At 71.5% G+C, this 115,343-nt stretch carries 94 protein-coding genes, 2 tRNA genes and 1 pseudogene (2 of these 97 running past the window's edge); 31 read left to right on the top strand and 66 right to left on the bottom strand.

Annotated elements, in window-relative coordinates; all coding sequences use genetic code 11:
* The 3 genes in view from rfbB to AS850_RS10075 are tightly spaced (each overlapping or abutting the next) and all read left to right on the top strand, a layout consistent with a single transcriptional unit that may run on beyond the window.
* A protein-coding gene (gene rfbB, locus AS850_RS10065; RefSeq protein ID WP_119868995.1) for a dTDP-glucose 4,6-dehydratase crosses the window boundary here: on the top strand, positions 1-273 show its 3' portion. The gene continues 714 nt to the left of window position 1, outside the view; only the last 273 of its 987 coding nucleotides appear in the window; the start codon falls outside the window, past its left edge; the stop codon is at positions 271-273.
* On the top strand, positions 270-1,142 hold the full coding sequence (gene rfbD, locus AS850_RS10070; RefSeq protein ID WP_119868996.1) for a dTDP-4-dehydrorhamnose reductase: 873 nt from the start codon (positions 270-272) through the stop codon (positions 1,140-1,142). Before rfbB ends, rfbD begins: the two co-directional genes overlap by 4 nt.
* On the top strand, positions 1,117-2,256 hold the full coding sequence (locus AS850_RS10075) for a glycosyltransferase family 4 protein (RefSeq protein ID WP_119868997.1): 1,140 nt from the start codon (positions 1,117-1,119) through the stop codon (positions 2,254-2,256). The genes rfbD and AS850_RS10075 overlap by 26 nt, the downstream gene beginning before the upstream one ends.
* 321 nt (positions 2,257-2,577) lie before the next feature.
* On the opposite strand, the gene AS850_RS10080 is transcribed toward AS850_RS10075, so the two are convergent.
* From AS850_RS10080 to AS850_RS10110, 7 genes are all read right to left on the bottom strand, one after another.
* Positions 2,578-3,924, bottom strand: coding sequence for an LCP family protein (locus tag AS850_RS10080; RefSeq protein WP_236940674.1), 1,347 nt, complete (start codon positions 3,922-3,924; stop codon positions 2,578-2,580).
* Positions 3,921-4,388, bottom strand: coding sequence for a 5-(carboxyamino)imidazole ribonucleotide mutase (purE, locus tag AS850_RS10085; protein ID WP_119870254.1), 468 nt, complete (start codon positions 4,386-4,388; stop codon positions 3,921-3,923). The genes AS850_RS10080 and purE overlap by 4 nt, the downstream gene beginning before the upstream one ends.
* 85 nt (positions 4,389-4,473) lie before the next feature.
* Positions 4,474-5,610, bottom strand: coding sequence for a 5-(carboxyamino)imidazole ribonucleotide synthase (locus AS850_RS10090; protein ID WP_119868998.1), 1,137 nt, complete (start codon positions 5,608-5,610; stop codon positions 4,474-4,476).
* 43 nt (positions 5,611-5,653) lie between these two features.
* On the bottom strand, positions 5,654-6,964 hold the full coding sequence (locus AS850_RS10095) for a UDP-glucose dehydrogenase family protein (RefSeq protein WP_119868999.1): 1,311 nt from the start codon (positions 6,962-6,964) through the stop codon (positions 5,654-5,656).
* 9 nt (positions 6,965-6,973) lie between these two features.
* The gene (locus AS850_RS10100; RefSeq protein ID WP_236940675.1) at positions 6,974-7,519 is read right to left on the bottom strand and encodes a PH domain-containing protein; all 546 of its coding nucleotides are present in this window, start codon (positions 7,517-7,519) and stop codon (positions 6,974-6,976) included.
* Positions 7,520-7,522: 3 nt separating this feature from the next.
* The gene (locus AS850_RS10105) at positions 7,523-8,392 is read right to left on the bottom strand and encodes a biotin--[acetyl-CoA-carboxylase] ligase (protein WP_236940676.1); all 870 of its coding nucleotides are present in this window, start codon (positions 8,390-8,392) and stop codon (positions 7,523-7,525) included.
* Entirely contained in the window at positions 8,389-10,086 is a 1,698-nt protein-coding gene (locus tag AS850_RS10110; RefSeq protein ID WP_123955487.1) for a hypothetical protein, read from the bottom strand. Before AS850_RS10110 ends, AS850_RS10105 begins: the two co-directional genes overlap by 4 nt.
* A 12-nt stretch (positions 10,087-10,098) precedes the next feature.
* Between AS850_RS10110 and AS850_RS10115 the strand changes: the two genes are divergently transcribed.
* Both AS850_RS10115 and AS850_RS10120 read left to right on the top strand, forming a co-directional pair.
* Positions 10,099-11,745, top strand: a complete 1,647-nt coding sequence (locus tag AS850_RS10115; RefSeq protein ID WP_119869001.1) for an acyl-CoA carboxylase subunit beta — start codon at positions 10,099-10,101, stop codon at positions 11,743-11,745.
* Complete coding sequence (locus AS850_RS10120; RefSeq protein ID WP_119869002.1) at positions 11,742-12,029, top strand: acyl-CoA carboxylase epsilon subunit; 288 nt, start codon at positions 11,742-11,744, stop codon at positions 12,027-12,029. The genes AS850_RS10115 and AS850_RS10120 overlap by 4 nt, the downstream gene beginning before the upstream one ends.
* A 460-nt stretch (positions 12,030-12,489) precedes the next feature.
* Here the strand turns inward: AS850_RS10120 and AS850_RS10125 are convergent, their stop codons facing one another.
* From AS850_RS10125 to AS850_RS10155, 7 genes are all read right to left on the bottom strand, one after another.
* Entirely contained in the window at positions 12,490-13,599 is a 1,110-nt protein-coding gene (locus tag AS850_RS10125; RefSeq protein WP_119869003.1) for an SDR family oxidoreductase, read from the bottom strand.
* Positions 13,600-13,703: 104 nt separating this feature from the next.
* The gene (gene phoA, locus AS850_RS10130; protein WP_119869004.1) at positions 13,704-15,392 is read right to left on the bottom strand and encodes an alkaline phosphatase; all 1,689 of its coding nucleotides are present in this window, start codon (positions 15,390-15,392) and stop codon (positions 13,704-13,706) included.
* A 140-nt stretch (positions 15,393-15,532) separates the two neighbouring features.
* Entirely contained in the window at positions 15,533-15,793 is a 261-nt protein-coding gene (locus tag AS850_RS10135) for a LuxR C-terminal-related transcriptional regulator (protein WP_119869005.1), read from the bottom strand.
* Positions 15,790-16,905 (bottom strand): hypothetical protein, encoded by a 1,116-nt coding sequence (locus AS850_RS10140; RefSeq protein ID WP_119869006.1) that lies wholly within the window; start codon positions 16,903-16,905, stop codon positions 15,790-15,792. Before AS850_RS10140 ends, AS850_RS10135 begins: the two co-directional genes overlap by 4 nt.
* Entirely contained in the window at positions 16,902-18,167 is a 1,266-nt protein-coding gene (locus tag AS850_RS10145) for a sensor histidine kinase (RefSeq protein WP_119869007.1), read from the bottom strand. Before AS850_RS10145 ends, AS850_RS10140 begins: the two co-directional genes overlap by 4 nt.
* On the bottom strand, positions 18,157-18,879 hold the full coding sequence (locus tag AS850_RS10150; RefSeq protein ID WP_236940677.1) for a response regulator transcription factor: 723 nt from the start codon (positions 18,877-18,879) through the stop codon (positions 18,157-18,159). Before AS850_RS10150 ends, AS850_RS10145 begins: the two co-directional genes overlap by 11 nt.
* A 73-nt stretch (positions 18,880-18,952) precedes the next feature.
* Positions 18,953-20,182 carry a class I SAM-dependent RNA methyltransferase gene (locus AS850_RS10155; protein ID WP_119869009.1) on the bottom strand — a complete coding sequence of 410 codons (1,230 nt, stop codon included), beginning with the start codon at positions 20,180-20,182 and terminating at the stop codon, positions 18,953-18,955.
* Between the two features lie 88 nt (positions 20,183-20,270).
* On the opposite strand from AS850_RS10155, the gene AS850_RS10160 reads away from it, so the two are divergent.
* A complete protein-coding gene (locus tag AS850_RS10160; RefSeq protein WP_119869010.1) occupies positions 20,271-20,933 on the top strand; it encodes a Maf family protein in 663 nt (220 codons plus the stop codon).
* A gap of 79 nt (positions 20,934-21,012) precedes the next feature.
* Positions 21,013-22,773 carry an acetyl/propionyl/methylcrotonyl-CoA carboxylase subunit alpha gene (locus AS850_RS10165; protein ID WP_119869011.1) on the top strand — a complete coding sequence of 587 codons (1,761 nt, stop codon included), beginning with the start codon at positions 21,013-21,015 and terminating at the stop codon, positions 22,771-22,773.
* 241 nt (positions 22,774-23,014) lie between these two features.
* Here the strand turns inward: AS850_RS10165 and AS850_RS10170 are convergent, their stop codons facing one another.
* On the bottom strand, positions 23,015-23,878 hold the full coding sequence (locus tag AS850_RS10170; RefSeq protein ID WP_119869012.1) for a type IV toxin-antitoxin system AbiEi family antitoxin domain-containing protein: 864 nt from the start codon (positions 23,876-23,878) through the stop codon (positions 23,015-23,017).
* A gap of 104 nt (positions 23,879-23,982) precedes the next feature.
* The gene (locus AS850_RS10175) at positions 23,983-25,419 is read right to left on the bottom strand and encodes an NAD(P)H-quinone dehydrogenase (protein ID WP_119869013.1); all 1,437 of its coding nucleotides are present in this window, start codon (positions 25,417-25,419) and stop codon (positions 23,983-23,985) included.
* Between the two features lie 142 nt (positions 25,420-25,561).
* Here AS850_RS10175 and AS850_RS10180 point away from each other — a divergent pair, with 142 nt between their 5' ends.
* Both AS850_RS10180 and AS850_RS10185 read left to right on the top strand, forming a co-directional pair.
* Positions 25,562-26,395 (top strand): purine-nucleoside phosphorylase, encoded by an 834-nt coding sequence (locus AS850_RS10180; RefSeq protein WP_119869014.1) that lies wholly within the window; start codon positions 25,562-25,564, stop codon positions 26,393-26,395.
* A complete protein-coding gene (locus tag AS850_RS10185; protein ID WP_119869015.1) occupies positions 26,392-28,101 on the top strand; it encodes a phospho-sugar mutase in 1,710 nt (569 codons plus the stop codon). Before AS850_RS10180 ends, AS850_RS10185 begins: the two co-directional genes overlap by 4 nt.
* 132 nt (positions 28,102-28,233) lie before the next feature.
* Here the strand turns inward: AS850_RS10185 and AS850_RS10190 are convergent, their stop codons facing one another.
* From AS850_RS10190 to AS850_RS10235, 10 genes are all read right to left on the bottom strand, one after another.
* The gene (locus AS850_RS10190) at positions 28,234-28,506 is read right to left on the bottom strand and encodes a PTS sugar transporter subunit IIB (RefSeq protein ID WP_119869016.1); all 273 of its coding nucleotides are present in this window, start codon (positions 28,504-28,506) and stop codon (positions 28,234-28,236) included.
* Positions 28,503-28,949, bottom strand: coding sequence for a PTS sugar transporter subunit IIA (locus AS850_RS10195; protein WP_119869017.1), 447 nt, complete (start codon positions 28,947-28,949; stop codon positions 28,503-28,505). Before AS850_RS10195 ends, AS850_RS10190 begins: the two co-directional genes overlap by 4 nt.
* Before the next feature lie 2 nt (positions 28,950-28,951).
* Positions 28,952-30,073, bottom strand: a complete 1,122-nt coding sequence (locus AS850_RS10200; protein WP_119869018.1) for an adenosine deaminase — start codon at positions 30,071-30,073, stop codon at positions 28,952-28,954.
* A 100-nt stretch (positions 30,074-30,173) separates the two neighbouring features.
* Positions 30,174-31,469: a thymidine phosphorylase gene (locus tag AS850_RS10205; protein WP_119869019.1), complete on the bottom strand. Its 1,296-nt coding sequence runs from the start codon at positions 31,467-31,469 to the stop codon at positions 30,174-30,176.
* Positions 31,466-31,900: a cytidine deaminase gene (locus AS850_RS10210; RefSeq protein WP_119869020.1), complete on the bottom strand. Its 435-nt coding sequence runs from the start codon at positions 31,898-31,900 to the stop codon at positions 31,466-31,468. Before AS850_RS10210 ends, AS850_RS10205 begins: the two co-directional genes overlap by 4 nt.
* Positions 31,897-33,183 (bottom strand): ABC transporter permease, encoded by a 1,287-nt coding sequence (locus AS850_RS10215; RefSeq protein WP_442856886.1) that lies wholly within the window; start codon positions 33,181-33,183, stop codon positions 31,897-31,899. The genes AS850_RS10210 and AS850_RS10215 overlap by 4 nt, the downstream gene beginning before the upstream one ends.
* A complete protein-coding gene (locus AS850_RS10220; RefSeq protein ID WP_119869021.1) occupies positions 33,180-34,487 on the bottom strand; it encodes an ABC transporter permease in 1,308 nt (435 codons plus the stop codon). Before AS850_RS10220 ends, AS850_RS10215 begins: the two co-directional genes overlap by 4 nt.
* Positions 34,484-36,031, bottom strand: a complete 1,548-nt coding sequence (locus AS850_RS10225) for an ABC transporter ATP-binding protein (protein ID WP_119869022.1) — start codon at positions 36,029-36,031, stop codon at positions 34,484-34,486. Before AS850_RS10225 ends, AS850_RS10220 begins: the two co-directional genes overlap by 4 nt.
* Positions 36,032-36,108: 77 nt before the next feature.
* Complete coding sequence (locus AS850_RS10230) at positions 36,109-37,191, bottom strand: BMP family lipoprotein (RefSeq protein ID WP_442856887.1); 1,083 nt, start codon at positions 37,189-37,191, stop codon at positions 36,109-36,111.
* Between the two features lie 193 nt (positions 37,192-37,384).
* The gene (locus AS850_RS10235) at positions 37,385-38,506 is read right to left on the bottom strand and encodes a mannose-1-phosphate guanylyltransferase (protein WP_119870258.1); all 1,122 of its coding nucleotides are present in this window, start codon (positions 38,504-38,506) and stop codon (positions 37,385-37,387) included.
* 145 nt (positions 38,507-38,651) lie between these two features.
* Here AS850_RS10235 and AS850_RS10240 point away from each other — a divergent pair, with 145 nt between their 5' ends.
* The 5 genes from AS850_RS10240 to AS850_RS10260 all read left to right on the top strand — a co-directional run bounded on the left by AS850_RS10240 (position 38,652) and on the right by AS850_RS10260 (position 43,483).
* Complete coding sequence (locus AS850_RS10240; protein WP_119869024.1) at positions 38,652-39,809, top strand: glycosyltransferase family 4 protein; 1,158 nt, start codon at positions 38,652-38,654, stop codon at positions 39,807-39,809.
* An 89-nt stretch (positions 39,810-39,898) separates the two neighbouring features.
* The gene (sdhC, locus tag AS850_RS10245) at positions 39,899-40,351 is read left to right on the top strand and encodes a succinate dehydrogenase, cytochrome b556 subunit (RefSeq protein WP_119869025.1); all 453 of its coding nucleotides are present in this window, start codon (positions 39,899-39,901) and stop codon (positions 40,349-40,351) included.
* A gap of 4 nt (positions 40,352-40,355) precedes the next feature.
* A complete protein-coding gene (locus AS850_RS10250) occupies positions 40,356-40,820 on the top strand; it encodes a succinate dehydrogenase hydrophobic membrane anchor subunit (protein WP_119869026.1) in 465 nt (154 codons plus the stop codon).
* 94 nt (positions 40,821-40,914) lie between these two features.
* Positions 40,915-42,729 carry a succinate dehydrogenase flavoprotein subunit gene (gene sdhA / locus AS850_RS10255; RefSeq protein ID WP_236940678.1) on the top strand — a complete coding sequence of 605 codons (1,815 nt, stop codon included), beginning with the start codon at positions 40,915-40,917 and terminating at the stop codon, positions 42,727-42,729.
* Position 42,730: 1 nt separating this feature from the next.
* Positions 42,731-43,483, top strand: a complete 753-nt coding sequence (locus AS850_RS10260; RefSeq protein WP_119869027.1) for a succinate dehydrogenase iron-sulfur subunit — start codon at positions 42,731-42,733, stop codon at positions 43,481-43,483.
* A gap of 1 nt (position 43,484) precedes the next feature.
* On the opposite strand, the gene AS850_RS10265 is transcribed toward AS850_RS10260, so the two are convergent.
* The gene (locus AS850_RS10265) at positions 43,485-43,829 is read right to left on the bottom strand and encodes a hypothetical protein (RefSeq protein ID WP_119869028.1); all 345 of its coding nucleotides are present in this window, start codon (positions 43,827-43,829) and stop codon (positions 43,485-43,487) included.
* Positions 43,819-44,961 (bottom strand): DUF6177 family protein, encoded by a 1,143-nt coding sequence (locus AS850_RS10270; protein ID WP_119869029.1) that lies wholly within the window; start codon positions 44,959-44,961, stop codon positions 43,819-43,821. Before AS850_RS10270 ends, AS850_RS10265 begins: the two co-directional genes overlap by 11 nt.
* A 147-nt stretch (positions 44,962-45,108) precedes the next feature.
* Between AS850_RS10270 and AS850_RS10275 the strand changes: the two genes are divergently transcribed.
* Entirely contained in the window at positions 45,109-46,113 is a 1,005-nt protein-coding gene (locus AS850_RS10275) for a hypothetical protein (protein ID WP_119869030.1), read from the top strand.
* A 68-nt stretch (positions 46,114-46,181) separates the two neighbouring features.
* Here the strand turns inward: AS850_RS10275 and AS850_RS10280 are convergent, their stop codons facing one another.
* From AS850_RS10280 to ptsP, 4 genes are read right to left on the bottom strand one after another with little or no spacing between them, the layout of a single operon-like run.
* Entirely contained in the window at positions 46,182-47,354 is a 1,173-nt protein-coding gene (locus AS850_RS10280) for a mannitol-1-phosphate 5-dehydrogenase (RefSeq protein ID WP_119869031.1), read from the bottom strand.
* Complete coding sequence (locus AS850_RS10285) at positions 47,351-47,788, bottom strand: PTS sugar transporter subunit IIA (protein WP_119869032.1); 438 nt, start codon at positions 47,786-47,788, stop codon at positions 47,351-47,353. The genes AS850_RS10280 and AS850_RS10285 overlap by 4 nt, the downstream gene beginning before the upstream one ends.
* Before the next feature lie 26 nt (positions 47,789-47,814).
* Positions 47,815-49,341 carry a PTS mannitol transporter subunit IICB gene (locus tag AS850_RS10290; RefSeq protein WP_119869033.1) on the bottom strand — a complete coding sequence of 509 codons (1,527 nt, stop codon included), beginning with the start codon at positions 49,339-49,341 and terminating at the stop codon, positions 47,815-47,817.
* A gap of 48 nt (positions 49,342-49,389) precedes the next feature.
* Positions 49,390-51,048: a phosphoenolpyruvate--protein phosphotransferase gene (gene ptsP, locus AS850_RS10295; protein ID WP_173795191.1), complete on the bottom strand. Its 1,659-nt coding sequence runs from the start codon at positions 51,046-51,048 to the stop codon at positions 49,390-49,392.
* 192 nt (positions 51,049-51,240) lie between these two features.
* Here ptsP and AS850_RS10300 point away from each other — a divergent pair, with 192 nt between their 5' ends.
* The 9 genes and pseudogenes from AS850_RS10300 (at position 51,241) to AS850_RS10340 (ending at position 60,380) form a co-directional block, all read left to right on the top strand.
* The gene (locus AS850_RS10300) at positions 51,241-52,011 is read left to right on the top strand and encodes a DeoR/GlpR family DNA-binding transcription regulator (RefSeq protein WP_119869035.1); all 771 of its coding nucleotides are present in this window, start codon (positions 51,241-51,243) and stop codon (positions 52,009-52,011) included.
* An 83-nt stretch (positions 52,012-52,094) separates the two neighbouring features.
* Positions 52,095-52,364, top strand: coding sequence for an HPr family phosphocarrier protein (locus AS850_RS10305; protein ID WP_119869036.1), 270 nt, complete (start codon positions 52,095-52,097; stop codon positions 52,362-52,364).
* Between the two features lie 62 nt (positions 52,365-52,426).
* Positions 52,427-53,272 (top strand): exodeoxyribonuclease III, encoded by an 846-nt coding sequence (locus AS850_RS10310; RefSeq protein WP_119869037.1) that lies wholly within the window; start codon positions 52,427-52,429, stop codon positions 53,270-53,272.
* Between the two features lie 32 nt (positions 53,273-53,304).
* Complete coding sequence (gene trpS, locus AS850_RS10315) at positions 53,305-54,309, top strand: tryptophan--tRNA ligase (protein WP_119869038.1); 1,005 nt, start codon at positions 53,305-53,307, stop codon at positions 54,307-54,309.
* 39 nt (positions 54,310-54,348) lie between these two features.
* Positions 54,349-54,927, top strand: coding sequence for a GNAT family N-acetyltransferase (locus tag AS850_RS10320; RefSeq protein WP_119869039.1), 579 nt, complete (start codon positions 54,349-54,351; stop codon positions 54,925-54,927).
* 195 nt (positions 54,928-55,122) lie between these two features.
* Complete coding sequence (gene ribD, locus AS850_RS10325) at positions 55,123-56,124, top strand: bifunctional diaminohydroxyphosphoribosylaminopyrimidine deaminase/5-amino-6-(5-phosphoribosylamino)uracil reductase RibD (RefSeq protein ID WP_119870260.1); 1,002 nt, start codon at positions 55,123-55,125, stop codon at positions 56,122-56,124.
* A gap of 32 nt (positions 56,125-56,156) precedes the next feature.
* Positions 56,157-56,744, top strand: a pseudogene (gene ribA / locus AS850_RS10330) (GTP cyclohydrolase II); the annotation flags it as partial.
* A 203-nt stretch (positions 56,745-56,947) separates the two neighbouring features.
* The gene (locus AS850_RS10335) at positions 56,948-58,351 is read left to right on the top strand and encodes an MFS transporter (protein ID WP_119869041.1); all 1,404 of its coding nucleotides are present in this window, start codon (positions 56,948-56,950) and stop codon (positions 58,349-58,351) included.
* 70 nt (positions 58,352-58,421) lie between these two features.
* Positions 58,422-60,380: an ABC transporter ATP-binding protein gene (locus AS850_RS10340; protein ID WP_119869042.1), complete on the top strand. Its 1,959-nt coding sequence runs from the start codon at positions 58,422-58,424 to the stop codon at positions 60,378-60,380.
* Between the two features lie 37 nt (positions 60,381-60,417).
* Here AS850_RS10340 and AS850_RS10345 read toward each other — a convergent pair whose 3' ends face one another.
* The 21 genes from AS850_RS10345 to AS850_RS10445 all read right to left on the bottom strand — a co-directional run bounded on the left by AS850_RS10345 (position 60,418) and on the right by AS850_RS10445 (position 84,589).
* Positions 60,418-60,990 (bottom strand): isochorismatase family protein, encoded by a 573-nt coding sequence (locus AS850_RS10345; RefSeq protein WP_119869043.1) that lies wholly within the window; start codon positions 60,988-60,990, stop codon positions 60,418-60,420.
* A 93-nt stretch (positions 60,991-61,083) separates the two neighbouring features.
* The gene (dacB, locus tag AS850_RS10350; protein ID WP_119869044.1) at positions 61,084-62,583 is read right to left on the bottom strand and encodes a D-alanyl-D-alanine carboxypeptidase/D-alanyl-D-alanine endopeptidase; all 1,500 of its coding nucleotides are present in this window, start codon (positions 62,581-62,583) and stop codon (positions 61,084-61,086) included.
* Positions 62,584-62,610: 27 nt separating this feature from the next.
* Complete coding sequence (locus AS850_RS10355; RefSeq protein ID WP_119869045.1) at positions 62,611-63,597, bottom strand: Gfo/Idh/MocA family protein; 987 nt, start codon at positions 63,595-63,597, stop codon at positions 62,611-62,613.
* A 46-nt stretch (positions 63,598-63,643) separates the two neighbouring features.
* Positions 63,644-64,579, bottom strand: coding sequence for a ribokinase (locus tag AS850_RS10360; RefSeq protein WP_119869046.1), 936 nt, complete (start codon positions 64,577-64,579; stop codon positions 63,644-63,646).
* 40 nt (positions 64,580-64,619) lie between these two features.
* Complete coding sequence (locus AS850_RS10365) at positions 64,620-65,480, bottom strand: phosphate ABC transporter ATP-binding protein (protein WP_119869047.1); 861 nt, start codon at positions 65,478-65,480, stop codon at positions 64,620-64,622.
* 13 nt (positions 65,481-65,493) lie between these two features.
* A complete protein-coding gene (locus AS850_RS10370) occupies positions 65,494-66,426 on the bottom strand; it encodes a sortase (RefSeq protein ID WP_119869048.1) in 933 nt (310 codons plus the stop codon).
* Between the two features lie 79 nt (positions 66,427-66,505).
* On the bottom strand, positions 66,506-68,584 hold the full coding sequence (locus AS850_RS10375; RefSeq protein ID WP_119869049.1) for an Ig-like domain-containing protein: 2,079 nt from the start codon (positions 68,582-68,584) through the stop codon (positions 66,506-66,508).
* A 130-nt stretch (positions 68,585-68,714) separates the two neighbouring features.
* Positions 68,715-71,276 carry a hypothetical protein gene (locus tag AS850_RS10380; protein ID WP_119869050.1) on the bottom strand — a complete coding sequence of 854 codons (2,562 nt, stop codon included), beginning with the start codon at positions 71,274-71,276 and terminating at the stop codon, positions 68,715-68,717.
* Positions 71,273-72,973 carry a phosphate ABC transporter substrate-binding protein PstS gene (gene pstS, locus AS850_RS10385; RefSeq protein ID WP_236940679.1) on the bottom strand — a complete coding sequence of 567 codons (1,701 nt, stop codon included), beginning with the start codon at positions 72,971-72,973 and terminating at the stop codon, positions 71,273-71,275. The genes AS850_RS10380 and pstS overlap by 4 nt, the downstream gene beginning before the upstream one ends.
* Positions 72,960-74,279 carry a phosphate ABC transporter permease PstA gene (pstA, locus tag AS850_RS10390; RefSeq protein ID WP_119869052.1) on the bottom strand — a complete coding sequence of 440 codons (1,320 nt, stop codon included), beginning with the start codon at positions 74,277-74,279 and terminating at the stop codon, positions 72,960-72,962. Before pstA ends, pstS begins: the two co-directional genes overlap by 14 nt.
* Positions 74,280-74,283: 4 nt before the next feature.
* Complete coding sequence (gene pstC / locus AS850_RS10395) at positions 74,284-75,261, bottom strand: phosphate ABC transporter permease subunit PstC (protein ID WP_236940680.1); 978 nt, start codon at positions 75,259-75,261, stop codon at positions 74,284-74,286.
* Positions 75,262-75,694: 433 nt separating this feature from the next.
* Positions 75,695-75,770 (bottom strand) — tRNA-Thr (locus tag AS850_RS10400).
* Between the two features lie 38 nt (positions 75,771-75,808).
* A complete protein-coding gene (locus AS850_RS10405) occupies positions 75,809-76,483 on the bottom strand; it encodes a TetR/AcrR family transcriptional regulator (protein WP_119869054.1) in 675 nt (224 codons plus the stop codon).
* 14 nt (positions 76,484-76,497) lie between these two features.
* Positions 76,498-77,646, bottom strand: a complete 1,149-nt coding sequence (locus AS850_RS10410; RefSeq protein ID WP_119869055.1) for a DNA polymerase III subunit delta' — start codon at positions 77,644-77,646, stop codon at positions 76,498-76,500.
* A 10-nt stretch (positions 77,647-77,656) separates the two neighbouring features.
* Complete coding sequence (gene tmk, locus AS850_RS10415) at positions 77,657-78,292, bottom strand: dTMP kinase (RefSeq protein ID WP_119869056.1); 636 nt, start codon at positions 78,290-78,292, stop codon at positions 77,657-77,659.
* A complete protein-coding gene (gene topA / locus AS850_RS10420; RefSeq protein ID WP_119869057.1) occupies positions 78,292-81,273 on the bottom strand; it encodes a type I DNA topoisomerase in 2,982 nt (993 codons plus the stop codon). The genes tmk and topA overlap by 1 nt, the downstream gene beginning before the upstream one ends.
* Before the next feature lie 209 nt (positions 81,274-81,482).
* On the bottom strand, positions 81,483-81,911 hold the full coding sequence (locus AS850_RS10425) for an Rv3654c family TadE-like protein (RefSeq protein ID WP_119869058.1): 429 nt from the start codon (positions 81,909-81,911) through the stop codon (positions 81,483-81,485).
* Positions 81,908-82,264, bottom strand: a complete 357-nt coding sequence (locus AS850_RS10430) for a TadE family type IV pilus minor pilin (protein ID WP_119869059.1) — start codon at positions 82,262-82,264, stop codon at positions 81,908-81,910. The genes AS850_RS10425 and AS850_RS10430 overlap by 4 nt, the downstream gene beginning before the upstream one ends.
* A gap of 4 nt (positions 82,265-82,268) precedes the next feature.
* Positions 82,269-82,538 carry a DUF4244 domain-containing protein gene (locus tag AS850_RS10435; RefSeq protein WP_119869060.1) on the bottom strand — a complete coding sequence of 90 codons (270 nt, stop codon included), beginning with the start codon at positions 82,536-82,538 and terminating at the stop codon, positions 82,269-82,271.
* Positions 82,539-82,598: 60 nt separating this feature from the next.
* Positions 82,599-83,711, bottom strand: coding sequence for a type II secretion system F family protein (locus AS850_RS10440; protein WP_119869061.1), 1,113 nt, complete (start codon positions 83,709-83,711; stop codon positions 82,599-82,601).
* Complete coding sequence (locus AS850_RS10445) at positions 83,708-84,589, bottom strand: CpaF family protein (protein ID WP_442856888.1); 882 nt, start codon at positions 84,587-84,589, stop codon at positions 83,708-83,710. Before AS850_RS10445 ends, AS850_RS10440 begins: the two co-directional genes overlap by 4 nt.
* A 675-nt stretch (positions 84,590-85,264) precedes the next feature.
* Here AS850_RS10445 and acs point away from each other — a divergent pair.
* Positions 85,265-87,229 carry an acetate--CoA ligase gene (gene acs / locus AS850_RS10450; protein WP_119869063.1) on the top strand — a complete coding sequence of 655 codons (1,965 nt, stop codon included), beginning with the start codon at positions 85,265-85,267 and terminating at the stop codon, positions 87,227-87,229.
* A gap of 4 nt (positions 87,230-87,233) precedes the next feature.
* Here acs and AS850_RS10455 read toward each other — a convergent pair whose 3' ends face one another.
* A complete protein-coding gene (locus AS850_RS10455) occupies positions 87,234-87,707 on the bottom strand; it encodes a RidA family protein (protein ID WP_119869064.1) in 474 nt (157 codons plus the stop codon).
* Positions 87,707-87,865 carry a hypothetical protein gene (locus AS850_RS16530; protein ID WP_164088428.1) on the bottom strand — a complete coding sequence of 53 codons (159 nt, stop codon included), beginning with the start codon at positions 87,863-87,865 and terminating at the stop codon, positions 87,707-87,709. The genes AS850_RS10455 and AS850_RS16530 overlap by 1 nt, the downstream gene beginning before the upstream one ends.
* A gap of 81 nt (positions 87,866-87,946) precedes the next feature.
* Between AS850_RS16530 and AS850_RS10460 the strand changes: the two genes are divergently transcribed.
* The 3 genes from AS850_RS10460 (at position 87,947) to AS850_RS10470 (ending at position 91,555) form a co-directional block, all read left to right on the top strand.
* On the top strand, positions 87,947-90,466 hold the full coding sequence (locus AS850_RS10460; protein ID WP_236940681.1) for a transglycosylase domain-containing protein: 2,520 nt from the start codon (positions 87,947-87,949) through the stop codon (positions 90,464-90,466).
* Positions 90,463-91,434, top strand: coding sequence for a metallophosphoesterase (locus AS850_RS10465; RefSeq protein ID WP_236940682.1), 972 nt, complete (start codon positions 90,463-90,465; stop codon positions 91,432-91,434). The genes AS850_RS10460 and AS850_RS10465 overlap by 4 nt, the downstream gene beginning before the upstream one ends.
* 47 nt (positions 91,435-91,481) lie before the next feature.
* Positions 91,482-91,555: transfer RNA gene (locus AS850_RS10470), tRNA-Pro, on the top strand.
* Positions 91,556-91,890: 335 nt separating this feature from the next.
* Here the strand turns inward: AS850_RS10470 and AS850_RS10475 are convergent.
* A complete protein-coding gene (locus tag AS850_RS10475; protein WP_119869067.1) occupies positions 91,891-93,135 on the bottom strand; it encodes an amidohydrolase in 1,245 nt (414 codons plus the stop codon).
* 130 nt (positions 93,136-93,265) lie between these two features.
* On the opposite strand from AS850_RS10475, the gene AS850_RS10480 reads away from it, so the two are divergent.
* Positions 93,266-94,774 carry a DUF4333 domain-containing protein gene (locus AS850_RS10480; RefSeq protein WP_119869068.1) on the top strand — a complete coding sequence of 503 codons (1,509 nt, stop codon included), beginning with the start codon at positions 93,266-93,268 and terminating at the stop codon, positions 94,772-94,774.
* 31 nt (positions 94,775-94,805) lie between these two features.
* Here the strand turns inward: AS850_RS10480 and AS850_RS10485 are convergent, their stop codons facing one another.
* The 9 genes from AS850_RS10485 to AS850_RS10525 form a co-directional block, all read right to left on the bottom strand.
* Positions 94,806-95,411 carry a thymidine kinase gene (locus AS850_RS10485; protein ID WP_119869069.1) on the bottom strand — a complete coding sequence of 202 codons (606 nt, stop codon included), beginning with the start codon at positions 95,409-95,411 and terminating at the stop codon, positions 94,806-94,808.
* Between the two features lie 13 nt (positions 95,412-95,424).
* Complete coding sequence (locus AS850_RS10490; protein ID WP_119869070.1) at positions 95,425-96,168, bottom strand: response regulator transcription factor; 744 nt, start codon at positions 96,166-96,168, stop codon at positions 95,425-95,427.
* On the bottom strand, positions 96,155-97,354 hold the full coding sequence (locus tag AS850_RS10495; protein WP_119869071.1) for a hypothetical protein: 1,200 nt from the start codon (positions 97,352-97,354) through the stop codon (positions 96,155-96,157). The genes AS850_RS10490 and AS850_RS10495 overlap by 14 nt, the downstream gene beginning before the upstream one ends.
* A complete protein-coding gene (locus AS850_RS10500) occupies positions 97,351-98,577 on the bottom strand; it encodes a sensor histidine kinase (RefSeq protein ID WP_119869072.1) in 1,227 nt (408 codons plus the stop codon). The genes AS850_RS10495 and AS850_RS10500 overlap by 4 nt, the downstream gene beginning before the upstream one ends.
* A gap of 228 nt (positions 98,578-98,805) precedes the next feature.
* A complete protein-coding gene (locus AS850_RS10505; protein WP_236940921.1) occupies positions 98,806-100,236 on the bottom strand; it encodes a malate:quinone oxidoreductase in 1,431 nt (476 codons plus the stop codon).
* Positions 100,237-100,371: 135 nt separating this feature from the next.
* Positions 100,372-101,427 carry an aspartate-semialdehyde dehydrogenase gene (locus tag AS850_RS10510; RefSeq protein ID WP_119869074.1) on the bottom strand — a complete coding sequence of 352 codons (1,056 nt, stop codon included), beginning with the start codon at positions 101,425-101,427 and terminating at the stop codon, positions 100,372-100,374.
* 38 nt (positions 101,428-101,465) lie between these two features.
* Entirely contained in the window at positions 101,466-102,731 is a 1,266-nt protein-coding gene (locus tag AS850_RS10515) for an aspartate kinase (protein ID WP_119870261.1), read from the bottom strand.
* Between the two features lie 196 nt (positions 102,732-102,927).
* A complete protein-coding gene (gene recR, locus AS850_RS10520; RefSeq protein WP_119869075.1) occupies positions 102,928-103,527 on the bottom strand; it encodes a recombination mediator RecR in 600 nt (199 codons plus the stop codon).
* A 3-nt stretch (positions 103,528-103,530) separates the two neighbouring features.
* The gene (locus AS850_RS10525) at positions 103,531-105,981 is read right to left on the bottom strand and encodes a DNA polymerase III subunit gamma and tau (RefSeq protein WP_119869076.1); all 2,451 of its coding nucleotides are present in this window, start codon (positions 105,979-105,981) and stop codon (positions 103,531-103,533) included.
* A 195-nt stretch (positions 105,982-106,176) separates the two neighbouring features.
* On the opposite strand from AS850_RS10525, the gene AS850_RS10530 reads away from it, so the two are divergent.
* Together AS850_RS10530 and AS850_RS10535 are read left to right on the top strand one after the other, a co-directional pair.
* On the top strand, positions 106,177-106,827 hold the full coding sequence (locus AS850_RS10530) for a SipW-dependent-type signal peptide-containing protein (RefSeq protein ID WP_119869077.1): 651 nt from the start codon (positions 106,177-106,179) through the stop codon (positions 106,825-106,827).
* A gap of 26 nt (positions 106,828-106,853) precedes the next feature.
* Positions 106,854-107,882 (top strand): hypothetical protein, encoded by a 1,029-nt coding sequence (locus AS850_RS10535; RefSeq protein ID WP_119869078.1) that lies wholly within the window; start codon positions 106,854-106,856, stop codon positions 107,880-107,882.
* A gap of 383 nt (positions 107,883-108,265) precedes the next feature.
* On the opposite strand, the gene AS850_RS10540 is transcribed toward AS850_RS10535, so the two are convergent.
* Positions 108,266-115,343, bottom strand: partial view of a beta strand repeat-containing protein gene (locus tag AS850_RS10540; RefSeq protein ID WP_119869079.1) — the 3' portion only. 1,865 nt of this gene lie beyond the right edge of the window; the window shows 7,078 of its 8,943 coding nt (coding positions 1,866-8,943); the start codon falls outside the window, past its right edge; it ends in the stop codon at positions 108,266-108,268.

A 115,343-nucleotide genomic window follows, 5' to 3' on the forward strand; every position in this document is an offset into this window, starting at 1 on the left:
ATCTACAACATCGGGGGCGGCACCGAGCTCACGAACAAGGAGCTGACGGGGCTCCTGCTGGAGGCCACCGGCAGGGACTGGTCGTACGTCGACCGCGTGACCGACCGCCTCGGCCACGACAAGCGCTACTCGGTCGACATCTCGAAGATCCGCGCCGAGCTCGGCTACGAGCCGCGGGTGCCCTTCGAGGAGGGCCTCGCCGACGTCGTCCAGTGGTACCGCGACAACCGCGCCTGGTGGGAGCCGCTGAAGGCCCGCGCGGCCCTGTCGTGAAGTACCTCGTCACCGGGGCGCGCGGCATGCTCGGCAGCGACCTCGTCGAGGCGCTGTTCGGGCGCGACGTCACCCTGCTCGGCCGGGCCGACCTCGACGTCACCGACGCCGCAGCCGTGCGCGACGCCGTGGACGGCCACGACGTCGTGTTCAACGCGGCCGCCTGGACGCGCGTCGACGACGCCGAGACGCACGAGCAGGAGGCACGGGCCGTCAACGCGCTCGGCGCACGGAACCTCGCGGAGGCGACCCGCGACTCCGGCGCGAAGCTCGTCCACGTCTCGACCGACTACGTCTTCGACGGGCAGGGCACCGAGCCCTACGCGGAGGACGCCCCCCTGGCCCCGCTGAACGCCTACGGTCGCACGAAGGCCGAGGGCGAGACGCTCGCCCTCGCGGCGGACCCTGACGGCACTTACGTGGTGCGGACCGCCTGGATCTACGGGAAGCACGGTGCGAACTTCCCGAAGACGATGCTCCGGCTCGCCGAGAGCCACGACACGGTGAAGGTCGTCGCCGACCAGGTCGGGCAGCCCACCTCGACCGTCGACCTGGCGGCGCGGATGGTCGCGCTCGTCGACGCGGACGCGCCCGCCGGCGTCTACCACGGGACCAACTCGGGACGCGCGAGCTGGTACGACTTCGCCCGGGCGGTCTTCGAGGTCGCCGGCCTCGATCCTGATAGGGTCGAGCCGACCGACAGCTCCCAGTTCGTCAGGCCGGCGCCTCGACCGAGCTTCAGTGTTCTCGGTCACGACGCGTGGCGGAGAGCGGGCTTCGAGGCCATGCGCCCTTGGCAGGAAGCGCTGACCGAGGCCGCCGCCACAGGAGTATTCGACACAGATGATCACGCTTCGAGTAGTCGTTGACCAGATCCTCGCACCCGTCCCGGGGGGGATCGGCCGCTACACCGAGGAGCTGACGAGGGAGATCATCCGCGTCGCGCCACGGGGCTGCGACGTCGAGGGGATCGTCGCCGCGCACCCTCAGGCCGACTACGACCGCCTCGAGGACGCCCTCCCCGGACTGGCCAGCCTCTACCGCTCCGTGCTGGGTCGTCGCGAGCTGTCGATCGCCTGGCAGACCGGGGCGATCGGCCTGCCCGGTCGCGGCATGGTCCACGGCACGAGCCTCCTGACACCGCTGTACAAGCACGACCGCTCGCTCGACCCGTCGACACAGACGGTGGTCACGATCCACGACACGGTGCCGTGGACGCACCCCTCGACCCTCACCGCGCAGGGCGTCCGCTGGCACCGCGCGATGACGAAGCGGGCGCACCGCTTCGCCGACGCGGTCGTCGTCCCGACGCACGCCGTCGCCTCGCAGCTGTCCGAGTACTACGACTTCGGGGAGCGCCTCCGCGTCATCGGCGGGGCCGTGAGCAAGGAGCTCGCCGTGCCCGACGACGCCGACGAGATCGCCGACTCGCTCGACCTGCCGGAGCGCTACGCCCTGAGCGTGGGGACGCTCGAGCCGCGCAAGGGCCTCGAGCCTCTGCTCCAGGCGATGGCCCACCCCGACGCGCCGGACGTCCCGCTGCTCGTCGTCGGACCGGAGGGCTGGGGCGACGTGCGCGTGGCCGAGGTCGCCGAGCGGCTCGGGCTCGGGCCCGACCGCGTGCGCGTCCTCGGGCGGGTGCCCGACCGCACGCTGGCCGTGCTCCTGCAGCGTGCCTCGGTGTTCGTCTTCCCCTCGCTGGCCGAGGGCTTCGGTCTCCCCGTCGTCGAGGCTCTGAGCCTCGGGACCCCGGTGGTCCACTCCGACGCGCCGGCGCTCGTCGAGGTCGCGGCGGGCGCAGGAGTCGTGGTGCCGCGCGACGATCCGGCCGGCTACCCGGAGCGGCTGGCCCAGGCGATGTTCCAGGTCGTCAACGACGTCGCTCTGTCGACGCGGCTCGGGGTCGCCGGGCTCGATCGCGCGCGGGCGTTCAGCTGGCGGGACTCCGCCGAGAAGGTGTGGCAGCTGCACGCCGAGATCTGAGTGCGGGGTCGGGCGGGGCTCCTGCGGTGTCGCGCTGCGTGAGGCTCCACGATGTGCCACGCTGCCCGGACGTGAGCGGCAAGTCGTGGAGTCTTGCGGGATCGGGGGCTCCCCGGCGCAGTGCACCCCGCGCGACACTCCACGATTCGCCACGCTGCGGGAACGTGAGCGGCGTGTCGTGGAGTCTCGCAGGATCGGGGGCACCCCGCGGCACCCCACCCCGCGCGACACTCCACGATTGGCCACGCCCCAAGAACGTGAGCGGCCTGTCGTGGAGCCTCGCGGGGCGCGGAGGGCGGGCGGGGCGGAGCGCAGCCGACGCTAGGGCGCGGGGACCGCCGGCGCCGCCTTGGCCACGGCCGCGCGGATCGCCGCGAAGTCCGGCCGCACGTTGTCGTAGGTCGGCGGGACGATCTCGAGGTCGGTCATCGGCTGCGACTTCGCCTTCACGGCCAGCGTCACGAACTCCGACAGCATGCCCTGCGGGATGTCGGTCTTGACGATCTGCGTCCCCGCCGTCGCCACCTGCTGGAACTTCGACAGCACGGTCGCGGGCGTGAACTGCTTGAGCACGGCCTGCTCCACCGTCCGCTGCCGGGCCATGCGGTGGTAGTCGTCGGTGCCGTGGCGGGCGCGGGCGAACCAGAGCGCGTGGTACCCGTCGAGATGCTGCACGCCCGGCTCGATCCAGCCGTCGACGTTGATCGGCTGCCCGTTCGCGTCGATGCCGCCGTTGATCGGGATGCGGTAGGGCACGTCGACCGTGATGCCGCCGAGGGCGTCGATCAGGTCGGTGAAGCCTCCCATGTCGATGAGCGCGTAGTACTGGATCGTGAGCCCCGTGACACCCTCGATGGCGTCGCGCTCCGCCTCGATGCCCGAGTTGCTGCCCTGCTTCTCGGCGTCCGGATAGAGCTCCGGGTGCTGCTCGCCGTAGGTGTAGAGGAAGCTCACCAGGCAGTCGTCGCCGCAGGTGTAGCCGTCGGGGTAGGGCCCGTAGAGCGGCGATCCCTCGCGGAACGGCGCGTTGTAGAGGTTCCTCGGGACGCCGATGATCGTCGTCTTGCCGGTCGCCGCGTCGATGCTCACGACCGACAGGCTGTCCGGGCGGAGACCCGTGCGGTCGGCTCCGGCGTCGCCGCCCATCAGCAGGATGTTGTACCGCCCGTCGACGGGGGCGGCGACGTCCTTCTTCGACGAGAACAGGGAGTCGAGGAGGCCGTGCTGCACGCCCGAGAGGTAGGAGCCGTAGGCGGCCGTCCCGGCGGTTCCGACGAGCACGACCACGGCGAGCGTCGCCACGAGCCCGCGCGCGAGCGGAGCCAGCCGCACGAAGCGGACGAGGCGGAGCGTGTCGATCGTGAGGACGAGCCAGAGCACGGCGTAGTACGCGAGGAAGACCTGCACCACCGTCAGCGCGGCCGTGTTCGTGGCGACGTCGAGCAGGAGGGTGCGGGCGAACAGGGCCGACAGGATCACGAGAACCACGAAAATCCAGAACAGGAACGTCGACACCAGCCCGAAGCGACCGAGTCGGCGGTTCCCGGCGACGACCTGCGCCGAGCCGGGCAGGAGCACGTTCAGGGCGACGAGCCACCAGGCCCGCTTGGTCATGATCCGGGGCGAGGCCGCGTCCGGGGTGCGGACCGGCGTCGCGGCGAGGCTCACAGCGCTCGCTTCAGAGCGGCGTTCTTCTCCTCGACCAGGTCGGCCAGGCTGGCCGCGTAGTCGGCGAGGCGGGCCGCGATCGCAGGATCCGAGGCCCCCAGGATGCGCGCCGCGAGGAGTCCGGCGTTGGCCGCCCCGCCGATCGACACGGTGGCGACCGGGATGCCGGCGGGCATCTGCACGATCGAGAGCAGCGAGTCGAGGCCGTCGAGCTTGGCCAGGGCCACCGGCACACCGATGACCGGGAGGGTCGTGACCGACGCGAGCATGCCGGGGAGGTGAGCCGCGCCTCCTGCCCCCGCGATCACGACGTGCAGACCGCGCCCCGCGGCCTCGCGACCGTAGGCGATCATCTTGTCGGGCGTGCGGTGCGCGGAGACGACCTCGACCTCGTGGGCTATGCCGAACTCGGCGAGGACGTCGGCAGCCGCCTTCATGGTCGGCCAGTCGGAGTCGGAGCCCATGACCAGGCCGACGAGCGGGCGCGGGGTCGTCGGGGCGTCGGACACGGTCAGATCGGGTTCTGGCAGCACCCGGACAGGCTAGCCGCTAGCCCGCGAAGAACTCGGCAGCGGCACGCGCGCGGAACACGACCTCGTCGAGGTCGTCTCCCGAGACGGTGACGTGGCCGACCTTGCGACCCGGGCGCGGGCTCTTGCCGTAATCGTGGACCTTCGCGTCGGGCTGGTCGCCGAGAGCGTGGGGCAGACGGTCGGCGAGGGTCCCGTCGAGCGGACCGCCCAGGATGTTGACCATGACGCTCCAGGGCGAAGCGGTACCGGTGTCGCCCAGCGGGAGATCGAGGACCGCGCGGAGGTGCTGCTCGAACTGGCTCGTCGTCGACCCGTCGATGGTCCAGTGGCCGGTGTTGTGCGGCCGCATGGCGAGCTCGTTAATGAGGATGCGGTCGTCGGTGGTCTCGAACAGCTCGACCGCCAGAACGCCGGTGACGCCGAGGCGTTCGGCGACGGTGCGGGCGATGCTCTCGGCCATGTCGGCCACCCGGCCGGCCGACCCGGGGGCGGGGGCGATGACCTCGGCGCAGACCCCGTCGCGCTGGATCGACTCGACGACCGGCCACGCGACGATGTCGCCGCTCGGGCGGCGCGCGACCGACTGGGCCAACTCGCGGCGGAACGAGACGAGCTCCTCGGCCAGGAGGGCTCCCCCGGTGGACGGATCGCCGAGACCGTCGAACCAGTGGGCGACCTCGTCGCTCGAGGACACGACGCGGACGCCCTTGCCGTCGTAGCCGCCGCGGGCGGTCTTCACGACGCAGCGGCCGCCGTGGTCGGCCAGGAACGCGTCGAGGTCGGCCGGCGTCGTGAGTCGCGCCCAGTCGGGGACGGGCAGGCCGAGATCCGTCAGCCGCTCGCGCATGACCAGTTTGTCCTGAGCGACGAACAGCGCCTCGGGCGTCGGATGCACGGCGATGCCGGCCTCGACGAGGGCGCGCAGGACGCTCTGCGGCACGTGCTCGTGGTCGAACGTGACGACGTCGACGTCGCGCGCGAACGCGAGCACCGTCTGGGCGTCGTGGTAGTCGCCCACCTCCGTCGCGGCCAGTCGCGCCGAGGAGCCCTCGGTCTCGGCCAGGACGCGGATCTCGAACCCGAGGTGGATCGCGGGGGGAACCATCATCCGGGCGAGCTGCCCTCCGCCGATCACGCCAACCGTCAGTGCCATGGGGTGCTCCTCGTGCCTGTCTCTCGGAATCAGCGTAGCGCCGCTACGGGCGCCCGAGGCCTCGCAGGACGAAGCCCTCGGCCCGCCAGGCGTCGGCGTCGAGGCAGTTGCGCCCGTCGACGACCACGGCGCGCGAGACGAGGGCCTTCACCTCGGCGGGGACGAGGTCGCGGAACTCCCGCCACTCCGTCAGCACGAGCACCGCGTCGGCGCCTCGAACGGCGTCGGCGGCCGACCCGGCGGTCACCAGGCTCGGCAGGCTGCGCGTGGCGGTCTCGTTGGCCTCGGGGTCGTACGCGGTGACGTTCGCGCCGGCCTCGACGAGCTTCTTCACCACGTCGAGCGCCGGCGAGTCGCGGACGTCGTCGGAGTCGGGCTTGAACGCCAGGCCGAGGACGCCGATCGTCGCGCCCTCGAGGTCGCCCACGAGTTCGCGGGTAAGGGTGACGACCCGCTCGCGGCGGCGCAGGTTGATCGCGTCGACCTCGCCGAGGAAGGACAGCGTGTCGGCCAGGCCCAGCTCGTCGGCCCGCGCGCGGAAGGCCCGGATGTCCTTCGGCAGGCAGCCGCCCCCGAAGCCGAGACCGGCGTTGAGGAACCGGCGGCCGATGCGGGCGTCGTGGCCGATGGCGTCGGCGAGCTGCGTGACGTCGGCTCCCGTCGCCTCCGCGATCTCCGCCATGGCGTTGATGAACGAGATCTTCGTCGCGAGGAAGGCGTTCGCCGAGACCTTGACGAGCTCGGCCGTCGCGTAGTCCGTCACGATGCGCGGCGTGCCGGTCGCGAGCGCCGTGGCGTAGACCTCGTCGAGGACGGCCGTCGCGCGCTCCCCCGCGTCGCCCTGCGGCACGCCGTAGACGAAGCGATCGGGAGCCACGGTGTCGCGGACGGCGAAGCCCTCGCGCAGGAACTCGGGGTTCCAGGCCAGCGTGGCGCCGGCTCCTGCGCCCTCGACGACGCCCGCGAGACGCGCGGCGGTGCCGACCGGGACGGTGGACTTGCCGACCACGAGGTCACCCTCGCCGAGGTAGGGCAGGAGCCCCTGGACGGCGGCGTCGACGTAGGTCAGATCGGCGTTGAAGCTGCCCTTCGTCTGAGGTGTCCCGACGGCGACGAAGTGGACGGTCGCCTCGGCGGCCGCGGCCATGTCGGTGGTGAAGCGGAGCCGGCCCGTGGCCAGGGCCCGCGACAGGACGTCGGGGAGACCCGGCTCGAAGAACGGGGCGCGGCCCGCCGAGAGTTCGGCGACCCTGTGCTCGTCGACGTCGATACCGACGACGTCGTGTCCGAGCTCGGCCATGCAGGCCGCGTGGACCGCTCCGAGATAACCGCATCCGATCACTGAAATACGCACACGACGACCCTAACGGACCCCGAAGCCGTCTCGGGACTGCGCCGACTGCTCCTGCTGTCTCATCCGCGCGACCTGGTTGAGGTTCTCCTCCATCAGGTCGTGCAGGGTCGACTGGACGAGGTCGGCGCTCGGGACGTCCCAGAGCACGATCGGCCGCTCGAGCCCGGTGTTGATGAGCACGTCGCCGGAGCGGAAGAGGGTCTGGGCGCCGTTCTTGCGGACGGTCAGGTCGTAGCCCCGGGTGTGCATGAGCTCCTGGCGGGTCCGGACGAGGAGACCCCTCCGGATGATGATGCGCCGGGTCGTGATCGTGTAGTGGCGTCCGAGCCAGGCGAGGAGCGGAAGGAGCCAGAGCAGCGCGACCAGGCCGAGGGCCACGAGCGGCAGCGCCTGGTTCATCCACGCCTCGGGCAGGGTCCCGGAGAACCAGCCGCCCAGCGCGCAGATCGCGATCAGGGCGACCGACGGCCAGAAGAGCACCCGGGCGTGGGGTCGCAGGCGCGCGATGACCTGCTCCTGCGGCGGGGCCGCGAAGGTCTGGTCATCGGTCGACATGCGTCATTCATACCTCAGGTGGGTGACGTCTCCCGCGGCCACTCGGACGATCCCCGATTTGTCATCCGGAAGGACGACGAGCCGGCCGGCAGGATCCAGGCCCGTCGCGCGCCCGTGCAGGTCGGTCCCGTCGGGCAGCTCGACGCGAACCCGGCGGCCGACCGTGTCGCAGGCGGCCTCGACCTCCCGGTGGAGGCCGGACGCCGTGGCGTCGCCGGAGGCGCTCGCCAGACGGTCGAGCAGGGCCCCGAATCGCGCCACGAACGAGGACAGCACCCGGTCGGCGACGTCGACCGCCTCGCCCTCGACGCCCTCGAGCCGGAGCGACGTCGAGACCGCCGTCGGAAGGTCGGGCCGGGCGATGGTCAGGTTGACCCCCACGCCGACGACGACGCCGTCGGGCGCACCGTCCACGGTGGTGACCTCCGCCAGGATGCCCGACACCTTGTCCCCGCCGATCTGGACGTCGTTCGGCCACTTGAGCAGGACCGGACGCGCCTCCGGGACCCCGTCGAGCAGCTCCTGGATGCCGCCCTCGAGCGCGTGCCCCGCCAGCAGCGGCAGCCAGCCCCACGCGTCCTCGGGCAGCGCGGCGCCGCGAGCGTCCCGCGGGCGGACCAGGATGCTCGCGGCCATCATCTGCCCGGCCGGCGCGGTCCACGCCCTCGCCAGCCGACCGCGGCCCGCGCGCTGCTCGAGGGAGACGACGACGGTGCCCGCGGGCGCGGTGGGCGCCCGGAGCACGAGGTCGTCGTTGGTCGAGCCGGTCACGCCGAGGTGGACGAGGCGCGGCACGACCCGCCGCGACAGGGCGAACCCGTCCGGAAGCTCCTGCGCCGCCTCGCCGGACCCCGACGGCGGGGAACCCGTCACCACCCGAACCCCCGCAGGGCCGCGAGCATCTCGGCGCTCGTCCCGATGCGCTCCGTGAGGATCGCCTCCCCGGCCGTACCGCGGTAGTCGTAGATGTCGTACGTGCCGCAGGCGACGACGTCGCGCGGCGGACCGAGAGCGGCCACGGTTCCTCCCAGGTCGGCGTCGCGCGGCTCGTCGCGCGGCCTGATGAGATAGCCCACCCGCGCACCCCGGTAGGGGGCGAGGTTGACGAGCCAGGGATAGACGTCGAGGGTGTCGGTGATCTGCAGGAGGCGCACAGTGGGCCCCGCGTACGCCGCGAGCCCCCTGCCCGTCCAGAACTGGGTCGCTCCGGCGACGGCGACGTGCTCGTCGCGCACCCAGTCCGTCAGGCACGCGGCACCCGTGTCGCCGGAGCCGGCGCCGGTCGCCAGCAGACGGCCAGCGGCAGGCGTCGCGACGACGACGGCGGACACCACGGCGGCGAGCGCGACGACGGCCACCCCGCGTCGAGCGGTCACGTCCCGCGGCCGCGGCGTCGAGGCCACGAGGGCGACGAGCCCGAGGAGCGGTGCGACCACCAGCGGGATCGCGTAGCGGGTCGAGATGCTGCCCGTCCAGATCAGGGCGATCGGCAGGAGGACGATCGTCGCCGACACGGACGCGAAGACGAGGGCGGCGGCGTCCGTCCTCCCCCGCCTGACGGCGCGCACGGCGCCCATCACCGATGCCACCGCGAGAGCCAGGACGAGCAGGAGCTCGCCCACGCCGCGCGGCGTCGACACGAGGTCCCGGAGTGCTCCCCCGAAGAACGCGATGCTCGTCGCCTGACCGTCCCAGCGGAGGTACTCCTGCTGCCGGGCGATGATGAAGCTCGTGAGCGGCGCTCTGCCGAGGTAGCCGGCGACGGACCCGGCGACGAGGGCCGCGGCGGCGACGAGGGGCCCGAGCATCCTGCGGTCGCGCGCCCGCCGGAGCCGCACGAGCGTCGACGCCCCGAGGGCGAGGCCGAGCGGGGCCGTGGCCCAGAGGGCGAAGAGCGGATTCGACAGGGTGGCCAGCCCCGCCACCAGGGCGAGGCCGAGGACGGCCCACGGGAGCGATCCGCGGCGGGCCGGTCGGACGGCTCCGCGGGCCCGCGGCCAGGCTGCGACGTGGAGGGCCAGCGCGAGGGAGGCGACGAGCGCCATGACCGTGCCGGAGTAGTAGGTCGTGGTCAGAAAGAGCGTCGCGAGCTCGGCGGTGTTCCCGCCGGCGGTCGTCTCGAGGAGGCAGAGGAGGGTGAGGGCGGCGACACCGACGAGGGCCGCGACGACGGGGCGGGCGGGGCCCGGTCGGGCATCCTGCGTGCCGCTCGCGACGACCCGGGAGGCCACGGCGCGGAAGAGGCCGTAGAGGATCACCACGTTGAGCACGCCGTTGAGGAGGAGCGAGGACGCGACCGTGGTCGTGACAGCGGCGGACAGCAGGTAGAGGGGCAGCTCGGGGAAGACGAACAGCACGGGCGAGAGACCCCACTCGAACGGCTCGCCCCGCTCGAATGACGCTCGCATCAGCGGCAGCAGGACGGAGTCGGCGTCGCTGAGGAGGAGGGGCCGCTTCGCCGTGCCGAGCGCGTGCGCCAGGGCGATCAGGGCGAAGGCCGCGCTGAGCAGGACGCCGAGCGCCTCCCAGCCGAGGCGCACCAGGCGGGTGGGTCGACGCGAGGGCACGGTCGGACACTAATGCATCGACGCCGGGAGGCCGTTAGTAGAGTTGACGCCGTGACTGACGACCTCCCCTCGAACGCCAAGCCCGATCTCCACACGACGGCGGGCAAGCTCGCCGATCTGAAGGAGCGCTATCACGAGGCCGTGACCGCGGCCGGTGAGGCGTCCATCGCGAAGCAGCACGCCAAGGGCAAGAAGACGGCCCGCGAGCGCATCGACCAGCTCCTCGACGCCGGCTCGTTCGTCGAGATCGACGAGTTCGTGAGGCACCGCACCCACGCGTTCGGCATGGAGGACAAGCGGCCGTACGGCGACTCCGTCGTCACCGGCACGGGAACGATCGGGGGCCGCCAGGTCGCCGTCTACTCGCAGGACTTCACGACCTTCGGCGGATCGCTCGGCGAGGTCGCCGGCGAGAAGATCGTCAAGGTGATGGAGCTCGCGCTCCGCACCGGCGTGCCGATCATCGGCCTGCTCGACTCCGGCGGGGCGCGCATCCAGGAGGGCGTGGTCGCGCTCGGAAAGTACGGCGAGATCTTCCGGCTGAACACGCGCTCGTCGGGCGTCATCCCGCAGATCTCCATCATCATGGGGCCGGCGGCCGGAGGCGCGGTGTACTCCCCCGCCCTCACCGACTTCGTCGTCATGGTCGACAAGACGAGCCAGATGTTCGTCACGGGCCCCGACGTCATCAAGACCGTCACCGGCGAGGACGTCGGCTTCGAGGAGCTCGGCGGCGCGCTCACCCACAACAAGATCTCCGGCGTCTCGCACTACCTCGCCGAGAACGAGGACGACGCCCTCGACTACGTCGCGACCCTCGTCGGCTTCCTGCCCGACAACAACCTCGCCGATCCGCCCGTCTTCGAGGCGGCTCCCGAGATGGAGACCACCGACGCCGACCGTCAGCTCGACACGCTGATTCCCGACTCACCCAACCAGCCCTACGACATGCTCACCGTGATCGAGCACATCGTCGACGACGGCGACTTCCTCGAGGTGCAGCCGCTCTTCGCGCCGAACATCGTGATCGGCTTCGGCCGCGTCGAGGGACGGACGGTCGGCATCATCGCCAACCAGCCGTCCGTCATGGCCGGGACCCTCAACATCGACGCCGGCGAGAAGGCGGCGCGCTTCGTTCGGTTCTGCGACGCGTTCTCCATCCCGATCCTGACGCTCGTCGACACCCCCGGATTCCTCCCCGGAACCGACCAGGAGTGGACCGGCATCATCCGCCGCGGCGCCAAGCTCCTCTACGCCTACGCCGAGGCCACCGTCCCGCTCGTCACGGTCATCACCCGCAAGGCCTACGGCGGGGCCTACATCGTCATGGGCTCCAAGCAGCTCGGCGCCGACATCAACCTCGCCTGGCCCACGGCCGAGATCGCCGTCATGGGCGGCCAGGGCGCCGTCAACATCCTGTACCGCAGCGAGATCAAGCGGGCGACGGAGGCCGGCGAGGACGTCGCGGGCGTGCGCACGCGCCTCGCCAACGAGTACACCTACAACGTGGCGTCGCCCTTCCTCGCGGCCGAGCGCGGCGAGCTCGACGGCATCGTCGAGCCGGCCGCGACCCGCGTCGCCGTCATCAAGGCGCTCCGCGCGCTCCGCACCAAGCGGGCCTCGCTGCCGAGCAAGAAGCACGGGAACATCCCCCTGTGAGCGGCCGGCACGCCCTGCAGGAGCCTCGGGGAGACGAGCCTCACGAGGCCGCCTCCCCCGATCCCGCCGTCCCGGGCGCCTCCATCCGCGTGCTCGCGGGCTCGCCGACGCCCGAGGAGCTCGCCGCCGTGACGGCGGTCCTCGCTGCTCTGGAGGCCGAGGAGTCGGCCGCGGCCGCGCGGCGCACCGTCCCTCGCGGGCAGTCCGGCTGGCAGGAGAGCCAGCGGAGCCTCCGGGTGCCTCTGCACCCCGGTCCGGGCCGCTGGAGCCGCTCCGCCGGGTAGAAACGGCGAACTTTGTCCCCCGTCCGGTCGGCGTCGGCCGGTCGAGCCTCGGCGTTTCCCCCTGTACGGGGGGCACGGGGCTCCTGCTATCGGGGTGGATGTCGCCCCGGTGTCCCCCAAAATGACGACTATCTTGACAGGTAAGGGACCACCATTATTACTAGTGCTAGGTGTCTCTCTCAGAGTTACACCACCGAACAGGGTCTTCTAGGGTAAGCGGGCCATCGACTGTTCGGGGGCGAGTCAGGGCGACATTCGGGTTGTCGCCCTGACTCGGGGCTTGCGAAGGGCCGGACGGGTGTCCGGCCCTTCTGCGTTTCCCGGGGGCGGTGTTCCCCCGGGGCGGTGCTTCCCGGGCCGGTGTTCCCCGGCGGGGTGAGCCGCCCCCGGCGAGACTCCACGACCCGCCGCTCACCTTCGTGAAACGCCGCACATCGTGGAGTCATGGCCCCGCGTTCCCCTACGGGATCAGGCGCGCCGCCCGGTACCGGTCGAACAGGTCGGCGAAGGCCCGCTCGGTCCGGCGGAACGACAGGAAACCCGCCTCGCGGCTCTTGCCCATGTCGGTGACGACCTCCATCGCGCGACCGAGATCGGCGTCGGTGTGCCACCACGACGCGAGCCGCGACAGGTCCGACTCCGCGAGGCCGTGCTTCGCCGCGATGCCGGGCCACGCCGCCTCGTGCTCGGCCATCTGCTGCTCGAGGGGTCGCGCAGATCCCTCGAAGCCGACCACCCTCGCGGGATCGACCCCGAGACGCTCGGCGAGCCGCGGCCACATCCAGCGCCAGCGGAAGACGTCGCCGTTGACGATGTTGAACGCCTCGTCCCGACCGGCGGGTTCCGTGGCCGCCCACACCATCTGCTCGGCGAGGACGCCGGCGTCGGTCATGTCGGTGAGGCCGTTCCACTGCGCCTCGCTGCCGGGGAAGACGAAGTCGAGGTCGAGCTCCTTGGCGATCGTCGCCTGCACCGCGAGCGTGAGGCCCATGTTCATCGCGTTCCCGACGGCATAGCCGATGACCGTGTGCGACCGGTGCACGGACCAGGTGAATCCCTGACGGGCCGCCGCCGCGAAGAGCTCGTCCTCCTGGGCGTAGTAGAAGTTCGGGGTGTCGAGCCGGGGCTCCTCCTCGTGGAACGGCGTGTCGGGCATCTCGCCCGCCGCGTACGCCTCGAACGGCCCGAGGTAGTGCTTGAGGCCCGTCACGAGGGCGACGTGCTCGAGCGGAGCGTGGGCCAGGGCGGCCAGGAGGTCGCGGACCATGCCGCCGTTGACGGCGATGTTCTCCGCCTCCGTCTCCTGCCGCTGCCACGCCGTGAAGAAGACGTGGGTCGGCCTCTCGGGCGCGAGGGCGTCGCGGAGGCTCTCCGGGTCGCGGAGGTCGGCGGCGATCCCGCGGACGCCCGGCGCGGATGCGGCGCTCCGGGAGAGGGCGAGGACGGTCCACCCCTCCCCCACCAGCTGCTCGACGAGGGCGGATCCGGTGATGCCGGAGGCGCCGACGACGAGAGCCGTGCGGTCGCCGCGGGTGGCGCGGGAGTGGTCTGTCTGCGTGTCGTGGGGCATGGTGACCCCAACCCGCCGGCTCCGTCGATATTCCGTCGAGGCCCGCAGGATCAGGACGGCCCCCTCCCACGAGGTGGGGAGGGGGCCGTCCGTCGGGCCGACGTCTACTTCGTGACGCGCAGCTTCACGACCGCGTCGGTCCCGCTCTGGACACCGTGCAGCGTCACGGCGACGTCACCCGTCCGCGCGGGAGCCGTGTAGCGGAGCGTGACGGTCCCGTCGATGACGTCGACCGTGCCGAGATCCTCGGATCCTGCCGTCACCCGGACCTGGCGGTCGCCGCCGAAGCGCGTCCCGGTCAGGGTGATCTTCTCGGACGGACGCGGTCGGACGTCGTTCGCCGTGGCCCTGGCCGACGCGCTGAAGCGATCGGTGTCGCGATCGAGTCGGAGCGAGCGGGTCATGGTGAAGAAGGTGTCCGTCTGGTCGGTCAGTCCGACGACGTTGGCCGCTCCGGGTCCGTAGGCGGCGATCCGGACCTGCGTCCCCGTGTGCTGCTGCGACCCACCCGCGGCGGCCGTGCCGTAGGCCACCTTCATGACGGAGCCGTCGGCCGTGAGGAGCGCTGTGCTCAGGGTCGCCGGCGGGGTGTTGTCGACGATCTGGCTGGAGTGGGCGTGATCGGCCGTGGCGATCACGAGGGTGTTGCCGTCCTTCTTCGCGAAGGCGAGGGCCGCCTGGACGGCCTCGTCGAAGTCGAGCGTCTCGCCGATCTGACCGCAGGCGTTCGCGGCGTGGTCCTGCTTGTCGATCGACGCGCCCTCGACCTGGAGGAAGAAGCCCTTGCCGTTCTTCGGCTTGTCGAGCAGCGAGATCGCCTTCGTCGTGAGGGCCGGCAGGCTGAGGTCGCTGCCGAGGCGGGCGGGGTTCGGCGTGCAGGTGACCGGCGCGGCGTTGGCTCCGCCGACGGTCGCCGGAGTCGCGGCGAACCGGGTCGGGAAGTTGCCGGGCGTGAAGAGGCCCAGCAGGGGCTTCTTCTGGTCGGCGGTCTTCACCGCGGCCAGGGCCGCGCCGTCCTGGACGACCTGGTAGCCGCGCTCGGACGCCTGGTCGAAGAGCGTGCGTCCGGCGTAGGCGCCGGCCTTCGCGGTCTGCAGGAAGCTGGTCTGGCCGCCACCCAGGGTGACGTCGGGACGCGTTCCGATCAGCTGCTCGCTGATCGAGCCGAGGCCGCCGGCAGTGAGGGCATCGCTGCCGCAGACGGCGGTGTCCGGGCCGTAGCAGCCGCGGTCGGCGACGTGCGCGACCTGGACGGCGGGAGTCGCATCCTGGATCTCCGCGGTGCTCACGTCACCGGTCCGCAGGCCGTTCGCCTTCGCGATCTCGGTGAGGGTCTTCTGCGGGGTGCCGTCGATGTCGACCGAGATCGCGCCGTCGTAGGTCTTCGTGCCCGTGGTCCAAGCGCTGCCGGAGGCGGCCGAGTCGGTCACGTAGTCGGGCTTGCCCTTCGTGGGGCCGTCCTTCGCGAGCGAGTAGGTGGTGTACGAGCCGGTGAGCGGAAGGGCGTCGAGCCCCGGGAGGCGGCCGGCGGCACCGTAGGCGTAGTTGCGGGCGATGGTGATCTCGGAGTCGCCCATCCCGTCGCCGAGCAGGAAGATGACGTTCTTCGCCTTCGAGCCGTCAATCGCGGCGCGCACGTCGGACGTCTGGTCGCCCGACAGCCGGGTCGCCCCTCCGTTCTGCGAGAGCGCGAGGCCGGCACCGGCGACGGCGGCGCTCGGGAGGAGGACGGCCGCGGCGACGACGACGACGCCCAGGCCGAGGGCGCGCTTGCGCGCGGCAGGACGGTTCACAACAGGATTCTTCACATCGATCTCCAGGTCGGGTGACCCCCCATCGGGGCACGTTCCCAGCCTCGACTAGAAGAAGCGATAGGAGATGAACGGCAGGCGAGCGGCCGGCGAACGGTACCGCTCGCCTTCGCGTCGCCGGGCTAGGCCTCGGGCAGCAGGTCGTCGGGCACGACGAGGTTGCCGGTCAGCTCCAGCGGGAACTGATCGCTCGAGAGGATCCCGGAGACGATCGCGAGACCGATGAGCGCCGGCAGCGTCGGCGTGCGGAGCATCTGCTGGAGACGTCCGACGTGGTACGCGACGGTGGCCGGGCTGATCGAGAGCCTCTCGGCCACGGCCCGGTAGGTGTTCCCGCGGCCGATCCCCTCGAGGATCTCGGCCTGACGCCGGGTGAGGTTCATTCGTCGTCGTCGTCGAACGGCACGGGCACGAATCCGGCGACGCGCGGGATCTGCAACCAGAGGCTGACCTCGTCCTCCCCGTCGTCGTCGTCCTCGTCGTCCTCGACGTCCACGTCGGAGCCGCTGGTGCCGCTCCCGAGGGCGCTCGACTGGAGGTCCTCCGAGCTGAGCCCGACCACTGTGACGGCGTAGTCGCCGCCGGGCGCCACGGTCCTGATGATGAGGCGGTCGGCCGAGGCGTCGCGGATCGCGTCGGCGAGCGCCCGGTGCACCCGGTCGAGCTCGACGTCGTCGAGGTCGTCGATCCCGCCCTCGTCGAGGAGGCTGACGACGGTGCCGCGCCGTCGCGCCGCCATGACCTCGCGGCGGACGTCGTCGCTGAGCAGGCGCCGCCCGCGGATCTCGTCGCGGATGGCCCCCTCGAGGTTCAGGCACTCCTGACGCTCCTCGGCCGAGAGGTCGCCGCCGGTCGCGACGATGCGCTGGAGCATCGGCCTCGCGGTGCGCCCGGTCTGCAGGAGCCGGTACTGCCGCTCGTTGACGTGGGCCTCCTGGGCCGCCTGCCAGTCGGCCGCCTCCTGCTCGGCCCGGATGAACTCGCGGGTGTCCCGGCTCGCCCTGGCCAGCGTGGCCTGCAGGGCGTGCGAGATGGCGACCCAGCTGACGCTCCCCAGCACGCCGAGGTTCGCCAGCTCGGCGAAGTTGCCGCTCCAGATGACGGAGTGGACCACCAGGAACCCGACCCCGATCCAGGCGAAGCCCTGGCGGCGCCGGGTCGAGACGATCACCATGAGCGTCCCGACCGCGGCCACGTACCAGGTCGCGTAGCCGTTGCCGCCCTCGCGGTGCGGGTCGAGCTGCGAGGCGACGGCGAGGGGCAGGATGATCGCCACGGCGAGGGCCACGGAGGCGAGCCACACCGGCAGCAGGAGGTTCTTCGTCTTCGGCGGCCACAGCACGGCGGCCGTCGCCGCGGCGTACAGCACCATCGACACGACGACGGGGCCCGGATGCGCGGGGATGTCGATCGACGCGGCTGCCAGGAGCAGGTGGTAGAGCGAGAAGAGCGCGGCGAGCCCGACGGGCAGCCAGCGGGGCAGTCTGACGTTCACGCGACGTCCTCCGAGATCGATGTGGCCACGGCGGGCTCGGCCGGGGTACGGCGCGGCCAGGTGAGGCTGATGACGGTGCCGGAGCCCATCTTGGTGTGGATGACGGCCTCGCCCCCGGCGTTGGAGAGCCGTTCGGTGATGGAGACGCGGACGCCGAGCCGCTCGCCGGGGACGGACGACGGGTTGAACCCCGGACCCGTGTCGCCGACGTCGACGGCGACGCCCTCCGCGGCCCAGTTGAGGCTGACCCACCGGGACACCTCGGGCCCGCCCGCGTGCTGCACGCTGTTGACGATCGCCTGCACGGCGGCCGAGTAGAGAGCCTCCGCGGCGGGCGCGGGGATGACGTGACCGTCGAGACCCTTGGCGCGCACCTCGACCTCGGCTCCGAGGTTGTCGATGAAGACGCCGATGCGCTCCCGCATCGACTCCAGGCTCGTCGACGACTCGTCGAACGGGGTGGCGCTGGCGGCGCTCGTCAGGTGCGCCATGGCGTTGCGGGCCATGGTCGTCGCCAGGGCCTTCTCCTCGGGGCTGAACGCCCGGGCGGCCGAGAGGAAGGTCGTGAGGACGCTGTCGTGCACGATGGCGTCGACCTGCACCCGCTCGACCTCCGTCGCGTGCTCGCGGATGGCTCCCGAGTAGCGGGCCACGGCCGTGCCCTGCGCCTGGTCGACCGAGGTCGAGGCCTGGCGCAGCAGGATGATGAGGATGAGGACGGCACCGCCGAGGATGACCGAGTACGAGCCGTCGAGGGCCGCTCGGAGGGGTGATGCCCCGCCGCCGGACGGCGTGAGGCGGATCAGCCCGTAGACGAGCGGCGCGATCAGCAGGTAGCCGGTCGCCACCCAGCGCGAGAAGGCGATGGCCGCGGCCGAGGTCGCGACGGTGACCAGGTACCAGAGCCAGGGGACCTGCGGTTGGACGACCGCGGGATCCTGCACGGCGAGGGGCCAGGTGATGAGCGCGACGAGGAACGAGATCGCGAAGAAGGCCGCCGTGATCTCGACGCCGCGCATGACGACGCCCGTGGCGCAGGTGGCCAGGATGCCGCCGAAGATGGCGAGCGAGATGATCCACGCCCACACGGGCTGCATGCTCGCCTGCTGACCGAGGGCGAACGGCACGGCCTGGAGTCCGAAGACGAGACCGAGCGCGGCGAGACCACGACCGAAGACCTGGTCGAGCAGCGGCCCGCTGATCGGGTTCCGCGTCGACCGCTGTCGGAGTTCGGGTACGGGGGGGACCCCGTCAGCGGCCATCGCCGCCGTCCGCGTCCAGACCGGGCAGGATGCCGTCCTCCACCGCGCGGCGCAGCAGGTCGACCTTCGTCGGCGCGGGGCGGCCGACCTCGACGTACTTCACGCGGATGCGGTCGAGGTACTCGCGAGCGGTCGAATAGCCGATGCCGAGCTGCTGGGCGGCGAGCTTGAGCGGGAGGCCGGAGGCGTAGAGGTGGAGGATCTCGCGCTCGCGCCTTCCGAGCTGCGCCTTGGCGAAGTCGCGGTCGGCGTCGATCGCGCTCGCCCACTCGAGGTTGTTGAGGACGTCGCCGCGGGCGACGGTCGCGACGGCGGCCATGACGGTCTTCGTCGCGGAGGACTTGGGGATGACGCCGGCGGCTCCCGCGGCGAGCGCCTCGCGGACCGAGGCGACCCGGTCGGCGATGGAGTGGACGAGCACGGCCGAGCCGGTCGCCTGGACGCGCTTGACGTTCTCGGTGACCGTGGAGCCGTCGCCGAGGGAGAGGTCGAGGACGACGACGTCGACCTCGCGGCCGGCGAGGTTGTCGACGAACTCCTGCACACCGGCGGCGGTGAGGATGACCTGGAAACCCTCGTTCTGGCAGGCGGCCTGGATGCCGAGCCGGACCGACTCGTGGTCGTCGACGATGGCCACCCGCACGGGCTTCGCCACGGGGGCGACCCCTTCGTTGTCAGCAGCCTGGTCCGTCGTGGTATCTGACACGATCATCCTTCGTTCGATGGGCGCTCGAGTCCCTGATTCCCGGGCGTCACCAGCCGAATCCTATCGGCACCCGACACGGTCATCGCGTCAGGCGCACGACCGTTTCGAGGTGGTGCGTGTTCGGGAACAGGTCGAAGGCGCGGAGGGCTTCGAGGTGGTAGCCGCGCTCCGCGAAGAGCGCGACATCCCTGGCCAGAGCGACCGGGTCGCAGGCGACGTAGACGATCTGGGCAGACTGCATCGACGCTAGGCGGTCCACGACCTGGCTGCCAGCCCCCGAGCGGGGTGGGTCGAGGACGATCGTCGCCGCACGGTGCCTGGAGCGGTCGCCGGCGGAGGCGTGCTCGGCGAGGTCGCTCACGAACCGCTCGACGCGACCGGTGACCGCCTGGGCGCCGATCCACTCCTGCAGGTTGTGCGCGGCGTGGTCGGTCGCGCGGGAGTCGCTCTCGACGCTGGTGATGCGCGTCGCCTGGCCGAAGCGGTCGCCGACGGCGGCGGCGAGGAGGCCGACTCCGCCGTAGAGGTCGAGGTTGGCCGCCCGCGGATCGAACAGCTCCGGGTCGACGAGGGTGCCGACGGCCTCGGTCAGCGTCGAGGCCGCGCCGTGGTGCACCTGCCAGAACCCGCCGTCGTCCAGGCGGAACTCGCGGTCGCCGACCCTCTCGGTGATCGTCGTCCGGGCCTGCTTCCCGACGATCAGTCGGGCTCCGCCCTCGGCCGGGGCGAGCACGTCGACGTGCTCCTCGCCGGGGAAGCGCTGGTCGAGAGGCGCGGCCTCCTCGACCGCGAGGGTGGCGAGGGGGAGGTCGTCGACGTCGACGACGGTGTGGGAGCGAGCCGCGTACGGGCCGGGGCGACCGTCGTCGTCGACGTGGAGCCGGATCCGGGTCCGCCAGCGCGCCCCGTCGACGTCGTCGTCACCCGGGAGGGCCTCGACGACGACCTCGGGCGCGATGTGCGCCATGCGCTGGAGGGCCTCGACGAGGACCTGTCGCTTGAGCTCCCGCTGGTGCGCCAGGGCGATGTGGCCGAACTCGGCGCCGCCGGCGCGCCGGGCGGGGTCGTGCCGGATGCTCGCGGCACCCCAGACGTGCTCGCGACGGTGCTCGGAGGGCTCCAGCACCGCGACCGTGTCGGCGCGCCAGAACGACTTCTTGCGGTCGTCGGTGATGCGCGCCCGCACCCGCTCGCCGGGGATCGCGTCGGTCACGAAGACGACGCGACCCTCGAGACGCGCGACGGAGATCCCGCCGTGCGCGATGGTGGTGACGTCGAGATCGACGTCCTGGCCCTGCATGTCACCCATGCGTCCAGTCTGGCGCATCGCGGGGTCGTCCCCGCGGCCGTTCGGCCGACGGGCGCCGCGTCCCCCGGCCGTCTGGCACGCTGGGGGCATGACCGAGCGCCTCTACCTCGCCAGCACCTCCCCCGCCCGGCTGTCGCTCCTGCGGGCCGCCGGCATCGAGCCCGTCCTCATCTCCCCCGGCGTCGACGAGGACGAAGCGGTCGCGCAGGAGTCGGCGCGTCTCGGCCGCGCCCTGGACGCCACCGAGACGGTCGCCCTCCTGGCCAGGGCCAAGGCCGAAGCGGTCGTGGGCAGCCTCGTCGACGGCCGACCGATCGACGGCTTCATTCTCGGCGGCGATTCGGCGTTCGAGATCGAGGGCGAGGTGCTGGGCAAGCCGCACACTCCCGACGTGGCGACCGCCCGCTGGGGACAGATGATCCGCCGGGGCTCGGGCACCCTGCACTCGGGTCACCACCTCATCGACCACCGCGGCGGTCGGCCCGGACGGGGAGCATCGGCGACCGCCAGCGCCGCCCTCGTCTTCGCCGACGACGTCACCGACGCGGAGGTCGCGGCCTACGTGGCGTCCGGCGAACCGCTGAAGGTGGCGGGCGCGTTCACGATCGACGGCCTGGCCGCGGCCTTCATCGAGAGCATCGAGGGGACGCCGAGCGCGGTCGTCGGCCTCTCCGTGCCGGTCCTCCGCCGACTGTTCCGCGAGCACTTCGGGATCGAGTGGCACGCCCTCTGGAACCGCCGCGGCTTGTGACCTTCCTCGCGGCGACGCGGCGAGTTTTTGTGCATGGCATCCAAAGGCGGTTCCCGTCGTACCCCTAGGCTTGGGATTTATGCCCCGAATTACCAAGGTGCTCATTGCCAACCGCGGAGAGATCGCCGTCCGGGTGATCCGGGCCGCTCGCGACAGCTCCATCGCGTCGGTCGCGGTGTACGCCGATCAGGACCGCGACGCCCTCCACGCCCGCCTCGCCGACGAGGCCTACGCGCTGGACGGCACCACGAGCGCCGACACGTACCTCGTGATCGACAAGATCCTGTCGATCGCCCGCCGCTCCGGCGCCGACGCCGTCCACCCCGGCTACGGCTTCCTCGCCGAGAACGCCGACTTCGCGCGCGCCGTCACCTCGGCGGGCCTCACCTGGATCGGACCGTCGCCCGACGCCATCGAGAAGCTCGGCGACAAGGTCTCCGCCCGGCACATCGCCGAGCGCGTGGGTGCGCCCCTCGCCCCCGGCACCCTGAACCCCGTGGCGGGAGCCGACGAGGTCCTCGACTTCGTCGACACCCACGGCCTCCCCGTCGCCATCAAGGCGGCCTTCGGCGGCGGCGGCCGAGGCCTCAAGGTCGCCCGCACCCGCGAGGAGGTCCCGGAACTGTTCGACTCCGCCACCCGCGAGGCCATCGCCGCCTTCGGCCGGGGGGAGTGCTTCGTCGAGAAGTACCTCGACAAACCGCGCCACGTCGAGACCCAGTGCCTCGCCGACGAGCACGGCAACGTCGTCGTCGTCTCCACCCGCGACTGCTCGCTCCAGCGCCGCCACCAGAAGCTCGTCGAGGAGGCGCCCGCCCCCTTCCTCACCGACGAGCAGACGACCAAGCTCTACGAGGCCTCGAAGGCGATCCTGCGCGAGGTCGGCTACGTCGGTGCCGGAACGTGCGAGTTCCTCATCGGCCAGGACGGCACCGTGTCCTTCCTCGAGGTCAACACGCGCCTCCAGGTCGAGCACCCCGTCTCCGAGGAGGTCACCGGCATCGACCTCGTCCGCGAGCAGTTCCGCCTCGCCGAGGGCGGCGTCCTCGACTACGACGACCCGACGCCCACCGCGCACTCCTTCGAGTTCCGCATCAACGGCGAGGACGCCGGTCGCGGCTTCATGCCCGCGCCCGGCCCGATCCACGTCTTCAAGGCGCCCGGCGGCCCCGGCATCCGGGTCGACTCCGGGGTCCAGGCGGGCGACGAGATCAGCGGCTCCTTCGACTCGCTCCTGGCGAAGCTGATCGTCACCGGCGCCACCCGCGAGGACGCCCTCGAGCGCTCGCGCCGGGCCCTCGCCGAGTTCGAGGTCGCCGGCCTCCCCACCGTGCTCCCGTTCCACCGCGCGATCGTCGACGACCCGGCCTTCGCGCCCGAGGGCGGCGAGCCGTTCTCGATCTTCACCCGCTGGATCGAGACCGAGTTCGACAACCGCATCGAGCCCTGGAGCGGCGAGGCCGAGAGCCCCCGCGCGGCTCCGGCCCGCAACACCGTCGTCGTGGAGGTCAGCGGCAAGCGGATCGAGGTGACGCTGCCGTCGTCGCTCGGCGCGCGCGCGGCCGCCCCCGTCGCTCCGCCCCGGCGCCGTTCCTCCGGTCGGGCGACCGCCGCCGTCGCCACGGGGAACGCCGTGAAGGCTCCCATGCAGGCGACCGTCGTGAAGCTCGCCGTGGAGGAGGGGCAGCACGTCGTGAAGGGCGATCTCGTCCTGGTGCTCGAGGCCATGAAGATGGAGCAGCCGGTCGCGGCCCATCGCGACGGCACCGTCTCGGGGATCGACGCCGCCGTCGGCAGCACCGTCTCGTCGGGCCACGTGCTCCTCACCATCGAGGACTGACGCCCGCGGCCGGCGGGCGCCCTTCATGGGCGCCGGCCCGTCGGCACACGCGCCCGCGCCGGTGGGCTCCCTCGCGTCCGCGCCGGTGGGCTCCCTCGCGTCCGCGCCGAAGCACGAACGCTTCAGCAGGACGACACTCCTCCACCGCAGGAACCTGTGCCCGCGACGGACGATTCAGCAGGAGAAGAGCCGACTTCGGCTGATATTGCAGGAGCCGTCGGAGAAAACTCCTGCTCAAGCATCAGCTCGGGCCGAGCCCTGCCGTCGCGATTCCCGCCAGAATCATCCGCTCGACCCACGGCCACTGGTCGCAGACCTGAAGGGCCGTGAATCTCAGCGGAACGAACCCCCGAACGCGAGCCTCGGAGTCGCGGCGACGATCGTCGGCGAACCGCTCCGGGCTGGAGTGGAACCGATAACCGTCGAGCTCGATGATCACGCGCGTACCGACCACGCGGAGGTCGACGAGGCCGACACCGTCGATCCTGCTCTGCATCTCCATCTGGAGTCCGCAGCCTTCCAGCCGCTGCCGCGCGATCGATTCGACGCCCGAGGCGGCCCCGACCCGGGCCCGCAGCACGATGTCGTGCCTGTGCGGATCGTGTTGCAGCCTCTCGAGGAGCGAGCGGCGATCGACGATGCGGGCGGTCAATGCCGTCTCCACGACCGCCACGCCGGTCGCGCGATCGTGCCAGCGGAGAACCTGCAGGATGCAGCGCTGGGCGCTCACTCTCCAGCACCATCTGGTCTCGCTCGGATCGTCGTTCCACCGCACCAGATCGGGGGCGTCCCGACTCGCTCCCCGCGACACGAGTGAGCGGCCCGAGGCGGAGCCGGGGAGCGAGATCACCAGCGAGTCGGACCAACCGCCCCACAACCCGAAGCTCCGAGCCGCACTCAGCTCGGCCAGTCGTCCACCGAGCCGGACGGCCCGAAGTCCGGCAGGATCGGCCGACGGCAGCGCGTAGACACCGCGACGTGGACGGAGCAGACGCCCACCGTCGACGAGCGCCTTCAATCGTTTCGAGGTTGCGCCCGCGTCGATCAGTTGTCGGTACGTCGCGAAACCGCCGCCGCGCCAGAGGACGCTCTGAAGGGGACCCATCCCGCCATCCTGACGAGGCGGCCGGCCTTGCGAGCTCCGTGAAAGTCGGCCCGGGGACAACCCGTTCGCGCACGGCACCTGTGGAGGAGAGGCAGCCGGAGGCGTCAGTTGACGATGTGCATCGCCCTCGCCGCGTCGGCGATCGAGCCGGAGAGGGACGGGTAGACCGTGAAGGCCCGAGCGACCTGGTCGACCGTGAGACGATGCTCGACCGCGAGGGCCAGGGGGAAGATCAGTTCGGACGCCTTGGGCGCCACGATGACGCCGCCGATGACCGTGCCGGAGCCGGTCCGGGCGAAGATCTTGACGAAGCCGTCGCGGATGCCCATCATCTTGGCTCGCGGATTGGCCGCGAGGGGCAGCTTGTAGATCTCGCCCTGGGCCACGCCGTCCTCGATCTGCTTCTGGGTCCAGCCGACGGTGGCGATCTCGGGCTGGGTGAAGATGTTCGACGTGACGTTCCGGAGCTCGATCGGCGTGACGGCGTCGCCCATGGAGTGGAAGACCGCGGTGCGCCCCTGCATGGAGGCGACCGACGCGAGCGGCAGGAAATCGCTGCAGTCGCCGGCCGCGTAGACGGACGGCACCGAGGTGCGCGCAACGCGGTTCACGCGGATGTGCCCCGAGTCGGCCAGCTGGATCCCGGCCTCCTCCAGACCGATGCCGGAGGTGTTGGGGATGGAGCCGACGGCGAGGAGGCAGTGGCTCCCGTGGAGGAGACGACCGTCGGTGAGCGTGGCGACCACGCCGTCGTCGGTCCGCTCGACCGACTCGGCCCGCGACTTCGACAGGACCGTCATGCCGTTGCGGGTGAAGACGTCCTCGATGACGCGCGCGGCGTCGGCGTCCTCTCCCGGCAGCACCTGGTCGCGGCTGGAGACGAGCGTGACCTTCGAGCCGAGGGCAGTGTAGGCGCTGGCGAACTCCGCCCCGGTCACGCCCGAGCCGACCACGATGAGATGGTCGGGCACGGTCTTCAGCGTGTAGAGCTGGGTCCAGGTCAGGATGCGCTCGCCGTCGGGCCTCGCCGAGTCGAGTTCGCGCGGCCTCGCGCCGACGCTGACGACGACCGTGTCGGCCTCGATCTCGTCGAAGTCGGTGCTCCCGGTGCCGCCGCCGGTCGACACGACGATGCGCGATGGGCCGTCGAGTCGCCCGTGCCCCTGGACGATCCGCACGCCGGACCGGATGAGCTCGGCCTTCATGTCTTCGGACTGCTGCCGCGCGAGCCGCAGGAGCCGCTCGTTGACCGCCTGCAGGTTGACGGCCACCTGCGGCCGCACGGGCCGACCGTTCTCGCCGCGGGTGAAGAACTGGACGCCCAGGTCGGCGGCCTCGCCGATGGCGTTGCTCGCCTCCGCCGTCGCGATGAGCGTCTTCGACGGGACGACGTCGGTGATGACGGCGGAGCCGCCGACCCCGATCCGCTCCACGAGGGTGACGTCGGCGCCGAGCTGCGCGCCGCTCAGAGCGGCCTCGTAGCCGCCGGGACCCCCGCCGAGGATCGCCAGGCGCTGCTTCCGCTCGAACTCGTAGCTCATGGCTCCATTATCGGGGGAAGCGGCACGGGGACCGGACGCGGGATCGGCGCCTGTGGACAACTCGGACCCGACCGACGCTCGGTCCGGGACACCCTGTGGACAGATCCTGCAGCCCCTTCCGGTCGCCTCTAGAGTGGTTCGCATGCCTTCGACCCACACGAATCCCCTCGACGACCCCACGGCCGATCCCTTCGAGATCGCGCGCACCGCAGCCGCCGAGATCGCCGACGCGACGGGTGTCGCCTCCCACGACATCGCACTGACCCTGGGCAGCGGGTGGGCGAAGGCGGCCGACCTCCTCGGCGAGACCGTCGCCGAGATCCCCGCGACCGAGATCACCGGCTTCAGCGCCTCCGCGGTCGTCGGGCACACCGGCTCGCTGCGGAGCGTCCGCCTCCCCGACGGGCGACACGCCCTGGTCATCGGCGCCCGCACCCATTACTACGAGGGTCACGGCGTGCGCCGCGTGGTCCACAGCGTGCGCACGGCCGCCGCGACGGGTGCCCGCACCATGGTCCTGACGAACGGTGCCGGCGGCATCAAGGAGCACTGGAAGCCCGGCACGCCGGTCCTCATCAGCGACCACATCAACCTCACGGCCGACTCTCCTCTCGAGGGGGCGACCTTCATCGACCTCACCGACCTCTACTCGTCGCGCCTCCGCGACGTCGCGCGCTCGATCGACCCCTCCCTCGACGAGGGCGTCTACACGCAGTTCCGCGGCCCGCACTACGAGACGCCCGCCGAGGTGCAGATGGCGAAGGCCATCGGCGGTCACATCGTGGGCATGTCGACGAGCCTGGAGGCCATCGCGGCCCGCCAGGCGGGCATGGAGATCCTCGGCTTCTCGCTGATCACGAATCTCGCCGCGGGCATCCAGAAGACGCCGCTGAGCCACACCGAGGTCATCCAGGCCGGCAAAGACGCCGAACCCGTCATCAGCGACCTCCTCGCACGCGTGGTGAGGGCCCTGTGACGACCGTCTCCACCGGCGTCGTGTCCGCCGCCGAGGGCTGGCTCGCGCAGGATCCCGACCCCGAGACCCGAGACGAGCTCACCGCCCTCCTCGCGCGGGTCTCCGACGGCGACGCCGACTCCGCCGCCGAGCTCGCCGACCGATTCGCCTCACGCCTCCAGTTCGGCACCGCCGGGCTCCGGGGCGAGCTCGGAGCGGGCTCGAACCGGATGAACCGGGTCCTCGTGGCCCAGGCCGCCGCCGGTTTCGCCGCCTTCCTCGTCCGTCGCGAGGAGAAACCCAGCATCGTCATCGGGTACGACGGCCGCACGAATTCCGACGTGTTCGCCAGAGACACCGCCGAGATCATGGCCGCCGCGGGAGTCGCCGCGACCCTGCTCCCCCGCGCCCTGCCGACCCCGGTCCTCGCCTTCGCCGTCCGCCACCTCGACGCGAGCGCCGGCGTCATGGTGACGGCGAGCCACAACCCGCCGCGCGACAACGGCTACAAGGTCTACCTGGGCGGCGCCGACCACGGCTCCCAGATCGTCAGTCCCACCGACGGCGAGATCGCCGAGGAGATCGAGCGCGTCGCCGCCACCACCTCCGTACTCGACCTCTCCCGCTCCGACGACTACGCCACCGCGGGCGACGACCTCGTCATGGACTACGTCCGGCTCACGGCGGCCGTCGCCGGCACACCGGCCGGCCGCGAGAAGCAGCCGCGCGTCGTCTACACGGCTCTGCACGGGGTCGGCTGGGAGGTCGCTCGCCGCGTCTTCGCGACGGCCGGCTTCACCGAGCCGATCCCGGTCGCCGAGCAGGCGGCCCCCGACGCGGCCTTCCCGACCGTCGCCTTCCCCAATCCGGAGGAGCCCGGGGCGATGGACCTCTCCTTCGAGACGGCGACGCGCGTCGGTGCCGACCTCATCCTGGCCAACGACCCCGACGCCGATCGGCTCGCCGTCGCCATCCCGGGTGCCGGCGGCGCGGCCGACCCGGCGTGGCGTCAGCTCACCGGCAACGAGGTGGGGGCGCTCCTCGGGTGGCGAGCCGCCGAGCGGCTCACCGCTACTTCGACCACGGGGAGCCTCGCCGCCTCCATCGTCTCCTCGCCCGCACTCCGCGAGGTCGCTCGACAGTACGACCTCGACTACGTCGACACGCTCACCGGCTTCAAGTGGGTCTCCCGCGTCGACGGTCTGGCCTACGGTTACGAGGAGGCTCTCGGCTACCTCGTCGACCCCGCCAAGGTGCGCGACAAGGACGGCATCTCGGCGGCCGTCGACATGCTCGCGCTGGCGTCCGAGCTCGTCACCCAGGGCAGCTCGTTGGCCGAGCACCTGCGGGCCTTCGACGCGCGCTTCGGGGCGTTCGCCTCGTCCCAGGTCTCGCTCCGCGTCTCCGACCTGAGCGAGATCCCTCGCATCACCTCGGGCCTCCGCGCCTCCGTCCCGACCGAGATCGGCGTCCACCCGGTGGAGCGGCTCGACGACTTCGCGGAGGGTTTCGAGGGCTTTCCGCCGGGCGACATCCTGCGATTCTGGCTGTCCGGCGACGAGAGGCACGACGGGGCGAGAGTCATCGTCCGCCCGAGCGGGACCGAGCCGAAGCTCAAGGTCTACATCGACGCCTGGAGCACGACCGGAGACGCCGTGGCGCGTCGAGAAGCGGCGGACGCGGTCGTGGCCGACCTCGACGCGGGCGTGCGCGAGCTGCTGCGGTAGCGCGCCGGCGCGGCGCGCACCGGCGCGGCGCACACCGGCGCGGCGCGCAACGGCGCGGCGCGCAACGGCGCGCTACGCGATGGCACGTCGGCCGACCCCACGTCAGCGGATCGCACGCCCACCGACCGCACCTCAGCCGAGCGCGCGCTCCAGCTTCTCGGTCAGCTCCTGCTGGTCGAAGAAGTTCTCGATGACGATGACATCGGCGAACGTCGGCCCGATGGCGTCGACGAACTCCGCCGAGGTGAGGATGACCTGCGCGTCGTCGGCCACCGCCTTGACGCTCCCGATGTCGGCGGCGACGACCTCGGCCTCGATGTCGAGCTTCTGGAGCACCCGCTCGGCGTTGACCTTGAGGATGCCGCTCGAGCCGATCCCGGCCCCGCAGATGGTGACGATCTTCACGACGACACTCCCATCAGTCTCCGCACCTCGTCGGGCGTCGTGGCGGCTGCCAGAGCCCCGATCCTGCTGGAGTCGTTGAACACGTTGGCGATGTCGGCGATCGACTCGAGGTGACCCCCGACCGATTCGACGGCGAGGCCGAGGACGACGCTCACCGGGTCGTTGTGAGGGTGGCCGAACGGCACCGGGGTGGCGAGGGTGACGATCGCGAGGCCGGTGGAGAGCACCTGGTCGTCGGGGCGCGCGTGTGCCAGAGCGAGCCCGGGGGCGATCACGACGTAGGGACCGTGCTCGTCGATCATCCGGATCATCGCGTCGGAGTAGCCGACCTTGGCGGACCCGGACGCGACGAGGGCGTCGCCGACGAGGTGCACGGCGGCTCGCCAGTCGGGCGCCGTCGCACCGATGACGATGGCTTCGTCGGGGATCGCGGGGAGCACCATCGTCACGCCCTCTCGAAGCCGTCGACGATGCGGTCGGCCAGGATGTCGCGATCCTCGAGCGGGAGGAACGCGGAGGCCGCCGCACTGAGCTGGAAGCGCTCGAGGTCGGCCAGGTCGTAGTCGAAGGCCTGGGCGAGGAGCGCGAGCTCGCGGCTGAGGCTCGTCCCGCTCATGAGGCGGTTGTCGGTGTTCACGGTGACCCGGAAGCCGAGCTGGTAGAGCACGTCGAAGGGGTGGTCGTAGAGCTCGGTGCCCCACTGGGCGATGGCTCCGGTCTGGAGATTCGACGAGGGCGACAGCTCGAGGGCGACCTCGCGGTCACGGACCCAGGAGGCCACCGGGCCGAGGCCCACCGTGGTGTTGTCTCCGTCGCGCTCGAGGACGCTGACGTCCTCCGCGAGCCGGACACCGTGCCCGAGGCGGAGAGCCCGCCCGTCGAGCAGGGCTCCCTTGATGCTGTCGAGGCCGTCCGCTTCGCCGGCGTGGACCGTGACGGGGAAGAACTCGCGCGCGAGCAGGTCGAACGCCTCGGAGTGCGCCGCCGCGGGGAAGCCGTTCTCGGCTCCCGCCAGGTCGAACGCGACGACGCCCCGCTCGCGGTGGCGGAGGGCGAGTTCCGCGATCTCGAGCGAGCGCCCCTCCGTGCGGAGCGCGCTGAGGATCTGCCCGATGGTGATGACGTGGCCCCGCTCCGCCAGATCGGCGACCCCGTCGTCGAGCCCGGCCTGAACGGCCTCGACGGCCTGATCGATCGACAGGCCGGATCGGGTGTGCTGCTCGGGCGCCCAGCGGATCTCGCCGTGGATGACGCCGTCCGCCGCCAGGTCGAGGACGAACTCGTGAGCGATGCGGCGGAGACCCGACTCGGTCTGCATCACGCCGACGGTCAGATCGAAGGGCTCGAGGTACGACACGAGCGAGCCGGAGTCGCAGCGCGCCTCGATCCAGGCGGCGAGCGACGGGGCGTCCGCCGCGGGCAGGGCGAGTCCGACCTCGTCGGCCAGTTCGACCAGCGTCTCGGGCCGGACTCCGCCGTCGAGGTGGTCGTGCAGCGACACCTTCGGCAGGAGAGCGATGCTGGGCCCGCCGTTCGGTAGCCGATACTCCTGATCCGGTGCGCTCATGCCCCATAACCTACTAGGACCGAGCGACGGCAATCTGGATGCGAGCCTGACGTCGCCGCCGCGAACGGTGGAGGGTCGCTCCACGCCGCGGCGGCCCGCCTCAGGAGATCTTCTCGGCCACCAGCGGCGTCCGCGCAGGAGCCTCGTCACCGATGGTCCACGCCCCGCCGACGGCCTCGAGTGCCCTGTCGAAGCGCGCGGGCTCGTCGGTGTGCAGGGTGAACAGAGGCTGCCCGGCCACGACCCGGTCGCCCGGCTTGGCGTGCAGTTCGATGCCGGCGGCCGCCTGCACGGGGTCCTGCTTGCGGGCCCGGCCCGCGCCCAGCCGCCACGCGGCGATACCGAAGGGAAGGGCCTCCTGCCGGACGAGGTAGCCGGAGGACTCGGCGGTGACGACATGCGTCTCGCGGGCGGTCGGAAGGGGCGCGTCGGCGTCGCCGCCCTGCGCCTCGATCATCCGCCGCCAGGAGGCGAGGGCGCGTCCGTCGTCGAGGGCGGCCTCGACATCGGCGTCCGGCTGGCCGGCCAGCGTGAGCATCTCGCGCGCGAGGGCGACGGTGAGCTCTCGGATGTCGGCGGGGCCGCCGCCGGAGAGCGTCTCGATCGACTCCCGCACCTCGAGGGCGTTGCCGATCGTCAGGCCGAGCGGGACGCTCATGTCGGTGAGGAGGGCCGTCGTCGCGACGCCGGCGTCCTTGCCGAGGTCGACCATGGTCTGGGCGAGACGCCGCGACTCGTCGATGTCCTTGATGAAGGCGCCGGAGCCGAACTTCACGTCGAGCACGAGGGCGGCGGTCCCCTCCGCGATCTTCTTCGACATGATCGACGAGGCGATGAGCGGGATGCACTCCACCGTGCCGGTGATGTCGCGGAGCGCGTAGAGCTTGCCGTCGGCGGGCGCGAGGCCCGAGCCGGCCGCGCAGATGACCGCGCCGACCTCGCTCAGGATCTCGTGCATCCTGCTGTTCGAGAGGGAGGCCTGCCAGCCGGGGATCGACTCGAGCTTGTCGAGGGTGCCGCCGGTGTGGCCGAGCCCCCGACCCGAGAGCTGGGGCACGGCGACGCCGAACGACGCGACGAGCGGGGCGAGCGGGAGGGTGATCTTGTCGCCCACTCCCCCGGTCGAGTGCTTGTCGACGGTCGTCTTGCCGAGGGTGGAGAACGACATCGTCTCGCCGGAGGCGATCATCGCGAGGGTGAGGTCGCGGATCTCCCGACGCTCCATCCCGTTCAGGAAGATCGCCATCGTGAGGGCGGCCATCTGCTCGTCGCCGACGTAGCCGCGGGTGTAGGCGTCGATCAGCCAGTCGATCTCGACGGTCGAGAGGGACCCCTTCGAGCGCTTCGTGCGGATCAGGTCGACGGTGTCGAAGGGCTCGACGGCGGTGGTGCTCATGACTCTCCTGGAACGTTCTGCGACGCCCGGTAGGCGTCGAGCTGACGGGGCCCGAACGCGTCCGGGATCACCTCGTCGATGGTCTTGAAGCCCGAGACGGTCTCGAGCAGCATGCCCTCGGCCGAGTGCTCGTAGAGCAGCTGCCGGCAGCGACCGCAGGGCATGAGGGTGTCGCCGTTGCCGTCGACGCAGACGAAGGCGACGAGGCGGCCGCCCCCGCCCATGACGAGGTCGGACACGAGCGAGCACTCGGCGCAGAGCGTGAGGCCGTAGGAGGCGTTCTCGACGTTGCAGCCGGAGACGATCCGCCCGTCGTCCGTGAAGGCGGCGGCTCCCACGGGGAACGTCGAGTAGGGGACGTACGCCCGCTCCATGGCGTTCCGGGCGGTCGCGCGGAGGAGGGTCCAGTCGACGTCGGCGGCCCGCGTCATTTGACGTACGGCTTCCCCGAGGCGGCGGGCCCCCTCGACTGGCCCACGAGGCCCGCGACCGCGAGGATCGTGACGACGTACGGCAGCATCAGCATGAACTCGCTCGGCACGGGTGAACCGACGACGCTGAGCACGTTCTGCAGGTTGCTCGCGAAGCCGAACAGGAGGGCGGCGAGGGTGGCCCGGATGGGGTCCCAGCGCCCGAAGATGACGGCGGCGAGGGCGATGTAGCCGGCTCCGGCCGTCATCGTCTTCTGGAACTCGCCGAGGTCGCCGAGCGTGAAGAAGGCCCCTCCCAGCCCCGCGATGGCGCCGGCCAGGGAGACGTTCCAGAACCGGGTCGCGTTGACCCGGATACCGACCGTGTCGGCGGCCTGGGGGTGCTCTCCGACGGCGCGGAGGCGGAGACCCCAGCGCGTCTTGAAGAGGCCGATGAACACCGCCGCGATGGCGACGTACATCAGGTAGACGACGACGTTCTGCTGGAACAGCAGGGGTCCGATCAGCGGGATGCGGCTCAGCAGCGGGATGTCGAAGGTCGAGAAGCGCAGGCCCTTGTTGAGGTCGGGCGAGTTGGTGAGCACCTCCGAGTAGAGGAAGCTCGTCAGGCCCGTGACGAGCACGTTGAGGACGACGCCCACGATGACCTGGTCGACGAGATACCGGATGCTGAAGGCGGCCAGGACCATCGAGACGAGGGCCCCGGCGATCATGGCGCTGAGGAGCCCCACCCAGAGCGACCCGGTGACGCTCGCGACGACCGCGGAGACGAACGCCCCGCCGAGGAGCTGCCCCTCGATGGCGACGTTGACCACGCCGACCCGCTCGGAGATCACGCCGCCGAGCGCGCCGAAGATCAGCGGGGTGCTGAGCCCGAGAGAGCCGACCAGGAGGCCCGGCACGAGGATCGAGTTGTTCGCCCCCGCCCACGCCAGGAAGCCGACGAGGAAGAGGACCCCGAAGAGGGCGATGAGCCAGATCGGCACGCGACGGTACTGCGAGACGAGGAGCGCCGCGACGATCGTGATGACCGCGAGCACGAGGGTCACGACGACCCCGGTGGCGGCCGTCGGGAGGACGGCGTTCGGCAGCGTGAGGAAGTCGGTCGGCGTCGACAGTCGGAACGTCGACTTCCCGCTGCGACCGGCGACGACGAACAGCAGGAGCGCAATCACCGTGAAGATGCCGAGCGCGATGGGGGCCTTGAAGGAGCGCGAACGCGCCGTGGCCAGGCCGGGGGTCTCGGCGGCCGGGACGGCCACGTCGGGGGTCAGCGTGCTCACTTGGTCACCACCGCGGTCTTGGAGGAGGCGCGGCGGACCCTGCGGACCCCGGCCCCCGGTGTCTGGATGCGGAAGATGGTCCGCACGAGAGGCGGCGCCGCCACGAACAGGACGATCAGCGACTGCACGACGAGGACGATGTCGATCGGGACCCCGTTGGCCGCCTGCATGGCGTAACCGCCGGCCTTGAGCGCACCGAAGAGGATGCCGGCGCCGAAGACGCCCCAGGGCCGCGAGCGTCCGAGGAGCGCGACCGTGATCGCGTCGAACCCGATGCCGGCGTCGATGCCCGACGAGAACCCGGTGGTCAGCGTGCCGAGCACCTGGGTCGCCCCGGCGATGCCGACGAGCGCGCCCGAGATGACCATCGCGTAGACGTAGACGTTCTTGACGTTGATGCCGGCGGTCCGGGCCGCGTGCGGGTTCTCGCCGACGGCGCGGAACCGGAAGCCGAGGCTCGACCGGTTGAGGAGCCACGAGCAGAAGATCGTCGCCGCGATGACGAGGAGGAACCCGATGTTGAGGTTGAACGTCGGCCCGAGCAGCTTCGGCAGCGTGGCCGACGGCAGCGTCGCGGGCGACTGCGGGTTCGAGGAGCCGGGGGCCTGCAGGAGCCCCGGGGTGCGGAGCATGAACGAGAGCAGGTAGAGCGCCACGTAGTTGAGCATGATCGTGAGGATCACCTCGTGGGCACCGGTGCGCGCCTTCAGGAAGCCGACGAGGAAACCCCACGCCGCGCCTCCTGCGATTCCCGCGAGGACGGCGAGCGGCAGGTGGACGGCGAGCGGCAGCTGGAACGAGAATCCGACCCAGCCGGCGAAGGCCGCGCCGATCAGGATCTGGCCCTGGCCGCCGATGTTGAACATGCCGGCGCGGAACGACATCGCGACGCCGAGGCCCGCGACGATGAGCGGCATGGCGTAGTTGAGCGTCTCGGTCAGCGGCCGGATCGCCCCGGCGAAGTCGGTCGCCTGGAAGTTGACGATCGCGCCCTGGAAGATCGACGAGTAGGCGAGCGAGACGGACTTCCACGCGGCGCTCAGGAGGTCGCTCGGGCGCGCGAAGAAGTAGCCGGCCGTCGACTGCACGGTCGGGTCGGTCGCCGCGATCAGGATGCCGCTCAGGACGAGGGCGAGCACGACGGCGAGCACCGACACCATGGCGTTGCTCGAGACGATCTCGCGCAGGATGCCCGAGGTCCGATCTCCGCGTGACTCGCCGCCCGCGGGTGGCCCGCTCGGCGGCACGGCCTGAGTCGTCGGCGCGGCGGCGTCCTGCGCCGCCTGCGTGGTCGAGTCGCTCATGCGACCTGCTCCGTTCCCTGGGGGGTGGTGGGGGCGCCCTGCTCGGCCGGGAGTTCGCCGGCCATCATGAGGCCGAGGACGTCGCGGGGGGTGTCCGCGGGGACGATTCCGATGATGGAGCCGCGGTACATGACCGCGATCCGGTCGGCGAGGGCCGTGACCTCGTCGAGCTCGGTGGACACGACGATGACGGGGACGCCGGCGTCGCGGGTCTCGACGATCCGCTTGTGCACGAACTCGATCGACCCGACGTCGATGCCGCGGGTGGGCTGCGCCGCCACGAAGAGGCGGAGGTCGCGGGAGAGCTCGCGGGCGAGGACGACCTTCTGCTGGTTGCCGCCGGAGAGACGACCGACGGCGGTGGTGATGCCCTGGCTCCGGATGTCGAACTCCTTGATCTTGTCCGTCGCGAACTGGGCGAGCTCGGTGAGGCGCAGCCAGCCGCGCTTCACGAAGGGGCCGCTCTGCGACCGGTCGAGCATGAGGTTCTCGGCGACGGTGAACTCGCCGACGAGGCCGTCCTCGGTGCGGTCTTCCGGGACGAAGCCGACGCCCGAGTCGAGGACGCGTCGGACGCTCAGGCCGCGGAGCTGCCGGCCGTCGAGCGTGATCGAACCCTCGACCCGATCCTGCAGACCGAGGATCGCCTCGGTGAGCTCCGTCTGGCCGTTGCCCTGGACGCCCGCGATGGCGAGGATCTCGCCGCGGCGGACCTCGAACGAGACGTCGTCGACGACGACCTGGCCGATCGGGTCGATGACGCGCAGCCCGTCGACGACGAGAGCCGTGTCGCCGACCTTCGCGGGCTCCTTCTGGACGGTCAGCTCGACCGAGCGCCCGACCATGAGCGACGCCAGCTCGGCGTTGGACGCGGTCGGCGAGGCCTCGCCGACGACCTTCCCGAGGCGGATGACGGTGATGCGGGTCGCGACCTCGCGGACCTCGCGGAGCTTGTGCGTGATGAAGACGATCGCGGTGCCGGCGTCGCGCAGCTGGCGCATGATCGCCATCAGTTCGTCGGTCTCCTGCGGGGTGAGCACGGCGGTGGGCTCGTCGAAGACCAGCACCTTCGCGTCGCGGGAGAGGGCCTTGACGATCTCGACGCGCTGCTGCACGCCGACCGGGAGCTCCTCGACGATGGCGTCGGGATCGATGTCGAAGCCGAACCGCTGGGAGATGTCGCGCACCTTCGCGCGGGCTCCGGCCAGGTCGAGGCGCCCGCCGAACGAGGTCTCCTCGTTGCCGAGCATGACGTTCTCCGCGACGGTGAAGACGGGGACGAGCATGAAGTGCTGGTGCACCATGCCGATGCCGGCGTTCATTGCGTCGCCGGGACCCTGGAAGTGCTGGACGACGTCGTCGAGCAGGATCTCCCCCTCCTCGGCCTGGTAGAGGCCGTAGAGGACGTTCATGAGAGTGGACTTGCCGGCGCCGTTCTCACCCAGGAGGGCGTGGATCTCGCCAGGCTCGACGGTGAGGCTGATGTGATCGTTGGCGGTGAGTGCGCCGAAGCGTTTGGTGATGCCCTGGAGTTCGAGCTTCATCGGGAGAATCTCCTTCGGGGTGGGACAGGCGTGAAGGCCCGGAACGACGTTAGCCGTTCCGGGCCTTCCGCAGGGACCTACTTGGTCAGCGACGCCGGCGACTCGACCTTGATCGAACCGTCGATGATGCCGGCCTTGATCGTGTCGAGCTCACCGGGGAGGCTCGACGCGATCTTGCTCTCGTAGTCGTGGAACGGGGCGAGGCCGACGCCGTCGTTCTTGAGGGTCCCGACGTAGGGCGTGTTGGTGAAGCTGCCCTTGGCGGCGTCCTCCACGACGGCCTTGGTGGCGGGGGCGATGCCCTTCTCGACGCTGGTCAGGAAGAGGGACGCGTTCGCCGGGTCGGTCTCGTAGGTGTCGGAGTCGACACCGACGAGGACGATGCCCTTGTCGGCGTCCTTGATCGCCTGCGCGGCGCTCTGGTAGATCGGTCCGCCGACGGGCATGATGACGTCCGCGTTCTGGTCGATCAGGGTCTGAGCGGACTGCTTCGCCGCGGTTCCGGCGTCGAAGCCGCCGGTGAAGACGCCCTTCTGGCTCGAGACGTCCCAGCCGACGACCTTGACGTCCTTCTTCTTCTGCTCGTTGTAGTACTTGACGCCGTCCGCGAAGCCGTCCATGAAGATGGTGACGGTCGGGATCTGCGCGCCGCCGAAGGTGCCGACGACGCCGGTCTTCGAGTAGCTCGCCGCGGCGTAGCCGCCGAGGAACGCGGCCTCGGAGGTGTTGAACGTGATCGGGCGCACGTTGTCGGCGGTCGTCGACGCGTCGTCGATCGTCGCGAAGTCGACGTTCGGGTTCGCCTTGGCGGCGGCCTTGGTCGCGTCGGCCAGGAGGAAGCCGACCGTGATGATCAGGTTGCACTTCTGGTTGACGAGGCTCGAGATGTTCGAGGCGTAGACCGTCTGGTCGGCCGACTCGACCTTCTTCGGGGTGGCGCCGAGGTCTTTCGCGGCCTCGTTGAGGCCGTCGAGGCCGAGCTGGTTGAACGACTTGTCGTCGAACCCGCCCGCGTCGGAGACCATGCACGGGACGTAGCTGGACTTGGCCGTGGTGGCGGAGCTGCTCGGCGTCGGTGCCGAGCCGCAACCGGCCAGGAGTGCGGTGGCGGCGACCATTGCGAGACCGCTCGCGACGACCTTCCCTGCAGAGATAGTCAAAGTGTCCTCCAAGAACGAGCCCGGTCGAGCACCGGGCGATATGGCTGACAGGTTACCCAAAGTTACGAGGCGTATTGACCACCGCGGGCGCGCGCGCGAGAAGCGTTATCCCGTTGAGACCCGAGCGAAACGGCGACGTAATGCGCGATCTGCTAGGGCGGCGGACGCAGGAGCCGGCGCCCGCCGCCGCACGTCAGAGGACGTCGTTGCGCCCGGAGAGCTTGAGGGCGTCGACGACCGACTTCACCCGCTGGGCGTTCGCGCTGGTGGTGACCAGGAGGGCGTCCGGGGTGTCGACGACGACGATGTCGGTCACGCCGATGAGCGAGATGAGGCGGTCGCCCTGGCTCACCACGATGCCCGACGAGGAGTCCGCGAGGACGCGGGCGTTCTCGCCGAGGATGGCGAGGTCGGACGCGCGCCCCTTCGAGTGCAGCTTCGCGATGGAGGCGAAGTCGCCCACGTCGTCCCAGTCGAAGTCGCCGGGGACGACCGCGAGTCGACCCTGTGCCGCGGCCGGCTCGGCCACCGTGTAGTCGATGGCGATCTTCTCGAGGTTCGGCCAGATGCGGTCGACGACGGCTCCGCGCGCCGGGGTGTCCCAGGCGTCGGCGAGCTCGAGGATGCCCTTCAGCAGCTCCGGGCGGGTCTCGCCGAGCTGCTCCAGGAGCCGGTCGGCGCGCGAGATGAACATCCCGCCGTTCCAGAGGTAGTTGCCGTCGCGGAGGTAGGCCTCTGCGGTCTCGAGCTCCGGCTTCTCGACGAACGACGTCACGGCCTTCGCGTGCGGGGCGCCCTCGATGGCGAGATCGTCGCCCGTGTGGATGTAGCCGAAGCCGATGGCCGGCTCCGTCGGCGTGATGCCGATCGTCGCGATGTAGCCGGCGTCGGCGGCCGCGATCGCCTCGTGGACGGCGCGGACGAACGACCGCTGGTCGGCGATGACGTGGTCGGCGGCGAAGGAGCCGATGATGACATCGGGCTCGCGCTTGACCAGGATGGCCGCGGCGAGGCCGATGGCCGCCGTGGAGTCTTTCGGCTCGCTCTCGAGGACGACGTTGTGGTCCTCCAGGGCGGGGAGCTGGGCCTCGACGGCGGCGCGGTGCGACCGGCCGGTGACCACCATGATGCGCTGCTCGCCGTTGATGGGCGCGAGGCGGTCCCACGTGCCGCGGAGGAGGGTCGAGCCGCTGCCGGTGAGGTCGTGGAGGAACTTGGGGGCGTCGGCGCGGCTGAGCGGCCACAGCCGGGATCCGATGCCGCCGGCCGGGATGATGCTGTAGAACCGGTCGAGGCTCTCTCGTGCTGTCGTCATGCCGCCCACCCTAGCGGCCGATCCGCGGGGTTCCCGGGGCCCCACGCCCGCTGCCTCCGGCCGCCGCCACCGCTCATTCACGCGGCCGACACCCCCGCGCCACGCCCGCGGCCTACGGTGCCCCCACGACGATCGAGGGGATCCGATGCGAGTAGCCATCGTGACCGAGAGCTTCCTACCGACTCTGAACGGGGTCACGACGAGCGTCTGTCGCATCCTGGAGCACCTGCGCGAGCGGGGCCACGACGCGATGGTGATCGCCCCCGACGGCCGCGGCCCCACGACCTTCGCGGGATTCCCGGTGCACCGGATGCCCTCCGTGGCCTACCGGCAGTTCCCGGTCGGGATCCCCGGCCCGCAGCTCGCCGGTCTCCTCGCCGGATTCGCGCCGGACGTCGTCCACGCGGCCTCCCCGTTCATCCTCGGCGCGCAGGCCGTGACGGCCGCGAATCGGATCGGGGTGCCGAGCGTCGCCGTCTTCCAGACGGACATGGCGAAGTACGCGGGCCGCAACGGATTCGGCCCGGCGACCTCGGCGCTGGCGTGGAAGGTGATCCGCTGGATCCACTCCGGCGCCGCTCTCACGCTCGTGCCGTCGGAGGCGTCGCGGCTCGACCTCGAGCGGCAGGGCATCGAGCGCCTGGCGCTGTGGGGTCGCGGCGTCGACTCGGTGCTGTACCACCCCAACCGGCGGCAGGACCCCGCCACGGGCATCCTGCGGTCCCGCCTCGCCCCGGCGGGAGAGGTGCTCGTCGGCTACGTCGGGCGGCTCGCGCCGGAGAAGGAGCTGCACCGGCTCGCGGCGCTCCGCAGGATCCGGAACATGCGGCTCGTCCTCGTCGGCGACGGCCCCGCGCGCGCCACGCTCGGCAGGAAGCTGGCGCACCTCGATCCCGTCTTCCTCGGCTCGCTCCGCGGCGAGGAGCTCGCGACCGCCTACGCCGCCCTCGACGTCTTCGTCCACGCGAGCACGACCGAGACCTTCGGCCAGACCCTGCAGGAGGCGCACGCGGCGGGGCTCCCGGTCGTCGCCCCCGCCGCGGGAGGCCCTCTCGACCTGGTCCGCCACGGCGTCGACGGTCTCCTCGTCGACCCGCACCACGACCACTCCCTGCGCCGAGCGGTGCTCGGCCTGGTCGAGGACCCGCTCCAGCGCGCCCGGTTCGGCGAGGCCGGAAGGAGGGCCGTCGTCGGCCGGACCTGGACCGCCCTCGGGGACGAGCTGATCGGCCACTACGCCGCCGTGATCGCGGCGAAGGAACCCACCCGCCGGGCCCTCGACGATCTCTCGCCGTCGAGATAGTTAGGTTTGCCTTCGCGGCGACCGTCACAGGCGTTGCCTAGGATGATGATGTTCTACGAACACTCCCGATCCGCTTTGGAGGGTTGCTCATGGCCGAGCAGACAACGGGGGTACTCAGCGGCTCGTCGCCGCAGGGCTCCCCATCAGCATCGATCCCCGAGCCCCGCGCCGGGCGCTTTCAGGGAACCCTCTACCGGGGCCGCGAGGGCATGTGGTCGTGGGTCCTCCACCGCATCACCGGGGTCTCGATCTACTTCTTCCTCCTGGTGCACATCCTCGACACGGCTCTCGTCCGCGTCAGCCCCCAGGCGTACAACGCGGTGATCGGCACGTACAAGCACCCGATCATGGGTCTCGGCGAGACGGCTCTGGTCGCGGCGATCGGCTTCCACGCCCTCAACGGGCTGCGGATCATCCTGATCGACTTCCTGCCCAACGGCACGAAGTACCAGAAGCTCCTCTTCTGGATCGTCATCGCCCTGTGGATCGTGCTGCTCATCGGCTTCGTCCCCCGCCAGCTCATGAACGTCTTCTCGGAGTAAGCGCATGGCCATCGACACCTCAGCACCCTCGACGATCGAGGCCCCGCGGTCCAAGCGACCCGCCACACGCTCCACGAACTGGGAGAAGTGGGGCTGGATCTACATGCGCGGCAGCGGCGTCCTGCTCGTCGTGCTCATCTTCGCGCACCTCTTCACCAACCTCATCGCCGGCCAGGGCGGCGTCAAGGCCATCGACTTCGCCTTCGTCGGCGGGAAGTGGTCGAACCCCTTCTGGCAGATCTGGGACACCCTCCTCCTCTGGCTCGCTCTCATCCACGGCTCCAACGGGATGCGCACGATCGTCAACGACTACGTCGCCAACCAGACCCTGCGCAAGGTCATGCTCGTCGCGCTCCTGGTGTCGAGCGTCGTCCTCATCCTCCTCGGAACGCTCGTGATCTACACGTTCTCGCCCTGCCCCGCCGGCGCCCTGCCCTCCGACCTGCCGTCGTTCTGCCCCGCGCAGTAGCGAGCCCCGGGCGATAGCGCCCACCGCACCGACCGCGCAGCGGCCGCGACACGGCCAGCCAGCATCCCGCTCCACCTCTCAGACGGAAAGCACCGTGACAGACATCCCCGATTCGGCAACCGCCCCCACGACCGTTCGCGACGGCATCCACTACCACCAGCACGACATCGTCATCGTCGGCGCCGGCGGGGCGGGGATGCGCGCGGCCATCGAGGCCGGTCCGAACGCGTCGACCGCGGTCATCTCGAAGCTCTACCCGACGCGCTCCCACACGGGTGCGGCGCAGGGCGGCATGGCCGCCGCCCTCGCCAACGTCGAGGAGGACAACTGGGAGTGGCACACCTTCGACACCGTCAAGGGCGGCGACTACCTCGTCGACCAGGACGCCGCGGAGATCCTCGCCAAAGAGGCGATCGACGCGATCATCGACCTCGAGAACATGGGCCTGCCCTTCAACCGGACGCCCGACGGGAAGATCGACCAGCGCCGCTTCGGCGGTCACACGGCGGAGCACGGCAAGAGCCCCGTGCGGCGTTCCTGCTACGCGGCTGACCGCACGGGTCACATGATCCTGCAGACGCTTTACCAGAACTGCGTCAAGTTCGGCATCAACTTCTTCAACGAGTTCTACGTTCTCGACCTGATCATGACCGAGGTGGACGGCGAGCAGCGTCCCGCGGGCGTCGTCGCCTACGAGCTGGCCACGGGAGACCTCCACGTCTTCCAGGGCAAGGCCGTCATCTTCGCGACCGGAGGCTTCGGGAAGATCTACAAGACGACGTCCAACGCCCACACCCTCACGGGCGACGGCGTCGGGATCATCTGGCGCAAGGGCCTCCCGCTGGAGGACATGGAGTTCTTCCAGTTCCACCCGACCGGTCTCGCCGGGCTGGGCATCCTGCTCTCCGAGGCCGCCCGCGGTGAGGGCGCGATCCTCCGCAACAGCGAGGGCGAGCGCTTCATGGAGCGCTACGCCCCCACCATCAAGGACCTCGCCCCGCGCGATATCGTCGCCCGCTGCATGCGCACCGAGATCCGCGAGGGCCGGGGGGCCGGTCCGAACAAGGACTACGTCTACCTCGACATCACCCACCTCTCGCCCGAGGTCATCGACGCGAAGCTCCCCGACATCACCGAGTTCGCCCGCACGTACCTCGGCGTCGAGCCCTACACGGAGCCCGTGCCCGTCCTCCCGACGGCGCACTACGCGATGGGCGGCATCCCGACGAACGTCAACGCCGAGGTGCTGCTGAACAACGACACCACCGTCCCGGGTCTCTACGCCGCCGGCGAGTGCGCCTGCGTGAGCGTCCACGGCTCGAACCGCCTCGGCACCAACTCGCTGCTCGACATCAACGTCTTTGGCAAGCGCGCCGGCAAGAACGCCGTCGAGTACGTCAAGACGGCGGAGTTCGTCCCGCTGCCCGACGACGCGGCCGAGTTCGTCAAGGGCCTGGTCGACCAGGTGCGCAACGCCTCCGGGACCGAGCGCATCGCGGTCCTCCGCAAGGAGCTCCAGGACTCCATGGACGACAACGCCCAGGTATTCCGCACCGAGGAGACGCTGACCGAGGTCACGAAGGTGATCGAGTCGCTCCGCGAGCGCTACAAGAACATCTCCGTGCAAGACAAGGGGAAGCGCTTCAACACCGACCTCCTCGAGGCGATCGAGCTGGGCTTCCTGCTCGACCTGGCCGAGGTCGTCGTCTACTCGGCTCGTTCTCGCACCGAGAGCCGCGGCGGTCACTTCCGCGAGGACTACCCGACGCGCGACGACGAGAAGTGGCTCGTGCACACCATGGCCTACCTGACCGGCGACGCCCACTCGGCCGACGCGGGCGACCACATCAAGCTCGACACCAAGCCGGTCGTCATCACGAACTACCAGCCGATGGAACGGAAGTACTGAGATGAGCACTGTCCTCGACGAGCGTCCGGCCGCGGCCGACGCGATCCAGAAGTTCACCGCGACCCTGGTCATCCGCCGGTTCGATCCCGAGACCGACTCCGAGCCGCGCTGGGAGGAGTTCAAGGTCGAGGTTCTTCCGACCGACCGGGTGCTCGACGCCCTGCACCAGATCAAGTGGGAGCAGGACGGCTCGCTGACCTTCCGCCGCTCCTGCGCCCACGGTGTCTGCGGCTCCGACGCCATGCGCATCAACGGCCGCAACCGGCTCGCCTGCAAGACCCTGATCAAGGACCTCGATCTCGACAAGCCCGTCTACGTCGAAGCCATCAAGGGTCTCCCCCTCGAGAAGGACCTCGTCGTCGACATGGAGCCGTTCTTCGCCTCCTACCGCGAGATCCAGCCCTTCCTCCAGGCCTCCTCGAAGCCCGAGAAGGAGCGCCTGCAGAGCGTCGAGCAGCGCGCCCGCTTCGACGACACCACCAAGTGCATCCTCTGCGCCGCGTGCACCTCGTCGTGCCCGGTGTTCTGGACCGACGGGCAGTACTTCGGCCCGGCCGCGATCGTCAACGCGCACCGCTTCATCTTCGACTCCCGCGACGAGGAGGCCAAGGTCCGCCTCGACATCCTCAACGACAAGGAGGGCGTCTGGCGCTGCCGCACGACCTTCAACTGCACCGAGGCCTGCCCCCGCGGCATCCAGGTGACGCAGGCGATCGCCGAGGTCAAGGCCGCCGTCCTGCGCGGTCACGCGTAGGTCAGTCCTCCACGACGCACACCGCATCGAGCCCGAGGGCGAGGCGGAGGGCGATCGACACGCCCGCCTCTCCCTCCGGGCCCCACGGCGCGAACGCGTCGGTCCACCAGAGTGGGACAGAGACCTCCGGGGCGTCCGGTAGGAGCCGCGCAACCTCGTCCGCGCATGAGACGCGTCTCGGCGGGTAGACGGTCAGCACCTCGACGTGGTCGGGTCCGATCACCTGCAGCGCCGCTCCGCCGTCGATCTCCCGGATCTCCGCGGCGCCCTCGATCCCCTCGGCCGCTCGGGCCAGGGCGTGGAGGTCGTGCGGCGCCTGGGCGAGGACAGTGATCTCACGGGGCATCCTGCACCCCCTCCCCCAGTTTTCGATCGAGTTCCTCGAGGTCCGCGTGGAGGTCGTCCTCCCAGGCCTGCAGGAGCGGCGGAGAGAGCAGCGTCGTCAGCCTCTCCGATCCCACGGAATCGAGGGCGTCGTGCAGGGCGTCCCAGCCGGGATGCGCGGCGTCGCCGAGGGGCAGGAGGAACGCCGGTCCCGCCGGACGCCCGACGACGTCGACGCGCTGCGCCTCGCCGAAGGCCGCCGCGGCCAGATCGAGTCGGCGCACCGACGGAGCCCCGATGAGGAGGACCAGGGGGTTCGGCGGCGGATAGGAGACGGCCCGGAACGTGCGGTCGGTCTCCCCCTCCCGGGCCAGGACGAGAGCGAACGTGGGGAGGGCCTCGCGGGCGAGGTCGCCGAGCGCGACCCGGACCCGGTCGACCGCCGCGTCGACACCGGCGGACCCGCCGGGCACGTCGGCCGTGAGCGCCACGGTCTCCTCGATGCCGCGGTCGGTCACGCGCGCGGTGACGGCGGCCGAGAGGTGCCGCCCCTCGACGATGACGCGGGAGGTGTCGGGTGCGCGGTGGCGGGCATCCTGCGTCAGGACCCAGCGATCCCAGGCGTGGTCGAGGGGCTCGGAGCGGCCCCACGCTCGCGGCCGGTAGCCGCCGACGGCCTCGCAGAGGGCCTCGAGTGCCCCGCCGAGCAGGGTCTCGTGCGACGCGCGGTGGAGCACGGTGACGTCGACGCTGAGCTGTGTCGCCCGGTCGACGGGGTCCGATCCGCTCGGTGCGACCCGGTCCCCCGCCGCCTCGTCGGCCTCGCCGGCCTCGTCCCAGCCGATCACGGCCGACGGGTCCGCCGCGTCGAAGTCGTCGACATGGTCGCGCAGGATGCCCGTGACGCCGTCCCGATAGCCGGCGGCCGTCCGCACCAGCCAGGCACCGCCCGCGGCCGTGAGAGCGGCTCGGAGGCCGATGGTGATCCGTGAGCCCTCGGGGCTGACGATCACGACCCGGCGGCCGCCGATCGGGGGCCTCGCCAGGACGTCGGCGAGCGGACCGCTCAGTCGGATGACGCTCGCTCGTGTCTCGACGCGGACGACACGCGCGGTGATCCCGTCGATGAGGGGATGGCGTATGGAGGTACCCACCCCTGCCATTGTGCCCCGACGGACTCCGGTCCGGTCGGCGCTCGCCCAGGTTGACGTCCCGGCGCCGACCTCGGCACCCCGGTGATCGATAGGATCGAGGCCCGGCGGGAGGAGCCGGACCCCCGACCGCGACCGAGAGGCCACGCCATGGATGCCGACACCGTCGACCACGACGACAGGGGCCACGACGCCAGGGGCCACGACGACACGCCCGAGGCCGACGAGCGCGCCGTTCTGCAGCAGCGGATCGCGACGTCCCTCGCCGCCTCCCTGGCCGAGACGGAGTGGGCCGAGGGCGATCTCTTCTGGGCCGAGATCGGCGAGAGGATCATCGCCCGCCTGAGCACGCTCGACGCCGCGGGCACTCCCCACGACCACGCCGTCCCCCGCGACATCGACGACCTCGGACGCGCTCTGCGGCGTGCCATGGCCACACCGGAGAAGGGCACCTGGTTCTCGCTCTCCCTGACGCTCGAGGCCGACGGCAGCTACACCGCCCGGTTCAACTTCGATCGGCGCGTCTACGACAACCCGTCGACGCCATTCTCGGCGGGCCGCCTCGGCGCCGTGCCGACCGACGCCGACTACACGCTCGACCTCGAGCGGTACCCCCGCGGGGCGCGCTACCAGCCCGCGTGGCTCGGGCTTCCCGCCGTGCAGCCGGCGCCGGAGTCATCGGTCACGGCACCGGCCCCCGCCGCGTCCGCGGCAGCCTCGTCGGCCGCCACCGAGGTGGGTCGCGGGACGTCCGGCCAGCCGCTCGTCCAGCCCCCGTACGACGTCCTCGAGGAGGCGTGGGGCTGGCCCGGGGTCTTCGCCAGCGTCTCCCAGCAGATCACGGCGGCCGTCGACGAGCGCGAGCCCGGCGAGCCGATGACGCGGACGCAGGCCGAGCAGGCGGGCCGGCACGTTCTCGCGGCCGTCGTCGCCGACGTTCTGGAGCCGCACCGGCTCGCGACGATCCTGACGCTCCACGCCGAGGCGGTCCGCAGGAGACTCCTGCCGGAGGTCCCGGGCACGTCCGACCTCGACGCAAGCATCACGCTCCTGGAGGCACGCGGGGCGTCGTCGCCGACGCTCCTGGCCGTCGAGGCCGGCGTCTACGGCATCGTCGGCGACGTCGTCCGGGCCGAACTCGTCCGGCGCCTCTGAGCCTCCGCGGCTCCAGGCCCCACGGCTCGTGGGCGCCGGTCGACGAGCCGCGTGCGGCCCGGACGTCGTCAGGACGCTCGCGCCGCCGCGATGCGCTCGGTGAAGGGCGCTACGAGCGGGTGCGACTCGTCGAGGCCCGTGATCCGGACCGCCAGGGCCGCATCCGCGATCGACGCGTCGGCGAGGAGAGCCTGGAGCTCGACGCTCTGCTCGTCGTCCGCCACGTCGAAGCGCAGCGCGGCGCCCATGGCGTCGAGGAGCGCGACCGGCTCGGTCCCGGTCTCGGCGATGGCCGCCGCCGGCGACACGAACCGCTCGTCGCGCGAGAGCTTGCGGAGGGGCTGGCGACCGACGCGTGTCACCGTGTCGGGCAGGTGGACGTTCTCGAAGCGCTGCAGGATCGCCGCGACGTAGGCCGCGTGCTCGGCGGGGTCGAGCTCGTGCCGGGCGATCAGGAGGTCGCTCGTCTCGCGGAGCACGGCCTCGACGGCGCTCCGCACGGCCGGGATCGCGATGGCGTCGGAGATCTTCTCGGCTCCGGCGACGAAGCCGTGGTAGGCGGTCGTCGCGTGACCCGTGTTGACGGTGAACAGCTTGCGCTCGATGGAGGCCTCGAGCCCGTCGACCCAGTGGACGCCCGGGATGTCCGGCTCGGCGCCGGCGAACGGGGTCCGGTCGATGGCCCACTCGAAGTAGGTCTCGACGGTGACGTCGAGGCCCTGCCCCTCGGCCTGCTGCGGGACGATGCGGTCGACGGCCGTGTTGGCGAAGGTGACCTTCGCCAGGGCCTCGGAGGCCTCGCCCCCCGGAAGCGCCGCCACGATGAACTCGCGGAGGCGGTCGGTCGCGTTGAGCGCGTTCTCGCAGGCCATGACGACCAGCGGGGCGGCGTCGGCGTCGCGCGCCTCCAGGCCCGCCGCGATGACGGGGGCGATGAAGCGGAGGACGTTCGGGCCCACGGCGCAGGTGACGATGTCCGCGCCGGCGATCTCGGAGACGACGACCGGCTCGTTCGCCTGGCTGTTCAGAGCCCGGAACCGGGTCACCACGTGATCGGCGGCTCCTGCCCCGACCTCGTGCACCGTGTAGGAGGTCGCCGCCGCGAGCGAGTCGATCAACTCGGCGTTGACGTCCGCGAAGACGACCTCGTAGCCCGCCTCGTGCAGCAGCAGACCGACGAATCCGCGCCCGATGTTGCCGGCCCCGAAGTGGACGGCGACGGGGCTCGAGGAGGCCGTCACTCGTTGACCGCTTCGAGCTGGGCGAAGATCTCGTCGACGCCCGCGGCGTCGCGGAGAGCCTGCACCTGGTCGTCGTCGGAGAACACGATGGCGATCTTCGACAGGATCTCGAGGTGCTCGTTCTCGATGCCGGCGATGCCGACGACGAAGCGGACGTCGTTGCCGTCCCAGTCGATGGGCGTCGAGTAGCGGACGAACGAGAGCGCGGAGGCGAGGATGGCGTCCTTCGACTCGTTGGTGCCGTGCGGGATGGCGAGGAAGTTGCCCATGTAGGTCGAGACGCTCTTCTCGCGCTCGATCATCGCGGGCAGGTAGTCGAGGGTGACCGCTCCCGCCTCCACGAGGATGTCAGCCGCCTCGCGCATCGCCTCCGACTTGGTCGTGGCGGTGCCTTCGGCGCGGATCTGGCTCTTCTGGAGGACGGGAACGGTCATGGCCTCGTGCTGCTTTCTCTCGTGGATCAGTTGTTGTGCTGGAGCTCGTCGACGACCTCGTCGTAGCGCGGCGAGTTCATGAAGTTGTCGACCGAGACGTGCTGGGCGGTCGGGTTCTTCTCGCGGGCTCGCGCCGTCAGATCCTGGTGCGTGATGATGAGCTCCTCGTCACCGGTCAGGTTGGCGATGGACTTGTTGACCACCGTAACCCCCTCGATGCCGGCCTTCTTGATCTTGTTGCGGAGGACGCTCGCACCCATGGCGCTCGAACCCATGCCGGCGTCGCAGGCGAAGACGATGTTCTCGATCTTCGTCGCGGTCGTCGTGCCGGAGCCCGTGCCGGTGGGAGCGGCGGCGCCGCCGCCCAGCAGGCCCGTGGTCGCGGCGTTGGCGTCGCGGCCCTTCATGCTCTGCATCTTGGCCAGGGCGGCGTCCATGTCGCCGGAGCCCTCGCGGGCCAGGTCGCGCTTGCGGCTCGCGATGAGCAGCAGCGAGGCGACGACACCGGAGACCGCGGCCGACAGGACGACGGACAGGATCACGCCGACGTAGCTGTTGCGCTCGGTGTTCGCCAGGACCGCGATGATCGATCCGGGCGAGGCGGGGGCGACGAGGCCCGAGTTGAAGGCCACGTTGGTGCCGACGCCGGTCGCGCCACCGAGGATGACGGCGAGCAGGAGCTGCGGCTTCTGCAGCACGAAGGGGAAGTAGATCTCGTGGATGCCACCGAAGAACTGGATCAGGATCGCACCGGGGGCGGAGGCGCGGGCCGAACCGATCCCGAAGAACGTGAAGGCCAGCAGGATGCCCAGGCCGGGGCCGGGGTTCGCCTCGAGCAGGAACAGGATCGACTTGCCGGTCGCCTGCGACTGCTGCGTGCCGAGCTGGTCGAGGACGCCGTGGTTGATCGCGTTGTTGAGGAAGAGGATCTTCGCCGGCTCGATGATGATGCTGGCGAGGGGCAGCAGGCCCGCGTTGATCAGGGTCTGCACCGCGTTGCCCAGGCCGACCGCGATCGCCTTGAACAGCGGGGCGAGCCAGAAGAAGCCGATGAGCGCCAGCGCGAAGCCGAGGATGCCGGCCGCGTAGTTGTTGACGAGCATCTCGAAGCCGGGCTTGATCTTGCCGTCCCAGATCTTGTCGACCTGCTTGATCAGCCAGGCGCCGAGCGGCCCGCAGATCATCGCGCCGAGGATCATGATCGTGCCGTTGGCGCCGATGATGACACCCATGGCCATGATCGAGCCGACGACCGCACCGCGGGTGTCGTAGACCATCCGGCCGCCCTGGAAGGCGATCGCGAGCGGGATGAGGTAGGTCAGGATCGGCCCGACGAGGCCGATGTTGGCCACCCCGTCGGTCGTGCCGAATCCGCCGAGGATTCCCACGGGCGTCCATCCGGTCTGGATGAAGAACGCCGTGATGAAGCCCCAGGCGATGAAGATGGCGATGTTCGGCATGACCATGCCGGAGAGGAACGCGCCGAATTTCTGGACGCGGACGCGAGCGCCCACTCCCTGCTTCGTCGACACGTCGGGAGACGTCGTTGTCATTGTCGGATCCTTCTGATGGGGAGGGTTGATGTGATGGGGAGGGAGGGATTACAGGGAGGACGAGACGGCCGCGACGGCAGCTCGCGCTGCGGCCGCGGACGGTGCTGCGACGGCGGCTTCCGCCATCGCCCGCGCCTCGTCGAGCGTGTGGTTCAGGAGCTCGGCGCGCACGTCGGCCAGGGCCGCGGGCGTCATCGAGAGGGTCGTCGCGCCGAGGCCGACGAGGACCACCGCGAGGAGCGGGTCGGAGGCGGCCTCGCCGCAGATGCCGACGCCCTTGCCGGAGGCGGCACCCGCGGAGCCCAGCTGAGCGACGAGACGGAGGACCGCGGGGTGCCACGGGTCCTGGTACGACGCGACCGATCCGAGCATCCGGTCGGCGGCGAGCGTGTACTGCGTCAGGTCGTTCGTTCCGATGCTGACGAAGTCGGCCACCTCGAGGACCTGCTCGGCGAGCAGGGCCAGCGAGGGGATCTCGGCCATGACGCCGGGGGTGCGGATGCCGAGCTCGCGCGCGATGTCGACGAAGTACTGCGTCTCCTCGACGTCGGCGACCATCGGGGCCATGACCCAGAGGTCGGCCTCCGTCTCGGCGTCCGCCTGGGCGAGGGCCGTGAGCTGGTCGCGCAGGATCTCCTCGTGGTGACGCAGGGCGCGGAGTCCGCGTCGACCCAGGGCCGGGTTCTCCTCGCCCTTGTCGGTGAGGAACGGCAGAGGCTTGTCGGCGCCGGCGTCGAGGGCCCGGACGACGACCTTCTTGCCGGGGAAGGCCGCGAGGAGCTCGACGTAGGAGGCCTTCTGCGAGGCGACGTCGGGCGCGTAGGGCGCGTCCAGGAAGAGGAACTCGGTCCGGAATAGGCCGACGCCCTCGGCACCGGCGGCCACGGCCGCGGCGGCGTCGGACGGCGAGCCGAGGTTCGCGAGCAGGGGCACGGCGTGGCCGTCCTTGAGGGCGCCCGCGGTCAGCGGGGCCGTCCGCGCCTTGAGGCGCTCGGCGCGTGTGGCCTCCGCCTCGGCGACCTGCTCGGCCGTCGGGTCGGTCACGACGACTCCTGCGGCCGAGTCGACGATGACGACGTCGCCGTCGGCGAGCGAGTCGGCATCGACGACGCCGACGATGGCGGTGATGCCCTTCGAGCGGGCGAGGATCGCCGTGTGGGAGGTCGGGCCGCCGTCGCGGGTGACGAGGGCGAGGACCTTCTCGAGGTCGAGGAGCGCCGTGTCGGCGGGGGCGAGGTCGTGGGCGACCAGGATGAAGGGGGTCTCCGACTCGGGGACGCCCGGTGCGGACACGCCGCGGAGTCGCGCGATGATGCGCTGCGCCACATCGGAGAGGTCGGCCGCGCGCTCCCCCATGTAGCCGCCGATGCCGCTGAGGATGTCCTGGAACGCCTTGAAGGCCTCGAAGACGGCGCGCTCGGGGTTCGTGCCCTGGTCGATGCGGCTGTGCACGTCGTCGAGGACCGAGGGGTCCTGCGCCATGAGGGCCTGGGCCTCGAGCACGGCCTGGGCGTCACCTCCTGCGGCGACCCCGCGCTTGGCGAGGTCGGTGGCGACCGAGGCGAGGGCCTCGCCGACCGCGGCCTTGGCCGAGGCGGCATCACCCTGGAGGGGCGTCTGGTCGGGTTCGCCGAGCGGTGCGGCCATGCGGAGGACGGGACCGCTGGCGGTCCCTCGTCCGACGCCGACTCCGGGCAGTTCGCGCATCCGAGACTCCTTCATCTCATGGGGGTGGTGTGCTCGAGCACGCGGGCGACACCGTGCGCTGCGAAGACCATACATCGAACTGAGTTGACAAACAAACAAAATCAGGGCTAAAAATGCAGCAACAGACATTTGTTTGCGCTTGAATACCTCGAACTACCCGTCGAAATGCCCATTTCTCATTGATGAGGACCGATGTACGCTCCCGAACGCCACCTCCGCATCGTCGAGGAGGCCCGGCAACACGGTCGCGTCGACGTGAAGGACCTCGCCGAACTCCTCGAGGTGACACCCGAGACCATCCGGCGCGACCTCACCAGCCTCGAGCGTCGCGGCCTCGTCCGCCGGGCGCACGGCGGGGCCATCCCGGTCGAGCGGATCACCTTCCACCCCGGCGTCGGCGACCGCGGCGGCATGAACACGGCCGAGAAGATGGTCATCGCGCAGGCGGCCCTCGACGAGATCCCCGAGAACGGGTCGATCATCATAGATGCCGGGACGTCCACGATCCTGCTCGCCCAGATCCTGCCGGCCGACCGCGGGCTGACGGTGGTCACCCACTCCCTGCCCGTCGCCATGGCCGTGGCCAGCCGTCCCGGCATCGACCTCCACCTGCTGGGCGGCAGCGTGCGCCGGGACTCCCTCGCGGGCGTGGGCACCTGGACCCACCAGCTCGTCGGCATGGTCTCCGTCGACGCCGCCTTCCTCAGCGTCGGCGGCATCACGCCCGAGCGCGGCCTCACCACGCACAACATCGCCGAGGCCGCCGTGAAGTCGGCGCTCATCAAGGCGGCTCGCAGGAGCATCCTGCTCGCCGACCACACGAAGTTCGGCCGCGAGGAGTTCGGTCGCGTGGCCCCCATCGCGGCCATCGATACGATCATCACCGACCCCGCCGTCAACCTCGACCTCGTGCGCGAGGTCGAGGGCGCGGGCACCGAGGTCTTCTGGCCGGGGCGCAGCTAGTGCCGCACCGGCGCCGGTAGCCTGACCACGACCGACCGACCCCGAGCCGCACCGCGCGGCCGGAATCCCCCAAGGAGAGCTCCATGTCCGAAGCCACCCGCACCGTCACCGTCGCCTCCGCCTCCGGGCTCCACGCGCGACCGGCGTCGCTCTTCGTGCAGACCGTCACGGCGTCGGGCCACAGCGTCACGATCGCCAAGGGCGACAAGAAGGTCAACGCCGCGAGCATCCTCGGGCTCCTGGGCCTCGGCGTGAACACGGGCGACGAGGTCGTGCTGACCGTCGACGGCGACGACGCCGAGGCGACCGCCGACCAGCTCGAGACGTTCCTCACCACCGACCACGACGCGTAGCCCCTCCGCGGTCGCTCCCGCGCCAGGGCCGGGCGTCGGCGGCCGCCGGTAGAGTTCTGGGCATGGGTTCCCGTCTCCGCCTGGCCACCGTCAACGTCAACGGCATCCGAGCCGCCTTCCGCAAGGGCATGGGCGACTGGCTGCCCGGTCGCGACGTGGACATCCTGGCCCTGCAGGAGGTCCGGGCGTCGACCGACGACATCGAGGGCCTGCTCGGTCCCGACTGGAGCGTCCTGCACGATCCGGCGACCGCGAAGGGCCGCGCCGGCGTCGCCCTGGCGAGCCGTCGCGCGGCGCACATCCACCGTGTCGACCTCGGTCCGACCGACTTCGACAGCGCCGGTCGCTGGCTCGAGGCCGACTACGACGTCGACGGCACACTCGTCACCGTGGTCAGCACCTACGTCCACTCGGGCGAGGTCGACACCCCGAAGCAGGTCGAGAAGTGGACCTTCCTCGACGCCATGACGGAGCGCCTGCCCGAGCTGCGGGCGCACAACGAGCTCGCCGTCGTCGTCGGCGACCTCAACGTCGGCCACACGCCCCTCGACATCAAGAACTGGAAGGGCAACGTCAAGCGCGCCGGCTTCCTGCCCCGCGAGCGCGCCTACTTCGACCGTTTCTTCGGCCCCGAGGGCGAGCCCGTGGAGGGCGTCGACGGTTCGACGGGCGAGGGGCTCGGCTGGGTCGACGTCGGCCGGAGGGCCGCCGGCGAGGTCGACGGCCCCTACACGTGGTGGTCCTGGCGCGGTCAGGCGTTCGACAACGACACCGGCTGGCGCATCGACTACCAGATGGCCACTCCCGCCCTGGCCGACCGCGTGACGAACTACGCCGTCGACCGTGCCGACGCCTACGACAAGCGCTGGTCCGACCACACGCCCGTCGTCGTCGACTACGACATCTAGCCCGTCTCCCCTCGTTCTAAGGCCCCACCGCGATGACCTCCCCCCGTCTCTTCTCCGGCATGCAGCCGTCCGCCGACTCGCTCCACGCCGGCAACTACATCGGCGCCCTCCAGCAGTGGAGCGCCCTGCAGGACACCCACGACGCCCTCTTCTGCGTCGTCGACCTCCACGCGATCACCGTCCCGCAAGATCCCGAGACGCTCCGCGCGACGACCCGCCGGACGGCGGCCCAGTACATCGCGGGCGGCATCGACCCGGCGAAGTCGATCCTCTTCATCCAGTCGCACGTCCCCGCCCACGCGCAGCTCGCCTGGGTGCTGAACACGATCACCGGATTCGGCGAGGCCAGCCGGATGACGCAGTTCAAAGACAAGGCCGCCAAGCAGGGCGCCGAGTCGGCCTCGGTCGGGCTCTTCACCTATCCGATGCTGATGGCGGCCGACATCCTGCTCTACAACGCCGACCTCGTGCCGGTCGGCGACGACCAGCGCCAGCACGTCGAGCTCACGCGCGATCTCGCCACCCGCTTCAACTCCCGCTTCGGCGAGACCTTCACGGTGCCCGAGGCCTACATCCTCAAGGAGACCGCTCGGATCTACGACCTCCAGAACCCGGAGTCGAAGATGAGCAAGTCGGCGGCGAGCGACGCGGGCATCGTCTGGCTCCTCGACGAGCCGTCGAAGACCGCGAAGAAGATCCGCTCCGCCGTCACCGACACCGAGCGCGAGATCCGCTTCGACCGGGGCGCCAAGCCCGGCGTCAGCAACCTCCTGAGCATCCTGTCGGCGTTCACCGCGACTCCGATCGCCGCCCTCACGGAGCAGTACGAGGGCCGCGGCTACGGCGACCTCAAGAAAGACGTGGCCGAGGCCGTCGTCGAGGCGTTCACGCCTGTCCGGGCCCGGACCCTCGAACTGCTCGACGACCCGGCGGAGCTCGATCGGGTCCTGTCGGCGAACGCCGACCGGGCCTCCGAGATCGCCGAGGCCACGCTGGCCACCGTCTACGACAGGATTGGCCTGGTGCGCAAGGCCTGACCGAGCCCACCGCCCGTCCGCGATCCGAGGAGCCCCACCATGCAGCCGTTCGTCCTCGAGTCGTCGCGGGTGCGACTCGAGGTACCCCGGACGGCCGACACGGTCGCGATCCACGAGGCGTGCCAGGATCCCGAACTGCAGCGGTTCACGACCGTCCCGGTCCCGTACACCTTCGAGGACGCCCAGTACTTCGTCTCGCAGACCGTCGAGAGGAGCTGGCTCACGGGCCGCGAGTACATCTGGGGCCTCCGCGAGCAGGGGTCCAGCCTCTGCCTCGGGATCGTGAGCATCCGGCTCCTGCACCACGACATCGGCTTCTGGTCGGCTCCGGAGGCCCGGGGACGCGGCCTGATGACCGAGGCGGTCCGCCTCGTGACCGACTGGGCCTTCTCCGAGGGGCTGTCCGACGTGAAGTGGGAGGGTTACGTCGGCAACCGCGCCTCGGCGGGGGTCGCCCGGCGCGCCGGGTTCACCTACACGGGGACGGGCCCCGGGCTGCAGCCCGACCGGGAGCGACGCCACCCCGCCTGCTGGCAGGCCCGGCTCCTGCCCGGCGACGACACCTCGACGAAGCCCGGATGGCCCCTCGAGACGCTCCCCGGGGCCGACGCTCCGTGACGCCCCGACGCGAGCCGTGACGTCGACACCTCTCGTCACGTCGAGCGACCGGAATAGCACCGCGCGACGAGCGTTGGCTATGGTCGAACGATTGCTCCGCTCCCTCCCGCCCTTCGTCCGAGGAATTCCGTGACCGCCGCCCCGCACGACCCCACCGCCCCGGCGACGCCCGCGGGCGGCCCGGTCGAGCGGGCCATGCGCCACGCCCTGGCCATCGCCGCGCACGGGCCCGAGCACGGCGTCAATCCGCGGGTCGGGTGCGTCCTCCTGCGCGCGGACGGCTCGATCGCGGCGGAGGGCTGGCACCGGGGCGCCGGCACACCCCACGCGGAGGTCGACGCGCTCGGCAAGCTGCCCGAGGGTGCGGCCAGGGGCCTGACCGCGGTCGTCACCCTGGAGCCCTGCAACCACCACGGTCGCACCGGCCCGTGCAGTCAGGCCCTCATCGACGCGGGGATCGCTCGCGTCGAGTACGCGGTCGCCGACCCGGGCGAGAAGTCGGGCGGGGGCGGCGATCACCTGCGACGCGCAGGAGTCGCGGCGCACGAGGGCGTGCTCGGGGCGGAGGCCGCCGAGTTCCTGCGGCGGTGGCTGCTCGCCACGACGCGGAAGCGCCCCTTCGTGACGCTCAAGTGGGCGTCGAGCCTCGACGGGCGCACCGCCGCTCGCGACGGGACGAGCCGCTGGATCACCGGGGCGGCCGCCCGCCAGCACGTCCACGAGCAGCGCGCCCGGCACGACGCGATCCTCGTCGGGACGGGGACCGTCCTTGCCGACGACCCGTCGCTGACCGCAAGGGGCGACGGCGGCGAACTCCTCGAGCACCAGCCGATGCCCGTGGTCGTCGGGCTCCGCGACGTCCCCGCCGGGTCGAGCATCCTGCGCCACCCCCGCGGCGTCCTCGAGACCGGGAGCCGCGACCCGGAGGCGATCCTCCTCGATCTCTACCGCCGCGAGATCCGCAGCGTGTTCGTGGAGGGAGGCCCCACCGTCGCCTCCGCCCTCGTCCGCGCCGGGCTCGTCGACGACTACCTCGTCTATCTGGCGCCGACCCTGCTCGGCGGCCCTCGGCTCGCTCTCGGCGACCTCGGAGTAGACACGATCAGCGCTCAACGTCGCCTCCGCGTCACGAGCGTCACCTCTCTCGGCGACGATCTCGCGATCCTCGCCCGTCATCACAGCGGGAGCACCTCATGACCGACACCGACACCCCAGCCGTCCGACCGCACGTGTCGTTCGAGGTCGAGACGACGGTGCCCACGACGCACGGCACCTTCCGCCTGCGCGCCTACCGCGACCTCGACACCGGGGCCGACCACATCGCGATCGTCTCGGGCGACCCGCATGACGGCGCCCTCGTCCGCGTCCACTCGGAGTGCCTCACGGGCGAGGCGTTCGGGTCGCTCAAGTGCGAGTGCGGCCCGCAGCTCGACGCGGCCCTCGACACGATCCACAACCAGGGCGGCATCGTGATCTACCTCCGCGGGCACGAGGGACGCGGCATCGGCCTCGTCAACAAGCTCCGGGCGTACCGCCTGCAGGAGGACGGCCTCGACACCCTCGACGCCAACCTCGCCCTCGGCCTGCCCGCGGACGCCCGCGAGTACGTCGCGGCCGCCGACATCCTGCGCGACCTCGGCGTCTCGTCGATCCGGCTGTTGACCAACAACCCGGACAAGCGCGACCAGTTGACCGAGCACGGCATCGAGGTCGAGGCCATGGTCCCGCTGGTGGTCGGGGTCGGCGCCTTCAACGAGTCCTACCTCGACACGAAGCGCGATCGGATGGGCCACCGGCTGCCGGGCGCGCTCGACACCGGCTTCGACGACGCGGATCTCGACGCCGGTTTCGACGACGCGCACTGAGCGCGTAGCATCGACAGCGGCCGCCACGAACGGCCGACCACTTTCCCGGTGGCGACGATGCGCGGGAGTCCACCGCACCATCCTGCGCCGCTTCCCCCCTGCATCTCCCCCGTCGGCGCGAGCCCCGCCTCGCGCATCCGTTCCCGGAGATCCCCATGGCAAGCAGCACCACCACGCCCACGCCCGATTCGACGGCCCCGACGAACTCGCGCTCGCGCGTCATCGTCGCGAGCCTCATCGGCACCTCGATCGAGTTCTACGACTTCTACGTCTACGCGACGGCGGCCGTCCTCGTCTTCCCCGCCCTCTTCTTCGCGAACGCCGACCCGACCGTCGAGCTCCTGTCGTCGTTCGCCGTCTTCGGCGTCGCCTTCGTCGCGCGCCCCGTCGGCTCCATCGTGTTCGGCCACTTCGGCGACCGCATCGGCCGGAAGAACACGCTCATCGCCTCCCTCCTCACGATGGGGATCGCGACGGTCCTGATCGGCCTCCTGCCGACGGCCACGGCGCCGGGCTGGCAGATCCTCGCGCCGACCTTCCTCGTCGTCCTCCGCTTCGCCCAGGGCTTCGGCCTCGGCGGAGAGTGGTCCGGCGCGGCTCTCCTCGCGACCGAGAACGCCCCCGCCGGCCGACGAGCGATCTACGGCACGTTCCCCCAGCTCGGCGCGCCGATCGGGTTCCTGATCGCCAACGGCGTGTTCCTCGTCCTCAACCTGACGATGTCCGCCGACGCCTTCACGAGCTGGGGCTGGCGCATCCCGTTCCTCGGCAGCGCCGTCCTCGTCGTGATCGGCCTCTACGCGCGGTTCAAGCTGATCGAGACGCCCGCGTTCACGAAGGTCGTCGAGACCGGGAACGTGGCGAGGCTGCCCATCGCCCGCGTCTTCGTGTCGAGCCGGCGGCCCCTCATCCTCGGCACGTTCATCATGCTCGCGACCTACACGCTCTTCTACCTGATGACGACCTTCACGCTGACCTACGGCACCACCGCCTCGAACGCCGCGACGGCCGCCGCCGCGGCCCAGGCGGCGGGCAAGCCGTTCAACGCGGCCGCCTTCGTGCCGGGCCTCGGCTACTCGCGCACCGAGTTCCTCCTGATGCTCATCGTCGGCGTCGTGTTCTTCGGCATCTTCACCCTCGTCTCCGGCCCGCTCGCGGAGCGGTTCGGACGACGACGCCTGCTCCTCGTCGTCACCTTCGCGATCCTCGTGTTCGGATTCCTCTTCGTGCCCCTCTTCGCGGGCGGGTTCGCAGGAGCCCAGGCTCTCCTCATCCTGGGCTTCGTGCTGATGGGGTTGACCTTCGGCCCGATGGGCGCCGTGCTGCCGGAGCTCTTCCCCGCGAACGTCCGCTACACCGGGAGCGCCGTCAGCTACAACGTGGCGAGCATCCTGGGGGCGGCCGTCGCGCCGTTCATCGCCGTCGCCCTCTGGGGCGCCGCGAACGGCAGCACGTTCCTCGTGGGCGTCTACCTCTCGGCGATGGCGGCCATCACGCTGGTAGCCCTCCTCCTCAGTCGCGAGACCCGCGACGTCGACTACTCCGCGAACCTCTCGTAGCGCAGGAGCGACGGCGTCGGAGCACGCAGGCGCGGAGACTAAAATCGGGTCACCTGGCACGAAAGGCATCATGAGCTCCGACACCGTCACCGCGCCGAACGACCCCTCCGTCGCGGCACCCGCCTCGCCGCGAGCGGCGAAGCCCCGGCGCCGTCCCCGGCCCGAGAAGCTCGACCGCAACGGCCGTCCGATCCCCGAGGGCCCGCGCGCGAAGTTCTCCCAGCTCGTGCCCTACCTCTTCGAGCACAAGAAGCTCATGGTCGTCATCATCGGCCTGAGCATCCTGGGAGCCGCGGCCTCCCTGGCCCAGCCGCTCCTCGTCAACCAGGTGATCGGCTTCGTGCAGGCGTCGAAGCCGCTGGGGCCGCTCGTGGCCGCGCTCGTCGCCCTCGTCGTCGTCTCCGGCCTGCTGAGCGGCTTCCAGCACTATCTCCTGCAGCGCACCGGCGAGGCGGTCGTCCTCTCCAGCCGCCGCCGCCTCGTCTCGCGGATGCTCCACCTGCCGATCAGCGAGTTCGACGCCCGCCGCACCGGCGACCTGGTATCGCGCGTCGGCTCGGACACCACACTCCTGCGCGCCGTTTTGACCCAGGGCCTCGTCGACGCGATCGGAGGCAGCCTGACGTTCGTCGGCGCCATCATCGGCATGGCGATCATCGACCCGGTGCTGCTGGGGCTCACGGTCCTCGTCGTCGCCGTCTCGGTCGTGGTCGTCGTCAGCCTGTCGCGCCGGATCCGCGTGGCCAACCAGCGCGCCCAGCGGAAGGTCGGCGACCTGGCCGCCGCCGTCGAGCGAGCGATCTCCTCCATCCGAACCGTGCGGGCCTCCGGCGCGACGGAGCGCGAGATCGAGGCCATCGACCGCGACTCGCAGGGCGCCTACGAACGCGGCCTCGACGTGGCGAGCGCCTCCGCCGTCGTCGTCCCGATCGCGAGCGTCGCCATGCAGGTCTCGTTCCTCGTCGTCCTCGGCGTGGGCGGTTACCGGGTGGCGTCGGGCGCCGACACGATCGCCCAGCTCGTCTCGTTCATCCTGTTCCTGTTCCTGATGATCATGCCGCTCGGCCAGGCCTTCGGCGCCGTGACGAGCGTCAACTCGGCGCTGGGCGCCCTGGGCCGGATCCAGGAGATCATCGACATCCCGAGCGAGACGGCGAACGACCGGGCGACGGCGGCGTCGCTCCTCCGCGGCGAGACCGATCCGGTCCCGTCGACGGCGAACGCCCTCGAGTTCGACGGCGTGGAGTTCACCTACCCGGCCGAGCCCGTCACCGACGACGTCTCGACCACGGCGAGCACGACCTCGACCTCGACCTCGACCTCGACCTCGACGGGCGTAGATCACGACCTGACCGTGCTGCGCGGCGTCAGCTTCGTCGCGCCGCAGGGCAAGCGGACGGCGCTCGTCGGCCCGTCCGGCGCCGGGAAGTCGACCATCCTGGCGCTCATCGAGCGGTTCTACGACCCGACGGCCGGAGTCGTCCAGCTCGGCGGCATCGACATCCGCGCCCTCGACCGCGCGGAGCTCCGCGCGCAGATCGGCTACGTCGAGCAGGACGCCCCCGTCCTCGCCGGCACGATCCGCGACAACCTCGTCCTCGGCGCGCCCGACGCCACCGACGACGACTGTCGCCGCGTGCTCGACGCCGTCAACCTCACCGACGTCCTGGAGCGCGGGTCGCACGGCCTCGACGCGCAGGTCGGCGAGGACGGCGTCATGCTCTCGGGCGGCGAGAAGCAGCGCCTCGCGATCGCGCGGACACTCCTGGCCGCTCCCCCGATCCTGCTGCTCGACGAGTCGACGTCGTCGCTCGACGGGATCAACGAGCAGCGGCTCCGCGAGGCCATCGACGCCGTGGCCGAGAACCGCACGCTCATCGTGATCGCGCACCGGCTCTCCACGGTCGTCGACTCCGACCAGATCGTCGTTCTCGAGAACGGTCGGGTCGTCGGAGTCGGGACGCACTCCGAGCTCGTCGTGTCGACGCCGCTCTACAAAGACCTGGCGAAGCACCAGCTGCTCGTCTGACGGGGTCGGGCCGGGCGGCACGGCTCCAAGCCCGGGGTCAGTCCCCGGTGACGGCTCCGGCCGCCCGGAGCTCCGCCAGGGCCGCCCTGCTCGACTCCGGCGCGACCCCCGCGACGAGCCCCTCCAGGACGCGGACGCGACGCCCCGTGCCGAGCGCGTCGAGCGCGGAGGCCCGGACGCAGTAGTGGGTGGCGATCCCGACCACGTCGACCTCGTCGATGCCGAGGCGGTCGAGGAGCGCCTCGACGGTCGAGCCGTCGTCGGTCACGCCCTCGAACATCGAGTAGGCGGGGACCCCCATGCCCTTCCGCACGTGCACGTCGACGAGCGTCGTGTCGAGCGCGGGGTGGTAGTCGGCTCCGGAGGTGCCCGCGACACAGTGCACGGGCCAGGTGACGACGAAGTCGGGGGCGCCGTCGAGGGCGAAGTGCCCGCCGTTCGTCCCCTCCGCGTCGTGCCAGTCCCGGGAGGCCACGACGACCTCGTAGTCGGGCTCCGACCGCAGGAGCCGCGTGATCCCGCGCGCGACGGCGGCCCCGCCCTCGACGCCGAGGGCACCGCCCTCGGTGAAGTCGTTCTGGACGTCGACGATCAGCAGTGCGCGGGCCATGCCCCCCAGTCTGCGACAGCGCGGACCCGGAGGCACGCCGAGCCGACCGCGGGGGCGCCCGAGTTCGCCGGGCGTCACCGGGGTCGTCGGGCGTCAGTTGTTGGACAGGTTCGCCCCGCACGAGTAGACGGCCGCCGTCAGCGTGTCGAGCGCCTGCCGCGCCGAGCCCGAGACGTTGCCGATCGCGTAGAACGCGAAGGTCAGCTTCGTGCCGTCCTGCGCGTCGATGACGCCGCCGAGCGTGTACGCGCTGTCGATCCATCCGGTCTTGGCGTGCACGTGGCCGCGCGCCACGGCGTTCGCGCCGGTGAAGCGGGAGGCCAGGGTGCCCGACTGCCCGGCGACGGGCAGCGTGTCGTAGAGGATGCCGAGGGAGCCGACGCGGTTCATCACCTTGATCATCAGCTGCGAGACGACGGCCGACGGCACGCCGTCGTTGAGGCTCTCGCCGGAGCCGTCGATGATCGTGATCGTCGAGGCGTCGAGGCCGTAGCCCTTCGACAGGGCCGCCTTGTAGACGGCGGTGAGGGACGCCGCCGACCCGTCGCTCCCGGAGACCTTCGAGGAGACCCGGGCCAGCATCTCCGCCAGGGTGTTGTCGCTGTTGGGGATCATCTGGCCGATCAGCGTCGAGACCGGCTGGCTCCGCACCTCGCCGAGGACGGCCGTGCTCGTGGCGGTCCCGCGCGTGATGGCCGCGGTCGAGGCTCCGGTGACTCCCGCCGACACGAGCGCCTGGCGGAACGCGTCGCCCGCGCGGCCGACGGGGTCGGTGCTGCGGGGGCTCGTGGCGGCCTGCGGGTTGGCCCGGTCGCCGTCGATCATCAGCGGGACGATGAGCGGCTGATAGCCGATGGTGCGCTCGCTCACGGGCCAGCTGGCGTCGTAGCTGTCGGCGTTGTTCCAGAAGCTCGAGTCGAGCTGGATGGAGGTCAGCGGCGTGGAGCCGAGCTTCGCCTTCACCTGCGTCGCGAGGTCGCGGATCTTCGGCGCCCCGGGGTAGACGCTCTCCGACCCGGCGGGCAGCGTGCTCAGGGTGGGATCGCCGCCGCCGACGAGCGAGATGCTGCCGCCCGTGCCGACGACCCGGGTGGTGAAGCGGTAGTCGGGACCGAGGACCGAGAGGGCGACCGCGCTCGTCAGGGTCTTCATGACGCTGCCGGTCCGGGCAGGAGTCGAGCCGTTGCGGTCGAAGACCGTCTCGCCGGTCGAGGCGTCGAGGACGGTGCCCTCGAAGGTGCCGAGGCGCGAGTCGGCGGCCTGGGCGGCGACGGAGCAGGTGCGGAGCGGCGCCGGTGCGGCGATGGCGCTGGGGGTGGGGCGCGCGGCGACGGTCGGCGTCGGCGTGGGCGTCGCGCGCGGCGCGGCGGAGGGCGCTGCGGCGCGGGACGACGCGGCGGACGGTGCGGGGGCCGACGCGGTCGACCTCCCGGACGCGGCTCCTGCGGCCACCGCCCCGCCGCCGAGGACGACGAAGGCGAGGGCACCCGCGACGATGGCGGAGGTGCGTCGGTGCTCCCGGATCCACCCCACGATCGGCGATCGGGTGCCGGTGGTCGAGGTCTGGTCGCTGGGGTGGCCGTCGTCAGTCATCCGGTCCATCCTACGAAACGAGGAGCGTCACGCCACCTCCCCGGGGTAGGTCACCCCGATCCGACGGCGGATCTCGTCCATCGTCTCCATCACGGCGATCGTCGCGCCCGGGGTCAGGCGGTCGGTCCCCGACCAGCCCTCGCGGGTCAGACGGTCGAGCTCGAGGGCCTGGTGCTGCATCCCGCGAAGGGTGCCCTCCTGACGGTCGAAGCGTTCCACGACGGTGCCGTCGGAGTCGACGACGGTGAATCCGTGCGCGCTGAAGAAGGTGTCGGAGAGTTCGATCCGACCACCCTCGAGGTCGATCCTGGCGCTGTTGCTCTGGGCGAGATCGAGCGCGGCGTAGAGATGCGACTGCGCGCCGCCCGCGTGGCCGAGGAGGATTCCGACCCGGTCGTCGACGCCCTGGGCGCTGAGGGTCGCCGTGGCGTCGACCGACTCCGGTGCCCCGAGCACGTCGAGCGCGTAGGAGACGGGATAGACGCCGAGGTCGAGGAGCGCTCCCCCGCCGAGCTCCGGCGCGTTGATGCGGTGCCGCGGGTCGGTCGGGAGTCTCTGCCCGTGCGTCCCCGTGAACAGCCGGGGCCGTCCGAAAGCCTCGGAGCGCAGGATCTCCCGGATCCGGTCGTTCTGCGGGAGGAACCGCGTCCACATCGCCTCGAGCGCGACGACGCCCGCGGCCTCCGCCGCCGCGAAGATCTCCCGCGCCTCGCCGGCGTTCACGGTGAACGGCTTCTCGACCAGCACGTGCTTGCCCGCCCCGATGGCCAGGAGCGCCTGCTCCAGGTGGAAGACGTGCGGCGTTGCCACGTAGACGACGTCGACCGCGGGATCCGCGACGAGGGCCTCGTAGTCGCCGTGCGCCGTCTCGATCCCGAGGCCGGCGGCGAACGACCCGGCGCGCCCGGCGTCGCGGGAGCCCACGGCGCTGACGGTGATCCCCGAGCCCTGGAGGTCGCGGACGAAGGTCTCGGCGATTCCGCCGGTCCCGAGGATTCCCCATCGAAGTGTCATGGGGCTGTTCTACCAGGCTCGCGACGGCGGAGGCGGGCGCGCGTCGTCAGCCGGCGTCGACGGTCAGGTCGGCGGGGCGCGCGTACGACGTCTGCGCGCCGACGCCGCGGATCGCGAAGCTGCCCGCCGCGACCCCCAGGCGCACCGCCTCGGGAAGCGTCGAACCGCCCGCCAGGGACGCGGCCAGCGCGCCGACGAACGCGTCCCCGGCGCCGGTGGTGTCGACGACGTCCGCGGTCTTCCGGGCGGGCGCGTGACCGGAGGCGTCCGCGTCGGCCCAGACCGCGCCGAGCGACCCCAGAGTGATCACGGCCGATCGTGCGCCGACGGTCCCGCCCTCCTCGACGAGGCCGCGGACCGCCGCGAGCGCGGACGCCACGTCCGTGACGGTCGCTCCGGTGAGCGACGCGGTCTCGGTCTCGTTGACGACGAGCGGATCGGCGAGCACCAGCGTCTCGCGGGTCGCCGCGCGATACGGCGCGAGGTTGATGATGACGCGCGCCGCGACTCCTGCGGCCGCCCGGGCCGTCTCGGCGAGGACGTCGAGCGTCAGTTCGCCCTGCAGCAGCACGAGGGCGCCCGGGCCGCCGACCCGCTGCACGGCCTCCACGGCCCGCTGCGGGGTCACGGTCGCGTTCGCTCCCGAGACGACGGTGATGGAGTTCTCGCCGGCCTCCTCCACGGAGATGAGGGCGAGACCGGTCGGCTGAGCGTCGACGATTCGGACGGCGTCGATCTGGACGCCCTCCGTCTGGAGGGACCGCAGGATGCTCGCCCCGTCGTCGTCGCGCCCGACGGCTCCCACGAACGTCACGTCGCCGCCGAGCCGCGCCGCCGCGACGGCCTGGTTGGCGCCCTTGCCGCCCGGCTGCTTGGCGAGACCGTGGGCGATGACCGTCTCGCCGGGGCGGGGTGCCCGTTCGACGCGGACGAGGTAGTCCTGGTTGGCCGACCCGACGACGATGATGCGCGCTCCGTTCACGCTTCCACCCTGTCACGCCCGTCCGGTTCTGCCCGCCCCCCTAGCCGAAGCGGCCGTGGACGTAGTCGGCGGTGCGCTGATCCTGCGGGGCCTCGAACATCGCCTCGGTCGAGCCGTGCTCGACGATGGCGCCCGGCGTGCCCTGCTCGGCGAGGAAGAACGCGCACCGGTCGGAGACGCGCTGGGCCTGCTGCATGTTGTGCGTGACGATGACGATGGTCACCTCGGTGGCGAGCTCGGTGATCGTCTGCTCGATGCGTCGGGTGGAGGTCGGGTCGAGGGCCGAGCAGGGTTCGTCCATGAGCAGGACCCGCGGGCGGACGGCGAGGGACCTCGCGATGCAGAGGCGCTGCTGCTGACCGCCCGAGAGGCCGCCTCCGGGCTGCCGGAGGCGGTCCTTGACCTCGTTCCAGAGGCCCGCCTTCGTGAGGGTCTCCTCGACGAGGTCGACGCGGGCTCCCCGGTCGAGCTTCCGACCGGTCAGGGCGAGGCCGGCGAGAACGTTGTCCTGGATGCTCATGGCCGGGAACGGGTTCGGCTTCTGGAAGACCATGCCGATCTGCCGGCGCGCGTCGGTGATGCGCCGCGCGGCGTCGTAGATGTCGACGTCGTCGAGGAGCACCTCGCCCGCGAGCGACGCGGACGGCACCAGCTCGTGCATCCGGTTGAGGGTGCGGAGGAAGGTGCTCTTGCCGCAGCCCGACGGGCCGATCAGGGCGGTCACGTGGCCGGCCGGCATCGTGAGCGAGACCCGGTCGAGGACCTTGTGCGTCCCGAACCACGCGGAGATCTCCCGGGCGTCGAGGGTGGCCGGCTGTCCTGCCGGTCGGAGGGGCTGCTCTTCGGCGGCGTCGGGCTGGGCGAACCAGCTGTCGAACTCGCTCGCGAGGGTGTCGGTCATGGGGGGCTCCGGGTCACATCAGGTTGGGCAGGAGGAGGGTGAACTGCTCGGCGGCGAAGAGGCCGACGACGAGGACGACGGGCACGGCGACGACGAGGGTCTGACGGCGGCCCCAGAATCGGAGGCTCACCGCGAACAGGGCGATCAGGGCGAAGAGCCCGATGAGCCCGATGACGAGGAACGGCCAGACGGAGCCGTTACCGGCCATGGTGAGCTCCTCCTCGCCCAGGGCGGCGTAGCCGAGCGCGCGCTGAGGCGTCGCCAGCGGGGCGGTCTCGAGCTTCGCGTCGACGCGGACCACGGTGCTCGGCAGGAAGGGGATGCCGGAGGCGCTGACGAGCGTCAGTCGGCCGCCGCCGGCCGGGATCGCGTCCGGGACGGGATCGCCGGTGAACCGGACGTCGCTGACGACGTAGCGGGCCGTCCCGAGGCCGGTCGTCGTCGTGACGACGTCGCCGGGGGTGAGGGCGCCGATCGATCCGAAGGGTGCCCCGTAGGCCGCCTGCCGACCGTAGAGGACGCTGGCGCCCGCCTGGCCCGGCATCGGGGTGTCGCGGCGGTGACCGGGGCCCTGGCGGGTGACGTCGGACGAGGTGCCCTCGAAGACGACCTCGTGGACGCCGATCGCCGGGATCGTCAGGACCGCGACCGAGGTGCCGACGGGCAGGAGCCGCCCGTCCGTCCCGGTCTGCCCGACGGGCGCCGTGGCGTTGGCGAGCTGGTAGCGGAAGTCGTCGAAGGCGAGCTGCTGGTCGCGGGAGTGCTCGACCTGCGAGACGCCGACGAACTGGGCGGCGAAACCGACGAGGAGCAGGCCGATCACGATGATCGCGGATCCCCCGAAGCGCCATCGGTCCGGCTCGGTGAGCGCGGGGAGCGACTGCGACGCGGCGGGGCTCGGAGGCTCGGGCAGGCGCGGCGCGGGCCGCGGAGTGGTGGTGGTCATGGGTGGCGCGACGTTCTTTCGACGAGGACGGGGAGGGCGGCTCCGCCCCGGAGACCGGGACGGAGCCGCCGGGGTGCTGCTACTTGACGACCTTCAGGGTGGTGCCGCTGTTGTGCGTCGCGTTCCACAGGGCGGAGCCGTTGTAGAAGAACACCAGGGTGTGCGTTCCGACCGAGAGGCGCGGGATCGTGAACGTGACGGCACCCTTCACGATGCTCGTGTTGCCCACGATGACCTTGCTGCCCTCGCGGATCTGCACCTGACCGGTCGGAGCGACGGAGCCGGCACCGGTGACCGTCATGGTCACCTTCGTCGTGGCGGTCGACTTGACGGTCGGGAGCGTCGGCACGTTGACGTGCGGCGTGCCCTTGGCGACCTTCACGGCGAGGGCGGCGCTGGCGCTGCCCTTGGTGCCGCTGGTGGCGGGCACGTACGTCGCGATGATGCTGTAGGAGGTGTGGTTCGGGTAGAACGAGGTGACCGCGGAGCTGGCTCCGGGCGCGACCTCGGTCGTGCCGAGGACGGCACCGTTGTTCGTGAACGTCACCGTGCCGCCCGCGGAGTCTCCGCCGGCGATCTTGGCCGTGACGACCGCGAGGCGGCCGACGACGAAGGCGTTCGACGTGACGGTGGTCTTCGAGACCGTGGCCGCGCTCGAGACCGCGACCTGCGAGGTGGCGCTGGCGCTGGATCCGACGCCGCCGAGGGCGGGGACGAACGTCGCGGTCACTGCCGTGGTGCCGGCGGTGGCCAGCGGCACGTCCGCCGTGACGCTCGTGGCGCCGCGGGCGATCGTCGCCGTGGCGAGGGTCGTGGTGCCGGAGCGGAAGAGGACGGTGCCGCCGCCGTTCCCGAACGACGCGACGGTGGCCGTGGCCTTGACCGTCGAGCCGGCCTGTCCCGAGTCGGGGATGGAGAGCGTCGTGGTGCTGGTCGACGCGGGGAAGGCGCGGAGCTGCGCGTAGCCGCAGGTGGTCGCGGCGCTCGTGGCCGGCTCCGGGAGGAAGCCGTAGCGGGTGATGACCGCGGTCTGCTTGCAGACGAGCGACGTCGAGCCGACGAACGTCTTGGCGATCTGGCTCGACGGGTCGTCCGCGAGGCGCGAGGGGACGATGTTGTAGACGTCGCGGACGAAGCCGGCGTACGACGGGTTGGTCGCGTAGGCCGTGCCGCTGCCGGTCGTGGCGGCCGTCTGCGAGCCCTGGGTCTTGCCGAGGACGGCGAGCTCGACGCCGGCGCGACGGTCGGTGACGCCCGGGGCGCCGTTCGCCTGGGCGACCCACTGGCTGACCGAGAAGGGCGCGATGGCGAGGGTGTCGGAGGTGGTCAGGTCGACGATCGGCTGGCCGTTGTGCTCCTCGATCGGCGTGCCGTTGTCGGTGTCGGTGACATTGGGGTGGGTCGAGGTGTACCCGCTCGCGTCGGTCCCCCCGATCTGTCCGATGAAGTAGGAGCGCGTGCCCGAGCCGAACTTGGGCAGGATCGGCTGGAGCTTGTAGGCCTTGGTGCCGGAGGGGGCGCCGCCCAGGGTCTGGCCGGCGGAGTTGTAGCTGCCGTCCGCGTTGAAGTAGACGTAGGCGACGTCGCCGCTGTAGATGTTGCGGAGGGTCGGCTCGCTCTTGCCCTCGGTGCCGTCGCCGATGTAGAGCGGGACCTTGGAGAGCGGGCTGCCCGGGGCGAACGCCACGTCGACCGCGTCGCGGGCGAAGGGGACGTAGGCGACGACGCCGTCGGCGAGGGTCGAAGCGGGGCCCCCGGAGGAGCGCGCGAAGTCGAGCTGACCGACGACCGACGAGTCGACCGTCGTGCTGGTGCCGTCCGCGAGGGCGACGCCCGACTTGTTGGCGAGCTGACCGATCGAGACGAGCAGCTCGTCGCGGCCGGCACCGGAGCCGCTGACACGCGGGATGGCCACGCCGCCCTTGCGCGTGACGACAGTGGCGCCGCCGGAGTTGGCGTTGTAGGAGGCGATCTGTCCGCCGCCGATGCCGGTGGCGATGCCGTTGACGACGTCCTGGGTGGTGTCGGAGCCGAGACCGACGAGCGTGCCGAACGTGCCCGTCGCGGGGTCGGCATTGGCCGGCACGGCGAGCGCGCCGACGAGCAGGGCCGCGGCCCCGAGCGAGACGCCGAACTTGCAGAAGGTGGTGACCTTCATGGCAGGTGTTTCCTTTCGTGTGGTGGACCCGCCCGGGCGGCGGAGGAGCTCTCCGGTGCGGGGTGCTGCTGGGAGTGCTGGTGCGGGTGGTGCGGTCGATGAGGTCTGTGGGGGTCCGGGTCGTCCCGGCCTAGAGGTCGAGCAGGGCGAGCTTCTTGCCCCGGCGGGTGAGGAGCGGGCCGGCCGCCAGCGAGGGGATCCCGAGGGCGAGCGCACCGGCGAGGCTCATGCGAGCCGCCCCCAGCGGGTCGTCCTTGGTGTGCTGGGTCGGCACGGCCGCCTCGTCCTGGTCGACGGCGCCGACGGGCGTCGTGGCGACGGGGGCGGCCTCGACGGGCGCCGCGGCCTCCGGGATCGCCGCCGTGGCGCCGGAGTCGACGGGCGTGTCGGCGGGAGCCGCGACCGTAGGAGCCGTCGCCACCGGGGTCGGGGTCGGCTGCGCCTTCGGGCACTGCGCGGTCACCACGGCGGGGGTGGTCAACTGGAGAGCGACCTTCTTCGCCCCGGTGGACATCGCCGTGGAGAGCGGGACGTACCCGCCGGGGAGGTCGCCGCGCGCGTCTCCTGCGGTCTGCCCGCGGCCCGCGGCGTAATCGATGAGCCGTGCGTAGTTCACGCGCTCCGCCGGGGTGGCGGCGCAGACGTTGACGGCCGCGTAGCTGAGCATCGACAGCGGGTACGCGTCGACGGCACGCGACGAGGCGTCCGCCACGAGGACGCCGGGGACGTCCGAGGGCTTCATCGCGGCCACGCCCTTGCCGATGGAATCGGTCGTGGGGGCGATCGCCTGACCGGCGCCGTTGACGAGCTTGGCCGTCGCGAGCCCGTACCGGGCGGCCGACGCGGCATCGGTGACGGACAGGATGAAGCGGCTCCCGGGAACCTGCGCGCCGAGCGACGTGTAGCCCTTCGGCTGCCCGTACGGGTTCCAGGAGTCCTTCTCGTTGGGGTCGGCCTTGAGCGTTCGTGACGCCCCCTCGTGCATGTCGTTCATGTAGGGGCGCATGTCGAGGGTCCCGAACCCGGTCTCGTCCTTGTCGCCGCCCTTGGCCACCGTGAGGTCGGCCTTCGGGAAGGTGTCGAGGGTCGTGTCCGTCGCGAGGCCGAGAGGAACGTAGGACGGGTTGATCCTGGTGCCCCACTCGTCGGCGTGCCCCTGGAGGAACGACTCGGCCAGCGGATCCGACCGTATCCACGCCCAGACGCGCGCGTTCGCGTCCGACGACCCGAGCGCCACCATCAGGCCCGCGGGGCTGACGTCGCTCCGGCTCTTGGCGAAGGTCGGGTTGAGCGCCAGGAACTCCGGGTCGGTCACGAGGCTCGAGGGGTTGGCCTGGACGACCCTGTCGGCGAGGCCGCGCCCCGGGACGTCGGCCTGGTAGGTCTGGGTGAGCAGCTTCGCGACGAGGCGCGCGTTCAGGGTGAGGTCCCGATCCTGCAGCCCGTTGCTGTCGATGGCGGGGGCGTCCGGATAGAGGCGGTAGTCGATCGTGAAGGCGACGACGATCGCGTTCTCGGCGACCGGCGCGTAGGCGATGCTCGTGCCGGAGGACGTCGCCGCGTCGAGGGGCGAGTTGACGAGGGCGAGGCGGGAGGCGCCGTCGATCGTCGACACGATCTGCTTCTTGGCCTCGTCGTCGCCGATCTGCGAGAACCCGTACGTGGTGCCGAGACCGCAGAGGGCGGGCTGCCAGGACGTGACGGCCTCCGTCACGGTCTCCGAGCCGACGAGCCGCTCCTCGGCGTTCCCGATCGGGCAGGACTGCGCGACCGACTGGAAGCCCAGCTTGACGGCCACGCGGTTGCGCCAGGCCGAGGCCGACAGCGGGGAACCCGTGATCCTGCCCGCCGCGTTCTCGGTGGAGGCGCTGCCGTCGAGGTTGTGCTCGCCGCGCGGGACGATGACCAGCCAGCAGGAGCGGGGCGTGACGCTGCCCTTCACGGAGCTGTCGTCGGCGCCGCAGCCGAGCTGGGGGGCCTGGAGGTTCGTCTCGGTGGCGAAGGTGACCTGGCCGGAGCCGTTGCGGGCCGTCCTCGCCGCGCTGATCTCGTTGGTGGTCGTCGCGTCGAACTGCTTCGAGAGGTCGACCGTCGACTTCGCGAGCGTGCCGTCGACCGCGCGGAAGGGCACGCGATAGGCCCGGAGGAATGGGTTCTCGATCGGCGGGTCGAGCAGGAGATCCGGATCCGCGGCGTCGCCCGAGAGCTGCGGGTCCTGGAGGGGATCGTCTCCCAGGACCAGGTCGCGCTTCGAGGTCCCCGTGCCCATGAGCGACGCGAGCGTCGCCGACGGCGCACCCCAGAGGCACTGCTCGGGCGAGGGGCCGGTGGCCTCGTCGCCCCAGCACTGCATCACCTGGACGTAGTCGGTCGAGTACTCGCTCGCCGGCGTCGCGACGCCGCCGGTCCAGGAGACGGTGACGCCCTGGTCGACGAGGTTCTGCGTCTGGCTGACCGAGAAGCTCATCTTCTGGAAGGCGGCCGCGTCCGGGTTGTCCGACGCGGTGGCCGGGTCGCCGAGCTGCTTCTGGGCGTCGGTCCACGAGACCGTGACCGCGGATCCTGCCGGCGTCGGGCTGGTGGCCGCACCGGCCGGGATCGTGGCCAGGAGGAGCGCCCCCGAGACGGTGGTGGTGACGAGGCCGAAGGCGAGGGCCGCGCGGCCGAGGCGGACGAGCTGCTGGTGCCTCACTTGCGGAGCCTCCGTCGCGACAGCATCACGCCGATCAGCGCGGGGATGAAGACGATGCCGAGGAGAGCGGCCACGGCGCCGACCATCATGGTCTGCTGCGGTCCCCAGGAGCCGTCGCTCGCGACGCTCACGGGGAGCGCCACCACGTTGGTGCAGACCCCCGAGTCGGAGTCGCAGGAGATGGGCGACCCGTTGCTGAGGGCGTTCGCCGTCGTCGCGCTGCCGCCCGAGCCGGACGACGCCCCGCCGCCGGAGCCGGACGCGCTCGAACCCGATCCCGATCCGGATCCCGATCCGCTGCCGCTCCCTGCGGAGCCCGAGCCGCCACCCGACCCCGAGCCGCCGGAGCCCGAGGCCGACGTCGTGCCGGTCTTCGTGCCCGCGGTCGTCTGGGTCGGCGTCGCCGTGCCCTTCGCGCCGCCGGTCCCGACCGTGCACTGCGTCGCGCCGAGCTTGTCGCAGGCGGGCGGCTGAGGCGCGTTCTTCGCGAGGGTGTTGCTGCCGTCGGCCGAGAACGTCGGGTTGTGGCAGGTCTTGATGTCGACGGTCTTCGCCACGACGCCCGGGATCCTGCGGACCTGGTCGAGGCCGGCCTGCACGAGGTTGATCGGGAGCGGCGAGTAGCCGAGGACCTCCGCCTGCTGCTGCCCCTCGCAGAGGAAGTAGTTCGCGAAGGCGCTGAGGGTCTTCCCCTTGGCGGTCGTGAAGTTCGTCGCCGTCGACGTCGGGACGATCATGTAGGAGTACGACGACAAGGGGTAGGCGCGCGAGTCGGCGTTGTTGTAGACCCCGTCGAGGATCTGCGTGAGATACGAGCTCGACGATTTGTCGGTATTGATCCTGGCACCCAGGAGCCCCACCGCGACGTTCGAGGCCGTCGGTTCGACGTAGTAGCCGGACTTGTTGAGGATCTTCGCGACCGGGTAGCCGGTCTTCAGGGCGTAGGAGTACTCGACGTAGGTGATCGTGCCGACGTTCGCCTTCTGGGCGACGTAGCCGGAGACGCCCTGGGAGTTCGGCTGGGCGATGAAACCCTTGCCCGGGATGACGGGGTAGTTCGACGTGATCCCGCAGGGCGTCGGACGACCGGCCGCGCGGCAGTAGGAGTTCCAGTCGGAGGGGTACTGCTTGCTCATCCAGGTCGTGAACTGCGCGGTCGAGCCGGAGCCGTCGGAGCGGACGACCGGAACGATCTGACGCTTCGGCAGCTCGAGTCCGGGGTTGTCGGCCTTGATGGCCTTGTCGTCCCACGAGGTGATTCCGCCGGTGAAGATCTTCGTGAGCACGGGCCCGGAGAGCCGGAGGTTCGTGACCTGCTTTCCCCCCGAGACGAGGTTGTACATGAACGACGTGCCACCGGCGACGATCGGCATGTACGCGTAGCCCACGGTCGGCGGGGCGTCGGTGACCCCGCCGTCCTTGATGCCGTAGGGGATCTCGGAGACGGCGAAGTCGACCGTCCCCGCCTTGAACTGGTTCCGGCCGTCCGACGACCCCGTGCTGGCGTAGTCGATCTGCATGCCGTACTGCTTGACGTTGACCGCCCACTGCTGGATGGCGTTCGAGCTCCAGGACGACCCCGCCCCGGAGATGCGGGTGTAGGTCTCGGCGTGGGCGGCGGCCGCCGGAGCGAGGGCGACGGCGACGGCGAACGTCGCGATCACCGCGGCGAGGGCGCGTCGTCTAGTGGTCTTCACGGGGTGTGTCCTTCGTGGAGCGGGTGGTGAGGGTTCGGGTGAGGTTCTCGAGCGCGTCGATGGGACGGGAGACGGCCCGGCCGATCGCGGGGCCGATGGCGCGGAAGAAGTCGGCGCGCCGCTCCCGCCGAGCCACGGTCTCGCCGCCGATGATCCGGGCGACGGCGAACAGCGCGAGCACGAGGAACATGAGGACGGCCGCCGTGCCGAAGCCGCGGGCGATCATGGTCGGCTCGGGCGACTTCACGAACTCGAAGATCGCGAGCGGCAGCGAGATCATCGGGCCGTGGAGGGGGTCGAGGTTGAGCCCGGTCGTGAAACCGGACGTCAGGAGGACGGGCGAGGTCTCGCCGATGCCTCGGGCGGTGGCCAGGATGATCGCGGTCACGAGACCGGACCGCGACGTCGGCAGCACGACGCGGAAGACCGTCCGCCACTGACCGGCACCGAGACCGATCGAGGCCTCCTTCAGCGTCGAGGGCACGAGCCGCAGGACCACGTCGGCCGACCGGATCATGATCGGGAGCATCATCACGCTGATGGCGAGGGCCGCTGCGAGACCGGACTTGTTGACGCCCAGCACCAGGATGACGCTCGCGTAGATGAAGAGCCCGGCCACGATCGAGGGCAGCGCGGTCATGGCCTCGACGATCGTGCGGACGAAGCGTGCGAAGGGGCCGGGCACCTCGTTGAGGAAGAGGGCCGTCGTGATCCCGAGGGGGACGGTGATGACGAGCGCGATCGTGATCTGGATCAGCGAGCCGGCGATCGCGTGGACGACGCCACCGGAGGTCAGCGGATCGAGCGGTCCCGTCAGCGACATGTCCCGCGTGTAGAAGTTCCAGTGCGGCAGGGCGTCGAGCCCCCGGATCACGCTGAAGGCCACGACGAAGACGAGGGTGGCGAACACCGTGAACGCGAGGCTGTGCACCGCGACGGCGATGACGCGGTCGCGGACGACGGGGCCGGTCTCGTCGATCGCGACGAGCACGGCGTACACGAGCACGAAGAGGACGTACGCGACAGCGGCGAACGCGATCGGGCCCGAGACCGGCGCGAGCTGGGCGAAGACGAGGCTCGTCACGCTCAGGGAGGCGATCGCGGCGCCGACGATCGAGAGCAGGTCGCTGATGCGGATGCCGTTCGAGCGCTTCTGCTCGGGACCGCGGCGCGGCTCCCGCTCGAGACGGGGCAGGACGGTGCCGCTCCCGGATCCTGCCGGCCCGGCGACCGGGATCGGGAGGGTCGTCGTGGGCGGGACGGTCGACACGGGGGTGCCCGACGGTGCTTCGAGGAGGTCGGTCATGAGGTCAGCTGCTCGCACCGGAGCGGGACCGCGCGACGACGGCCGACGCGGCGAAGTTGATGCACAGGGTCATCAGGAAGAGCGTGAGGCCGGCCGCCATCAGCGCGGACGTGCCGAACGGGGTCGCCTCGCCGTAGCGGAGGGCGATGAGCGACGAGACGCTGCTGGCCCCGGACTGCAGGATGTGCGGCTGGATGACGAAGATCGGCGAGATGATCATGTACACGGCGATGGTCTCCCCCAGCGCCCGCCCGAGCCCGAGCATCGTGCCGCCGATGATGCCGCCGCGGCCGAACGGGAGGACGACGCTGCGGATCATGCCCCAGCGCGTCGACCCGAGTGCCAGTGCCCCCTCCCGCTCGCCGAGCGGCGCCTGCGAGAAGACCTCGCGCATGATGGACGTGACGATCGGCGTGATCATGAGTCCCACGACGATCCCCGCGATGAAGGTCGACGAGGTGTAGACCGTCGAGCTCGCGAGCGGGTCGCCGAGGTCGACGCCGTCGACGCGGAAGAGCGGGATCCAGCCGAACCACTGCGAGATCCACCGGGCGATGGGCGTGATGTTGCCCTGGAGGAAGAAGAAGCCCCAGAGTCCGTAGACGACGCTGGGGATCGCCGCCATCAGGTCGACGAGTCCGATCAGGAACGCCCGGATTCGGGCCGGTGCGTACTCGGTGATGTAGAGCGCCGTGCCGAGCGACAGCGGGACCGCGAACACGACGGCGACCCCGGCGATGAGCAGCGTCCCCACGAGGACGGCCGCGATGCCGAACCGGCCGGCGTCCGGCTCCCACGCCTGCTGCGTGAAGAAGCCGAGGCCGGCGACGCCGAGGGCCTGGGCGGCGCGGACGGCGAGGAAGATCCCGACGAGGGACATGATCCCGAGCACCAGGATCCCCCCGGTGCGCGCGACGGCACGGAAGCGCACGTCGGCGGGATCCCGCACGACGGTGAGCAGGCGCGGTGAATCAGTGGACACGGGTTCCTTCGAGGGAGCGGGCTTCGGGGTACGTCCGCCGTCTCCCGCCGTAGCGGGGATCCGGATCGAACGGGCACACCATGGCAGGCCGGCAGCGTCCAAAAGGCCGTGCTCGGATGGCGCCTGTGAGTCGCCCATGTGAACAGCGCGTGAGAATTCTGGGGGTACCGGTTGGTTCGGGGTACGCCTCGGCATCGGTTCTCGGTAGACGGAGCGTTCCGGGGGACGCTTTCCGGGGGACGCGCGTGCCAGCGCCCGGAGACGACGCTGTCCCCCGACGGCAGCGGGCGCGGAGCACGGGCTCGGGCGCGCGCGGGAGAAGCGAAGAGGCCCGGCGCGGACCCCGTGTGAACGGGATCGGCGCCGGGCCTCTTCGGATGCGGGCTTCGATGACGCTGCGGGTCTCGAAGACGCTGCGGATCTCGAAGACCTGTGGAGCCGCCTGTCAGAATCGAACTGACGACCTTCTCATTACGAGTGAGACGCTCTACCGACTGAGCTAAGGCGGCGCGTTTCGAGGGTTACCCCGAACGCACAGTCAGATACATTACCTGATCTCGGGAGCCTCTCGTGACAACAGCCGACCGAGGCTCGAGAAGCTCGCCTCGAGGTTCTCCCGGAGGCTCGTCTCGATGTCTTCGTGGTGGCCGTCGGGGTGTTTCTGCTCGACCCATTCGGCCCAGCCGTGGCGCAGCGCGGCCATCGTCACGAGGGCGGCGAGGCGCGCCTCGCGTCCGAGTCGCTCCTCGTCGGCGGCGAGGTCGGGATCGTCGGCGGCGAGGCGCCTGCCGAGGACCTCGACCAGCTGAGCCTCGAAACCGTGCATGGAGGCTACCCTCCGGGCGAAGAGCTCCGGGTGCGACCGGATGACCTGGCGCCGCTTCAGGACGAGCTCGCGGTCGGTGATCGTGGCACCGGTCGCCTCGTCGAGGAGCTCGACGACGTCGTCGAGCAGGCGCCCGTCGGCACCCCGGTTCACGAAGCGCTCGACGGACTCCCCCGTCGGCATCTCCGGCGGATCGCCGATGAGAGCCTCGTCTTTGGAGGTGAAGTAGTTGAAGAACGTGCGCGGCGAGACGTCGGCCCGGCGGCTGATCATCTCCACCGTGACCGCGTCGTAACCCTTGTCGCGCACGAGCGTGATGGTCGCGATCTGGATGGCTCGCCGGGTGGCGAGTCGCTTGCGTTCTCGGAGGCCCGGCGGGTTGTCGTCGTCGCTCATGGGAACATCCTGGCCTATCGAGCGGTGTGGCGGCTGACCGCCACGAGCATGGCCTCCAGGGCGAGGGCCGGAGCCACGTTGCCGTCGATCCGCGTGCGCGCGGTCGTGATCGCGTCGATGACCCGGAGGGTCGACGCGGGGGTGGACGCTGTCGCGGACGTCTCGAGATCGCCGCGGATGGCCCCGTTGATCGGCTCCTCCGCCACGCCGAGCTGGAGCAGGAGGACGTCGCGGTAGAGCGAGAGGAGATCGACCAGGATGCGGTCGATGCCGTCGCGGAGGCTCCGGGTGGCCCTCCGCTTCTGGTCGTCCTCCAGGGCGCGCAGCTGCGCCCGGAGCGCCGGGGGGACGGTGCCGCCGGCCGCGATGCCCAGGGACCGGAGCGCGCTCTCCCTCTCCTCCGCGTCGCGCTCCAGCGTGATCGCCTTCGCGTCGTCGCCGGCGACGGCGAGCAGAGTCGAGGCCGCGATGACGGCGTCGGAGACCGACCGAATGCCGAGAGCGGTCTGGAGCGTCTGCCTCCTGCGGGCCCTTGCGTCGGGGTCGGTCGCGAGACGGTGGGCCATGCCGATGTGGCTCTGCGCCTCGCGGGCGGCGCGCTCGGCGGTCTCCGGGTCGACGCCGTCGCGGTCGCGCAGGAGGCTCGCGACGTCGGCGATGGACGGCACGCGGAGGCGGACGCTCCGCACGCGCGAGCGGATCGTCGGGATGAGGTCGGCCTCGCTCGGCGCGCAGAGCAGCCAGACCGTGCGGGGCGGCGGCTCCTCCAGGGCCTTGAGCAGGAGGTTCGAGGTGCGCTCGGTCATGCGGTCGGCGTCCTCGATGACGACGACGCGGTAGCGGCCCACGGACGGCGAGAACTGCGAGGCGCTGACGAGGCTCCGGACCTCGTCGATCGTGATGATCACGCGCTCGGTGCTCAGGACGGCGAGATCGGGGTGCGTGCGCGCCTGGACCTGCCGGAGAGTCGCGCCCTCGTCGTCCGGACCGCGCGACAGGAGCGCGGCTGCGAAGGCGTAGGCGAGGTTCGACCGCCCGGACCCGGGCGGGCCGGTGATCAGCCACGAGTGGGTCATGGCGATGTTGCCCGGGGCCATGCTCGAGGCGGCGCGGAACGCCTCGATGGCGTCCGGCTGGCCGGTCAGGTGATCCCACACTCCCATTCGAGCCCCCTCAGTCGTCCGTCGCGGCGGGCAGCAGGCTCGCTACGCGCTCGCGCACCGCGGTCGCGATCTCGTCGACGGGCAGCGACGCGTCGAGGACGAGGAATCGCGTCGGCTCCGCCTCGGCGAGGGCGAGGAAGGCGCTTCTCACCCGACCGTGGAACTCGGCCGCTTCGGCTTCGAGCCGGTCGTACTGCGTGCGGCTCCTGTCGAGCCGCTCGCGGCCCGCCGCCTCGTCGAGGTCGAGGAGGACGGTGAGATCGGGCAGGAGCTCCTCGGTCGCCCAGAGGGACAGGGACCGGACCTCGTCGGCACCCAGGATGCGGCCGGCACCCTGGTAGGCGACGGACGAGTCGAGGTAGCGGTCCTGCAGAACGATGTCTCCCCGCTCGAGGGCGGGACGGACCACGGTGGCGACGTGGTGGGCGCGGTCGGCGGCATAGAGCAGAGCTTCGGCGCGCGGCGAAATGTGGCCGCGTCGGTGCAGCACCATCTCGCGGATCTCGACGCCCAGGTCGGTGCCGCCGGGCTCGCGCGTGCGGACCACAGGGTGGCCCGACTCCTGCAGCCAGGCCTCGAGGAGGGCGGCCTGCGTCGACTTGCCGGCGCCGTCGCCCCCCTCGAGGGTGATGAAGAGGCCCGCCACTACTCGGAGCCGGTCGAAGCCGAGGCCTTCGAGACCCCCGTCTTGGCGGCGGGAGCCCGACGCGTCGTGGCAGCGGGCTTCTTCGCTGCAGTGGCCTTCTTGGCCGCGGCGGTCTTCGTGGCCGTGGTCTTGGTGGCGGCGGTCTTGGTGGCGGCGGTCTTCGCGGCCGGCTTCTTCGCGGCCGGCTTCTTGGCGGGAGCCTTCTTCGCGACGGGCTTCTTGGCGGGCCCCTTCGCGCGCTTGTCGGCCAGCAGCTGGACGGCGCGTTCGAAGTCGACCTCCTCGACGGTCTCGCCGCGCGGGATCGTCGCGTTGGTCTCGCCGTCGGTCACGTAGGCGCCGAACCGGCCGTCCTTGATCTTGATCGCTTTGCCCGAGACGGGGTCGGCGTCGAACTCCTTGAGGGCGCTCGAGGCACGACGAGCACCGTACTTCGGCTGCGCGTAGAGCTCCAGGGCGCCGGCGAGATCGATGTCGAAGATCTGGTCCTCGCTGGTGAGGGACCGGGTGTCGGTGCCCTTCTTCAGGTAGGGACCGTATCGACCGTTCTGCGCCTGGATCTCGTCGCCCGACTCCGGGTCGAGACCGACGGTGCGCGGGAGGTCGAGGAGCCGGAGCGCGGTGGCGAGGTCGATCGAGTCGACGTCCATCGACTTGAACAGCGAGGCCGTGCGCTCCTTCGGAAGGGCCTTCTTGGCGGGGGCCTTCTTCGCCGGGGCCTTCTTCGCCGTGGTCGTCTTCGCAGGAGCCTCGGTGAGGGTGGTCGCGCCGGCGGACGCCGCGGCCGTCTCGAGGACCTCGCCGGTGTCGGCGTTCACCTCGAGCTCCTCGATCGTCTCCGGAACCTCGATCGGGCGCTCGGTGACGTAGGGGCCGAAGCGGCCGTCCTTCGCGACGACCTCCTTGCCCGAGTCGGGGTTGACGCCCAGGACGCGGTCGCCGATGACGGGGGCGTCGATCAGCTCGCGGGCCTTCGCGGGGGTCAGCTCGTCGGGTGCCAGGTCTTCTGGCACGTTGACCCGACGCGGGGTCTCCGGGTCGTCTCCGGGCGCCTCCAGGTAGGGGCCGTAGCGCCCGATCCGCAGGGTGAGACCCTCGCCGAGCGGGATCGAGTTGATGTCGCGCGCGTCGATCTCGCCGAGGTTGTCGATGACCTTCCGGAGACCGCGGTGGGTCGCGTTGCCGAAATAGAAGCCGTTGAGCCAGTCGACGCGGTCGGCCTCGCCGCCGGCGATGAGGTCGAGATCGTCCTCCATGCTGGCGGTGAAGTCGTACTCGACGAGGTCGCTGAAGTACTCCTCGAGGAGACGGACGACGGAGAAGGCGATCCAGTTGGGGACGAGCGCGGTGCCCCGCGGCGTGACGTAGCCGCGGTCGACGATGGTCGACATGATCGCGGCGTAGGTGGAGGGCCGCCCGATGCCGAGCTCCTCGAGCGTCTTGACGAGGCTCGCCTCGGTGTAGCGCGGGGGCGCGCTCGTGTCGTGACCCTTGGCCTCGACATCGTCGGTGCTGAGCTTCTGCCCCTCCTTGAGCACGGGCAGCTTGGCCTCCGCGGCCGGTGCGTCTCCGTGGCGCTCCTCGTCTCGGCCCTCCTCGTAGGCGGCGAGGAAGCCGCGGAAGGTGATGACGGTACCCGTCGCGACGAACTCGGCGAGGGTCCCCTTCGACGAGCCGGGGACGATGCCCTCGACGGCTTCGACGGTGGTCGCGGCGACGACGACGGACGCCGTCGAGCCCTTGGCGTCGGCCATCTGCGATGCGACGGTCCGCTTCCAGATGAGGTCGTAGAGCTTCCAGTCGTTGCCTCGGAGGGTGCCCTCGAGCTGCTGCGGCGTCTTGAAGGTGTCGCCGGACGGGCGGATCGCCTCGTGCGCCTCCTGGGCGTTCTTGCTCTTGCCCGTGTAGAGGCGGGGCTTCTCGGGGATGGTGTCGGCGCCGTAGAGGCTCGACGCCTGCGATCGCGCCGCGGAGATGGCCTGCTGCGACAGCGCGGGCGAGTCCGTTCGCATGTAGGTGATGTACCCGTTCTCGTAGAGAGACTGGGCGACGCTCATCGTCTGTCGCGCGGAGAAGCGGAGCTTCCGGGCCGCCTCCTGCTGGAGGGTCGACGTGGTGAACGGGGCGGCGGGGCGGCGCGTGTAGGGCTTCGACTCCACCGAGCGCACCTCGACGTCGACCTCGGGGAGGTACAGGGCCGTGGCCAGGGCCTGCGCGGCGGCGGAGTCGAGGGCGATCGCCTCGCCCTTGAGGTTCCCTCGGTCGTCGAAGTCGCGGCCGGAGGCGATCCGGCTCCCGTTGACCCGCACGAGACGGGAGGAGAACGGCGAGCGCTCGGTCGTCGGTGAGAAGACCGCGGTGAGATCCCAGTACGAGGCCGAGACGAACGCGAGTCGCTCGCGCTCCCGGTCGACGACGAGGCGCGTCGCCGCGCTCTGGACCCGGCCGGCCGACAGACCCGGACCGACCTTGCGCCAGAGGACCGGCGAGACCTCGTAGCCGTAGAGGCGGTCGAGGATGCGGCGGGTCTCCTGCGCGTCGACGAGAGCGGTGTCGAGCTCGCGGGTGTTCTCCTGGGCCTTCTGGATGGCGTCTTTCGTGATCTCGTGGAAGACCATCCGCTTGACGGGGACCTTGGGCTTGAGCTCCTGCAGGAGGTGCCACGCGATGGCCTCGCCCTCGCGGTCCTCATCAGTGGCGAGGTAGAGCTCGTCGGCGCCCTTGAGAGCGCGCTTCAGGTCGGCGACCGTCTTCTTCTTCGCGTCGGAGACGACGTAGTAGGGCTCGAAGCCGTTCTCGACGTCGACGGAGAACTTGCCGAGGGAGCCCTTCTTGAGCTCGGCCGGGAGGTTCTTGGGCTCGACGAGGTCGCGGATGTGACCGACCGAGGCCAATACCTCGTAGCCGCTGCCCAGATACTGGCCGATCGTCTTGGCCTTGGCGGGCGACTCGACGATGACCAGTTTCTTCGTGCCTGGCACGGGACTCCTTGCGTGGTGATGGAAGAGCTGCCTGCGAACCGCGCAGACGACTTGGAGACGGAGAATCGACGTCGTGCTCGTGGCACTGCACTCGGTGTTCCGTCTGGTGGGTGCCCGGCGGCCTCATCGCCTCGACGATCGGTGGGATCGTGCGGTGCCGGTGCACCCGACAGGCACACCATACACACACCGGCCCCCGGTCCCGCTCCTCATTTCTTGGAACCAACACTGCGTCGCCTCCACTCTTCCTCCGACTGACCGGCCGTCGCAGCGGCGCCGATCCGCACCGCGCCGCGACTCGAGGAGACCCGGATCGTGACCGTGGTGCCCTCGACCGAACAGGAGTCGAGTCGTGCTCCGTTCGCGCCGACGACGAGGTCGGCGACGACGCACGGAGGGCCGACCGCGAGGCCCGCGGCCGCGTCGGCGGCGCCGATCGCCGCGGCGTCGGCGGTGGCACCCAGCCGGTGGCGCTCGGTCAGCAGAGCCGCCGACGCGGCCGCGGAGACGGCGAGCGCCGTCGCGGCCCCGAGGACGGCCACCGCGACGAGCGAGGCCGCCCCGCGCTCGTCGCGGAGCGCCGCTGCGGCCGACGCGCGTCTGCTGACCGCGGGTCGACCGCTTGCGGAGGCGCTCATCGACCGCCCTCCGGAGCGCAGCTGCGCGCCACGAGCGGAACCGCCTCGGCGACCGGGCCGAGGGGGACGGACCGCTCGAGGCGCACGCACACGAGTTCGCCGCGCTCGACCGAGGTCGAGGCGCCGGGGGCCAGGGCACCGACGATCCGCTCCGCGAGGCCGTCGTCTCCCCGACCGAGCGCCCGCGCGGCGATCCCCGCCGCGTCGGCCAGACGGACGGCCTCCGTCGCGACGCCGAGTGCGGCGACGACCGTCGCCAGGACGACGACGACGACCGGGGCCACCAGGGCGAACTCCACGGTCACGGACCCGGACTCGTCGGCCAGGCCTCGCCGGAGACGACGCTCGCTCACGACGTCACCCGACCGACAGTGCCTGGCGCACCAGGTCGGTGAGGACGCCGCGCACCTCGTCGGACCGGAGGATCGTGACGAGCAGCCCCGCGAACGAGACCGCGGCCATGATGACGATGGCGTACTCGGCTGTCGCCGCTCCCTCGTCGCCGCGGAGCACCCGGAGAAGAGAGAGCGCCCCCGGCCGACCGGCCCCGCGCGGGGAATCGGCGACGACGCTCGTGCGGATGGGGAAGGGGTAAAGGGGACGTTTCTGGCGAGGTGACGGTGTCATGTCTCCATGCTCGCCGCGGAGCGATTCCCCCTGGACGCGCGGCGACGATCCGTGGAGAACTCACGCCGCACCGAAGCCTGTGGAGGAGAGGAGAGCGACGAACAGCGGCACGACCCCCACCAGGAGGAACGCCGGCAGGATGCACACCCCGAGCGGCAGCATCAGGGCGATCCCCAGCCGCTCGGCGGCCACGGCGGATCGGGCGCGGGCATCGCGGCGGCACTCGTCGGCCGCGGCTCGCAGGAGCCCCGCCGCAGGAACCCCCGCCCCCTCCGAGAGGTCGACCAGCGTGTCGATCTCGACGGCGGGGCTCCGCGCGTGAGAGCCGACGCAGAACTCCGACAGCGCACGGTCGACGCGGCTCCTGGCCGACGTCCAGGACCCGCCGCCGGAGAGGGCCACCGCGAGGAGCTCGAGGTCGAGCCCCGGAACCGCGTCGGACGGCGTCGCGCGCCGCACCAGACGGGCGTTCCAGGCCCGGGCCGCCGAGACCAGCCCGCCCGCACCGACCAGGCAGAACCAGCCCACCGGACGTCCGATCAGGACCGCGAGGGTGTCGAAGCCGAGCAGCAGCCCCATCAGCAGGCCGACGACGGGCAGGGCGAGCACCACGCGAGCGGTCGAGACCGGGCCGCTGAGCGCGACGGCCTGGTCGCGGCGGGACTGCTGAGCGGCTCGCGCCGCGTCGGCGGTCGCGCGCAGGCACGCCGCGAGGGGCGCCCCCGACTCCTCGGCGACCGACCACGCGGCCGCGACCTGGCGCCACTCCGCGGCCGTGACGGCGGAGGGGCACGGCACGGCCGCATCCGCCAGCGCCGCATCACCCGGCCCCGCACCGGGCACGCCCGGGGTGGCGACAGCACCCGGAGCCGCGACCCCGAGGATCCTGCGCGCCCAGGTCGGCGCGGACGACAGGCCCCGGAGCAGTCGCACCACCGGCGACGCGTCCCGCGGCGCCACGGCCTCGGCGTGCAGAGCGACCTCCACCAGTGCCGGAGCCCCGGGCCGTCCCTCCGCGAGCGCTTCCGCCATCCCGGCGACGACTCTCCTGTCGGAGCCGCTCCGCGTCGCGCGGGCGAGGTGGGCCCAGGCCGCAGGAGGCGCGACTCCGGCCTCCAGGAGGACGGCGAGTCGGTCGAGCAGCGGGGCGAGACCGCTGCCCGTGGCGATCACGGAAGCTCCGCGACGGTCACGGCGAGTCGCGAGTCGGCGTCGAGCCGGAGCTCGCCGATCGCCGAGACGACGCGACTCTCCGCGCGTCTCTCGAGATGGACGAGGGCGTCGAAGGCCGTGACCGCCTGGCGCGCGACCGCCTGGGGCGAGAGACCGGCCAGGGCGCCCAGGGCCTCCAACCGGGCGGGGACGGCTTCGAGCCCGTTGGCGTGGAGGGTTCCCGCGCCGCCGTCGTGGCCGGTGTTGAGCGCGGTCATGAGCTCCCGCAGTTCGGCCCCGCGGCACTCCCCCACGACGAGGCGGTCCGGGCGCATCCGGAGCGCCTCGCGGACGAGTCGGCCCAGATCGATGCCTCCCGCGCCCTCGAGGTTCGGTTGCCGCGCCTCGAGCGAGACGACGTGGGGGTGGTCGATCCGGAGCTCGGCGACGTCCTCCAGCGTGACGATCCGGTCGCGCGGGTCGGCCGTGGCGAGAAGGGCTCCGAGGAGCGTCGTCTTACCGCTTCCGCCGGCGCCGGTGAGAAGGAGGTTGGCTCGCGACTCGACCAGTCGCTGGACGGCGGCGCGCGGAACCCTCGCGAACAGTCCCGCGTCGTCGAGGTCGTCGAGACCGAGGCGGACGACGCTCGGGACGCGGAGGGACAGAAGCGCGCCGCCCCGCGAGACCGGGGGCAGGACAGCGTGCACGCGGATCCCGTCGGCGAGTCGGACATCCGCGCACGGCGTGGCCTCGTCGACGTGTCTCCCGCCGAGCGCCACGAGCGACACGGCGAGAGCTCGTGCCGAGGTCGGGTCGAGGTGCAGGGTCCGGATCCGTCGGAGACCCGAACCGCGATCGCACCACACCTCGCCGGACGCGTTGACGAAGACGTCCGTCACGGCGGGGTCCGCGACGAGGGAGGTCAGGGCTCCGAACTGCGGCGGGATCCTGCGAGGGTCCTGATTCTGTCCCCCGTTCGCAAGGCCTGTACCCCGGACGGAACGGTCCGCCCGGCGTCTCTCTGCGACGAATCGACCGCCGTGGGACGGGACCGTGCGGGCGGTCGCCTGCGGGGACGGGGAGGGCGTGGGCGTCGTCATGCTCGACGGTAGCCAGGAGTCACCGGCGGTAGACCGTTCTGCACACCCCCGGCCCGCCATCCACGGCGATCCGGGGCCTGTGGAGGACTCGACGGGGCCGGCCACGGTGCCGACCGTCGCGCGCCCCGAGACCACGCCGGGCGGATCCCGGCCGTTAAACGAAGAGGGGCGGCACCGGTTGGGGGGAACAGGTGCCGCCACGGCAGCACTCGATTGGGGGGAATCGGGCGTGCTGCCAGCCGAACGAATCCGACTTCGTTGAGTGTACCCCAAAACCGGTTGCGCGCAAGGACATGCAACGGAGACTTCGAGAGAGTTCTCGAACGCTCCTCGCGACTCCGTGCGGAAGCCCGCCGGCGAGCACCGGAACGACCCGGGGCCGGGGCGGATCGGTCACCGGAGTAGGGTCGTGCGAGGTATCGATCGCGTGCGCCGGAGGCTCGCGCGACAACGCAATGACGCGGAAGGACGACCATGCCCGACAACATCGACAACCTCCTCACGGAGACGCGTCGGTTCGCTCCCTCGGACGAGTTCGCGGCGGGAGCCGTCGCGACCGACGCGCTCTACCGGGAGGCCTCGGACGACCGGTTGGCCTTCTGGGCGGCGAGGTCGCGCGAACTCCTCACCTGGCAGAAGCCGTTCACCGAGGTCCTGGACTGGTCGAACCCGCCGTTCGCGAAGTGGTTCGCCGACGGTCGGCTGAACGTGGCCTACAACTGCCTCGACCGCCACGTCGAGGAGGGGAACGGCGATCGCGTCGCCATCCACTGGGAGGGCGAACCGGGCGACTCGCGGACCATCACGTACGCGGAGCTGACCGCCGACGTCAAGAGGGCCGCCAACGCTCTCCTGTCCCTCGGCGTCAAGCCGGGCGACCGGGTCGTCATCTACCTCCCCCTCGTCCCCGAGGCGGTCGTCTCCATGCTCGCCGTCGCCCGGATCGGGGCGGTCCACTCGGTCGTGTTCGGCGGGTTCAGCGCCGAGAGCATCCGGGCCCGCGTCGACGACGCCGGCGCGAAGGTCGTCATCACGGCCGACGGGGGCTGGCGGAAGGGGGCCGTCAGCGCCCTCAAGCCGGCCGTCGACGAGGCGCTCGAGACGGCGACCCACGGCGAGACCACGGTCGAGAAGGTGATCGTCGTCAAGCGCGGCGGCAACGACGTCGCCTGGGACGACTCCCGCGACGTCTGGTGGGACGACCTGATGGAGGGCGCCGACGACGAGCACGTCGCCGAGGCCTTCGAGGCCGAGCACCCGCTGTTCATCCTCTACACCTCCGGGACGACGGGGAAGCCGAAGGGAATCCTGCACACCTCGGGCGGCTATTTGACAGGCGCCGCCTACTCGCACCGGAACGTCTTCGACCTCCACCCCGAGACCGACGTGTACTGGTCCACCGCCGACATCGGCTGGATCACCGGCCACACCTACGTCGTCTACGGCCCCCTCGCCAACGGCGCCACCCAGGTCATTTACGAGGGCACCCCCGACTCCCCCGAGCCCGGCCGCTGGTGGGACGTCATCGAGAAGTACGGGGTCACCCTCTTCTACGCAGCCCCGACCGCGATCCGCGGCTTCATGAAGGCCGGCCGGCAGATCCCCGCGGCCCGCGACCTGTCGTCGCTCCGCCTCCTCGGCAGCGTCGGCGAGCCGATCAACCCCGAGGCGTGGATCTGGTACCGCGACGTCATCGGCGGAGGTGCGACGCCCGTCGTCGACACCTGGTGGCAGACGGAGACGGGATCGATCATGATCTCGGCCCTCCCCGGAGTCACGACGCTCAAGCCGGGTTCGGCCCAGGTCCCGCTCCCGGGGATCGCGATCGACGTCGTCGACGACCGGGGCGAACCCGTCGGCAACGGCGAGGGCGGCCTCCTCGTCATCACGGAGCCGTGGCCGTCGATGCTCCGCGGCATCTGGGGCGACCCCGACCGCTACCGGGAGACGTACTGGGAGAAGTTCGCCGACAAGGGCTACTACTTCGCCGGAGACGGGGCGCGGAAGGACGAGGACGGCGACATCTGGCTCCTCGGCCGCGTCGACGACGTGATGAACGTCTCCGGTCACCGCCTGTCGACGGCCGAGATCGAGTCGGCGCTCGTGTCGCACCCGATCGTCGCCGAGGCCGCCGTCGTGGGCGCGGCCGACGAGACCACGGGTCAGGCCGTCGTGGCGTTCGTCATCCTGCGGACCTCGCAGGCCGACTCGATGACCCCGGAGGAGGCCGTGGCCGCCCTGCGGAACCACGTCGGCCACGAGATCGGCGCCATCGCGAAGCCGAAGACCGTGCTCATCGTCGCGGAGCTGCCCAAGACGAGGTCCGGCAAGATCATGCGGCGGCTGCTCCGCGACGTCGCGGAGGGGCGCGAGATCGGCGACACCACGACGCTCGCGGACACCAGCGTCATGCAGGTCATCCACGCCCAGGTGGGCTGACGGCTCACTCGAACTCGAGGACGAGCTCCACCTCGACGGGCGAGTCCAGCGGCAGCACCGCGACGCCGACGGCGCTGCGGGCGTGCACGCCGCGGTCGCCGAAGATCTCGCCGAGGACGTTCGACGCCCCGTTGATGACACCGGGCTGCCCCGTGAACGTCGGATCCGAGGCGACGAACCCGGTCACCTTGACGATGCGCACCACGCGGTCGAGCGAGCCGATCACGCTCTCGGCGGCGGCGAGGGCGTTGAGCGCGGACTGGCGTGCGAGGTCGTGCGCGGTCTCCGGCGAGACGAGGGCGTCGCCCACCCCGACCTTGCCGGTCGCGGGCAGAACGCCGTCGACGAAGGGCAGCTGCCCCGCCGTGTAGAGGTGCCGCCCCGTCACGACGGCCGGCACATAGGCGCCCGCAGGAGTCGCGACCTCGGGGAGCGCGAGGCCCAGCTCCGCGAGCCGCTCGCCGATCGTCGAGGCCATCAGGCGCTCTGCACGGGGCGCTTGAGGTAGGCGACGAGGCCGCCCTCGGGGGTCTGCAGCACCTGCACGAGCTCCCAGCCCTCCGACCCGAAGTTGTTCAGGATGGCGGTCGTGTTGTGCACGATCAGGGGTGCGGTGAAGTACTCCCAGAGGACCATATTCGGTGTCCATTCAGTCAGTTGCCGTTATCGATCACTTACCCTGATCCTATGTCTGCCCAAAAAAAGAGGCCTACGTCTGTGCTCGGAGCCGTGTTCGGCTTCGTGGGTTTCAGCGCCCTCGCCGGTCTTCTCGTCACCATCGGGGTGACTCCTGCGCTCGCCGTGAGCAGCGTCACGGCGTCCAGCTCCATCGGTGTCTTCGAGAGCCTCCCCGAGTTCATCTCGATCGGGCAGCTCCAGCAGCGCAACCAGCTCTACGCGACGGCGGGGGGCAAGCAGGTCGCCTTCGCGACGCTATACGACCAGAACCGCGTCAACCTCAAGTGGGCCGACGTCTCCGAGAACCTGAAGAAGGCCGCGGTCGACGGCGAGGACCGCCGCTTCTACGAGCACGGCGGCGTCGACCTGACGTCGATCGTGCGCGCCGGGTTCGGAACCGTCTCGGGCGGCAGCCTCGGCGCGGGCGGTGGTGGCTCGACCCTGACCATGCAGCTGGTCAAGAACATCAAGCTCGCGCAGGCGCAGAACGAGCCCGACCTCAAGAAGCAGCAGCAGGAGATCAAGGACGCCACGGACACCTCGATCTCCCGGAAGCTCCAGGAGATGAAGCTCGCGATCGGGCTCGAGAAGAAGTACACCAAAGACGAGATCCTCCTCGCCTACCTCAACATCGCCTACTTCGGCGACCAGGCCTACGGCGTCGAAGCGGCCGCGGAGCACTACTACAACAAGAGCGCGAAAGACCTGACGCCGGTCGAGGCCGCGAGCCTCATCGCGATCGTCCAGTACCCGACGACCAGGAACCTCGCGTCGCCGAAGAACTACGACGCCAACGTCGCGCGGCGCAACGTGATCCTCTCCAGCATGAAGCAGGAGGGCGACATCACGCAGAAGTACTACGACCAGGCCATCGCGACGAAGCCGGGCAGCTACGTCAAGCTCACCCGACCGACGCAGGGTTGCGCCGCCGTCACGTGGCCCGGAGCCCAGAACTTCTGCGACTACGTGCAGCGCAACGTCAAGAACTACGCGTTCCTCGGGGCCAACGCCACCGAGCGCGAGAAGAACTGGCAGACCGGCGGCTACAAGATCTACACGAGCCTCAACCTCGACCTGACGGCGAACGCGAAGGCCCAGATCGACTCGTACGCCCCCAACACCGAGACCCGATTCGACCTGGGCGGTGTCGTCGACTCGGTCCAGCCGGGCACCGGGCGGGTCATCGTCATGGCGCAGAACAAGAACTACGTCCAGGGCTCGGGCGACTCCACGCAGACGTCGCTCAACTTCAGCGCCGACGAGGCCTACGGCAACTCGGGCGGCTTCCAGACGGGATCGACGTACAAGGCGTTCACGCTCCTCGACTGGGTCAAGGAGGGCCACGGCCTCAACGAGTACGTCAACGCGACCCCGCGGACCTTCCCGCAGATGACGCAGTGCGGCTCAACGATCGGCACCCAGGGCTACACGCCCAAGAACGACGAGGGCTACATCCGCGGCAACATGTCGGTGGCGACCGCGACCGCCCTGTCCGTCAACGTCGCCTACGTCGCCATGGCGCAGGAGCTCGACCTCTGCAACATCGCCGACGTGGCGAAGTCGCTCGGAGTGCACCCGGCCAAGACGGGCGCGACCCTCGAGGCGAACCCCTCCTCCGTGCTGGGGACCAACTACATCGCGCCCCTGACGATGGCGTCGGCCTACGCGGGCATCGCCAACAACGGCGTCTACTGCGCGCCCATCGTCGTCGACAAGGCGGTCGACTCCACGGGCAAGGACCTCGGCGGCCAGCCGAAGGACTGCAAGCAGGCCGTCTCCGCCGACGTCGCCCACGCCGCGGTGTACGCGCTCAAGGGCACGCTGACCGGCGGCGGCACCGCCGTCGGTGCGAGGCCCTTCAACGGTCCGCAGATGTTCGCGAAGACCGGGACGACCGACGCCGCCGACCAGATCTGGCTCATCGGCTCCACCACCGCACTCACGACGGTGACCTGGATGGGCAACATCGAGGGCAAGCAGAGCCTCCGCACGGTCTACGGCCCGCACGGGGCGTACGCCTCCTCGCGCGCCGCGCTGTTCAACTCGATCCAGACCATCAACAACACCGTCTTCCCCGGCGGCGACTTCGTGGATCCGACCTCGAGCACCCTGATCGGCAACGGGGTCCCCGTGCCCTCCCTCGTGGGGCAGGATGCCCAGACCGCCCAGTCCACGCTGGCCAACGCCGGGCTGACCTACGTCGACGGCGGCGCCCAGGCGTCCTCGCTGCCCGCCGGTCAGGTGAGCGCCACGGATCCTGCCGGCGGCACCACCGTCGCGAAGGGCTCGCAGATCACCGTCTTCACGAGCGACGGTTCGCAGGCCTCGACGGTGCCCGACGTCACCGGGAAGAAGCTCAAGGACGCCCTCGGCGACATCTCCGGCGCCGGCTTCGACGCTTCGAAGGTGACGGAGAACTTCGTGAAGGGCGACGACGGCGACCGGTGCAAGGTCCAGTCGTCGACCCCGTCGGGCGGCTCCTCGGCCGCGAAGGACACCGTGATCAACCTCGTCGTCGGCGGCGGGAAGAGCGGCAAGGACCCCGGTAACTGCTCGTGAGTCGATCCTCCTCGAGGTCCCTCGGCGGTGACGTCGCCTTCGCGGCCGCCGCCGCCGGAGCCGCCGCCGCGGTGGGTGCGTTCGCCTGGGGCGCGCTCGTCGAGCGCAGCCGCTTCACGGTCCGTCGCGAGACGGTCCCGATCCTGCCGCCCGGCTCCCGCTCCCTGACGGTGCTGCACCTGTCCGACCTGCACATGGCCCCCTGGCAGACCGACAAGCAGGAGTGGATCCGCTCCCTGGCCGTCTACGAGCCCGACCTCGTCGTCGACACCGGCGACAACCTCGGGCACGTCGACGCCTACGACGCCGTCGAGTACGCACTGGAGCCGTTCCGCGACGTCGCCGGCGTCTTCGTGCACGGCTCGAACGACTACGTCGGCCCGCAGTTCAAGAGCCCGTTCCGCTACTTCGGCGGACCGAGCGCCCCCCTCACGAAACCCGTCGAGCTCGACAACGCCCGGCTCACCTCGTTCTTCGAATCGCTCGGCTGGCTCGACCTCGACAACACGGCGCGCGCCATCGAGATCAAGGGCAACCGCCTCGAGTTCTTCGGCGTCAACGACGCGCACCGCGGCTGGGCCCGGCTCGAACGCCTCCCCGGAGCCCTCGACGAACTCCGCGAGAACGTCGGCTGGCAGGACGAAGAGGGTCCGGAGTCGGTCAGCATCGGCCTCACGCACGCCCCCTACCAGCGCGTGCTCGACTCCTTCACGACCAACGGCGCCGACCTCGTCTTCGCCGGCCACACCCACGGCGGCCAGGTGTGCGTCCCCGGTTACGGGGCGCTCGTGACCAACTGCGATATCCCGCGAAAGCAGGTGTCCGGTCTCAGCATGTGGAACCACGCGCGTAAGTCGACCTACCTCGAGGTGTCGGCCGGGCTCGGCACCTCCATCTACGCGCCCGTCCGGTTCGCCTGTCGGCCCGAGGCCGTCGTGGTGACATTGACCGCCTCCGACATGGGCTAGGATTGATTCGCTGCACGGGGCCCCTGGTTCCGGCAGCAGACACACCTCGGGGTGTGGCGCAGCTTGGTAGCGCGCCTCGTTCGGGACGAGGAGGTCGTGGGTTCGAATCCCGCTACCCCGACGAAAAAATGGCCGGGCCCTTGGGTCCGGCCATTTTTTCGTTCCCTTATGGCCGCGCCGGTCCCCGCCCGGCGCGGGCACGGGGTCGATGCCGCACGGCGCCGGTCCCCGCCCGGCGCGGGCACGGGGTCGATGCCGCACGGCGCCGGTCCCCGCCCGGCGCGGGCACGGGGTCGGTGCCGCAGGTCGCCGGTCCCCGCCCGGCGCGGGCACGGGGCCGATGCCGCACTACGCCGGTCCCCGCCCGGCGCGGGGTCGGCCGGGCCGGTGAGATCGCACCCCGCGTCGGGTGAGGCGACGGCAAGCGACGCGGAGTGCGATCCCGGCGCGGGGCGGTCAGGAGGCGAAGCGCGCCAGACGGTCGGACGTGACGCCGCGGTGGGCGACGTCGTCCCACTCGTAGACGGTCTCGCCCGCGATGAGCACGTGCTCCGCGCGGCTCGCCACGTCGAGGGGATCGCCCGACCAGATGACCACGTCGGCGTCGAGACCGGGGGTCAGCGAGCCGATGCGGGCGTCGAGCCCGAGGATCCTGCTGGGATTCACCGTGAGCGCCTCGAGGGCGACGTCGCGCGACAGGCCGTCCTTGACCGCGAGCGTCGCCTGGTGCACGAGGAAGTTGATCGGCACGACCGGCGCATCCGTCGTGATCGCCACCAGGACGCCCGCCTCGGCGAGCGCCACGAGGTTCGTGATCGCGCGGTCCTTCAGCTCGACCTTCGAGCGCGACGTGATCATGGGGCCGAAGATGACCGGGATGTCGCGCTCGGCGAGCACGTCGGCGAGCTTGTGCCCCTCCGTGCCGTGGTTGACGACGAGGCGGTAGCCGAACTCGTCCGCGAGCCGGATGGCCGTGGCGATGTCGTCGTGGCGGTGGGTGTGCTGATCCCAGGCGAGCTCGCCGTCGAGGACGCGGGCCAGCGTCTCCAGCTGCAGGTCGCGCTTGAACGGCTCGCCCTTCGAGGCCGCGTGGTCGCGCTGAGCCCGGTAGAAGCGGGCGTTCTCGAAGGCCTGGCGCAGCACGTAGGCGACGCCGAGTCGGGTCGAGGGCATTTTGTCTTTCGACCCGTAGACGCGCTTCGGGTTCTCACCGAGGGCCGACTTCACGCTGACGGCGTCGCTGATGACCTGCTCGTCGATCGTGCGACCGCCCCAGGTCTTGATCGCGACGGTCTGGCCGCCGATCACGTTGCCGCTGCCGGGCTTGACGACGATGCTCGTGATGCCGCCGGAGAGGGCGTCGCGGAAGCCCTCGTCCTCGATGTCGATGGCGTCGATGGCCCGGACACCGGCCGTGTTGGGGTCCGTCATCTCGTTCGTGTCGTTGCCGGCCGGGCCGTTGGCCTCCTCGTGGATCCCCACGTGCCCGTGCGCCTCGACGAACCCGGGCAGGACCCAGCGTCCCTCCGCCTCGATCACGCGCGCACCCTCGGGGACGACGACGTCGAGGCCGACGGCGGTGATGACGCCGTCCTCGATGAGGACCGTCCCTCCCTCGACGGGCGCGGAGGCGACGGGCACGACGTACCCTCCTCGGATGGCGGTGACGCGGGGTCGGGTGCTGTTGTTCTCGTGTGTCATGCCTCCACGCTATTCCCCCGCGGGCGACCGGCGACCCGTCTCCCCCGACGGCGCGACCCTCTCACGGGGGCTCGCCGGCCCGCACGCCCGTGACTAGCGTGAGAACGCACGTCCGCAGAGGGGGACCAGGGTGAGCGACACGACGATGACCGGGCCGAAGCCCGGCTGGTACCCCGACCCGAGCGGCGCCTCGCCCTTCCGCTGGTGGGACGGCTCGACCTGGACCACCCGGGTCGCGCAGGATGCCCAGCCGACCGCCCAAGAAGCGGAGCCCCGCCCGGCAGCTGCCGCCGCCGCACCGTCCGTTCCCGCAGCCGCTCCCGCCGCCGCCCCCGCACCAACCGCTCCCGCCGCTTCCGCCACCCCCGCTCCGGCCTCCCCCGCACCGGCTCCCCTGCCCAGCCGTCGGAGCCTCCGCGCCGCGTCTCCCGCGACCGCGGCCGATCCTCGCTCGCCCGGTTCGATCCCCGTCGCGTCCGCCCCGGTGCCGCGCCCGGCCGGGTCGCCGCCGCAGCCCGTGCGCGCCCGCCTGTCGGCCGCGCAGCCGACCGGCGAGCAGCCCGCCGTCCGTCTGGCCTCCGCCCCTCAGGTGACCCCGCAGGGAGCTCCCCCGGTCGTCCAGCCCCGACCCGCTGCCGTGCCGCTGCCTGCGCAGGCGGCCCCTCAGCAGCCGGTGCCGCAGCAGCCCGTGCTCCTGCCCCCGATGCGCGCGACGACCCCGTTGCGCGCGACGCCTCCCCCCGCACCGGCCCCGCAGGTCGCCGCCCAGCCCCGGCCCGTCCACCCCGCGGGCCCGCAGCAGCCGGCGTTCCAGCCCGGGAACTACGTGCCGCTCAACCCGCTGGCGACGACGGCGCCCGGCGAGGTCCAGCCGACGAGCCCCCCGGGATTCCAGACGCCCGCCGCGTGGATAGCCAACGCACCCGTGCCCGTTCCGACGTACGCCAACCCGGCGACCGCACCGTTCGGCGGGCCCAGCTCCTATCGCGGATCGTTCGCGAGCGACCGCAACTCACCGGCGCGAGCAGCCCTCACCGTCGCCCTGCTCTGCCTCGTCGTCCGCGGCGTACTGAACGGCCTCGTCCAGGTCGAGTCGTTCCGGTCGGGATCGGGTCTCCTGGTGCTGGAGATCGGGGTGCCTCTGCTCCTGCTCGCCGCGGTCTCGCTCTTCCCGCTCGGCATCGCGGGGCTCGTCCGGGCGTCCAGGCTGGCCGGCGCCGGGCGCCGGGCCCTCGGCCGCGCACCCTCGATCATCGCGATGGTCATCGCCTGCCTCGTGCTGGGCTTCACCGGGGTCCCCTTCCTCCAGGGGGTCGCGAACGGAATCCAGGCCGGGCTCGCCGCCCGTCAGACCTCCGCCACCGGAGCGGCGCCTGCCGCCGCCGTCGTGCCCCAGGTCGCCGTCGCGGCGGGCGACGGGACGTACACGTACAACCGGGCGCAGGCCCAGGCCTCGATCGGCGCGGCCTACGCGGCGACGCTCAAGGCGGCCCCGAAGGCCGTCTCCTGCCCCGCCACGGCCTCCATCCAGGTCAGCGTCACCTTCACCTGCTCCGTCACTCTCGCGGGCGGAGAGGCGAGCACAGCGCAGGTGACGATCGTCGACGCGCAGGGCCACGTCGAGGTGCAGGCGCACTGACGCCGCGGAACACGACGGACGTCGTCGCGACCTAGGCCAGCACCCCGCCCGACTCCTCGAGGTAGCAGGCCCCGCAGAGCGACTCGTAGGTGACCGTCTCGCCGTCGATCGCGACCTGGTCGCCGTCGAAGACGTAGCGGCCGGCGATGGTCCGCGCGTTGAACATCGCCTTGCGGCCGCAGCGGCAGATGGTCTTCAGCTCCTCCAGCGAGTGGGCGACCTCGAGGAGACGTCGGGAGCCGGGGAACGCGAGAGTCCGGAAGTCGGTGCGGATTCCGTAGGCCAGCACCGGCACGCCCGACGTCAGCGCGATCCGGAGGAGGTCGTCGACCTGGGCCGGTGCGAGGAACTGCGCCTCGTCGATGAGGAGGCAGGCCACGTCGGAGCCCGTCCGCTCCCGGACCTCGTCGCGGGCGCGCTCGAAGACCGCGATCACGTCGACGTCGGGTGCGAGGAGGACGTCGGCCCTCCTCGTGACCCCGAGACGCGAGACCACGCGGTCGTCGCCCTTCGTGTCGAGGTCGGGCTTGGCGAGCAGGACGTGCTGGCCGCGCTCCTCGTAGTTGTAGGCCGCCTGGAGCAGCGCGGTGCTCTTGCCGGAGTTCATCGCCCCGTAGCGGAAGTAGAGCTTGGCCACTAGAGCCGCCGCGTCACTGCAGGTAGCCGTCTTCGGCCGCGCGCCGGATGAGCTCGGCCTTCTTCGAGGCGGGCCTGTTGGCCTTGGCGTATTTCTCGCGCACGCGGCGGAGGTAGGTCTTCGCGGTCTCGTACTGGACATTCATCTGCTGCGCGACCTCGTTGGTGCTGAAACCCGACACGTAGAGGCGGAAGGCCTCGGCCTCGCCCGCGCTGAGCTTCGGCCGGCTCTGGTTGGCGGCCCCGACGGGCAGCGGACGCCAGTCGCGCTGCGGGGCGTTGTCGCGGGCGACGCCCATGACCTGGCGCGCGGCGTCCATCACCTCGCGCATCGGGAGAGTCTTGGACAGGAAGGCGCTGGCTCCGGCGTCGAGGGCGCGCTCGCGCGACTCGCGCGTGTCGAGGCTGGAGAGCACGACCACCTTCGCACCGGCGGCCCGGCAGGTGCGGACCCGGGCCTCGATCGACACGGGCTCCTTGAGCTGGAAGTCGAGGAACACGAGGTCGGTGGGGAAGCTGTCGCTGTGGACGAGCTGGAGCCAGGTGTGGGCCGTCAGGACGAGGTCGAAGTCGTAGGCGTTGACGTTGATCCAGCTGGAGAGGCTGTCGAGCAGCACCTCGTGGTCGTCGAGGATCGCGAGGCGGACCCGGCGCGGGGCCGGGTTCTCGGGACCGACGGAGTTCCAGGAGGCGACCGGGACGGGTCGCGACGAGCTCGAGCGGAGGGTGGGGCTACCGGTCGGGTCAGTGCTGGTCATACGAAAACCTTAGTGTCAGGGAGGAACCGCTCACGTCGACCAGGAGGTCGCGGAACAGGATGCGGAGAACGGCGAAGTAGGGGGCGTACCGCTGGCGGAGGGCGGTGTCGCCGGAGGCGCTGTCGAGGCGGACGAGGGCTCGGACGAGCGGGTCGTCGTCGTTGAGCACGATGGAGAGGCTGCTCCGCACGGGGGCGCGATCCCCGGCCGGGCGCTGGCCCGGAGACTCGGTGCGCTCGGCCAGGGCCCGCTGGTCGACCGCCATCGCCTTGACGACCGCCCGGACGGCGGTCCGCTGGTCGCCAGACATGCGCTCGGCGAGTCGGTCGGGGTCGACGACCGTCCCCGCCGAGCCGCTCGGGCAGACCTCGATCAGGACGTTCTCGAGCCAACTCCGGTCGGCGTCGTCGACGAGGCGCTGGCGGATCCCGGACGCGATCGCGGTCGCTCGCTCCGCGTCGTCGGCGCTGACGGAGCCGCGCTCGACGAGCTCGCTGAAGAACGGCACGACGTCGCGGTTGAGGACGGTGACCCTGTCCTGCTGGACGGACCGGGCGATGCCGGGCCGCAGCTCCTGCGCGCTCTGACGGGTGAGGCTGCTGGCGCGGGCGAGCCACTGCTGCACGAGCCGGACGAACGTGGCCGAATAGACGGCGCCGCCGATGCCGAGGGCGAGCAGGGGCGTCACTCCGGCCGCCACGAACAGCGCCGCGGGGGCCTTGACGATGAACCCGGGGGTCTGGAGCACGACGACGACCGCGACGACGACGCTGCCGACGACGGAGGCGATCACGATCTCCCGCGCGGGGCGGTAGGGCGCTGCAGAGAGCAGGAGCAGGCCGAGCGCCGTGCTCCCCCAGTCGTCGCGGATCATGGTGTTCTGCCCGGCCGTCGACACCGCCTCGACGACGACGGCGAGGAGACCGCAGGCGACGATGAGCGCGAAGCTCCTCCGCGTGAAGGGCGCCCGGTAGGGCGAGGTGGCGACCAGCAGGATGCCCGTGGCGAGCAGCAGGAAGCCGATCGCCGCGAACGCTGCCTGCGAGAGTTCGAACGGGGCGTCCGGGAAGAGGGTCCGGGCGATGGCGAGCCCGACGGCGAACGTCGCGAGCACCAGGACGATGGGGCGCTGGTTCAGGATCCCCAGCGGGTCGTTCTGCTGCGCCGTCGCCTCGCGCTCCCTCACGCGGCATCCTCCGATGTGAGGGCGCCGGACGAGGGGGCGTCCGCGAGCGCGGGCAACCCGATCATCACGGAGGTGCCGCTGCCGGGCGACGACCACACCTGGACGGTACCGCCGGCGCGCTCGATGCGGGCGCGGACGGAGTTGCGGAGGCCGAGCCGGTCGCTCGGCGTCTCGCTCTCCGTGAATCCCACGCCGCTGTCGATCACCATCACGGACACGTCGCCCTCCGACGAGAAGAGGACGACCTCGGCGGAGTCCGTGCCGGCGTGCTTGACCACGTTCGCCAGACACTGCCCCACGGCCTGTCCGAGCGCGCGCGAGCGCCCGACGTCGAGGCGTGACACGACCGACAGATCTCCCGTGACCTGCACGTCGAGACCCTGCCGCCGCGACTGCTCGATGGCGACGAAGAGTTCGCTGGACTCCCAGTGACCGGCGACCTGCGTGAGGTCCGCGTCGACCTCGCTCAGCCACTCCTGCCCGATGAGCGAGGCGAGATCGCGCTGCATCGCGTCGAGGAGCGCAGGATCGAGGCGGCCGGGTCGGGCCAGCCCGATCGCCGCGAGGTGGCTGAGCACCGTGTCGTGGACGAGCGCCGAGGCCTGCTGCTCGATCTCGAAGCGGAGGTTCGAGACCTGCTCGTCGCGCGCGGCGCGGTGCAGATTGGGCTGGACGCGTCGGGCGCGGTCCCGGGCCAGGATCGAGCCGCCCATCGTCCCGACGACGAGGAGGTATCCGAAGAGCGTCGTGAGGTCGACCCGCGGCGAGGCTCCCGCCTGAGCCGTCGCCACCTGGATCGCGACCTCCCCCGCCACCAGGCCGAAGGTCGCCCAGAGGGGGCCCTTTCGCGAGGCGAGTCCGCTGCCGCCCACGAGGACGAGGGCGAGCTTCGGCAGCGACATCGTGAACGCGTCGGAGGAGTTGATGAAGGTCACCTGCGAGAGCACGGTCAGCGCGAAGACGTAGACGGCGAGGGCGCCGACGACGAGGTAGGCGACCGTCGAGACGGTGGACCGGACCCTGTCGACCAGGAGCAGCAGAGCCAGCATCGGGACGAGGGCGACGAGAGCGGGCCACAGCATGAGCCGAGGGTCGGCCGACTGGGCCGTGATGACGATGGCGGCGGCGGACGCCAACAGCACGAAGGCGATGGCGTGGCAGGCGCGGGCGATGGCACGGCCCGAACTCTGAGGAGCGAGGTGGCTGGGGAGCCCGAGCAGCACGCATCCTCCTTCGATCGGTGAGCCGGCCTTCGCATGACGAGGGACCTTCGGGTGGCGTACTCGAAGTATGCCAAAACATGCACCGGACCTGTACCCCGATATCTGGGGACAAACCGGACGCAAACCGTTCAGATCACCTGTTTTGTGCCCCGAATGCGGCCCAGCGGAATCTTAGTACTCCGGATCGCAGGTTACGCACGCGCCGGCTGCCCGCCGGGAGAGGTCGACTCAGGCGTGGATGTGCAGCGCCTCGGCGGTCGCGCCGATCGTCGCCGCCGCCTTCTCCTCATCGGCCGCGAGCTGCTGGCCGACGGTCGGGATCATGGCCTTGAGCTTGGGGGCCCACTCGTCTTTCTTGGCGGGGAAGCAGCGCTCGAGCACGGTGAGCATGATGGGCACGGCCGTCGATGCTCCGGGCGAGGCACCCAGGAGGCCCGCGATGGAGCCGTCCGCGGCGGTGACGACCTCGGTGCCGAACTGGAGGACGCCGCCCTTCTTGGCGTCCTTCTTGATGACCTGCACCCGCTGGCCTGCCGTGATGCGGTACCAGTCCTTCGGGTCGGCCTCGGGCATGAACTCGCGGAGAGCCTCGAACTTCGTGCGCTTCGACGCGGCGAGCTGACCGACGAGGTATTTCACGAGGTCGATGTTGGCGAGACCGACTCGGATCATCGGGTAGAGGTTGTGGAGGCGGATCGACCGGAACAGGTCGAGGTAGGAGCCGCTCTTCAGGAACTTGGGGCTGAACCCGGCGTAGGGGCCGAACATGAGGCTGGCAGAGCCGTCGACCACGCGCGTGTCGAGGTGCGGCACCGACATGGGCGGCGCACCGACGGACGCCTTGCCGTAGACCTTCGCCTGGTGCTTCGCGACGACCTCGGGGTCGTCGGTGCGGAGGAACTCGCCGGAGACGGGGAATCCGCCGAAGCCCCGGATCTCCGGGATGCCCGACTTCTGGAGGAGGTGGAGCGCGCCGCCGCCGGCCCCGACGAAGACGAACTTCGCCGTCACCTCGAGGGGCTCGGCCGTCGCGCCGCTCTCCATCCGCAGCCGCCAGGAGCCGCCCGAGAGCTTGGTCAGGTTCGTCACGCGGTGCCCGAGCGCGAGCTCGACGCCGTTCGCCGTGAGGTAGTCGAAGAGGTTGCGGGTGAGCGCGCCGAAGTCGACGTCGGTGCCCGCCTCGATGTGGGTCGCTGCGATCGGCTCGCCCGTCGCGCGACCGGCGGTGAGAGCGGGCGCCCATCCTGCGATGACCTTCGGGTCGTCGCTGAACTCCATGCCGCGGAAGAGCGGGTGGCCCTCGAGGGCCTGGTTGCGCTTGCGGAGGTACTCGACGTTCGCGGCGCCCCAGACGAAACTCATGTGGGGCGTCGAGTTGATGAACCGGTCGGGCTCCGGGAGGGCGCCCTCGTCGACGAGGTACGACCAGAACTGCCGCGAGACCTGGAACTGCTCGTTGACCTTGACGGCGCTCGAGATGTCGATGGAGCCGTCCGCCTTCTGCGGCGTGTAGTTGAGCTCGCAGAGCGCCGAATGGCCCGTGCCCGCGTTGTTCCACGGGTTGCTGCTCTCCTGAGCGACGTCGCTCAGCGCCTCGTACACGCGGATCGACCACTCCGGCTGGAGCTGCTTGAGCAGGGCTCCGAGGGTGGCACTCATGATTCCGCCGCCGATGAGGGCGACGTCGATGGGCTCCGTTGCTGCAGTCACCCGCTCATCCTATGCCGCGGCGCTCAGACGACTCGCAGGATGCCTCGACGCCGAGTGGAGTCGGGCATCCTGCGGTCGACGGGGTCAGACCTCGGCGAGGCGGCGCTCGGCCACGATCTCCGCGATCTGGACGGCGTTGAGCGCCGCGCCTTTGCGCAAGTTGTCGTTGCTGATGAAGAGGGCGAGGCCGCGGCCACCGGGAACCCCTTCGTCCTGCCGGATGCGCCCGACGAAGCTCGGGTCCTGTCCGGCGGCCTCGAGGGGGGTCGGGACGTCCGTGACGACGACGCCCGGGGCCTCCCGCAGGAGCTCGCGAGCCCTCTCCGGGGTGATGGCCGAGGCGAACTCGGCGTTGATCGACAGCGAGTGCCCCGTGAAGACCGGGACGCGCACGCAGGTGCCGCTCACGAGGAGCTCGGGGAGCTCCAGGATCTTGCGGCTCTCGTTACGGAGCTTCTTCTCCTCGTCCGTCTCGTCGAGGCCGTCGTCGACGAGGTTCCCCGCGAACGGGATGACGTCGAAGGCGATGGGGCGCACGTACTTCTGCGGGGCGGGGAAGGTCACCGACGCACCGTCCTGGACGAGGCCGATGGGATCCTGCTCGAGGGCGGCCTGCGCCTGCTCGAGGAGCTCCTGCGCACCGGCGAGACCGCTGCCGGACACGGCCTGGTAGGTGCTGACGACGAGACGCTCGAGCGAGGCCTCGGCGTGGAGGACCTTGAGCACCGGCATCGCGGCCATGGTGGTGCAGTTCGGGTTCGCGACGATCCCCTTGACGGCCTGGTCGATCGCGTGGGGGTTCACCTCGCTGACGACGAGCGGGACCTCGGGGTCCATCCGCCAGGCGCTGGAGTTGTCGATCACGAGGGCACCGGCCGCGGCGAACCGCGGTGCCTGGGCGCGCGAGCCCGTGGCTCCGGCGGAGAAGAGCGCGATGTCGAGCCCCGTGGGATCGGCTGTCTCGACGTCTTCCACGACGACGTCGCGGCCGCGGAACGACAGCGTCGTGCCGGCGGAGCGGGCGGTGGCGAAGAAGCGCAGTTCGGCCAGGGGGAAGTCGCGCTCGTCGAGGAGGCGGCGCATGACGGCGCCGACCTGGCCGGTGGCGCCGACGACGCCGACGCGGAGTCCGTTGCTCATGGGATCGTTCCGTTCGAGGGGGGTTCGGTGCGGGGGCGTCAGCGGCCGGTGCCGCCGTGGACGACGGCGACCTGGTCGCCGTCGAGGCCGAACGCGGAGTGGACGACGCGCACGGCGTCGTTGAGGGTGTCGGCGCGAGTGACGACCGAGATCCGGATCTCGCTGGTCGAGATCATCTCGATGTTGATCCCGGCCTCGAAGAGCGCGGTGAAGAGCTTGGCGGAGACGCCGGCGTTCGTCCGCATCCCCGCTCCGACGAGGGCGAGCTTGCCGATCTGGTCGTCGTAGAGGAGCCCCTGGAACTGGATCTCGTCGCGCTCCGACTCGAGCGCCTGCATGACGGTTGCTCCGTCGGACTTCGGGAGTGTGAACGAGATGTCGGTCAGGCTCGTCGCCGCGGCGGAGACGTTCTGCACGATCATGTCGATGTTGGCGCCCGTCTTGGCGACCGTCCGGAAGATCTGCGCGGCCTTGCCGGGCTTGTCGGGCACACCGATGACGGTGATCTTGCCCTCGCTCAGGTCGCCGGCGATGCCCGCGATGATCGGCTCTTCCACGTTCTCTCCCTCTTTCGGGTTGACGACCAGCGTGCCCTCGTTGTTGTTGAACGACGACCTGACGTGCAGGGTGACGCCGTGCCTCCTGGCGTACTCGACGGCGCGGATGTAGAGCACCTTCGATCCGGCGGCCGCCAGCTCGAGCATCTCCTCGCTCGTGATCCGGTCGATCTTCTTCGCGAAGGGGACGACGCGGGGATCGGCGGTGAAGATGCCGTCGACGTCGGTGTAGATCTCGCAGACGTCCGCCTCGAGCGCCGCCGCGAGGGCGACGGCGGTGGTGTCGGAGCCGCCGCGACCGAGCGTCGTGATGTCGCCGGTCGTCCGGTTGAATCCCTGGAAACCCGCGACGATGGCGATGGCTCCCTCGTCGAGCGCCTCGCGGATCCGGCCGGGGGTCACGTCGACGATGCGGGCCTTGCCGTGCTGGGCGTCGGTGATCATGCCGGCCTGGGAGCCGGTGTAGGAGCGGGCCTCGACGCCCATGCTGCGGATCGCCATGGCCAGGAGCGCCATGCTGATGCGCTCCCCCGCCGTGAGGAGCATGTCGAGCTCGCGGCCGCTCGGGAGCGGGGTGACCTGGGCGGCGAGGTCGAGGAGCTCGTCGGTGGTGTCGCCCATCGCGGACACGGCCACGACGACCTCGTTGCCGGCCTTGCGGGTCTCGACGATCCGCTTGGCGACGCGCTTGATGCTCTCGGCATTGGCGACGGACGAGCCGCCGAATTTCTGCACGATCAAGCTCACGCGTGTCTGCTCCCGGTCCTGCGCGGACTGGTCGCCGCCGCGCAGCAATTGTAGGGGACGTTTCGGGGGTGTTACACGGCCCCGCACGGCCCTCCCGAGCGGGCGGAGGCGAACCCCGCTCCCGGGCGAGGAACCCTCTCGCGAGGGGTTCGCCGACCCGGACGGGGGTGCACGTCGGCGGCGCCGACGGGACGGGTTACTCGGTGACGAGTCGCCGGCCCTCGAAGGCGCGGCCGAGGGTGACCTCGTCGGCGTACTCGAGGTCGCCGCCGACGGGCAGCCCCGAGGCGAGCCGGGTGACGCGCAGCCCGAAGGGTGCGAGCATGCGCGACAGGTAGGTCGCCGTCGCCTCGCCCTCGAGGTTGGGGTCGGTCGCGATGATGACCTCCTGCACCGTGTCGTCGGCGAGGCGCTGGACGAGCTGCCGGATGCGGAGGTCGTCGGGGCCGACACCGTCGATCGGGCTGATCGCTCCGCCGAGCACGTGGTAGAGCCCGCGGAACTCACGGGTGCGCTCGATCGCCTGGACGTCTTTCGCCTCCTCGACGACGCAGATGGTCGCGGGAGACCGCCGCGGATCGCGGCAGATGGAGCAGGTCTGCTCCTCGGTGACGTTGCCGCAGATCTCGCAGAACCGCACCTTGGTCTTCACGTCGATCAGGAGCTCGGCGAGCCGCGTCGTGTCGAAGTTCTCGCTCTGCAGGATGTGGAACGCGATCCGCTGCGCGGACTTCGGCCCGATCCCCGGGAGGCGCCCGAACTCGTCGATCAGGTCTTGGACGATGCCCTCGTACATGCGCTACTCGGCTTCGCTCGGGCCCGACAGCGGAGTGACCCGCGGGGCGATCGTCTCTTCTTCGATGAACTGCGCGTTGAGGATCTCGCGCACGACGGCCTCGCCGTAGCGGGAGCCGCGCGGAACTCCTCGACCCGCGGGCGCCGCCGCCGGGGTCGCGACCGCAGGAGCCGCCTCCCGGGCAGCCGGGGCGGCCTGCGTCGCGGGGGCGGTCGCCCCCGCCGCAGCGGCCGGACGCTCCGGGGCGTCGCCTGCCGCGACGCCCCCGCCCGGTGCGGCCTCGACGGGAGCCGGCTCGAGGGTGGGCACGCCGCCCTCGGGCTCCTCGCTGATGTACTCGGGCTCGTCGGGCTCCGGCGGTGCCGACTGAGGGATCGGTGCGACGTCCCAGCCGGTCGTCGGGACCGCCGGCCCGGCGGCGGCCTGCGGTGCGGCCGACCGCGGTGAGGCCGACTGCCGTGAGGTTGTCTGCTGCGCGGGCGGCCCGGAGGCGGCTGGCGTCTTTGCGGCGGTCTGCGGCTCTGACGCCGGCGCTGCAGCGGCCTGCGGTGCGGCGGCCGTCTCCGGAGCGGCCACTGGTGCCGGGGTCTGCGGTGCGGCCGCCTGCGACGCCTCCGCCGGGCGCTGAGGAGCGCCAGAGCCGTCGCTCTGAGCGGGCGCGGCGGTCTCGCGGGGTGCACCCTCCGCGGCCGGAGCGCCGCCCTCCTCGGGGCGCTCGACGCGCGCGATGTACTTCACGCGCACGCCGAGGAGCTGCTGGATGGCACGTCGGAGGTATTCGCTCACGCCCTCGCCGGCACCGACGGGGCGCTTGAAGAGGTCGACGTCGTTGACGCTCGGGAAGCTGAGCGTCAGCACGTCGTCGTCGAAGGCGCGGACCGTGGCGGTCACGACGACCATCCAGGCGGAGAGCTTCTCCTTCTCGACGACCTCGAGGATCTCCGGCCAGGAGTCGCGGAGCTGCTGGAGGGAGACTCGGCCCGCCGCGGCGGCGGAGGCCGCCGGGGCGGCCTGCACCCAGGCGGCGGAGTGCGGTGCGGCGGGCGGTGCGGGCTCGGAGGTCTCGGCGGCGTCGGACGCGGGCACGACGGGAGCGACCGGAGAAGCCGCGGCCGGAGCCTGCGCCTGAGCCTGCGGCTCCTGCGTCCAGTCGACGGGGCCGGCGCCCGCTCGGGCGGCGGGCGCGCGCTCGGCGGGGGCCGCCGTCGCAGTCGACGCGGACGGTCGGGCGGCGGGCGCCGCCGCACGCGCGGGGACCTCTCCGGCCGAAGCCGCGGCGATGGTCGATCCGTCGACGCCGACCCGCCTCTCGAGGCGCTCCACGCGCGCGAGCGCCCCGCGCGACGTCTCGTCGCTCTCGGGGACGAGGACGCGGGCGATCATCAGCTCGAGGTGCAGTCGCGGGGAGGTGGCGCCGGTCATGTCGGTGAGGGCGCGGTTGACGACGTCGGCGGAGCGGGAGAGCTCGGCGGCGCCGAACGCGTGCGCCTGGCGGGAGAGGTGCTCCAGCTCGTCGGGGGTGATGCCGCGGAGGACGGCCGCCGCCCCCTCGGTGGTCGCGCCGACGACGATGAGGTCGCGCAGGCGTTCGAGGAGGTCTTCGACGAACCGCCGGGGATCCTGACCGGTCTGGATGACACGGTCGACGGACGCGAAGGCGGTGGCTCCGTCGCGCTCCCCCAGGGCGTCGACGACGGCGTCGAGGAGCGAGGCGTGCGTGTAGCCGAGCAGGGCGACGGCGCGCTCGTAGCCGATCGAACCGCCCTCGGACCCGGCGATGAGCTGGTCGAGGAGCGAGAGCGTGTCGCGGACCGAGCCGCCGCCCGCGCGCACGACGAGCGGGAGGACGCCGGGTTCGGCCGTGACGTTCTCGGTCTCGCAGAGCTGCCCGACGTAGTCGAGCATCTGGGCGGGAGGCACCAGCCGGAACGGGTAGTGGTGCGTGCGGGAGCGGATCGTGCCGATGACCTTGTCGGGCTCGGTGGTCGCGAAGATGAACTTCACGTGCTCCGGCGGCTCCTCGACGATCTTGAGGAGGGCGTTGAAGCCCTGCGGCGTCACCATGTGCGCCTCGTCGAGGATGAAGATCTTGTAGCGGTCGCGCGCCGGAGCGAAGATGGCGCGGTCGCGGAGGTCGCGCGCGTCGTCGACGCCGTTGTGGCTGGCGGCGTCGATCTCGATCACGTCGAGCGAGCCGGAGCCGTCGCGGGAGAGCTCCACGCAGCTCGGGCAGACACCGCACGGCGTGTCGGTCGGCCCCTCGGCGCAGTTGAGGCACCGGGCCAGGATGCGGGCCGACGTGGTCTTGCCGCAGCCGCGGGGACCGCTGAAGAGGTAGGCGTGATTGACCCGGTTGGTGCGCAGGGCGGTGCGGAGCGGATCGGTCACCTGAGTCTGACCGATGAGCTCAGCGAAGTTCTCGGGCCGATAGCGGCGATACAGAGCGGTGACCACGGACCCAGAGTAGTCGGCGCCACCGACAGTCCCGCCCGCGCGGTCGAGGGCGCCGGTCGGACGGCACACCCCTGGCCGAACCCCGTCGTCCGCGGTACCCTGATCCCATCGGACGAGGCTCACCACCCGTCGTCGGCTCACCACCGCGACGCCCTCCAGGGCATCCGACACACGAGATCAGGATCAGGAGACATCATGTCGACACCGTTGGCGTCCCGCGACGCCCGAACATCCGCCCCCGGCACCGTCCCGCCCCCTCGCCGGCGGCGGCGTCTGAGCGGCTCGGGCCGCGTCCGCGCCGTCCTGGCGCTCGGCGCGGTCGTCGGGCTCGGGTCCGTGGCGACCCTCGCCGCCTGGTCCGACACCGGAGCCGCGACCGGCAGCTTCAGCACCGGCACGGTCGACCTCAAGCTGAACGGCCAGGACGGCACCATCGCCGTGACGAACCTGTCTCTGACGAATGCCGCACCGGGGGCGGTGACGTACGCGCTCCTGCCCGTCACCAACAACGGCTCGATCAATTTCACCTACGGGTTCACGACCTCCAGCACGAACGGCACCGACACCCCCGCCCTCAATGCCAACCTCAACTGGTCGGTCGTGTCGCTCGGGACGAACGCCTCCTGCACGTCCGCGACCTTCGCCACGGCGGCCGGCGTCCCTGCCACGTACATCTCCCCGACGGCGACCCTGAGCGCGGCTCCGGCGGTCTCCGGCCGTGCTCTCGCGGCCGGAGCCACCGAGAACCTCTGCTTCAAGGTCGAGCTCCCCAGCGCCGCGCCGACGGGAGTCCAGGGCAAGTCGACGGTCGCCACGGTGTCGTTCACGGCCACCCAGGCCCCCTGACCGGCGTTCCTACGAGAGGGCGACGAGTGAGCGCGGCAAGCCGCGGGCACCGGGCGAGCCTCGCGGTGCGCGAGATCGTGCTGTGGCTCGGCGCAGGAGTCGGCGTGCTCTGCCTTCTCGTCGCGGCCGTCACCATGCTCTTCGGAGTGACTCCGCTCGTCTTCCGGTCGGGGTCGATGTCGCCCGGCATCCCGACCGGTTCGCTCGCGCTCGCCCGAACGGTCCCCGCCGGCTCGCTCGCGCCCGGTGACGTCGTCAGCGTCATCCGGGCCGACGGCGAGCGTGTCACGCATCGCCTGGTGTCGAAGGAGCCCGTCGGCGGCGGCCGCTACGCGCTGGTGATCAAGGGCGACGCGAACAGCGAGCCGGATCCGGTCCCGGTGCAGGCGTCGACCGCCGACCGGGTGTTCTGGTCGGCGCCCGGCCTCGGCACCGTGCTGCAGGCCGCTTCGAAGCCGCAGATCGCGTTCCCGGCGGGAGCGCTCTTCGGCGTCCTGGCCATCGTGGGGTTCCGACCTCCCGTCGACCGGCGGCTCCTCCGCGCCGTCGAGGCAGCGGAGGAGGAGCAGGAGAGGGCGACCGAGACCCCGCATCCCGGTCGCCACGACGCCTCGCGACTCGTCGGCCCGGTGCTCGGAACGGCCCTCGCGGTCGGTCTCGCGACCGGCGTGCCCGGACTCTCGGCGACCCCGACGCTCGCGGCCTTCGACGACACGGGTGCGGCCGTCTCCGGCACCCTGGCCGCCGGGAGCGTTCCGGCCCCCGACACGTTCACCTGCGCCATCGTCGCGGGCAAGGTGCGGTTCACCTGGTCGGTGCCGCCCTCGACCTGGGCGCCGACGTCCTTCACGATCACCAACACGGGCAACGGCACCGTGACCACGGTGACCCCCGGGACGCAGCGCTTCGTCGACGTCGCCGTGCCGCTCGTCTCGCTCGGAGGCCTCACGTCGTTCGTCTACACGATCTCGTCGAACCTCGGGACGACGTCGAGCCAGGCCTCCCAGACCCGCACGGTCAACGCCCTCCTGACGCTCAACCCGACCTGCGCCTGACGGGCCGCTCTGGGCGAACGCGGCCCTCGGCCGGCGAGTCGTCGGTCCCCCCGTGGTTGCCGCGCGCGGTCGTCGGGTTCGCTCAGCGGAGCAACGTCGCCTTCGTCGCCGCCGGTGGCGTTCTCAGGCCGCTCCGCGAGACGCTCGCCCGCACTCTCGAGGACGAGGTCTCCCGCGGGCTCGGACGTCCACGGCTGTCGGGCCTGACGGCCGAGCAGGAGCGACGGGTCGTCGAGAGCATCCGGGCTCGCTGGCCGCACAGCACGGCGTCCGACGGTACGTCTGCGCCGCCTCCGCCGCAGCGGCAGAAGTCCCCTGGCCGGCGGCACACGAAGCGGGGCGGCCCTCTCACACCCGAATGGAGAGGACCGCCCCTTCTGGCGCTAGCGTCTCCTCGACCTGAACCGGCCGAGAGCACGGGATGCACCCAACATCCCGAGTCCCAGCGCGAGGATGCCTGCGCCCACGACCATCCACGGGAGGACGGTCGAGCCTGTGTAGGCCAGAGCCTGGCCGATGGTCGGCGTGGCCGACCCGGAGCCGGCGGGCGAGGTGACGCCCGACCCGGTGCCGGTGCCGCCCGTGCCTCCTGCACCCCCGTTGCCGGAGCCGCCGGTTCCCGCGCCGCCGTTGCCCGTGCCCACGGCCACGCCGCGGATCACCTGGAACGTCGTCGTGACGGGTGCCGAGGTGAAGCCCTCGACCGTCTCCGTGACGACGAAGCCGTGGCTTCCGGGGACCACGCCGGGGAAGGCCGTCGACCAGGTGCCGTCGCTGCCGGCGACGACCGTGGTGACCCGCGACCCGTCGAGCGTGACCGTCACCGTGGCTCCGGGCTCGGCCCGACCCGACACCGGGATGGTGACGCGGCCGGTCCCGAGGGTGGAGAAGGTCGAACCGCTCGCCGGGCTCCCGATCGTGACGGGCGCGATCGCCTGGATCGTGAACGCCTGGGCAGGAGCCGCGGTCGTCACTCCGGCGACCACCTGCGAGGCGACGAACGAGTGACCGCCCGTCCTGACCCCCGGGAACACGACGCTCCAGGTGCCGGATGCCGAGACCGTGGTCGTCTGCAGCGTGCCGTCGTCGAGGTTGACGGTCACCGGAGCCCCGGGCGTCCCGGTCCCCGTGACGGTGACGTCCTCCCGGGAGTCGCCGCCGGCATCGACGATCAGGGCGTTCGGCGCGGGCGAGGTGACCGTGATCGCCCCGCCGGCGGGCACCGACGCGACCGTGAACGTCACGCTCACGGGTGCCGAGGTGGCACCGGCGACCGTCTCCGTGGCCGCGACCGTGTGGCTCCCCTGGCCGAGCCCTCTGAGCGGGACGCTCCAGGCGCCCGAGCCGTCGGCCGTCGTCGTGACGGCCGCGCCGTTGTCGAGCGTCAGCCGGACGAGGGCTCCCGGCTCCGCCGTGCCGGTGACGGTGACGGAGGCGCCCAGCGACGAGGCCGGGACGACCTGGCCCGCCGTCGGAGCCGTGATCACCACGGGAGCCGTGCGGAGGGCGGAGATCGTCACGCTGGCCGAGCCGGTCGTGGTGCCGCCCGTCGTCTGGGTGACGACGACCGTCCGGGTTCCGTTGGGGACGTCGGTGACCGTGGTCGCCCAGGTCCCGTCGGAGCCGACCGTGACGGTGCGCGTGATTCCGCTGCCGAGGTCGACGCGGATGGTCGAGCCGGGCTCGCCCGTTCCCGTGACCGGGAAGTCGACCGTGCCGTTGCCGTCGGCGTCGCGGATGATCTGGCCGGCCGAGGGGCTGGTGATCGTCGGCGGCGTGACCGGGTCGGCCGTGACGGCGACCGTGAAGTCGACGCGGACCGGGGCCTGCGTCGTGCCGAGCACGGTCTGAGCGGCCGCCGCACTGTGGCTGCCGGGAGCGACACCCGCGAAGGTGACGGACCAGGTGCCGTTCGCGGTGACCGTCGCCGTCGTGGCTCCGGCCCCGTCGAGGTTCACCGACACGGAGGCACCGGGCTCGCCGGTGCCGGTGACGGCCACGGTGGCCGTCTGGCCGGTCGCCACCTGGTACTGCTGGCCGGAGCGGGGCGTCGTGACGGCGAGCGCCGCGGCGGCGCGCACCGTGACTCCTGCGGTCACCGGGGTCGTCGGGCCGTCGGCCAGCGTCTCGATCGCTGCGAGGGTGTGATCGCCCGTCGGGACGTTCCGGAACGTGACCGTCCAGGCGCCGTCCTGCCCGGCCGTGACCGTGACGGGCGTACCGCCGTCGAGCGACACCGACACGGTCGCCCCGGCCGCCGCCGTGCCCGACACCGGGAGGGTGGCGGTGCTGCCTTCGGCGGGGACGGTGATCACGGCGCCGTCGCGCGGGCTGACGATCGCGACCGGGTCGCCGACCGCGACGGTGATGTCACGGGTGACAGCCGGGAGAGCCGCTCCGGATGCCGTCTCGACCACGGAGATCGTGCGGTCGCCGACGGGCACGTCGCGGACGACGGCCGTCCAGCTCCCGTCGCCGGCGACCGTGGCGGTGGCCGTGAGGCCGTCACCGAGGTCGACCGCGATGGCGGCTCCGGGCTCCCCCGCCCCGCGGACGGTGACGTCCACGGTCGCGGTCGGGCCGGAGACGACGAGGGTCGTTCCGGCGGCCGGCGTCGTGATCGTGGCGGGGACGATGGTCCGCGCCTCGAGCTGCACCGAGTCGGAGCCGGTCAGCGTTCCACCGGTCGTCTGCGTGACGACGACGGTGATGGCGCCCACCGGGACGTCGGTCAGCGTCGTCGACCAGGCGCCGCCCGGAGCGACGGTGGTGGTCGCGGTGACGCCGCCGCCGCCGACGGTGATCGTGGAGCCGGGCTCGCCCGTCCCGGAGACGGGGAGGTCGACGAGACCGTTGCCGTCGGCGTCGGGCACGACGGTTCCGGCGGTCGGCGCGGTGATCACCACGGGGGCCGCGGGGGCCGTCGTGACGTCGACCGAGAAGGAGACCTCGACGGGGGCCTGGTCGGTCCCGCGGACGGTCTGCGTCGCCACCACCGAGTGGTCGCCCGCGGCGACGCCCGGGAACGACACGGTCCACGTGCCGTCCGACCCGACGGTCGCCGTGGCGGGCGTGCCGCCGTCGAGCGTCACCGAGACGCCGGCGCCCGGGAGTCCCGTCCCCGACACCGGGACCGTCGCGGTCCCGCCCGCCGGGATCTGGAAGCTCTGACCGGCCTGCGGCGTCGTGACGACGAGGGCAGGAGCGACGGCGACCGTGAACGCGTTGGTCACAGGCGTCGTGGTCCCGTCCGCGAGGGTCTCGGCCGCGGCGACCTCGTGAGTACCGACGGCGACGCCGGCGAAGGTCGTCGACCAGGAGCCGTCGGGTCCGGCCGTGACGACGACAGCGGTCCCGCCGTCGAGGGAGACGCTCACCCTCGCCCCCGGCTGCGCCGTTCCCGAGGCGGGGACGGACACCGTCGAGGTGCCGAGGGCGACCGGGATCGAGGATCCGTCGCGGGGCGTCGTCAGGGCGACCGGCGCGGCGACCCGCACCGAGAGATCCTGCGTGACCGGCGCGGTGTCGGTGCCGCCGATGTTCTCGGTGACGGAGATCGTGCGGTCGCCGACGGGGACATTCGGGACCACGGTGGACCAGCTGCCGTCCGTGCCCGCCGTGGCGGTCGCGGTGAGGCCTCCGCCGAGCGACACCGTCACGGACGCGCCGGGCTGAGCCGTTCCCGCGACAGGCACGTCGACCGTGGCGGTGGGGCCGCTCACGAAGAGCGGCTGTCCGGCCGTCGGCGCGGAGATGACGACCGCGGCCGCGGCCTGCACGGTGACGTCGACCGTGACCGGGGTCGCCGTGGTGGTCCCGCCGACCGTCTGCGTGACGGAGATCGTGCGCGGCCCGGTGGGGACGTCGTCGAGGGTCAGCGAGTAGGTGCCGTCGGCCCGCGTCGTCGCGGTCCCGGCGATCCCGCCCGGAGCCTCGGCGGTGACGGTGGAGCCGGGCTGCGCCGCGCCCTGGACCAGGATGCTCGTGGTCGAGGTCGGCGAGGCGACCACGAACACGGCACCGGTCGAGGGCTGCGTGACCGTGAGGGTCGCCGCGGCGACGATGTCGACGCCGCGCGTCACGACCGGCGAGGTGGTGCCGCCGACGGTCTGCGTGGCGCGGACGACGTGGGAGCCGACGCCGGTGCCGGGGAAGGTCGTCGACCAGGACCCGGACGAGTCGGCGGTCGCGACGCGGGCCGTGCCGCCGTCCAGCGTGACGCTGACGGAGGCTCCCGCCTGCGCCGTGCCCGAGACGGGGAGCTCGAGGGTCGACGAGGTGTCGGCGACGACGATCGACGTGCCCTGCGCGGGGCTGACGACGATGAGCGGCGATCCCGCCACGACGCGGACGGCCGAGGTCACCGGGTCGGAGGTCGTTCCGCCGACCTGCTCGGTGGCCGAGATCGTGCGGGTGCCCACCGGGACGTCCGCCACGGTCGTCGACCAGGAGCCGTCGGCTCCCGCGGTCGTCGTCGCGGTCAGGGCGTCTCCGAGGTCGACCGTGACGACGGCTCCGGGCTCGGCCGTGCCCGAGACGGGCAGGTCGACGGTGGAGGACGCGTCGGCGACGACCACGCGGCCGCCGTCGGCGGGCGAGGTGACGGTCACCGGGGCTCCGGCGACGATCGAGAACATCGTGTCGACCGGCGCGGAGGTCGTGCCGTTGACGGTCTGCGTGGCGCGGATCGCGTAGGCGCCGACCCCGAGATCGGGGACGTCGATGCTCCAGACGCCCGTCGGGGACGACGTGGTCGTGGCCGTCACTCCGGCGCCCAGGTCGATCGAGACGGAGGCGTTCGGCTCGGCCGTGCCCGTCACGGAGACGGTCGTCGTCGAGGACGGACCTGCCACGGTGACCTTCGAGCCGGTCGCCGGCGCGGTGATCGCCACGGGAGTCGCCGCCTGGATGACCAGCGTGCGCTCGACGGGGGCTGTCGTCGTCCCGCCGACCGTCTCGGTCGAGGAGAACAGGCGGGTGCCGGTCCCCACGGCGGGGAACGTGGTGCTCCAGCTGCCGTTGAGGGCGACGGTGGTGGTGCGCGTCGTCGTGCCGAGGGTCACGTCGACCGTGGCCCCGATCTGGCCCTGTCCGGAGACGACGACCGCGAGCGTGCTCGAGGCGTCGGCCACGCGGACGACGGTCCCGTCGATCGGGGTCGCGACCGTGAAGAGGCTGCCCGCGGCGACGGAGAAGTCGCGGGTGACGGGCGCGGAGGTCGTGCCGCCGAGGGTCTGCGTCACGCTCGCCGTGTAGGAGCCCACGCCGAGGCCGTCGCCGGAACCGTCCGAGCTGCCGTCGGCCGTCACCTGCCAGGAGCCGTCGGCTCCTGCGGTCGTCGTGACGGTCCCGGCCGTTCCGAGGTCGACCGTGACGGTCGCGCCGGGTTGCGCACTGCCGGAGATCGGGACGGGGACGACGGAGGTCGGGCCGGCCACGAGGACGACGGCGTCCGCGGCGGGTGCCACGACGGTCACCGGGTCGGCCGCGCGGATGGCGAAGGTCGTCGGAGTGGCGTCGTCCGTGGCGCCGCCCACCGCCTGCGTGGCATTCACCGTGTATGTGGCGACCGGGAGGTCGGCGAAGGACACCGTCCAGGCTCCCGTGGGGCCGGCCGTCGTCGTCCGGACGAGACCGGCACCGAGGTCGACGGTCACGTCGGCCCCCGCATCGGCGCGCCCTGCGACTTCGGTCGTCCGAGTGCCGGACGCGTCGGCCACGAGGAAGGTCGAGCCGTCGACGGGCGCCTGGATGACGATCGCGCCGCCGGTGACCACGTGGAAGGGCTGCGACTCCGGGGCGGAGGTCGAGCCGTTGATGCTCTGCGTGGCGGTCAGGGTGTAGTCGCCGACGGCGACGCCCGGGATCGTGACGGACCAGGCGCCGGAGCCCGAGGCCGTGGTCGTCGCGGCGAGCCCGCCACCGAAGGAGGCCGTGACGACGGCTCCCGGCTGTGCGGTGCCGGACACGGCGACGGTCGCCGTGTCGGTGCCGAACACCGTCACGCTGGCGTCGGGGGCGGGACGGACGATCGCGAGGGGTGCGCCCGCTCGGACGGTCAGATCCTGCGTGACGGCGGGCGAGGTGGTGCCGCCCACGGTCTGGGTGACGCTGATCGTGCGCGTCCCGATGGGGACGTCGTTCACGGGCACGGACCAGGTGCCGTCGGTCCCCGCGGTGGTCGTGGCCGTGAGCCCGCCTCCGAGGTCGACCGCGATGTCGGCGTTCGGCTGCGCGGTGCCCGCGACGGTGATGTCAGCGGTCGTGCCCGGCCCGGCGACGACGACGTCGACGGCCGGATCCGGAGCGGTGATCACGACGGGGGCGGCGGCCATCACGGAGAACGGCCGCGTGACCGGGGTCGACGTGGTGCCGCCGACGGTCTGCGACGCGCTCACGGTGTAGTCGCCGACGGGGACGGCCGGGAACGTGGTCGTCCAGGCGCCCGTCCCGGAGGCGGTGACGGTCGCGGAGCGGCCTCCGCCCAGCGAGACGGTGACCGGAGCGCTCGGCTCCGCGGTGCCCGAGACGGTCACCGGGGTGGTCGAGGTCGGGTCGGCGACGGTTGTCCGGGCGCCGGCGGCGGGGACCTGGATGACGACGGGCGCGCCGGCCACGACGGAGATGTCGCGGGTGACGGGGGCGGAGGTCGCTCCGGCCACGGTCTGCGTCGCGCTGATCGTGTAGTCGCCGACGGCGACGCTCGGGAACGTGGTGGTCCACGTTCCGGTGACGCTCGCCGTCACGGTCGCGGACACGCCGCTCGCGATCTGCACCTGGACGGCGCTACCGGCCTGCGCCGTCCCCGAGACGGTGACGGGGCTGGTCGACGTGGGACCGGCGACGCGGAACTGCGCTCCGGCCACGGGCGTCTGGATGGTGATCGGCGACGCCGCGACGACCTGGATGCCGCGGGTGATCGGTGCGGACTGCGTCCCGGCGACGGTCTGGGTGACGCTGACGGTGTAGCTGCCGACACCCACCGCGGTGACGGGGATGCTGTAGCCGCCGTCCGCGCCCGCCGTCGAGGTGGCGGTGAGCCCGCCGCCCAGGTCGGCCGTGACGCTCGCGCCCGGCTGGGCGGTTCCGGTCACGGTGACCGTCGTCGTCGAGGTGGCGCCGGGGACGACCAGCTGCGTGCCGTCGGCCGGTGCCGTGACCGTGAGCGCGGCTCCTGCGGCGACCGAGAAGTCGCGGGTGACGGCCGAGGACGTCGTGCCGCCGACGGTCTGCACGGCCGAGGCCGTGTAGCTGCCCACCGGAACGCCGGTGAACGGCGCGGACCACGTGCCGTCGGCCGCCGTCGTCGCGGTGGCGGTGCGGCCGGAGCCGAGGTCGACGGAGACCGACGCGCCGGGCGTCGCGGTGCCCTGGACGGTCACCGGCGTCGTCGCCGTTCCGGAGACGACGGTGAAGACGCGGCCCTCGGTCGGCGCCTGGATCGTGAGCGGCTGCTGGGCG

The organism is Frondihabitans sp. 762G35 (genome assembly GCF_002074055.1).
Lineage (GTDB): Bacteria > Actinomycetota > Actinomycetes > Actinomycetales > Microbacteriaceae > Frondihabitans.

Bases quoted from the DNA above. Each gene is read 5' to 3' on its own strand.
- AS850_RS10275 (WP_119869030.1), top strand. From the start codon at position 45,109: ATGGATGCCGACACCGTCGACCACGACGACAGGGGCCACGACGCCAGG.
- AS850_RS10145 (WP_119869007.1), bottom strand. From the start codon at position 18,167: ATGGCCGCTGACGGGGTCCCCCCCGTACCCGAACTCCGACAGCGGTCG.
- AS850_RS10155 (WP_119869009.1), bottom strand. From the start codon at position 20,182: ATGGGTGACATGCAGGGCCAGGACGTCGATCTCGACGTCACCACCATC.
- AS850_RS10530 (WP_119869077.1), top strand. From the start codon at position 106,177: ATGTCGACACCGTTGGCGTCCCGCGACGCCCGAACATCCGCCCCCGGC.
- AS850_RS10340 (WP_119869042.1), top strand. From the start codon at position 58,422: ATGAGCTCCGACACCGTCACCGCGCCGAACGACCCCTCCGTCGCGGCA.
- AS850_RS10310 (WP_119869037.1), top strand. From the start codon at position 52,427: ATGGGTTCCCGTCTCCGCCTGGCCACCGTCAACGTCAACGGCATCCGA.
- AS850_RS10285 (WP_119869032.1), bottom strand. From the start codon at position 47,788: ATGACCGTTCCCGTCCTCCAGAAGAGCCAGATCCGCGCCGAAGGCACC.
- AS850_RS10150 (WP_236940677.1), bottom strand. From the start codon at position 18,879: ATGATCGTGTCAGATACCACGACGGACCAGGCTGCTGACAACGAAGGG.
- AS850_RS10165 (WP_119869011.1), top strand. From the start codon at position 21,013: ATGCCCCGAATTACCAAGGTGCTCATTGCCAACCGCGGAGAGATCGCC.
- AS850_RS10335 (WP_119869041.1), top strand. From the start codon at position 56,948: ATGGCAAGCAGCACCACCACGCCCACGCCCGATTCGACGGCCCCGACG.
- AS850_RS10305 (WP_119869036.1), top strand. From the start codon at position 52,095: ATGTCCGAAGCCACCCGCACCGTCACCGTCGCCTCCGCCTCCGGGCTC.
- AS850_RS10355 (WP_119869045.1), bottom strand. From the start codon at position 63,597: ATGACACTTCGATGGGGAATCCTCGGGACCGGCGGAATCGCCGAGACC.
- ribD (WP_119870260.1), top strand. From the start codon at position 55,123: ATGCGCCACGCCCTGGCCATCGCCGCGCACGGGCCCGAGCACGGCGTC.
- AS850_RS10250 (WP_119869026.1), top strand. From the start codon at position 40,356: ATGGCCATCGACACCTCAGCACCCTCGACGATCGAGGCCCCGCGGTCC.
- AS850_RS10300 (WP_119869035.1), top strand. From the start codon at position 51,241: ATGTACGCTCCCGAACGCCACCTCCGCATCGTCGAGGAGGCCCGGCAA.
- AS850_RS10290 (WP_119869033.1), bottom strand. From the start codon at position 49,341: ATGACAACGACGTCTCCCGACGTGTCGACGAAGCAGGGAGTGGGCGCT.
- AS850_RS10475 (WP_119869067.1), bottom strand. From the start codon at position 93,135: ATGACACACGAGAACAACAGCACCCGACCCCGCGTCACCGCCATCCGA.
- AS850_RS10260 (WP_119869027.1), top strand. From the start codon at position 42,731: ATGAGCACTGTCCTCGACGAGCGTCCGGCCGCGGCCGACGCGATCCAG.
- AS850_RS10205 (WP_119869019.1), bottom strand. From the start codon at position 31,469: ATGAGCACCACCGCCGTCGAGCCCTTCGACACCGTCGACCTGATCCGC.
- AS850_RS10240 (WP_119869024.1), top strand. From the start codon at position 38,652: ATGCGAGTAGCCATCGTGACCGAGAGCTTCCTACCGACTCTGAACGGG.
- AS850_RS10345 (WP_119869043.1), bottom strand. From the start codon at position 60,990: ATGGCCCGCGCACTGCTGATCGTCGACGTCCAGAACGACTTCACCGAG.
- AS850_RS10405 (WP_119869054.1), bottom strand. From the start codon at position 76,483: ATGAGCGACGACGACAACCCGCCGGGCCTCCGAGAACGCAAGCGACTC.
- AS850_RS10225 (WP_119869022.1), bottom strand. From the start codon at position 36,031: ATGAAGCTCGAACTCCAGGGCATCACCAAACGCTTCGGCGCACTCACC.
- recR (WP_119869075.1), bottom strand. From the start codon at position 103,527: ATGTACGAGGGCATCGTCCAAGACCTGATCGACGAGTTCGGGCGCCTC.
- AS850_RS10195 (WP_119869017.1), bottom strand. From the start codon at position 28,949: ATGGTGCTCCCCGCGATCCCCGACGAAGCCATCGTCATCGGTGCGACG.
- AS850_RS10115 (WP_119869001.1), top strand. From the start codon at position 10,099: ATGCATCGACGCCGGGAGGCCGTTAGTAGAGTTGACGCCGTGACTGAC.
- AS850_RS10235 (WP_119870258.1), bottom strand. From the start codon at position 38,506: ATGACGACAGCACGAGAGAGCCTCGACCGGTTCTACAGCATCATCCCG.
- AS850_RS10200 (WP_119869018.1), bottom strand. From the start codon at position 30,073: ATGAGCGCACCGGATCAGGAGTATCGGCTACCGAACGGCGGGCCCAGC.
- dacB (WP_119869044.1), bottom strand. From the start codon at position 62,583: ATGACTGACGACGGCCACCCCAGCGACCAGACCTCGACCACCGGCACC.
- ptsP (WP_173795191.1), bottom strand. From the start codon at position 51,048: ATGCGCGAACTGCCCGGAGTCGGCGTCGGACGAGGGACCGCCAGCGGT.
- AS850_RS10455 (WP_119869064.1), bottom strand. From the start codon at position 87,707: ATGGCCTCGACGATCGGCGAGCGGCTCGCGGAGCTGGGCCTCGCGCTC.
- AS850_RS10425 (WP_119869058.1), bottom strand. From the start codon at position 81,911: ATGAGCGCCTCCGCAAGCGGTCGACCCGCGGTCAGCAGACGCGCGTCG.
- AS850_RS10320 (WP_119869039.1), top strand. From the start codon at position 54,349: ATGCAGCCGTTCGTCCTCGAGTCGTCGCGGGTGCGACTCGAGGTACCC.
- acs (WP_119869063.1), top strand. From the start codon at position 85,265: ATGCCCGACAACATCGACAACCTCCTCACGGAGACGCGTCGGTTCGCT.
- AS850_RS10210 (WP_119869020.1), bottom strand. From the start codon at position 31,900: ATGACGCGGGCCGCCGACGTCGACTGGACCCTCCTCCGCGCGACCGCC.
- AS850_RS10490 (WP_119869070.1), bottom strand. From the start codon at position 96,168: ATGACCAGCACTGACCCGACCGGTAGCCCCACCCTCCGCTCGAGCTCG.
- pstA (WP_119869052.1), bottom strand. From the start codon at position 74,279: ATGACCGACCTCCTCGAAGCACCGTCGGGCACCCCCGTGTCGACCGTC.
- AS850_RS10075 (WP_119868997.1), top strand. From the start codon at position 1,117: ATGATCACGCTTCGAGTAGTCGTTGACCAGATCCTCGCACCCGTCCCG.
- purE (WP_119870254.1), bottom strand. From the start codon at position 4,388: ATGGGCTCCGACTCCGACTGGCCGACCATGAAGGCGGCTGCCGACGTC.
- AS850_RS10125 (WP_119869003.1), bottom strand. From the start codon at position 13,599: ATGCCCCACGACACGCAGACAGACCACTCCCGCGCCACCCGCGGCGAC.
- AS850_RS10160 (WP_119869010.1), top strand. From the start codon at position 20,271: ATGACCGAGCGCCTCTACCTCGCCAGCACCTCCCCCGCCCGGCTGTCG.
- AS850_RS10505 (WP_236940921.1), bottom strand. From the start codon at position 100,236: ATGAGTGCCACCCTCGGAGCCCTGCTCAAGCAGCTCCAGCCGGAGTGG.
- trpS (WP_119869038.1), top strand. From the start codon at position 53,305: ATGACCTCCCCCCGTCTCTTCTCCGGCATGCAGCCGTCCGCCGACTCG.
- AS850_RS10365 (WP_119869047.1), bottom strand. From the start codon at position 65,480: ATGACCGACACCCTCGCGAGCGAGTTCGACAGCTGGTTCGCCCAGCCC.
- AS850_RS10135 (WP_119869005.1), bottom strand. From the start codon at position 15,793: ATGAACCTCACCCGGCGTCAGGCCGAGATCCTCGAGGGGATCGGCCGC.
- AS850_RS16530 (WP_164088428.1), bottom strand. From the start codon at position 87,865: ATGGTCCTCTGGGAGTACTTCACCGCACCCCTGATCGTGCACAACACG.
- AS850_RS10435 (WP_119869060.1), bottom strand. From the start codon at position 82,538: ATGACACCGTCACCTCGCCAGAAACGTCCCCTTTACCCCTTCCCCATC.
- AS850_RS10410 (WP_119869055.1), bottom strand. From the start codon at position 77,646: ATGGGAGTGTGGGATCACCTGACCGGCCAGCCGGACGCCATCGAGGCG.
- AS850_RS10090 (WP_119868998.1), bottom strand. From the start codon at position 5,610: ATGGCACTGACGGTTGGCGTGATCGGCGGAGGGCAGCTCGCCCGGATG.
- AS850_RS10180 (WP_119869014.1), top strand. From the start codon at position 25,562: ATGCCTTCGACCCACACGAATCCCCTCGACGACCCCACGGCCGATCCC.
- AS850_RS10170 (WP_119869012.1), bottom strand. From the start codon at position 23,878: ATGGGTCCCCTTCAGAGCGTCCTCTGGCGCGGCGGCGGTTTCGCGACG.
- AS850_RS10175 (WP_119869013.1), bottom strand. From the start codon at position 25,419: ATGAGCTACGAGTTCGAGCGGAAGCAGCGCCTGGCGATCCTCGGCGGG.
- AS850_RS10510 (WP_119869074.1), bottom strand. From the start codon at position 101,427: ATGAGCAACGGACTCCGCGTCGGCGTCGTCGGCGCCACCGGCCAGGTC.
- AS850_RS10220 (WP_119869021.1), bottom strand. From the start codon at position 34,487: ATGAGCGACTCGACCACGCAGGCGGCGCAGGACGCCGCCGCGCCGACG.
- AS850_RS10375 (WP_119869049.1), bottom strand. From the start codon at position 68,584: ATGAAGGTCACCACCTTCTGCAAGTTCGGCGTCTCGCTCGGGGCCGCG.
- AS850_RS10265 (WP_119869028.1), bottom strand. From the start codon at position 43,829: ATGCCCCGTGAGATCACTGTCCTCGCCCAGGCGCCGCACGACCTCCAC.
- AS850_RS10370 (WP_119869048.1), bottom strand. From the start codon at position 66,426: ATGACCACCACCACTCCGCGGCCCGCGCCGCGCCTGCCCGAGCCTCCG.
- sdhC (WP_119869025.1), top strand. From the start codon at position 39,899: ATGGCCGAGCAGACAACGGGGGTACTCAGCGGCTCGTCGCCGCAGGGC.
- AS850_RS10100 (WP_236940675.1), bottom strand. From the start codon at position 7,519: ATGTCGACCGATGACCAGACCTTCGCGGCCCCGCCGCAGGAGCAGGTC.